This is a genomic window from Croceicoccus pelagius (assembly GCF_001661915.1).
Classification (GTDB): Bacteria; Pseudomonadota; Alphaproteobacteria; order Sphingomonadales; family Sphingomonadaceae; genus Croceicoccus; species Croceicoccus pelagius.
The window spans coordinates 1-112,190 of sequence record NZ_LYWY01000032.1; the positions used below are offsets into that span (position 1 = coordinate 1).

The 112,190-nt window shown below is 63.6% G+C and carries 112 protein-coding genes, 2 tRNA genes and 1 pseudogene (1 of these 115 running past the window's edge); 40 read left to right on the forward strand and 75 right to left on the reverse strand.

Annotation, left to right across the window (positions count from 1 at the left end; genetic code table 11):
* Positions 1-49 precede the first annotated feature (49 nt).
* The 6 genes from istB to A9D15_RS16460 all read right to left on the reverse strand — a co-directional run bounded on the left by istB (position 50) and on the right by A9D15_RS16460 (position 3,476).
* On the reverse strand, positions 50-817 hold the full coding sequence (istB, locus tag A9D15_RS05555; protein ID WP_066761576.1) for an IS21-like element helper ATPase IstB: 768 nt from the start codon (positions 815-817) through the stop codon (positions 50-52).
* On the reverse strand, positions 814-2,322 hold the full coding sequence (gene istA, locus A9D15_RS05560; protein WP_082924210.1) for an IS21 family transposase: 1,509 nt from the start codon (positions 2,320-2,322) through the stop codon (positions 814-816). Before istA ends, istB begins: the two co-directional genes overlap by 4 nt.
* A 99-nt stretch (positions 2,323-2,421) precedes the next feature.
* The gene (locus A9D15_RS16450) at positions 2,422-2,829 is read right to left on the reverse strand and encodes a hypothetical protein (RefSeq protein WP_156521663.1); all 408 of its coding nucleotides are present in this window, start codon (positions 2,827-2,829) and stop codon (positions 2,422-2,424) included.
* Positions 2,766-3,071 carry a hypothetical protein gene (locus A9D15_RS05570; RefSeq protein ID WP_172807473.1) on the reverse strand — a complete coding sequence of 102 codons (306 nt, stop codon included), beginning with the start codon at positions 3,069-3,071 and terminating at the stop codon, positions 2,766-2,768. Before A9D15_RS05570 ends, A9D15_RS16450 begins: the two co-directional genes overlap by 64 nt.
* A gap of 97 nt (positions 3,072-3,168) precedes the next feature.
* A complete protein-coding gene (locus A9D15_RS16455) occupies positions 3,169-3,306 on the reverse strand; it encodes a hypothetical protein (RefSeq protein WP_156521664.1) in 138 nt (45 codons plus the stop codon).
* Positions 3,303-3,476 (reverse strand): hypothetical protein, encoded by a 174-nt coding sequence (locus A9D15_RS16460; protein WP_156521665.1) that lies wholly within the window; start codon positions 3,474-3,476, stop codon positions 3,303-3,305. Before A9D15_RS16460 ends, A9D15_RS16455 begins: the two co-directional genes overlap by 4 nt.
* Before the next feature lie 145 nt (positions 3,477-3,621).
* Between A9D15_RS16460 and A9D15_RS05580 the strand changes: the two genes are divergently transcribed.
* Complete coding sequence (locus A9D15_RS05580; RefSeq protein WP_066762831.1) at positions 3,622-4,761, forward strand: tyrosine-type recombinase/integrase; 1,140 nt, start codon at positions 3,622-3,624, stop codon at positions 4,759-4,761.
* A 428-nt stretch (positions 4,762-5,189) separates the two neighbouring features.
* Positions 5,190-6,146, forward strand: a complete 957-nt coding sequence (locus tag A9D15_RS05590; RefSeq protein ID WP_066762836.1) for an acyltransferase family protein — start codon at positions 5,190-5,192, stop codon at positions 6,144-6,146.
* Between the two features lie 8 nt (positions 6,147-6,154).
* Here the strand turns inward: A9D15_RS05590 and A9D15_RS05595 are convergent, their stop codons facing one another.
* The 3 genes and pseudogenes from A9D15_RS05595 to bufA2 all read right to left on the reverse strand — a co-directional run bounded on the left by A9D15_RS05595 (position 6,155) and on the right by bufA2 (position 8,155).
* On the reverse strand, positions 6,155-6,949 hold the full coding sequence (locus A9D15_RS05595) for an HvfC/BufC N-terminal domain-containing protein (protein ID WP_082924279.1): 795 nt from the start codon (positions 6,947-6,949) through the stop codon (positions 6,155-6,157).
* Positions 6,928-7,763: pseudogene (gene bufB, locus A9D15_RS05600) on the reverse strand (MNIO family bufferin maturase). The gene A9D15_RS05595 and the pseudogene bufB overlap by 22 nt, the downstream one beginning before the upstream one ends.
* A 107-nt stretch (positions 7,764-7,870) precedes the next feature.
* The gene (bufA2, locus tag A9D15_RS05605; RefSeq protein ID WP_066762840.1) at positions 7,871-8,155 is read right to left on the reverse strand and encodes a BufA2 family periplasmic bufferin-type metallophore; all 285 of its coding nucleotides are present in this window, start codon (positions 8,153-8,155) and stop codon (positions 7,871-7,873) included.
* 194 nt (positions 8,156-8,349) lie between these two features.
* On the opposite strand from bufA2, the gene A9D15_RS05610 reads away from it, so the two are divergent.
* Genes A9D15_RS05610 through A9D15_RS05625 form a run of 4 tightly spaced genes read left to right on the forward strand, consistent with a single transcriptional unit; the run spans position 8,350 to position 10,280 of the window.
* Positions 8,350-8,631 (forward strand): BufA1 family periplasmic bufferin-type metallophore, encoded by a 282-nt coding sequence (locus A9D15_RS05610; RefSeq protein ID WP_066762842.1) that lies wholly within the window; start codon positions 8,350-8,352, stop codon positions 8,629-8,631.
* A gap of 23 nt (positions 8,632-8,654) precedes the next feature.
* Positions 8,655-9,113 (forward strand): DoxX family protein, encoded by a 459-nt coding sequence (locus tag A9D15_RS05615; RefSeq protein ID WP_066763491.1) that lies wholly within the window; start codon positions 8,655-8,657, stop codon positions 9,111-9,113.
* Positions 9,110-9,640, forward strand: a complete 531-nt coding sequence (locus A9D15_RS05620) for a sigma-70 family RNA polymerase sigma factor (RefSeq protein WP_156521666.1) — start codon at positions 9,110-9,112, stop codon at positions 9,638-9,640. The genes A9D15_RS05615 and A9D15_RS05620 overlap by 4 nt, the downstream gene beginning before the upstream one ends.
* Before the next feature lies 1 nt (position 9,641).
* Complete coding sequence (locus A9D15_RS05625; protein WP_082924280.1) at positions 9,642-10,280, forward strand: NrsF family protein; 639 nt, start codon at positions 9,642-9,644, stop codon at positions 10,278-10,280.
* Here the strand turns inward: A9D15_RS05625 and A9D15_RS05630 are convergent, their stop codons facing one another.
* The 4 genes from A9D15_RS05630 to A9D15_RS05645 all read right to left on the reverse strand — a co-directional run bounded on the left by A9D15_RS05630 (position 10,281) and on the right by A9D15_RS05645 (position 16,308).
* On the reverse strand, positions 10,281-11,084 hold the full coding sequence (locus A9D15_RS05630) for a S1/P1 nuclease (protein ID WP_066762846.1): 804 nt from the start codon (positions 11,082-11,084) through the stop codon (positions 10,281-10,283).
* 129 nt (positions 11,085-11,213) lie between these two features.
* A complete protein-coding gene (locus A9D15_RS05635) occupies positions 11,214-13,700 on the reverse strand; it encodes a TonB-dependent receptor (RefSeq protein WP_066762848.1) in 2,487 nt (828 codons plus the stop codon).
* 304 nt (positions 13,701-14,004) lie between these two features.
* Complete coding sequence (locus A9D15_RS05640) at positions 14,005-14,931, reverse strand: isopenicillin N synthase family dioxygenase (RefSeq protein WP_066762856.1); 927 nt, start codon at positions 14,929-14,931, stop codon at positions 14,005-14,007.
* Between the two features lie 57 nt (positions 14,932-14,988).
* Entirely contained in the window at positions 14,989-16,308 is a 1,320-nt protein-coding gene (locus A9D15_RS05645; protein WP_066762859.1) for a NupC/NupG family nucleoside CNT transporter, read from the reverse strand.
* A 177-nt stretch (positions 16,309-16,485) separates the two neighbouring features.
* Here A9D15_RS05645 and A9D15_RS05650 point away from each other — a divergent pair, with 177 nt between their 5' ends.
* A complete protein-coding gene (locus tag A9D15_RS05650) occupies positions 16,486-17,091 on the forward strand; it encodes an exopolysaccharide biosynthesis protein (RefSeq protein WP_066762862.1) in 606 nt (201 codons plus the stop codon).
* Positions 17,092-17,096: 5 nt separating this feature from the next.
* Here A9D15_RS05650 and queF read toward each other — a convergent pair whose 3' ends face one another.
* On the reverse strand, positions 17,097-17,558 hold the full coding sequence (queF, locus tag A9D15_RS05655) for a preQ(1) synthase (protein ID WP_066762865.1): 462 nt from the start codon (positions 17,556-17,558) through the stop codon (positions 17,097-17,099).
* Between the two features lie 98 nt (positions 17,559-17,656).
* Between queF and A9D15_RS05660 the strand changes: the two genes are divergently transcribed.
* The 8 genes from A9D15_RS05660 (at position 17,657) to A9D15_RS05695 (ending at position 24,808) form a co-directional block, all read left to right on the forward strand.
* The gene (locus A9D15_RS05660) at positions 17,657-18,487 is read left to right on the forward strand and encodes a sulfurtransferase (protein ID WP_066762868.1); all 831 of its coding nucleotides are present in this window, start codon (positions 17,657-17,659) and stop codon (positions 18,485-18,487) included.
* Complete coding sequence (gene metC, locus A9D15_RS05665; RefSeq protein WP_066762871.1) at positions 18,487-19,716, forward strand: cystathionine beta-lyase; 1,230 nt, start codon at positions 18,487-18,489, stop codon at positions 19,714-19,716. The genes A9D15_RS05660 and metC overlap by 1 nt, the downstream gene beginning before the upstream one ends.
* On the forward strand, positions 19,713-20,804 hold the full coding sequence (locus A9D15_RS05670) for a mechanosensitive ion channel family protein (RefSeq protein ID WP_066762874.1): 1,092 nt from the start codon (positions 19,713-19,715) through the stop codon (positions 20,802-20,804). Before metC ends, A9D15_RS05670 begins: the two co-directional genes overlap by 4 nt.
* Before the next feature lie 90 nt (positions 20,805-20,894).
* Positions 20,895-21,662 carry a uroporphyrinogen-III C-methyltransferase gene (gene cobA / locus A9D15_RS05675; protein WP_066762876.1) on the forward strand — a complete coding sequence of 256 codons (768 nt, stop codon included), beginning with the start codon at positions 20,895-20,897 and terminating at the stop codon, positions 21,660-21,662.
* Positions 21,659-21,955 (forward strand): DUF2849 domain-containing protein, encoded by a 297-nt coding sequence (locus A9D15_RS05680; RefSeq protein ID WP_066762877.1) that lies wholly within the window; start codon positions 21,659-21,661, stop codon positions 21,953-21,955. Before cobA ends, A9D15_RS05680 begins: the two co-directional genes overlap by 4 nt.
* A 1-nt stretch (position 21,956) precedes the next feature.
* Positions 21,957-23,591 (forward strand): nitrite/sulfite reductase, encoded by a 1,635-nt coding sequence (locus tag A9D15_RS05685; protein WP_066762878.1) that lies wholly within the window; start codon positions 21,957-21,959, stop codon positions 23,589-23,591.
* On the forward strand, positions 23,584-24,021 hold the full coding sequence (locus A9D15_RS05690) for a DUF934 domain-containing protein (protein ID WP_066762881.1): 438 nt from the start codon (positions 23,584-23,586) through the stop codon (positions 24,019-24,021). Before A9D15_RS05685 ends, A9D15_RS05690 begins: the two co-directional genes overlap by 8 nt.
* Positions 24,014-24,808, forward strand: coding sequence for a phosphoadenylyl-sulfate reductase (locus A9D15_RS05695; RefSeq protein ID WP_066762882.1), 795 nt, complete (start codon positions 24,014-24,016; stop codon positions 24,806-24,808). The genes A9D15_RS05690 and A9D15_RS05695 overlap by 8 nt, the downstream gene beginning before the upstream one ends.
* Before the next feature lie 739 nt (positions 24,809-25,547).
* On the opposite strand, the gene A9D15_RS05705 is transcribed toward A9D15_RS05695, so the two are convergent.
* From A9D15_RS05705 to glpD, 4 genes are read right to left on the reverse strand one after another with little or no spacing between them, the layout of a single operon-like run.
* Entirely contained in the window at positions 25,548-26,456 is a 909-nt protein-coding gene (locus tag A9D15_RS05705) for an NAD-dependent epimerase/dehydratase family protein (RefSeq protein ID WP_066762885.1), read from the reverse strand.
* On the reverse strand, positions 26,453-27,619 hold the full coding sequence (gene proB, locus A9D15_RS05710; RefSeq protein ID WP_082924281.1) for a glutamate 5-kinase: 1,167 nt from the start codon (positions 27,617-27,619) through the stop codon (positions 26,453-26,455). Before proB ends, A9D15_RS05705 begins: the two co-directional genes overlap by 4 nt.
* A 55-nt stretch (positions 27,620-27,674) precedes the next feature.
* Entirely contained in the window at positions 27,675-28,763 is a 1,089-nt protein-coding gene (gene obgE / locus A9D15_RS05715) for a GTPase ObgE (RefSeq protein ID WP_066762888.1), read from the reverse strand.
* A 29-nt stretch (positions 28,764-28,792) separates the two neighbouring features.
* Positions 28,793-30,301 carry a glycerol-3-phosphate dehydrogenase gene (gene glpD, locus A9D15_RS05720; RefSeq protein WP_066762891.1) on the reverse strand — a complete coding sequence of 503 codons (1,509 nt, stop codon included), beginning with the start codon at positions 30,299-30,301 and terminating at the stop codon, positions 28,793-28,795.
* Positions 30,302-30,432: 131 nt separating this feature from the next.
* Between glpD and glpK the strand changes: the two genes are divergently transcribed.
* Positions 30,433-31,932: a glycerol kinase GlpK gene (gene glpK, locus A9D15_RS05725; protein ID WP_066762893.1), complete on the forward strand. Its 1,500-nt coding sequence runs from the start codon at positions 30,433-30,435 to the stop codon at positions 31,930-31,932.
* A gap of 19 nt (positions 31,933-31,951) precedes the next feature.
* On the opposite strand, the gene A9D15_RS05730 is transcribed toward glpK, so the two are convergent.
* Entirely contained in the window at positions 31,952-32,848 is an 897-nt protein-coding gene (locus A9D15_RS05730) for a PAS domain-containing protein (protein WP_066762895.1), read from the reverse strand.
* Positions 32,849-33,246: 398 nt separating this feature from the next.
* On the opposite strand from A9D15_RS05730, the gene A9D15_RS05735 reads away from it, so the two are divergent.
* Positions 33,247-35,691, forward strand: coding sequence for a YadA family autotransporter adhesin (locus A9D15_RS05735; protein ID WP_172807474.1), 2,445 nt, complete (start codon positions 33,247-33,249; stop codon positions 35,689-35,691).
* A 225-nt stretch (positions 35,692-35,916) separates the two neighbouring features.
* Complete coding sequence (locus tag A9D15_RS05740; RefSeq protein ID WP_229660297.1) at positions 35,917-36,504, forward strand: c-type cytochrome; 588 nt, start codon at positions 35,917-35,919, stop codon at positions 36,502-36,504.
* A gap of 81 nt (positions 36,505-36,585) precedes the next feature.
* On the opposite strand, the gene A9D15_RS05745 is transcribed toward A9D15_RS05740, so the two are convergent.
* The gene (locus tag A9D15_RS05745) at positions 36,586-36,879 is read right to left on the reverse strand and encodes an EthD family reductase (RefSeq protein WP_066762898.1); all 294 of its coding nucleotides are present in this window, start codon (positions 36,877-36,879) and stop codon (positions 36,586-36,588) included.
* Between the two features lie 29 nt (positions 36,880-36,908).
* Complete coding sequence (locus tag A9D15_RS05750; RefSeq protein WP_229660298.1) at positions 36,909-37,469, reverse strand: rhodanese-like domain-containing protein; 561 nt, start codon at positions 37,467-37,469, stop codon at positions 36,909-36,911.
* A gap of 80 nt (positions 37,470-37,549) precedes the next feature.
* Between A9D15_RS05750 and A9D15_RS05755 the strand changes: the two genes are divergently transcribed.
* Both A9D15_RS05755 and A9D15_RS05760 read left to right on the forward strand, forming a co-directional pair.
* Positions 37,550-38,344: a quinoprotein dehydrogenase-associated SoxYZ-like carrier gene (locus tag A9D15_RS05755; protein WP_066762901.1), complete on the forward strand. Its 795-nt coding sequence runs from the start codon at positions 37,550-37,552 to the stop codon at positions 38,342-38,344.
* Positions 38,341-39,309 (forward strand): quinoprotein relay system zinc metallohydrolase 1, encoded by a 969-nt coding sequence (locus A9D15_RS05760; protein WP_066762906.1) that lies wholly within the window; start codon positions 38,341-38,343, stop codon positions 39,307-39,309. The genes A9D15_RS05755 and A9D15_RS05760 overlap by 4 nt, the downstream gene beginning before the upstream one ends.
* Here the strand turns inward: A9D15_RS05760 and A9D15_RS05765 are convergent.
* From A9D15_RS05765 to A9D15_RS05780, 4 genes are all read right to left on the reverse strand, one after another.
* Positions 39,306-39,860 (reverse strand): cytochrome b, encoded by a 555-nt coding sequence (locus A9D15_RS05765; RefSeq protein WP_066762915.1) that lies wholly within the window; start codon positions 39,858-39,860, stop codon positions 39,306-39,308. The genes A9D15_RS05760 and A9D15_RS05765 overlap by 4 nt on opposite strands.
* Positions 39,833-41,875: a TonB-dependent receptor plug domain-containing protein gene (locus A9D15_RS05770; RefSeq protein WP_066762916.1), complete on the reverse strand. Its 2,043-nt coding sequence runs from the start codon at positions 41,873-41,875 to the stop codon at positions 39,833-39,835. Before A9D15_RS05770 ends, A9D15_RS05765 begins: the two co-directional genes overlap by 28 nt.
* Positions 41,876-42,004: 129 nt before the next feature.
* A complete protein-coding gene (locus A9D15_RS05775) occupies positions 42,005-43,429 on the reverse strand; it encodes a porin family protein (RefSeq protein ID WP_156521668.1) in 1,425 nt (474 codons plus the stop codon).
* Positions 43,430-43,590: 161 nt separating this feature from the next.
* On the reverse strand, positions 43,591-44,565 hold the full coding sequence (locus tag A9D15_RS05780) for a PQQ-dependent catabolism-associated beta-propeller protein (RefSeq protein ID WP_066762917.1): 975 nt from the start codon (positions 44,563-44,565) through the stop codon (positions 43,591-43,593).
* 189 nt (positions 44,566-44,754) lie between these two features.
* Between A9D15_RS05780 and pedF the strand changes: the two genes are divergently transcribed.
* The 4 genes from pedF (at position 44,755) to A9D15_RS05800 (ending at position 48,651) form a co-directional block, all read left to right on the forward strand.
* On the forward strand, positions 44,755-45,147 hold the full coding sequence (gene pedF, locus A9D15_RS05785; RefSeq protein ID WP_229660320.1) for a cytochrome c-550 PedF: 393 nt from the start codon (positions 44,755-44,757) through the stop codon (positions 45,145-45,147).
* Positions 45,148-45,151: 4 nt separating this feature from the next.
* The gene (locus A9D15_RS05790) at positions 45,152-46,021 is read left to right on the forward strand and encodes a substrate-binding periplasmic protein (RefSeq protein WP_066762923.1); all 870 of its coding nucleotides are present in this window, start codon (positions 45,152-45,154) and stop codon (positions 46,019-46,021) included.
* A gap of 130 nt (positions 46,022-46,151) precedes the next feature.
* Entirely contained in the window at positions 46,152-47,906 is a 1,755-nt protein-coding gene (locus tag A9D15_RS05795; protein WP_066762926.1) for a methanol/ethanol family PQQ-dependent dehydrogenase, read from the forward strand.
* A gap of 85 nt (positions 47,907-47,991) precedes the next feature.
* Positions 47,992-48,651 carry a response regulator gene (locus A9D15_RS05800; protein ID WP_229660300.1) on the forward strand — a complete coding sequence of 220 codons (660 nt, stop codon included), beginning with the start codon at positions 47,992-47,994 and terminating at the stop codon, positions 48,649-48,651.
* A gap of 20 nt (positions 48,652-48,671) precedes the next feature.
* On the opposite strand, the gene A9D15_RS05805 is transcribed toward A9D15_RS05800, so the two are convergent.
* The 7 genes from A9D15_RS05805 to A9D15_RS05835 form a co-directional block, all read right to left on the reverse strand.
* Positions 48,672-50,900 (reverse strand): NahK/ErcS family hybrid sensor histidine kinase/response regulator, encoded by a 2,229-nt coding sequence (locus A9D15_RS05805; protein ID WP_066762929.1) that lies wholly within the window; start codon positions 50,898-50,900, stop codon positions 48,672-48,674.
* Positions 50,900-52,039 carry an FIST N-terminal domain-containing protein gene (locus A9D15_RS05810; protein ID WP_066762932.1) on the reverse strand — a complete coding sequence of 380 codons (1,140 nt, stop codon included), beginning with the start codon at positions 52,037-52,039 and terminating at the stop codon, positions 50,900-50,902. Before A9D15_RS05810 ends, A9D15_RS05805 begins: the two co-directional genes overlap by 1 nt.
* Before the next feature lie 161 nt (positions 52,040-52,200).
* Positions 52,201-52,611 (reverse strand): DUF779 domain-containing protein, encoded by a 411-nt coding sequence (locus A9D15_RS05815; RefSeq protein WP_172807475.1) that lies wholly within the window; start codon positions 52,609-52,611, stop codon positions 52,201-52,203.
* Between the two features lie 155 nt (positions 52,612-52,766).
* Positions 52,767-54,287: an aldehyde dehydrogenase gene (adh, locus tag A9D15_RS05820; protein WP_066762933.1), complete on the reverse strand. Its 1,521-nt coding sequence runs from the start codon at positions 54,285-54,287 to the stop codon at positions 52,767-52,769.
* Positions 54,288-54,648: 361 nt separating this feature from the next.
* The gene (locus tag A9D15_RS05825; protein WP_066762934.1) at positions 54,649-55,518 is read right to left on the reverse strand and encodes a hypothetical protein; all 870 of its coding nucleotides are present in this window, start codon (positions 55,516-55,518) and stop codon (positions 54,649-54,651) included.
* A gap of 4 nt (positions 55,519-55,522) precedes the next feature.
* On the reverse strand, positions 55,523-57,238 hold the full coding sequence (locus A9D15_RS05830) for a flotillin family protein (protein WP_066762939.1): 1,716 nt from the start codon (positions 57,236-57,238) through the stop codon (positions 55,523-55,525).
* A gap of 13 nt (positions 57,239-57,251) precedes the next feature.
* On the reverse strand, positions 57,252-57,878 hold the full coding sequence (locus A9D15_RS05835; RefSeq protein WP_066762942.1) for a YqiJ family protein: 627 nt from the start codon (positions 57,876-57,878) through the stop codon (positions 57,252-57,254).
* 262 nt (positions 57,879-58,140) lie between these two features.
* Here A9D15_RS05835 and bioB point away from each other — a divergent pair, with 262 nt between their 5' ends.
* Positions 58,141-59,196, forward strand: a complete 1,056-nt coding sequence (bioB, locus tag A9D15_RS05840; protein ID WP_066763513.1) for a biotin synthase BioB — start codon at positions 58,141-58,143, stop codon at positions 59,194-59,196.
* Here the strand turns inward: bioB and A9D15_RS05845 are convergent.
* Genes A9D15_RS05845 through bioF form a run of 5 tightly spaced genes read right to left on the reverse strand, consistent with a single transcriptional unit; the run spans position 59,136 to position 63,586 of the window.
* Positions 59,136-60,404, reverse strand: a complete 1,269-nt coding sequence (locus A9D15_RS05845) for an adenosylmethionine--8-amino-7-oxononanoate transaminase (RefSeq protein WP_066762950.1) — start codon at positions 60,402-60,404, stop codon at positions 59,136-59,138. The two genes, bioB and A9D15_RS05845, sit on opposite strands and share 61 nt — an antisense overlap.
* Positions 60,404-61,033, reverse strand: a complete 630-nt coding sequence (gene bioD, locus A9D15_RS05850; protein ID WP_066762953.1) for a dethiobiotin synthase — start codon at positions 61,031-61,033, stop codon at positions 60,404-60,406. The genes A9D15_RS05845 and bioD overlap by 1 nt, the downstream gene beginning before the upstream one ends.
* Positions 61,030-61,845, reverse strand: coding sequence for a methyltransferase domain-containing protein (locus A9D15_RS05855; RefSeq protein ID WP_066762954.1), 816 nt, complete (start codon positions 61,843-61,845; stop codon positions 61,030-61,032). Before A9D15_RS05855 ends, bioD begins: the two co-directional genes overlap by 4 nt.
* A complete protein-coding gene (locus A9D15_RS05860) occupies positions 61,800-62,429 on the reverse strand; it encodes an alpha/beta fold hydrolase (RefSeq protein WP_082924285.1) in 630 nt (209 codons plus the stop codon). The genes A9D15_RS05855 and A9D15_RS05860 overlap by 46 nt, the downstream gene beginning before the upstream one ends.
* Positions 62,426-63,586, reverse strand: a complete 1,161-nt coding sequence (gene bioF / locus A9D15_RS05865) for an 8-amino-7-oxononanoate synthase (RefSeq protein ID WP_066762957.1) — start codon at positions 63,584-63,586, stop codon at positions 62,426-62,428. Before bioF ends, A9D15_RS05860 begins: the two co-directional genes overlap by 4 nt.
* A 161-nt stretch (positions 63,587-63,747) precedes the next feature.
* Between bioF and A9D15_RS05870 the strand changes: the two genes are divergently transcribed.
* A complete protein-coding gene (locus A9D15_RS05870) occupies positions 63,748-64,638 on the forward strand; it encodes a hypothetical protein (protein ID WP_066762961.1) in 891 nt (296 codons plus the stop codon).
* A 20-nt stretch (positions 64,639-64,658) separates the two neighbouring features.
* Here the strand turns inward: A9D15_RS05870 and A9D15_RS05875 are convergent, their stop codons facing one another.
* The 11 genes from A9D15_RS05875 to A9D15_RS05925 all read right to left on the reverse strand — a co-directional run bounded on the left by A9D15_RS05875 (position 64,659) and on the right by A9D15_RS05925 (position 75,570).
* Positions 64,659-64,868, reverse strand: a complete 210-nt coding sequence (locus tag A9D15_RS05875) for a hypothetical protein (protein ID WP_066762963.1) — start codon at positions 64,866-64,868, stop codon at positions 64,659-64,661.
* A gap of 73 nt (positions 64,869-64,941) precedes the next feature.
* Positions 64,942-65,172 carry a transcriptional regulator gene (locus A9D15_RS16845; protein ID WP_188656309.1) on the reverse strand — a complete coding sequence of 77 codons (231 nt, stop codon included), beginning with the start codon at positions 65,170-65,172 and terminating at the stop codon, positions 64,942-64,944.
* Between the two features lie 280 nt (positions 65,173-65,452).
* Entirely contained in the window at positions 65,453-66,076 is a 624-nt protein-coding gene (locus A9D15_RS05885) for a transmembrane anchor protein (RefSeq protein WP_066762973.1), read from the reverse strand.
* A 3-nt stretch (positions 66,077-66,079) separates the two neighbouring features.
* On the reverse strand, positions 66,080-66,763 hold the full coding sequence (locus A9D15_RS05890) for a HupE/UreJ family protein (RefSeq protein ID WP_229660302.1): 684 nt from the start codon (positions 66,761-66,763) through the stop codon (positions 66,080-66,082).
* Between the two features lie 636 nt (positions 66,764-67,399).
* Complete coding sequence (locus A9D15_RS05895) at positions 67,400-68,407, reverse strand: ImmA/IrrE family metallo-endopeptidase (protein ID WP_066762977.1); 1,008 nt, start codon at positions 68,405-68,407, stop codon at positions 67,400-67,402.
* A gap of 13 nt (positions 68,408-68,420) precedes the next feature.
* A complete protein-coding gene (locus tag A9D15_RS05900) occupies positions 68,421-69,143 on the reverse strand; it encodes a cupin domain-containing protein (RefSeq protein ID WP_172807476.1) in 723 nt (240 codons plus the stop codon).
* Between the two features lie 56 nt (positions 69,144-69,199).
* Positions 69,200-69,934 carry a PepSY domain-containing protein gene (locus A9D15_RS05905; protein ID WP_066762987.1) on the reverse strand — a complete coding sequence of 245 codons (735 nt, stop codon included), beginning with the start codon at positions 69,932-69,934 and terminating at the stop codon, positions 69,200-69,202.
* Positions 69,931-70,641: a PepSY domain-containing protein gene (locus A9D15_RS05910; RefSeq protein ID WP_066762988.1), complete on the reverse strand. Its 711-nt coding sequence runs from the start codon at positions 70,639-70,641 to the stop codon at positions 69,931-69,933. The genes A9D15_RS05905 and A9D15_RS05910 overlap by 4 nt, the downstream gene beginning before the upstream one ends.
* Before the next feature lie 10 nt (positions 70,642-70,651).
* The gene (locus A9D15_RS05915; RefSeq protein WP_066762989.1) at positions 70,652-73,330 is read right to left on the reverse strand and encodes a TonB-dependent receptor domain-containing protein; all 2,679 of its coding nucleotides are present in this window, start codon (positions 73,328-73,330) and stop codon (positions 70,652-70,654) included.
* Between the two features lie 183 nt (positions 73,331-73,513).
* Entirely contained in the window at positions 73,514-74,209 is a 696-nt protein-coding gene (locus A9D15_RS05920) for a histidine utilization transcriptional repressor HutC (RefSeq protein WP_066762997.1), read from the reverse strand.
* Entirely contained in the window at positions 74,206-75,570 is a 1,365-nt protein-coding gene (locus A9D15_RS05925) for a formimidoylglutamate deiminase (RefSeq protein ID WP_066763000.1), read from the reverse strand. The genes A9D15_RS05920 and A9D15_RS05925 overlap by 4 nt, the downstream gene beginning before the upstream one ends.
* A gap of 90 nt (positions 75,571-75,660) precedes the next feature.
* On the opposite strand from A9D15_RS05925, the gene hutI reads away from it, so the two are divergent.
* From hutI to hutU, 4 genes are read left to right on the forward strand one after another with little or no spacing between them, the layout of a single operon-like run.
* The gene (gene hutI / locus A9D15_RS05930) at positions 75,661-76,863 is read left to right on the forward strand and encodes an imidazolonepropionase (RefSeq protein WP_066763002.1); all 1,203 of its coding nucleotides are present in this window, start codon (positions 75,661-75,663) and stop codon (positions 76,861-76,863) included.
* Entirely contained in the window at positions 76,860-78,389 is a 1,530-nt protein-coding gene (gene hutH, locus A9D15_RS05935) for a histidine ammonia-lyase (protein ID WP_066763004.1), read from the forward strand. Before hutI ends, hutH begins: the two co-directional genes overlap by 4 nt.
* The gene (gene hutG, locus A9D15_RS05940; protein ID WP_066763006.1) at positions 78,389-79,216 is read left to right on the forward strand and encodes an N-formylglutamate deformylase; all 828 of its coding nucleotides are present in this window, start codon (positions 78,389-78,391) and stop codon (positions 79,214-79,216) included. The genes hutH and hutG overlap by 1 nt, the downstream gene beginning before the upstream one ends.
* On the forward strand, positions 79,213-80,874 hold the full coding sequence (gene hutU, locus A9D15_RS05945) for a urocanate hydratase (RefSeq protein ID WP_066763008.1): 1,662 nt from the start codon (positions 79,213-79,215) through the stop codon (positions 80,872-80,874). The genes hutG and hutU overlap by 4 nt, the downstream gene beginning before the upstream one ends.
* Positions 80,875-81,257: 383 nt before the next feature.
* Here hutU and A9D15_RS05950 read toward each other — a convergent pair whose 3' ends face one another.
* Positions 81,258-81,821: a hypothetical protein gene (locus tag A9D15_RS05950; protein ID WP_066763010.1), complete on the reverse strand. Its 564-nt coding sequence runs from the start codon at positions 81,819-81,821 to the stop codon at positions 81,258-81,260.
* Between the two features lie 63 nt (positions 81,822-81,884).
* Positions 81,885-81,959: transfer RNA gene (locus A9D15_RS05955), tRNA-Gln, on the reverse strand.
* Positions 81,960-82,057: 98 nt separating this feature from the next.
* On the opposite strand from A9D15_RS05955, the gene A9D15_RS05960 reads away from it, so the two are divergent.
* Positions 82,058-83,107: a DNA topoisomerase IB gene (locus A9D15_RS05960; protein ID WP_066763013.1), complete on the forward strand. Its 1,050-nt coding sequence runs from the start codon at positions 82,058-82,060 to the stop codon at positions 83,105-83,107.
* A gap of 111 nt (positions 83,108-83,218) precedes the next feature.
* Positions 83,219-84,811: a peptide ABC transporter substrate-binding protein gene (locus tag A9D15_RS05965; RefSeq protein WP_066763027.1), complete on the forward strand. Its 1,593-nt coding sequence runs from the start codon at positions 83,219-83,221 to the stop codon at positions 84,809-84,811.
* 12 nt (positions 84,812-84,823) lie between these two features.
* Here A9D15_RS05965 and A9D15_RS05970 read toward each other — a convergent pair whose 3' ends face one another.
* From A9D15_RS05970 to A9D15_RS06000, 7 genes are all read right to left on the reverse strand, one after another.
* Positions 84,824-85,921 (reverse strand): branched-chain amino acid aminotransferase, encoded by a 1,098-nt coding sequence (locus A9D15_RS05970; RefSeq protein WP_066763034.1) that lies wholly within the window; start codon positions 85,919-85,921, stop codon positions 84,824-84,826.
* A gap of 80 nt (positions 85,922-86,001) precedes the next feature.
* Positions 86,002-87,195 (reverse strand): APC family permease, encoded by a 1,194-nt coding sequence (locus A9D15_RS05975; RefSeq protein ID WP_268237076.1) that lies wholly within the window; start codon positions 87,193-87,195, stop codon positions 86,002-86,004.
* Positions 87,196-87,480: 285 nt separating this feature from the next.
* Positions 87,481-87,849: a 50S ribosomal protein L19 gene (rplS, locus tag A9D15_RS05980; protein ID WP_066763040.1), complete on the reverse strand. Its 369-nt coding sequence runs from the start codon at positions 87,847-87,849 to the stop codon at positions 87,481-87,483.
* Positions 87,846-88,592, reverse strand: coding sequence for a tRNA (guanosine(37)-N1)-methyltransferase TrmD (gene trmD, locus A9D15_RS05985; protein WP_066763041.1), 747 nt, complete (start codon positions 88,590-88,592; stop codon positions 87,846-87,848). The genes rplS and trmD overlap by 4 nt, the downstream gene beginning before the upstream one ends.
* A gap of 41 nt (positions 88,593-88,633) precedes the next feature.
* Entirely contained in the window at positions 88,634-89,449 is an 816-nt protein-coding gene (locus tag A9D15_RS05990; RefSeq protein WP_066763042.1) for a TIGR04222 domain-containing membrane protein, read from the reverse strand.
* A 14-nt stretch (positions 89,450-89,463) separates the two neighbouring features.
* On the reverse strand, positions 89,464-90,021 hold the full coding sequence (locus A9D15_RS05995) for a glycine-rich domain-containing protein (protein WP_066763045.1): 558 nt from the start codon (positions 90,019-90,021) through the stop codon (positions 89,464-89,466).
* Positions 90,018-90,386 carry a hypothetical protein gene (locus A9D15_RS06000; RefSeq protein WP_066763047.1) on the reverse strand — a complete coding sequence of 123 codons (369 nt, stop codon included), beginning with the start codon at positions 90,384-90,386 and terminating at the stop codon, positions 90,018-90,020. Before A9D15_RS06000 ends, A9D15_RS05995 begins: the two co-directional genes overlap by 4 nt.
* A gap of 122 nt (positions 90,387-90,508) precedes the next feature.
* On the opposite strand from A9D15_RS06000, the gene A9D15_RS06005 reads away from it, so the two are divergent.
* Positions 90,509-91,429, forward strand: a complete 921-nt coding sequence (locus A9D15_RS06005; protein ID WP_066763048.1) for an NAD(P)/FAD-dependent oxidoreductase — start codon at positions 90,509-90,511, stop codon at positions 91,427-91,429.
* Between the two features lie 13 nt (positions 91,430-91,442).
* Here the strand turns inward: A9D15_RS06005 and rimM are convergent, their stop codons facing one another.
* Genes rimM through ffh form a run of 3 tightly spaced genes read right to left on the reverse strand, consistent with a single transcriptional unit; the run spans position 91,443 to position 93,974 of the window.
* Positions 91,443-91,952, reverse strand: a complete 510-nt coding sequence (gene rimM / locus A9D15_RS06010; protein WP_066763049.1) for a ribosome maturation factor RimM — start codon at positions 91,950-91,952, stop codon at positions 91,443-91,445.
* A 6-nt stretch (positions 91,953-91,958) separates the two neighbouring features.
* Complete coding sequence (gene rpsP, locus A9D15_RS06015) at positions 91,959-92,435, reverse strand: 30S ribosomal protein S16 (RefSeq protein WP_066763055.1); 477 nt, start codon at positions 92,433-92,435, stop codon at positions 91,959-91,961.
* Positions 92,436-92,492: 57 nt separating this feature from the next.
* Entirely contained in the window at positions 92,493-93,974 is a 1,482-nt protein-coding gene (gene ffh, locus A9D15_RS06020) for a signal recognition particle protein (protein ID WP_066763056.1), read from the reverse strand.
* Between the two features lie 308 nt (positions 93,975-94,282).
* Here ffh and A9D15_RS06025 point away from each other — a divergent pair, with 308 nt between their 5' ends.
* From A9D15_RS06025 to A9D15_RS06055, 7 genes are all read left to right on the forward strand, one after another.
* Positions 94,283-95,959 carry a putative bifunctional diguanylate cyclase/phosphodiesterase gene (locus A9D15_RS06025; RefSeq protein WP_156521670.1) on the forward strand — a complete coding sequence of 559 codons (1,677 nt, stop codon included), beginning with the start codon at positions 94,283-94,285 and terminating at the stop codon, positions 95,957-95,959.
* A gap of 62 nt (positions 95,960-96,021) precedes the next feature.
* On the forward strand, positions 96,022-96,843 hold the full coding sequence (gene dapF / locus A9D15_RS16920) for a diaminopimelate epimerase (protein WP_066763058.1): 822 nt from the start codon (positions 96,022-96,024) through the stop codon (positions 96,841-96,843).
* Positions 96,840-98,078, forward strand: coding sequence for a tRNA (N(6)-L-threonylcarbamoyladenosine(37)-C(2))-methylthiotransferase MtaB (gene mtaB / locus A9D15_RS06035; protein ID WP_373283477.1), 1,239 nt, complete (start codon positions 96,840-96,842; stop codon positions 98,076-98,078). Before dapF ends, mtaB begins: the two co-directional genes overlap by 4 nt.
* A complete protein-coding gene (gene ftsY / locus A9D15_RS06040; protein WP_066763060.1) occupies positions 98,075-98,995 on the forward strand; it encodes a signal recognition particle-docking protein FtsY in 921 nt (306 codons plus the stop codon). The genes mtaB and ftsY overlap by 4 nt, the downstream gene beginning before the upstream one ends.
* The gene (locus A9D15_RS06045; protein ID WP_066763520.1) at positions 98,995-99,660 is read left to right on the forward strand and encodes an inner membrane-spanning protein YciB; all 666 of its coding nucleotides are present in this window, start codon (positions 98,995-98,997) and stop codon (positions 99,658-99,660) included. Before ftsY ends, A9D15_RS06045 begins: the two co-directional genes overlap by 1 nt.
* 11 nt (positions 99,661-99,671) lie before the next feature.
* A complete protein-coding gene (locus tag A9D15_RS06050; RefSeq protein ID WP_066763061.1) occupies positions 99,672-100,676 on the forward strand; it encodes a tetratricopeptide repeat protein in 1,005 nt (334 codons plus the stop codon).
* Between the two features lie 233 nt (positions 100,677-100,909).
* The gene (locus A9D15_RS06055) at positions 100,910-101,179 is read left to right on the forward strand and encodes a DUF1294 domain-containing protein (protein ID WP_066763062.1); all 270 of its coding nucleotides are present in this window, start codon (positions 100,910-100,912) and stop codon (positions 101,177-101,179) included.
* Positions 101,180-101,209: 30 nt separating this feature from the next.
* Here A9D15_RS06055 and A9D15_RS06060 read toward each other — a convergent pair whose 3' ends face one another.
* The 15 genes from A9D15_RS06060 to gspI all read right to left on the reverse strand — a co-directional run.
* The gene (locus A9D15_RS06060) at positions 101,210-101,452 is read right to left on the reverse strand and encodes a hypothetical protein (protein WP_066763063.1); all 243 of its coding nucleotides are present in this window, start codon (positions 101,450-101,452) and stop codon (positions 101,210-101,212) included.
* A complete protein-coding gene (locus tag A9D15_RS06065; RefSeq protein WP_066763064.1) occupies positions 101,445-101,771 on the reverse strand; it encodes a hypothetical protein in 327 nt (108 codons plus the stop codon). Before A9D15_RS06065 ends, A9D15_RS06060 begins: the two co-directional genes overlap by 8 nt.
* 21 nt (positions 101,772-101,792) lie before the next feature.
* Positions 101,793-103,694, reverse strand: a complete 1,902-nt coding sequence (locus A9D15_RS06070; RefSeq protein ID WP_066763066.1) for a potassium transporter Kup — start codon at positions 103,692-103,694, stop codon at positions 101,793-101,795.
* A gap of 106 nt (positions 103,695-103,800) precedes the next feature.
* Complete coding sequence (locus tag A9D15_RS06075; protein WP_229660304.1) at positions 103,801-104,532, reverse strand: tetratricopeptide repeat protein; 732 nt, start codon at positions 104,530-104,532, stop codon at positions 103,801-103,803.
* Positions 104,529-104,918, reverse strand: a complete 390-nt coding sequence (locus A9D15_RS06080) for a cytochrome c-type biogenesis protein (protein WP_082924321.1) — start codon at positions 104,916-104,918, stop codon at positions 104,529-104,531. Before A9D15_RS06080 ends, A9D15_RS06075 begins: the two co-directional genes overlap by 4 nt.
* 35 nt (positions 104,919-104,953) lie before the next feature.
* A complete protein-coding gene (locus A9D15_RS06085) occupies positions 104,954-105,514 on the reverse strand; it encodes a DsbE family thiol:disulfide interchange protein (protein ID WP_066763071.1) in 561 nt (186 codons plus the stop codon).
* Positions 105,511-107,493 (reverse strand): heme lyase CcmF/NrfE family subunit, encoded by a 1,983-nt coding sequence (locus A9D15_RS06090; RefSeq protein WP_066763073.1) that lies wholly within the window; start codon positions 107,491-107,493, stop codon positions 105,511-105,513. The genes A9D15_RS06085 and A9D15_RS06090 overlap by 4 nt, the downstream gene beginning before the upstream one ends.
* Positions 107,490-107,954 carry a cytochrome c maturation protein CcmE gene (gene ccmE, locus A9D15_RS06095; RefSeq protein ID WP_066763074.1) on the reverse strand — a complete coding sequence of 155 codons (465 nt, stop codon included), beginning with the start codon at positions 107,952-107,954 and terminating at the stop codon, positions 107,490-107,492. Before ccmE ends, A9D15_RS06090 begins: the two co-directional genes overlap by 4 nt.
* Entirely contained in the window at positions 107,951-108,094 is a 144-nt protein-coding gene (gene ccmD / locus A9D15_RS16470) for a heme exporter protein CcmD (RefSeq protein WP_156521671.1), read from the reverse strand. Before ccmD ends, ccmE begins: the two co-directional genes overlap by 4 nt.
* Positions 108,091-108,849 carry a heme ABC transporter permease CcmC gene (gene ccmC / locus A9D15_RS06100; RefSeq protein WP_066763076.1) on the reverse strand — a complete coding sequence of 253 codons (759 nt, stop codon included), beginning with the start codon at positions 108,847-108,849 and terminating at the stop codon, positions 108,091-108,093. The genes ccmD and ccmC overlap by 4 nt, the downstream gene beginning before the upstream one ends.
* A 108-nt stretch (positions 108,850-108,957) precedes the next feature.
* Positions 108,958-110,016, reverse strand: a complete 1,059-nt coding sequence (locus A9D15_RS06105; RefSeq protein ID WP_066763078.1) for a Glu/Leu/Phe/Val family dehydrogenase — start codon at positions 110,014-110,016, stop codon at positions 108,958-108,960.
* Between the two features lie 70 nt (positions 110,017-110,086).
* Positions 110,087-110,163 (reverse strand) — tRNA-His (locus A9D15_RS06110).
* 170 nt (positions 110,164-110,333) lie between these two features.
* Positions 110,334-111,332, reverse strand: coding sequence for a type II secretion system minor pseudopilin GspK (gene gspK, locus A9D15_RS06115; RefSeq protein WP_156521672.1), 999 nt, complete (start codon positions 111,330-111,332; stop codon positions 110,334-110,336).
* Positions 111,329-111,913 carry a type II secretion system minor pseudopilin GspJ gene (gene gspJ / locus A9D15_RS06120; protein ID WP_082924287.1) on the reverse strand — a complete coding sequence of 195 codons (585 nt, stop codon included), beginning with the start codon at positions 111,911-111,913 and terminating at the stop codon, positions 111,329-111,331. Before gspJ ends, gspK begins: the two co-directional genes overlap by 4 nt.
* Positions 111,910-112,190: the 3' portion of a type II secretion system minor pseudopilin GspI gene (gene gspI, locus A9D15_RS06125; protein WP_066763082.1), read on the reverse strand. It continues 97 nt past the right edge of the window; the window shows 281 of its 378 coding nt (coding positions 98-378); its start codon lies beyond the right edge, outside the window — the gene reads right to left on this strand; it ends in the stop codon at positions 111,910-111,912. Before gspI ends, gspJ begins: the two co-directional genes overlap by 4 nt.

Sequence of the window (112,190 nt, forward strand, 5' to 3'; positions counted from 1 at the left end):
GAGGGCGTAGCCCGAGCGGGGGTCGCCAACACCCGGATTGTCATTTCTGTCAGGGGTTGGGGCGTGCTTTTCGTGCCTGGCTCTGGGCCAGACGATAGCTCTCGCCATTCATTTCCAGGATGCTGACGTGGTGGGTAAGCCGGTCGAGAAGCGCGCCGGTCAGGCGCTCGGAACCGAACGTTTCGGTCCATTCGTCGAACGGCAGGTTGCTGGTGATCAGCGTCGAGCCACGCTCGTAACGCTGCGAGATCAGTTCGAACAGCAGTTCCGCGCCGGTCTTTGACAGGGGAACGAACCCCAGCTCGTCGATGATGAGGAGCTTGTATCCGGCCATCTGCTTTTGCAGGCGCAGCAGGCGGCGTTCGTCGCGTGCTTCCATCATTTCGCTGACCAGCGCGGACGCGGTGGTAAAACCGACTGTCAGACCCTTCTGGCAGGCCGCGAGGCCCAGGCCGATCGCGACATGGGTCTTGCCGGTTCCTGACGGGCCAAGGGCGATGACGTTCTCGCGCCGGATGATCCATTCGCAGCGCGCCAGTTCGAGCACCTGCATCTTGTTGAGCTTCGGGATGGCGGTAAAATCGAAGCTGTCGAGGCTCTTGGCCGCCGGGAACCGCGCGGCCTTGATCCGGCGCTCGACCATCCGCCGTTCCCGGTCGATCAGTTCCAGTTCGACAAGCCGGGCAAGATAGCGGACATGATCCACGCCCTCTGCCGCGCATTGCCGGGCCAGCTTGTCATGCTCACGCAGGAACGTCGGCAGCTTGAGCGTCTTGAGGTGATTGGTGAGCAGCAGTTCGGGAGCCGGGCTGCTCATGCCGCGTCCTTCGTCTCGCCCGACAACAGCCGCATGTACGAGCGCGCCGATGTCGTCTCCACCCTCGTCCTGGGCAGGTAGGGATAGATCGCCATATCCAGTCTGGGCACCCGGCGTTCAACCCGGCACAATACAAGGTGCTTCACCGCATCGAAGCCGATCGCGCCCATATCAAGGGCCTGCTTCACCGCGGCATGCAGATCGGCAAGCGTGAAGCTTTCCAGCAGGCGCAGCACCTGCACATACTCGCGCCGGCCATGCTTGCCCCCATGACGGTTCAGGCGCGCTTCCATCAGCCGGCGCAGCGTCACAAACGCCTCGGGCAGGTTCCAGCCTTGCAAGGGCGCGGCCTGATCGAGGGCATTGATCTTCTGTTCGATCAGGGGAAGGTAATGGACCGGATCGAAGGTCACGTCTTCGCGGCTATAGCTGCGGGGATGACGGGCAATGACCTCGCCCCGGCAGCCGATCACCACCTCGCCGACATAGCCCCTGATCCATACTTCCTGGTGGCCGAAGCGTACCGGTACCGAGTAATCATTGGTCCGGTAGCGCACCAGCGCCTGCGACGAGACCTGGCCGCTGGTCTGGTCACAGGCCTCGAACGGCGATGCCGGAAGGTCCTGCATCGCCGCCAGATCGCGTTGCAGTCTCTCGCCGATCGTCTCGTTCTCGCCGCGCAGCCGATCGTTCTGCCGTTTGCGGCATTGCTCCTCGAGCCACAGGTTGAACGCCTCCCATGTCGCGAACCGGGGGATCGGGACCATGAAGTTGCGGCGGGCATAGCCGACCAGACCTTCCACGCTGCCCTTGTCGTTCCCCTTGCCAGGGCGGCCGTAACGATCGCGGATCAGGTAGTGCGACAGAAAGGCGCTGAACAGCCTCGCGCGCCGCCGCGTGCTGTCAGGAAGGATCTTAGAGACCAGGCAGCGATCGTTGTCGTAGACGATCGAGAGCGGTACCGCGCCGAAGAACGCGAAGGCATGAACGTGGCCGTCCATCCACGCCTCGGCAACGGCCGCCGGATAGGCCCGCACGTAGCAGGCATCGCTGTGCGGCAGATCGAGCACGAAGAAGTGCGCCTTCTGCTCCACACCGCCGATCTCAACCAGAGCCTCGCCGAAATCAGCCTGTGCGTGGCCGGGGGCGTGCGCCAACGGCACGAACATCTCCCGGCTGCGCTGAACCCGCTCCCGGATGTAATCCTTGATGATCGTGTAACCGCCGGTGAAGCCATGCTCTGCGCGAAGGCGGTCGAACACACGCTTCGCCGTATGGCGCTGCTTGCGCGGAACCGACCGGTCCCCTTCCAGCCAGCCATCGATGATCGGTATGAACGCTTCCAGCTTCGGTCGCCGCACCGGGGCGCTGCGACGGTAACCGGGCGGCACCGAATACGACAGCATCTTGCGAACCGTGTCGCGCGATATGTTGAAATGCTTCGCTGCCTCGCGCTGGCTCATCCCTTCAGAACACGCCAGACGAACCCTCAGGTAAAGTTCCACGGTGTAAATCCCTCATCCCTCCTCGCCAGCTTCGCGAAAAGGGAAAAGTGGACGACTTTTACGCCGCCCGCAGCAGCACTGCGCCGCCGCTACCGTGGCCTAATTTTGCACCGCCGTTCTCAGCCCTGCCCCGGCCATGAAAAATAGCTCGCCGCGAACGCCGGACAGAAAGCCATCATTGGTGATCGGTTGGTAATCTGTGCTGCCCCCAAAGAAGGTTGAACCACCATCAGTCGAAACATAACCGCGAACATAAGAGCCAGCAGTTACACCATCCACGATGATAAGCAGTTCGTCCCGATCCTGCGAAAGAATCATATCATGCTCGTCAGTCGGGGACGACGCTGGCGTCCATGTCGTGTCGAGCGTCCAGACGCTGCTGGCAGGCGTCGGAGTAGGCGTTCCACCCCCACTTATCGGATAAGGCAAACCCGCGACAAGCATCACAGCTTCACCAGATGCGTGGCGCAGAAGCCAGAAACGCCGCTTGCCGTCACTTTCAGCCACGCGCCTGCCTCTAGCGTTACGGGAAGCGAGGCGCTGACGAAGGTTCCCGGTGCCGCATTGGTCGATTTCTCAACGGTGATTGTGCCAGTGCCAATCTGCGCGTTGCCTTGGTCAATCGTCATCGCGCTAGTGACAGGCAAATACCAACTTGCATCGCCGGTCCAGTTCGGTGCCCATTCCTGCGTTGGCGAGCCTTCAGGCGTGTAGCTGTCCAGATAATCCCCAAAGGCATTCACCTGCATTCGGAACGTATCGAGCGAGTCCAGGAACGTCTCTGCCTTTGGCGTGAACGTGCCCGCCGCTTCCGTCCGAAGGGGGACGGGCGGGAGAGCGTCAATCTCAGGTGCGGGCATGTTCGTCTATCCCAAACAGCAGGCCCATAAGCTCGTCTCGCGGCGGCAAGGGCGCTAGTTTTTCAATCGGATTTTCGCGCAGGTATTTCAGCGCGGCTCGTCTTTTCTCGGCAGGGGTCATCATGCCCTCCCGAAGAATTCGTCTGCGTCGTCCTCGTCATCAGACCAGGCTATCCGCGCTGCATCCGCCGGGGTCGCGCCCAGCTTCGACAGGGTGGGCGAATAGACTTGGAGATGGTTCACGCCATCGATCCCGCCTTCGACCTTGGCCCGCAGGATAGCAGCCAGATGCACGATGGCGCGGTGGGATGCCGCCAGCCAGGGCAGTTCGGAAACGAACTGGGCGCTCCTGAAAACTTGAAAGAGCCAATCGAGAATTGGGCAAAGGTGGAGTCTGAGGCCACCCGGAAAAAATGGACTTCGCTGACGGACATTGCTGATGGCAATTCGTAAGCGCGCCTGGACAGCCCCTGACGGCACACCAAAGCAGGCTTGGCAGGTCGATTATCGCGACCAATCAGGCAAGCGCCGGTCAAAGCAATTCAGCCGAAAAAAGGATGCTGAGGCTTGGTTTACGCAGGCGGGCTGGGAAGTCTCGAAAGGTGTTCACACGCCTGACAGCCAGAGCGTAACCGTGGCCGCTGCTGCCGATCTGTGGATTGCCAAGGTGGAGGCCGATGATCGCGAGCGCAGCACCGTAGACCAATACAAGAGGCTCTCCCGTCTCCATGTGAAGCCGCTAATCGGAGGCGAGAAGCTATCCCGCCTCAACCGTCCCGCTATCGAGTCTTATCGAGACGAGCTTCTAAAGACTCGCTCGCGGGCGATGGCAGCAAAGGCAATGCGCGCCCTGTCTAGCATTCTGGGCGATGCAGAGCGCCGGGGCCTCGTAGCGCAGAACGTCGCTCGCAACGTGAAGGTCACTCGCTCAGGCCGTGACAAGCCGAAGGTCGAGATACCGACCCGCAAGGAACTGAAGGCCCTTATCGATCATGCAGACGACGATCTGCGCCCGCTGGTTCTCACCGCGATATTCACTGGCCTGCGTGCTTCCGAACTTCTCGGCCTTCGCTGGCAGGACGTAGACCTGAAGGCTGCCACCCTCACCGTTGCGCAACGCGCTGATCGATACCGCCAGCTCGGCCCACCCAAGTCAGATGCAGGTTATCGCACCCTGCCCATCCCCCCTGCCCTCGTCAGCGAATTGAAGGCATGGAAGCGGCGTTGCCCTATTGGCGCGCTGGATCTTGTCTTTCCGAACACCCAAGGCGGGGTAGCCGAATACGTCCACGTCATGCGCCGCCGCTTCAGGCCGCTACAGGTGGCCGCAGGCGTGTGTGATGAGGTTGGGCAGGACAAGGCTGGCAAGCCGGTCCTGAAGCCCCGCTACGGCCTCCACAGTCTGCGTCACGCGGCAGCTAGTGCATGGATCAAGCAAAGGATCGATCTGAAGCGCCTGCAGACCTGGATAGGGCATTCATCGATCCAAGTCACCTTAGACACCTATGGGCACCTCATTGCAGACATTGAAGGTGACGCCGCGTTGATAGCTGCAGCCGAAAAGGAGCTGCTCTCTTAATTCGAAGAGGGCAGGGCCATTTGTTAAGGCGTGAAGACTATTCTTCCGAAAATGGAAGACCTCAGCATCTTTAGGATTCTTGTCCTGACCGCCGCCACGCTCTTCGTATTGGGCTGGGCCGTAGTCCTGTTGGATGCCTTCACCGGGTTCCGCCTAATCGAGAAAATACCGAAGCGATGGACCGGAGGATTCTCAAAAGCGTTTAATTGGTCTTTCGCTTCGGTTGGGGTCTGCCTCCTAGCTCTCGCCATCGTTCGCATCTCAGGCGTTTAGCATCTATCCATGCAACACAGATGCAACATGGAACCGAAAACCCGCACAAAACCTAGCCCAGAAAAGGACTTCTAATCCTGAGGCCGCAGGTTCGACTCCTGCAGGGCGCGCCATCATTTACCGTACCTTTAACATATCGCTTTACATCCAGCGCGATGGACAAGCGACTGGTCGGCCTGGATGCTTTGCGCGGCGTCGCTGCACTTATGGTGCTGGCGATACATTCCGGCATACCAATCGCCGGGGGCGGCCGCGCGGTCGACCTGTTCTTCGCGATTTCGGGCTTCGTCATGGCGATGTGTTATGAAGATCGCCTGCGCGGCGGCCTGAAGCCCCGTGACTTCCTGAAACGACGGTTCATGAGGCTCTGGCCGCTTTTGGCGATCAGTGTCGTGCTCGGTAGCGCTGCCGCATTCCATCAGGGCGTGCCGCTGAAAAGCATAGCCATGTCGCTGCCGACGATCCTGCTGTTCCTGCCTTCCATCCCCTATGGGGACAAGCTGTTCTTCATCAACATCCCTGCCTGGTCACTGCATTTCGAGCTGATCGCGAATGTCGTTCACGCCTTCTTTCTGCAACGCCTGCGCAATAGCCACCTGCTGGCGGTGTTTGTGATCTTGTCGGCACTGAGCATCGTGGTTGCCATCGAACAGGGCAGTATCCAGTCCGGCGCATCGACCGGCAGGTACTGGATGGCGATGCCGCACTGCCTTGCATCCTATGTTGCGGGTATCCTGGTGTTCCGCTACCGGATATCGTTCAGGATATCTGCGGCGATTGCCGTCGCGGCCCTTTTGCCGGTGGCAGCGTTAAGCACACTCCATCTGGCGCTTTCGGTCATGTTCGTGCTCGTATTCGCACCTTTACTCGTTGCCGTTGCCGCAGGCGGGGATGTCTGGGGTGGTAAATGGCTGGGGGCGATTTCCTACCCACTCTACTGCGTCCATTCCTCGATGCTCACCTTCTTCGGGAAGACCTGGGGCGTGCCGGTCAGCATTGTCGTGGCCATCCTGCTTGCTTTGATCTTCGAGCCTACACTCAGGCGACGACGCACCTCGAACTCCGCACAGGAACCGCTGACGACCAGACCACCGCTGGAAGCGACGACCTGACCGGTCTTTCATATCAGCACCGCGATCCAGCCTTCCTTCAACCAACGGGCCAGCAAGCCACCAGCGCCGGCGATCGCAGCTTTTTCGCCGGCCATCCGGACGAGTGCCTGACACATCGCGCCATACGTCGCGCCTTCGGCCATCTGCATCAGAACTGTGAGTTCAAGCTGTCCGACAGTGACGAAGGCAGGCGTGCGGTGTTCGCGCCAGACGACGGCGCCCATCGCAGGCTCGACGGCGAGTGCTTGCCTTGCCGCAGCCACGTCCCCACCCTCGCCCAGCATCGGCCAGAGCGCGGACCATTCGCGCGATACGGTGCGCAGACGGAACCCCGGCACGAAGGAAAGGCGCATGGCGTGCCAGTCTTCATCTTTGAACCGGGCGGTGGCCCGCGCGAAATCGCCGGTGCCGAGAGGGCGCTTGTCAGCGGCCACGAACGCCTGCCCCATGGTCCATTCGATCCACGCGCACTCGGCGACATCGGCGTCGGCGGGGAACAGGCCAGCCAGCGTAACATCGAAATCTCGCCCCGCATCGTCAATGGTCCAGCTGGATGGCGGCACCTCGATCAGGTGATGAATCGCCGCCGCCGTGAACGCATCCTCGCCGACGAGGCGGCGCGTGCGGGGAAAGGCTTTTTCGAGCACTTCAACCAGCCGTGTGCGGTAGGCGTTTCGGTAGATTGCGAAGCCGCGCCCCTCGCGTTCGGACCAGCATCGGGGCAGCGTGGCCTCGTCAGAGCGGAGCGCTTCGAGGAACCGGTCCTGAAAGGCGGCCAGCGTCACGCTGCTTTCACCCGGCAACTGCGCTCCACCACCCTGCGCGCGATATCGAGTTCTGCCAGCATTTCTGGCAGCGGCGGAATTGCATCGTCGCGCTCGATCATAAGCGCAACCGGCCCCAGCCTTGGCGCGATGTCCGACAACAGAGACCATACGCCGTCGCAAACATCGCGGTCGTGGGTGTCGATCAGGATTTCACCCGGCATGTGTCCCGCCAAGTGGACCTGGCGAACACGATCCAGCGGCAAGGGATCGAGATAGCGCGCAGGGGCGAAGTCGTGGTTGTGGGCGCTGACGAAAACGTTGTTGAGGTCGAGCAGGATGAAGCAACCGGTGCGGCGAACACCTCGGCGAAGAAGTCCCACTCGGCAAATTCGTCCTCTGGGAAAGTCATGTAGCTCGACGGGTTTTCGAGCAGGATCGGGCGGCGCAACCTGTCCTGCGTGCGTTGGACATTGGCACAGACGACGTCCAGCGCTTCTGCCGTCATCGGCAGCGGCAGGAGATCGTGGCTGTTGTGCGCGCTCGACCGTGTCCAGCACAAGTGGTCGGAGACCCAGAGCGGCTGGACCCTGTCGACCAGCGCGGCAAGGCGGTCGAGATAGGCCGTGTTCAACCCGTGCGCCGAACCGGGCGATAGCGAAACGCCGTGCAACACGACTTCATGGCTAGTCCGGACCGCATCCAGAACGTCGAGCGGGAGGCCGCCGTCGACCATGAAATTTTCCGAGATCACTTCCACGAAATCGACCGGCACGTCGCCGTTCAGAAAATCGCGATAGTGCGGCTGGCGCAGGCCGAGGCCGTAGCCGCAGAAAGGTTCGATGGTGGTCATGGGACTTGCGCCTCCAGAATAGAAACGAAGCGGCCCGGCGGATGGGGGACGGGAGACCGGGCCGCTTCGGGACGGTGGATCAGCGGCTGGGGATCAGCCTTTGGGAATTAACCCAGATCGCCGATCGTGCCGCCCTTGGTGAGGCACTGGCCCGCGCTCATTGCCTTGAAGCCGTGGCCCTTGCAGGCATTCATGCCCTTGCACTCGTGCGCGGTGGTCTTGCAGTCGGCCGTGCCCTTGCACGAATTGACGCCATAGCAATGAACGGTGTCCTCGCTGCCCAGCGCCTTGCCGGTGCTGCCCGCAGGCGGCGTGGCGGCGAAGGCGGCGCTTACCGAGAGGGCCAGGCTGGCTGCGGCGGCGGCGATGGCGGTCTTGTTGGAAAGAGACATCTGGATAGCTCCCGAAATGGATGTGACCTGCACCGGGCAGGCATGGGTTCATTCGGGGGGACGGACTGGCCGGTTACAGGCACCGGAAATTTCGCGGGCGATCGGGGCGGGCTGTAACCGCAGCAGGTGGCGGGACGAATGGCTTGCGAGCCTCTGCATGTCGCGGTTGGCCGAAGCTGAAGGAAACCATTCCGATGACCAACCGCCCGCTCGCCGCGCTTGCCGGTGCCGCGCTTTCCGGTGCCATAGCCGCCACCCTTGCTGCACCCGCCTCTGCCGCCGAGACCAAGATGGAAAAGTGCTACGGCGTCGCCAAGGCCGGACAGAACGACTGCGCCGCAGGGCCGGGCACAAGCTGTGCGGGGACATCGACCCGCGACTGGCAGGGCAATGCGTGGAAGCTGGTTGAGAAGGGCACCTGCACTTCGATCAAGACGCCCAAAGGCATGGGCTCGCTGACACCCGTAAAGCGCTGAACGGGGTGAAGGGGGCCGATGCGATGCGGATGATTGCAAGCCACTGGCAGGACGCGCCCCGTCTGCTCGGATCGCGCTGGGTTGAGGGCGTGGCGTTGCTTTTCGTGCGCGTCGCGCTCGCCGGCGTGTTCTGGCGATCGGGGCGCAGCAAGGTGGTGGAAGGCACGGGGCTGCAGGTCAGCGACGCGACCCGCTACTTGTTCGAATACGAATATTCCGCCGTCCCCCTGCCCCCCGCCTTTGCCGCGCAGATGGCGACGCTGGCCGAGTTCTTCCTGCCGGTCCTGATCGTGCTGGGCCTTGCCACGCGGCTGTCGGCGCTGGCGCTGCTGGGCATGACAGCGGTGATCCAGATCTTCGTCTATCCCGATGCGTGGTGGACGGTGCACGTGATTTGGGCCGGGCTCGCGCTGGTGCTCGTCTCGCGCGGGGCAGGACCGTTTTCCCTCGACGCGCCGCTCGCGCTATGGTCGCGCCCGTGACGGGGGACGAGGCCACTCTGGCGCGGTTGATGCGCGCGGCCCAGGCGGGCGACAGGCGGGCCTATACGGCCCTGCTGGAAGAAGTCGCGCGCTGGCTGCGCCGTTATTTCCGCAGGCGCATCGCGCCCGAGCGCATCGACGATCTGGTGCAGGACGTGCTGGTCTCGCTCCACACCAAGCGCGCGACGTATGATCCTGCACGCGCGTTCTTTCCGTGGCTGGCGGCTATTGCGCGCTATCGCTGGCTGGACCACTTGCGCGCCGACTATCGCGGGCGCACGTCCGAACTGCGCGAAGACAGCGCAGCCGAAGACAGCGACGAGGATGTCGTGATCGCGCGCGTCAGCCTCGATCGCCTGTTCGAGAAGCTTCCCCCTACGCAGGCCGAAGTGATCGAACTGGTGCGGATCGAGGGATGCTCGATCGCCGAAGCATCCGAAAGGACTGGACAGAGCCAGTCCCTGGTCAAAGTGAACATACATCGCGGATTGAAGAAGCTGTCCGCGCTTGTCGAGAAGGCCAATTGAGATGAATACCCCTGACATGCGATCGCTGATCGACGAACTTGCCGAAGACAGCGCGCCTGTCCTCCCGATGCGGAAAGGGCGGGGCCTGGGTCAGGCGCTGGCGGCATTCGTCGTGACAGTAGCAGTCGTGCTTGTCCTGCTGGGCGTGCGGGCGGGACTGATGGAGGGCGAGTTTTCGGCCTTCTTCGTGGTGACGAACCTGCTGCTTCTGCTGCTGGGCATCGCCTGCACGCTCGCGGTCGTCGCCATGGCCTCGCCGCGCGTGGGTGCAGAACACGACGGGCCGCGCTGGGCGATGGTGATGGCAGCCGTCATTCCGGTGGCAGGCGTCGTCGCACTGGCCGGACACGCGGGGCCGGTGCCCTATCACTGGGACGAGCCGCTTTGCGTGCTGTTCGGGCTGATCGCGGCGGTGATCGCGGGTTCGGTGCAGTTCCGCTGGCTGAAGCACGGCGCGCCTGTTTCGCCGGAACGCGCCGGACTACTGCTCGGCACGGGCGCGGGGGCCCTTGGCACCGTGGCCTATGGCCTGTCGTGCCCTTTCAACTCGGTCATCCACCTTGGCCTGTGGCACGCCGCGCCGGTTATCGTCGCGGCGCTGGTCGGGCGCTTTGTGCTCGCCCGGTTTCTGCGCTGGTAATTATTGGGCAGCTTCGCCCGCGAAGACCCAATCGAGATAGGCGGCAAGGCGGATGCCGCCCTGCGACAGGCGGTGTTCGGCCACCGGACGCCACTTCCACTGGTAGAAGTAGCCGATCGAGGGCGTATCGCCTTCGGGATAGATCTGGTCGCGCAATTCGATGCTTTCGGCCATCCACGTCTCGGGACGGGCGTCCCACCACACGATCTTGTCCTGATCGGTCATGTGCCCTTCCAGCCGGTCCGAATACTCGGTGAAGGAAAGGCCGTTGCCTTCAATCAGCGCCGTATCCCAGACCGAGTGCAGGTTGGTATCCTCGCCGAACCACTTCAGCTTGAACTGGTTGCCGCCGCGATCGGTGCCGTTGCCATTATGCAGCGGCTGGTGAAGGTCGCCCACGATGTGGACAACGAAGCGCAGGGCCAGCGCCTTGTCTTCACGCGAAGCCTTGGGATCGCGCAGCGTCGCGGTGAAGGTCTGGAGCGCCGTATAGGCATCGCCTTCCTCCGGCGCGCCGACGTCGTGATAGTGTTCGCCCTCAGGCACCGTCACCCAGTGCCAGGGATAGGACGTCTTCTGCCAGTATTCGGACGGGTCCGACTTCTGCTCGTCCGGGTAGGTCGCCGCCTCTGCCAGCGTTTCGCCTTGGCCGAGGATCAATGCGATGTGCGCCGCTGTCCGGCCGTCGATGTTGTCGGCTGCGATCTGGCCTACGATCCGGTGGCCAAGCTGGCCCCATGCGTGGGCGGTGGTGGGCAGGGAAAGGGCGAGGCCGATTGCGGCGAGAATCATGGGCTTGCGCATGGGTGATGCTCCTAACTTTCGCACGCGCCGCGCGCAAACACGAAGGCGGCGGCATCCCTTGTGGAATGCCGCCGCCCCGTTACTTCCTGAAGACCGGGCCCCGCACAAACGAGGCCCGCCCCTCTGCGATTAGTAGCCGATGATCAGCGAGATGCTGGCTGCACGCGGCGAACCGATCTGTGCGAAGCCGAATTCATCCAGCGAACCACCGAAGTAGCCGATGTAGTATTCGTCGAACAGGTTCGAGACGTTGACCTGAACCGCGACGTCACCACCGGTGGGGAACTGTGCGATCGTATAGCGCGCGTCAAGATCGACCAGCGTATAGGCCGGAGCACGAGCTTCGTTGAGGTCGTTGATCCAGCGCTTGCCGGTGCGCTTCACCTGGGCGCCCAGTTCGAAGTCGCCGAATGCAACCTGGCCGCGAGCACCGTACGAGTAGTTCGGCGCACCCGATTCCGAGTTGCCGCCGGTTGGCAGCACGCCATCGTCAGTGACGATGTCTTCCTTGATCTCCGATTCGTTCAGCGAGCCGAAAACGTAGAGGAGCGTGTTGTTGGTCGGACGGAACGCGATCGAGCCGTCGATGCCATACTTGTCCACGCGACCGAGGTTACGATAGACGTAAGCACCTTCGCCGTTGTTCGCATTCGGGTCGAACGCGGTGGCGAGACGGTTGTTGTAACGGGTGTACCAGCCAGCGATCTGCGCCGTGATCTTGCCCTGCTGGAAGCGAAGGCCAAGGTCGAAGCTGTCGGTCGTTTCCGGAACCGGGCGAGCGAAGTCGCTGTCCGGCAGGTAGAGCGAGTCGTACAGCGGGTCGGTGCCGGGGACCGAGAGGCCCTTGGCGTAGTTACCGAAGATCGACGCGCTGTCGACGAACTCGAACGTGAAGCCGAGGTTCGGGAGAAGCTTGTCATACTTGTACGAACGCGACTGCGGCACGGCGTAGTCGGGATTCGCTGCTTCGTACGCGGTCAGGTCCTGACCCGAAGTCGGGCAGTCGACGAAACCGTTGATCGAGGTGGTGTAGCAGTTCTGGTTCAGTTCGCGTTTGAAGAACGGCGCACGCAGACCGAGAACCGTGGTCAGGCGATCTTCAAGAAACCGGCCGCGATATTCGCCCGAAACCTGGTGAAGGATCGCGTACGACAGGCGGTCACGCTTCTGAACGGCGATGCCGTTCACGTCGGTGATCGGATCGTCGATCGGGAAGTAGTCGCCCGGGTTGCCGTTGCCCAGCATCGCGCCCAGTTCGCCAGTCTGGCGGTGACGTGCACGGTCCCAGGTGTAGGCGAGACGGACGCGGTGTTCCGGTGCCAGGTCGTAGATCAGGTTGGCAACGACGCCATAGCGGTTCGTGCGGGTCTGGCTCGGGTCGTTACCGGCGATGCGGTCAAGCAAGTCGCCGTCGCCGTTGAGGTCACGACCGAAGTAGTAGCCGCCGTTGAACGCACCGGTGTAGGGCGTGCCGTTGACGGTGAAGAACGCCTCGCGAAGATCATCGGGGCCGCCACCGTTGGCTTTGACGTACTGGTAGCTCGGGTCGAACGTGAAGACGAGACCGTCGGCCAGCGTGAAGCGCGACGAACCGCGGATGTTGCCCGTGTCGGACGGGTTGTAGCGACGATAGAACGCAGCACCGCAACCGTTGCGGTCGTCATAGCGCTCGCTCGTGCCGGCGATGCCGCCGCCCTGGTAGAGTTGGCCTTCCGGAACCGCACAGGGATATGCGCCCGAACCTTCGTAGACGTTGAAGCGGTCGGCCTTGGTGAAGTCACCGTCGTAGTAGCCGAGCAGCGTGCCGAGGCTTTCCGAACCTGCGAAGTTGTTGCGGCCCCAGTTGAACATGCCAGCAACCGAGATGAAGTCGCCGTTGTCGCCCAGATCCTGGAAGATGCGGCCGTTGACCTGCGTCTTGTTGATCTTGCCGTACGGATTGTAGGGAACGCCGTAGGTCGTGTAGCTGACCGAACCGAAAGCCTTCAGGCCCGAACCGGTGATGTCGCCGGTGTCCAGCATGAAGAAGCCGCGGGTGTAGAGGCTGTCCGAGTAGTCGTTCTTCGCGAGGACGTCGCCATAGGTCATCGTCGCCATGATCGCCATGTCGTCGCCCGGCTCGCGGGTACGGATGTTGATCGTGCCGCCCGAAGCCGATGCGGTCGGGCTGTCGACGTCGGTCGTGCCGAGGTTGACGTTGACCGATTCCAGCACTTCGGTGTCGACCATCTGGCTGGTGTAGAGCGCGTAGTTGCCCGAATCGTTCAGCGGCAGGCCGTCGATCGTCTGCGAAACGCGGTCAGCGCCAAAGCCGCGGATGGTGAAACCGCCGCCCGAAGCGCCCCAGGGGTCGTTGTTCTGGAAGCTGACGCCCGGAACGAGATTGACGATGTCGTTGATCGCCTGGCCCGGACGCTGGCGACGGATGACTTCCTGTTCGAGGACCTGCTTGGCCTTCGGCGTATCCGGAATTTCGACGCCGCCGACATTGTCGACGCGGAAACCGGTGACGACGATTTCGTCTTCGAAGTCGACCGAGCCGGTGGACTGGGCATGGGCAGTGGCCGGGATCGCGACGGCGATCAGTGCAGCACTGCGAAGCAGCATGGTCTTCATTGGAAAGAGTCCCTGAATTGTTATTCGATCCCGACGGTAATTTCCCTCGGACGAGGGCCGCTTAGAAGCGCGATGCGTCGTTATTTTTTCCGTTTCGCGACTGCAATGTGACATTGCTGCAAAGAAACTACAGTGCGTCGCTGCAATGCAGCGAAAAGCACTTGTAGAAACAGCAAAAATCCCCGTTTCCCTAGGGCTTGCGGGCGGTGTTGCTGCAATGCCACATAAAACAGCTAATTTGATTTCAACAGAAACTTGGGAGAGCGGCAGACCGTGCATGGCCTGCTGCAAACCGAATCGGCCGTCACATCAGGCCGATTTCCTTGAGTCGGATCGCCAGGAAATCGTGTGCCGTTAGTGAGTCGGGATACTGGTCCGGATGTTCGTCATCGATGCACGAAGGCAGCGTCTCGATCAGGAAATCGGGACGGAAGTGCAGGAAGAACGGCATTGAATAGCGAGAGTGCTTCGCACGCTCGCCCTCGGGGTTGCGAACCTGGTGGATGGTCGAACGCAGCTTGTCGTTCGTCAGGCGGCTGAGCATGTCGCCGATGTTGACGGCCAACGCGCCCTTGGGCGGCTGAACCGGGATCCATTCGCCCTGCTTCGACAGCAGCTCAAGGCCCGCTTCCTCGGCGCCCAGCAGAAGCGTGATCGTGTTGATGTCGCCGTGGGGTGCAGCACGCACCGCGCCATCAGCGTTCTCGATCGGCGGGTAGTGCAGCAGCCGCATGACCGAATTGCCCTTCTCCACCGTGGCATTGAACCAGTCGGGGGCGAGCCCCAGGTGGACGGCAAGCGCCGACAGGATTTTGGCGCCGGCCTTCTCGAATTCGGCGTAGAGCGTCTCGAACGTCTCGCGGAAACCGTCGACTTCATCGGGCCAGACATTCGGGGCCATGTAGCCCGACAGCGGGTCGCCTTCGGGCAGGGTGCGCCCGATGTGCCAGAATTCCTTCAGGTCCTTCTTGTCGTAGCCCTTGGCCACTTCGGTCTTGAACGGCGTATAGCCGCGCGCACCGCCGCCGCCCTGGATGAAGTAGGACCGCTTCACGTCCTCTGGCAGCGCGAAGAAAGCGCGCGAGAGCTCTTCGGCCTTCGCGATCAGGTCCTGATCGATGCCGTGATCCTGCACCACGGCAAACCCGTATTCGCCAAAGCTTTCGCCAAGCTTGTCGGCAAGATCCTCGATCGGGTCGGTCAGCGAGACGGCGGCAATCGGGCTGGTCATGGGTATTACCTGTCGATTCGTAACGGTTGAAACTATCGGCCACCCTTAGCCAGCGCCTCAGGCGAGGAAAAGCCCCGCGAGCGCCGCGCTCATCAGGTTGGCGAGCGAGCCGGCTGCAAGCGCGCGAAGGCCCAGTTTTGCAACGACCGGACGCTGGTTTGGTGCCAGCCCGCCAATGACCGCGATCTGGATGGCGATCGAGGAGAAGTTGGAGAAGCCGCAAAGCGAGAAGGTCGCGATGGCGCGCGCCCGCGGGCTGAGCGCCGATGCGTCGAGGGCGCCGAGGTCGATGAAGGCGACGAATTCGTTGAGCACGATCTTGGTGCCGAACAACCCGCCCGCGATCTGCGCTTCCTGCCAGGGAATGCCCAGCAGGAACATGACGGGCGAGAACACCCAGCCAAGAATCGCCTGGAACGTCAGCCCTTCGAGACCGACGAGTTCGCCCGCACCCGAAAGCAGGCCGTTGGCCAGCGCGACGAGCGCGACGAAGGACAGCACCATCGCGCCGACGGCAACGGCGATCTTCACCCCCGTCTGCGCGCCTTGAGCTGCGGCCATCAGGATGTTCGCGGGCTTTTCCTCGTCGTCGTGCGCGTCGGGCACGTCGTCGTCCTGGCGCCCGCCTTCGGGCATCAGGGCGGCGGGGCCTTCACCGCTTCGGCGGCCTTCGGGAAGGTCCAGTTCGCCTTCGGCAGCAGCGCCCGGATCGTCGAGGTCGGGCATGATGATCTTGGCCATCAGGATGCCGCCCGGCGCGCTCATGAAGGCGGCGGCCAGCAGGAACGGCAGATATTGTTCGCCCAGAAGCGAGGCGTATGCAGCAAGGATCGTGCCTGCGACGCCCGCCATGCCCACGCACATCATCGTGAACAGGCGGCTGGGGGCAAGGCCTGCGAGATAGGGGCGCACGACCAGCGGGCTTTCCGACTGGCCGACGAAGATATTGGCCGCCGCTGCCAGCGATTCGACGCGGCTGATGCCCGTGATCCAGCCGATCGCTCCGCCGACCCAGCGGATCACGAACTGCATGATACCGAGGTAGTAGAGCACGGACACGAGGCTGGCGAAGAAGATGATGACCGTCAGCGCCGCGATGGCAAAGCTGTTGCCGCCGATTTCGGGGCTGGCGAGCGGGCCGAAGATGAACTTCGTGCCCTCGCCCGCATAGCCCAGCAGGTTCGACACGCCCCGGCTCATCGCGGAAATCGTGGCAACGCCCCAAGGCGTGCGCAGGACCAGCAACGCCATCAGCGCCTGAAGCGCGAAGGCCGCGCCCACGACGCGCAAACGGATGCGACGACGCGCAGTGGAAAGGGCAAAGGCAATGCCGAGGATCACGGCAATGCCGGCAAGGCTGATGAGCTGGCTGGGCATGTGAAGGAGAGCGTTCCCGCGAAGTGAATTGGTCGCGGGCGAAACCTTTAGACACAAGTGCAACGCTATGCAAAGCGCCAAGGCCGGTTGTCGGCCAAGTGCTTGCCCCTCCTGTCAGCCGGGCACAAAAGCGCGATGTCAGGCGTTTCATCCCGACTTGCAGAATGAAGGGGGACCATGGCGACCGATCCGCACAGCGTTGGCGAGATACTCGACTGCCTCGACGAGGTGGCCGACGAGCATGAAAAAGTCAGCATCGGCGACATTCTCGATGCCATCGGCAATCGCAGCTACGGCCCTGCCCTGATGATCCCTGCCCTGCTGGAACTGACGCCCATCGGCGCCATTCCCGGCGTGCCGACGTTCCTTGCGGTGATCGTGTCCCTTATCGCATTGCAGATGCTGTTCGGCAAAAAGCACCTGTGGCTTCCCGGTTTCATCCGCCATCGCAGCGTCAGCGCCGAAAAGGTGGAGAAATCCAGCAAGAAGCTGCGCAAGATCGGCAGGTTTCTCGACAAGTGGTTCCACGGAAGGTTCAAGAAACTGACCCGCGGTGTGCCAGTCCGCATTGCTGCCGTGCTCATCATCGCGCTGTGCGCGACAGTTCCGCCGCTTGAACTGCTGCCTTTCGCCAGTTCCGGGCCGATGCTTGCCGTGGCCATGTTCGGCCTTGCCCTGATGGTGCGCGACGGACTGCTCATGCTGATCGCCACGGCCCTCAGCTTTGCCGCGTTCGGGCTCGGCTTCACGATGATGGGCGGCGAAGAAAGCTCTGGCGGCTAAGGCGCTCAGCCCCGACCGCGATAGGATGCAACGCCCTGATCCGGCACCCACAGCCCTTCGGGCGGCGTGCCGGTCTGCCAGAAGACATCGATGGGAATGCCGCCGCGCGGATACCAGTAGCCGCCAATTCGCAGCCAGATGGGCTTCATCTCGTCGACCAGCCGCTGCCCGATGCCCACGGTCACGTCCTCGTGGAAACCGCAGTGGTTGCGGAACGAGCCAAGAAAAAGCTTCAGCGACTTCGATTCAACGATCGTCTCGCCCGGCGCGTAATCGATGACGATATGCGCGAAATCGGGCTGGCCGGTCACCGGGCAGAGCGACGTAAACTCGGGCGCGGCAAAGCGCGTGAGATAGAGCGAGCCGACACGTGGGTTCGGCACGTAGTCGAGCACGGCTTCATCCGGCGAAGCGGGAAGCGCGCTGGTCTGCCCCAGATGGAGCGGGGAAAGCTGTTCGTCTGACATGGAATGCGCCTTTCGCACGCGGGGGCAATTCGCTCAAGCGCCTTGGCAAGGGGCGGGCGCGAAGGCTAACCCCGATGCAGACCTGGAGATTACCCGCCATGAACATGCTCGTTTCGACCCAGTGGCTTGCCGATCACCTCGAAGAGGTCGTCCTGCTTGACGCTAGTTATCACCTTGGCGACACGGGCCGCGATGCGAAGGCGGAATATGCTGCGGGGCACATTCCCGGCGCACGGTTCGTCGGCTTCGACACCATCGCCGATACCGATAGCCCGCTCGACAACACTGCGCCCAGGGCCGATGCCTTTGCCGCGCGCATGGGCGAACTTGGCGTCGGCGACGACAGCACGGTCGTGATCTACGACGACAGCGCGCTCCATTCCGCGGCCCGTCTGTGGTTCCTGTTCCGGCTGTTCGGAAAGGATGTGCACGTGCTGGACGGGGGATTGGCGAAATGGAAGGCCGAAGGGCGCGCCGAAACGCAGGAGGTGCCCTCGCCTGCATCTGCGACCTTCACACCCAGGGCGAACGCGAGCCTGCTGCGCGACAAGCCCGCGATGCTCGCCAATGTCGAAAGCCGGGCCGAACAGGTCGTCGATGCGCGCGGCGCGGCTCGCTTTACCGGAGAGGGCGAGGAAATCCGCGCAGGACAGCCTGCCGGCCACATTCCCGGCGCGCGCAACCTGCCGATCGGCATGCTTTTTGAGGAAGACGGCACGATGAAGGGCGCGGCCGGAATCGAGGCCGAGTTCATCGGCGCGGGGCTGGACCTTTCGCGGCCCGTCGTCACGTCGTGCGGTTCGGGCGTGACGGCTGCCGTTCTCTCGCTCGCCCTTGCCAGGATCGGCAAGGACAGCGCGCTCTATGACGGCAGCTGGAGCGAATGGGCTGCCGATCCCGAAACGCCCAAGGCAACGGGCGCGGCCTGATGGCGAAGTCGGACGGCAAGGACCTGAAAACCGGCACGAAAGTCGTCACCGTCGGGCGCCGCCCGGAATGGACCGGCATTCCCGGCCAGCCGGGCGCAGTCGTCAATCCCGCCGTCTGGCGCGCCAGCACGCATCTTTACGAAGACAGCGCCGCGCTGGCCGAGGGGCTCAGGACGAACGAGGACGGCAGGTTCTTCTATGGCCGACGAGGTTCGCCGACGCAGTGGGCGCTGTGCGAGGCGCTGACCCAGCTTGAACCCGGCGCGCACGGGACGGTGCTCTACCCGTCCGGCGTTGCCGCGATTGCAGGCGCGCTGCTCTCGGTCGTGAAGCCGGGCGATACGCTGCTCGTCACCGACAACGCCTATGACCCGACGCGCAACATGGGGATGGGCCTTTTGAAGACATTCGGGGTCGAGACGAAGTTCTTCGACCCGCTCGACCTCAACGCTTTTCGCGCGCTGGTGGCCGAAGGCGCACAGGCAGTTTTTCTGGAAGCGCCCGGCAGCCTGTCCTTCGAGGTCTGCGACATTCCCGCCCTTGTCGCACTTGCCAGGGAAGCGGGCGCGTGGGTGCTGATCGACAATACCTGGCCCGGGCCGACCGGCCTGCGCGCGATCGAGCTGGGCTGCGACGGGACCGTCAATGCCCTGACAAAGCACGTAGGCGGCCACTCCGACCTGATGATGGGCGCGGCGACGGGTACCGAACGGCTCTATCGCCGCCTGCGCCGTACCGCGCAGCAGCTTGGTCAGGTCGTCTCGCCCGACGATGCCGCGCTCGCCCTGCGCGGGCTGCGCACGCTTGAAGTTCGGCTGCAGCGCGAAAGCGAAAGCGCGCTGGCCATCGCGCAGTGGCTCTCGGAACGTCCCGAGGTCGAAGCGGTGCTATGCCCGATGCTCGACGGGGCGCCGGGGCATGACCTGTGGAAGCGTGACTTCGTCGGCGGATGCGGACTTTTCGGCTTCGTCCTCAAAACCGACGATCCCGACGCGCGTGCCCGTTTCATTGATGCGCTGGAGCTGTTCGGCATCGGCTATTCGTGGGGCGGTTTCGAGAGCCTTGCCCTCCCCACCAATCCCGCCAAAGACCGATCCGTCGCAAGCTGGCCGCCCGTGGGGGTAGACCCGACCTGCACCTTGGGGGTACGCCTGTCCATCGGCCTTGAAGATCCCGCCGACCTAATCGCGGATCTAAAGCAGGCATTCGAGAAGATGGAACGCGCATGACCGTAGCCGCCGAAACGCCTGCACCTGAGCCGACCGAGGCCGCGGCCTCGGCAACCGATCAGGTCATGGCGACGGCGACACAGGCAGCCGACACGGTCGAGGCGACGGACCCGCTGAAAGGCGCCGACCAGATAAAGGAAGCGGTCGCCGAACAGTCCATGACGATCGCCCAGATCATCGACCATCTCGACAGCTTCGGCGTCGATGTCGGCGATACGCGCTTCTCGCTGTGGAGCGCGCTCGTCGTCGTCCTGGTCATTGCAGGCGTGCTGATCTTCGCGCGTGTGGGCAGTAAGCTGGCTCATGCCGCCCTGAAGCGCATGACGCGCCTGTCTCCGACGCAGAGCCTGCTTTCCGAAAAGCTTGTGACGCTGGCGGTCTGGGCTTTCGCGATCCTGATCGGCATCGATCTCTTGGGCGTCGACCTTACTGCCTTCGCGGTCTTTTCCGGCGCCTTCGGCCTTGCCATCGGTTTCGGCCTGCAGAAAACGTTCGGCAACCTGATCGCAGGGATGATCCTGCTGATGGACCGCTCTATCAAGCCGGGCGACGTGATCGCCGTTACCGACATGGCGGGGAACGAGACCTTCGGCCAGATCCGCAAGATCGGCATCCGCGCCATTTCGGTCACCACCCGTGACGAGCGCGAATACCTGATCCCTAACGAGAACCTGATGATCAACCAGGTCGAGAACTGGTCGTTCTCCAGCCGGAACGTGCGCATTCAGGTGCCGGTGGGCGTCAGTTACAACTGCGACATCCACAAGGCCGAGGAATTGATGCTCGAGGCAGCCAAGTCCTGCAAGCGCGTGCTCGAACTGCCGGCACCCAGCGTATGGCTGTCGGGCTATGGCGACAGTTCGGTCGACTTCGTGATCCACTGCTGGATCCGCGATCCCGAAATGGGCGTGGGCAACGTGCGCTCCGAAGTGCTGAAGACGCTGTGGGACCTGTTTCAGGAACATCATATCGAAATCCCCTTCCCGCAGCGCGATATAAACCTGCGCGGCAACGAACAGTTCGAACAATTGATCTCGGCGATCGCGCAGCGGCTGGATGCGAAGAACGGCGCAAAGTCAGCCGAATAGGCCGGTTTCAGGGGGCACTAAAGGCCAGCTACACCCCCGCCAAACCATTCTGGGTCGCATCCTGCGGCGCGAAGGCGCATCTGGCAAAGCATGTCGAATCCCGATTCCATTGGCCGCGTCTATCTCGTCGGCGCGGGCCCCGGTGACCCGGACCTGCTGACGCTGCGCGCGGCGCGGCTGCTCACGTCGGCAAGGCTCGTCGTCCACGACGGGCTGGTCGAGCCCGCGATTCTCGCCATGGCGCATCCGCATGCCAAGCTTGTCTCGGTTGCCAAGCGCCGCGCCCATCACACGATGCCGCAGGAAGACATCTGCGCCCTGCTGGTCCGCGAAGCACTGGCCGGTAACGACGTCGTTCGCCTGAAGGGTGGCGATCCGCTGGTTTTTGGACGCGGCGGCGAAGAGGCGGAAGCGTGCCGCGCTGCGGGCGTTCCGGTCGAAATCGTGCCCGGCATTTCCGCCGCCAATGCCGCGGGCGCCGCCGCGCAGATCGCGCTTACGCACCGCGATCATGCCAGCGTCGTCAGCTTCGTCGCGGGCCAGTGCAAGGGCCTGTCCGATCAGGACTGGTCCGGACTTGCCGGTGTCGGCCGCACGCTCGTCATCTACATGGGCGTGAAGACCGCGCCGCAAATCGCGGACAAGCTCATGGCAGATGGACTTGCGCCCGACATGGCCGTTGCCGTCATCGAAAATGCCGCGCGCCCTGAAATGCGGGTGCTGCGCGGACTCCTCGCCGGTCTGCCCGATCTGGTCGAAGACAATCGGGTAAAAAGCCCGGCGCTTATCGTCATCGGCGAAGTCACGCGTGAACGCGACGCGGACATCGCCGCCCTAGCTGTGGAAGCCAACAAATGAAGATCCTGACCGGAAACGACCTGAAGACCGGCGACGTGACCTGGTGGGACGGCCAGGGCTGGTCGCGCCACGTCAACGATGCCGTGGACGTTGGCGACAAGGCCGACGAGATCGCCGCGCGCGAGGAAGCCTCGCGCAATGTCGTCGGTGCCTATGCCATCGACGCGACGAAGGACGAAAACGGCGTGCGCCCCGCGCACATCAAGGACCGTATCCGCGCCCTTGGCCCCACGGTCCGCCCCGACCTGACCCTCAAACCCGCCGACCCTGCTGCCGGCAACTGGGTGATCTGAGATGTACAAGTACGACAATTACGACCAGCAGATGGTCGACACCCGCGTCGAGGAATTCCGCGACCAGACCCGTCGCCGCCTGTCGGGCGAGCTTTCGGAAGAGAAGTTCCGGCCGCTGCGCCTGATGAACGGCCTCTACCTCCAGCTGCACGCCTACATGCTGCGCGTTGCCGTGCCTTACGGCACGCTGTCGGGCGCGCAGATGAAAGCGCTGGGCGATATCGCGGACAAGTATGACCGCGGCTATGGCCACTTCACCACGCGCCAGAACATCCAGTACAACTGGATCAAGCTGGAAGACGCGCCGGACATTCTGGCCGATCTCGCCAAGGTGGAGATGCACGCCATCCAGACCAGCGGCAACTGCATCCGCAACATCAGTTCCGATCACTTCGCCGGTGCCGCAGCCGACGAACTGGTCGACCCGCGCCCCTATGCCGAACTGCTGCGACAGTGGTCGAGCTTCCACCCGGAATTCAGCTACCTGCCGCGCAAGTTCAAGATCGCGGTCATCGCGGCCGATACCGACCGTGCGGCCATGCGCCTGCACGACATCGGCATCCAGATCGTGAAGAACGACGCTGGTGAGATCGGCTGCGCGTTCTACGTCGGCGGCGGCATGGGCCGCACACCGATGGTCGCCCCGCTGATCAGGGAATTCGTGCCGCTCGACGATCTGATCACTTATTCCGAGGCGTGCGTGCGCGTCTACAACCGCAACGGCCGCCGCGACAACAAGTACAAGGCGCGCATCAAGATCCTCGTCCATGAAATGGGCAAGGACGAATACACGCGCCAGGTCGAGGAAGAGTTCGCGCATCTCAAATCGCAGGGCATCGAACCGCCGCTGGCAGAGCTGGAGCGGATCAAGCCCTACTTCGCCGATCCCGCGTTCAAGACCGGCCTGTCGGATAAAATCGACCGCACGGATCCCGACTTTGCGCTCTGGGTCGATCGCAATACGGTCACGCACAAGGCCCCCGGCTATGTCAGCGCGGTCATCTCTCTGAAGCCCGTCGGCGGTATTCCGGGCGATGCCAGCGCGGACCAGATCCGCCTGATGGGCGAACTTGCGACCGAATATTCGTTCGACGAATGCCGCGTCACGCACACGCAGAACATTGTCCTGCCGCACGTCGAAAAGGCGCGCCTGAAGGACTTGTTCGACGTGCTCGACGCGAACGGCCTGTCCTCGCCCAACCTCGACACGATCGAAGACATCATCGCCTGCCCCGGGCTCGATTACTGCAGCCTCGCCAATGCGCGCTCGATCCCCGTCGCGCAGAAGATTTCGAAACGTTTCGCCGGTAGCGGCAAGACCGCCGAACTGGGCGAACTGAAGCTGAAGATTTCGGGCTGCATCAACGCCTGCGGCCACCATCACGCAGGCCACATCGGCATCCTTGGTGTCGACCGGAAGGGCGTGGAGAACTACCAGCTCCTCCTCGGCGGCAGCGAGGCGGAGGATACTTCGCTCGGCAAGATCACCGGCCCCGGTTTCAGCGAGGACGGTATCGTCGACGCGGTCGAGAAGGCCGCCGACGTCTACATCGCCAATCGCGAGGATGGCGAACGCTTCCTCGATACCTATCGCCGCATCGGCATGGATCCGTTCAAGGAGGCGATCTATGGTTGAGTTTCTCCGTTTCCGCGACGACGAAGTGTCGGAAAGCCCGGCCGTAACCGTCGATGCCTTCGGCGAACAGTCGAACGCCGGTGCCGTCCGCATCGAACCGGGCGACGACGCCCGCGAACTGCTGCCCCACCTTGCCCACATCACCCGCGTGGAAGTGAACTTCCCCGTGTTCGGCGACGGACGCGGCTATTCGGCGGCGCGGATCCTGCGCGAAGCCGGTTACGAGGGGGAAATCCGCGCCGTCGGCGATGTTGCGGTGGACCAGATCGCTTATATGCGCCGCTGCGGTTTCGACGCGTTCGAACCCGAAAAGGCGATGAACGAGGCCGACGTGAAGACCGCGCTCGAACGTTGGGAAAACGTCTATCAGAAGACCGTCGACGGCCGCGCGCCGATCTGGGCGCTCAGGCACGGTTCCGCCGATGCCTGAAGCCGCTCGCCGCCTCGACCGTATCGACACTGCCCCGCGCTTCACCGCCGAGGATGCCGCCGCGCTCAACGCGCGTTTCGCGGACGCTTCGGCGCAGGAGATCCTGCACGCGGTTCTCGTCGAAGGCGTGGTGGGCCGCACGGCGGTGGTCTCCAGCTTCGGCGCGGAAAGCTCGGTCCTGCTCGACATCGTGTCGCGCGTGAAGGCCGATGCCCCCGTTTTGTTCCTGGAAACCGGCAAGCACTTTCCCGAAACGCTGGAATATCGCGACCTGCTGGTCAGGACTTTCGGCCTGACCAACATCATCAACCTGACGCCCGATGCCGAGGTGCTGGCCGCCAGGGACGAAAGTGGTCTTCGCTGGTCCTACGATCCCGACGGCTGCTGCGAGATCCGCAAGGTGATCCCTCTGGCCAAGGAACTGGCGCACTACGACGCGTCGATCACGGGCCGCAAGGCGTTCCAGTCGGCCACCCGCGCCGACTTGCCGATTTTCGAACTCGACACGTCCGACACGGCGGGCCGCCTGAAAGTGAACCCGCTGATCGGTTGGAGCCGCGACGACCTCGACGCCTACATGGACGAACACGACCTGCCCCGCCATCCGCTGGTGTCGCAGGGCTATCCGTCGATCGGCTGCATGCCCTGCACCAGCAAGGTGGCCGAAGGCGAAGACCCCCGCTCAGGCCGCTGGCGCGGTTGGGACAAGACCGAATGCGGCATCCACCAGGTGCCGGGCCTGACCAAGGACGGCGATTTGCCGCCGGACTTCGATCCTGTTTTCTGAAGGCTGGGTTTCGGGCGATTTGCGTTTCGATAAACGGTTGCTAGAAATGACCCATGCTGATTGCTGGCACTACAGGCTCTGCCGCGAATGGTCTGCTTTCGCGTAAGCTATCATGCTGGCTTAGTAGCACGCTCATCATCTTGGCGAACTTGGCGGCCAACTTAAGCTACGTCCTTCGGCTTCGGGCGTGCCAGTCTTCGGTCGATTGGTGCGCCTTCATCTTGCTCGACCCGTTATTTGTTTTTCTGTTCCTACTGTTCTGCGTTTTCGTTTGGCATGGAGCAGACGCCGCCTCCGGCGAACCGAGTTCGAAAGCCCTCAAAACCGCAACCTCGTATCCCCTTTTCGCAGTATCCCTAACAGCTTTCATCGCTTCAATGTGGCTCGACCAACTCACGACGACAACGCGACCTGATGGTCAATACGAAACGCCGTCTGTTACGACGGCGTTCGCGATCGCCGCCCTAACTTTTCTCATGGTGATAGTTCTGGGAAAACTGCTTTCGTTGGTCGCGATAATCGCCAAGAACCAATTTCGCAGACGCTCCCAAGTTGATTAAACTTCGGAAGCTGCGTCGACGCAGACATCACTTGAGCGGAGGGACTCACGGGCGGGAGTCGAACCCGCCAAGACGAAGCATTGCTGTTTCGCCCACGCCGACCGTGTCAGAGCCAAACTCGGTCTAATTGCTCGTCGTTAAGACCACAACCGCCTCGTAACCCGCCAGCGCGCGCTAACCTAAAGCCAGCCCTCGCCCCGATACCACTGGGCCGTCTGCTTCAACCCTTCCCCCGTCTCAATCCGCGGTTGCCACAGGTCGGCAGGCGGGCGGTGTGCGGGGTCGGCGGTCCAGTCGGGGTGGACCATGTAGCTGGCGCGGTCGGGGGTCAGTTTCGCCTTTGTCCCGCGCACCATGCGGTCGATCCGCGCCGCGCCCTTCACCAGCATGGCAGGCATCGATAGCGGCGTGACCTTGCGGCCAACTGCTTCGCCGATGGCCTTCGCCATCTCGACATGGCGCCAGCCGCCTTCGCGTCCGTCGTCGGGGTCATAGACCTTGCCCGCGTGCGCCCCGCCATCGGTGGCCAGCGCCAGCAGCAACGCGGCAAGATCGGCGGCGTGGATCATCGAGGCGCGGCCTTCGGGCGGCAGGGGCACGACGCCCAGCTTCGCCGCCTTGAACAGCTCGAACATCTCGGTATCGCGGGGCCCGTAGATCGCGGGCGGGCGCACGATGGTCCAGTTGAGAGTGCTCGCTTCCACAGCGACTTCGGCGCCGAACTTGGACTTGCCGTAGTCGGACAGGAAAGGCTCCCGCGCAGAGAGCGAGGAGACGTGGACGAAGCGCTGCGTGCCCGCAGCCCTGGCGGCATCCAGCATCGCTTTCGTGCCGGTGACGTTGCCCGCGACGAAACCCGCCTTGTCGGGTGCATTTACCACGCCCGCGACATGTACGACCGCATCGGCGTCGGTGCACAGCGTTTCCAGAGCATCGGTCGCGGCCAGATCGCCGCGCACCCATGTCACGCCATCGCGCTCCGGCTGTTCGCGCCGCGTCAGGGCGCGGACTTCGTGGTCTTCGCTGATTGCGAGATCGAGCAGCGTCGAGCCGACAAAGCCCGTTGCGCCCGATATCGCGATCTTCACTTGCGAATGCTCACGATCACCATCTGGTCGCGGTGGATGACGGCGCTTCGCGGGGCATAGCCCAGCAGGCGTTCCTGGTCGTCCGAATGGCGGCCCATGATGGCAAAGACTTCCGATGCGTCGTATTCGGCAAGACCCTTGGCGATCTGTTCGCCGTCCGGCCCGCGCACTTCTACCACGTCCCCGCGCGAAAAATTGCCGGTGACGTCGGTAATGCCCTTGGCCAGCAGGCTGTTGCCATCGTGCATGGCCTTGGCCGCGCCGCTGTCGACCACCAGCGTCCCGCGCATCCGGATACGCCCGCCCAGCCACGCCTTGCGCCCGCTGTCGCGGCGGCGCGGCAGGAACAGCGTACCGATCCCGCCCTGCAATGCGCGGGCAAGCGGCGCGGTGTACTGGCCGTTCACGATGGCAAGCGCGATGCCCGCACGTTCGGCGATCTCTGCTGCCTGAAGCTTGGACGTCATGCCGCCCGAACCGAGGCCCGAGCCCGATCCGCCGTCGGCCATGTCGTGGATCTGCTTGGTCACGCCGTGGACCATCGGGATCATCTGCGCGCCCGGATCCTTCGGGTTGCGGTCGTAAAGCCCGTCGATGTCTGACAGCAGCACGACCGCATCGGCCTTGCCCGCCTGCGCCACGCGGGCGGCCAGACGGTCGTTATCGCCAAAGCGGATTTCGTGAGTGGCGACCGAATCGTTCTCGTTCACCACCGGCACGACCCCGCGATCGACCAGCCGCTTCAGCGTGGCCGAAGCGTTGAGATAGCGGCGACGACCTTCGAGGTCTTCGAGCGTCACCAGAAGCTGACCCGTCGTGAGACCATGCCCGCCCAGCAGGTCCGCCCAAAGCGCGCTAAGCTCGATCTGCCCAACAGAGGCCGCGGCCTGCGCGTCGGCAAGGTTGGCGCGGCCGCCCTTTTCAAGCTTCAGCCGCGACGCGCCCAGCGCGATCGCGCCCGACGACACCACGATGACTTCCTGCCCCCTGATCGTGGCCGCGGAAATTTCGCCCGCCAGCGAGGCCAGCCATTCGCGCCGCGGCTGTCCGTCGGGGCCGACGAGCAGCGCAGAGCCGACCTTGATCACGATCCGCTTGCAAGTGCGCGGCAACGTGAGGTCGTGGAGAGTGGTAATCTTTTCGGTGGGTTCGCTTTTTTCCATCGTGCCTGTCGTGTCTACCTACCGGTCATGTCAGCCTGTCGTCGGGGTCCGCGCCTTAAAGCGGGGACCATTCTTCCGGCGCTTCGCCGTCCGAACCGTCTTCGGGTCCTTCGCGTTCCGCGCCCTTGGTTTCCGTGCGGGTCTTGTCGGGGAGATAGCCGAGGATCGCGTCCATCAGCCGCTCCAGCCCTGCACCCGTCGCGCCCGAGATCGGAAATACCTCGTCCGCGCCTGCCGCTTTCAGCTCCTCGGCAAAGCCTGCGATCAGTTCCTCGTCGGCCAGATCGACCTTGTTGAGCGCGACGAGCCGCGGCTTGTTTTCGAGATCCTCGCCATAGGCGGCCAGCTCCTCCTCGACGATGTGCAACGCCTCAATCGGGTCCTGCCCTTCGCCCGTGCCCGAGATGTCGATCAGGTGGATCAGCACGCGGCAGCGTTCGATATGGCCAAGGAAACGGTCGCCGATGCCGGCACCTTCCGCCGCGCCCGCGATCAGGCCCGGAATGTCGGCAAGCACGAATTCGCGGCCCTTGTGCCGCACGACGCCCAATTTGGGGACCAGTGTCGTAAAGGCATAGTCGCCGACCTTGGCGCGGGCATTGGTGACCGCGTTGATGAAAGTCGACTTGCCCGCATTGGGCAGCCCGACAAGGCCGACGTCGGCCAGCAGCTTCAGCCGCAGCCAGACCCACATCTCCTCACCCGGAATGCCGGGCTGATGCTGGCGCGGGGCGCGGTTGGTGCTGGTCTTGTAGCTGGCGTTGCCGCGTCCGCCCATACCACCTTCGAGCAGGACGACCCGCTGGCCCACCTCGGTAAAATCGGCAAGCACGGTCTCGCGGTCCTCGTCCGAGATGATCTGCGTGCCGACAGGCACTTCGATCACCAGCGGCTTGGCGCTGGCACCGGTGCGGTCCTTGCCCATGCCATGACCGCCGCGCGGCGCCTTGAAGTGCTGCGTATAGCGGAAATCGATGAGCGTATTGAGCCCCTCGACCGCTTCGAACACGACATCGCCGCCCGAACCGCCGTCACCGCCGTCGGGTCCGCCGTACTGGATATATTTCTCACGCCGGAACGAGACGGCACCGGGGCCGCCCCCGCCGGACTTAATGTAGATCTTGGCCTGGTCTAGAAAATGCATGGGCCGCCATTTAGGGGGCGCAACGCCATTTAGCCAGTGGGCGCGTAACCGTTGAAGTGGCCGCAGAGCCTTTCATAGGTGCCGTCAGGGGCGTGAAGACCCATCTTGCTACGCCGCCAGAGCACGTCTTCGGCGCTTCTCGCCCATTCATGGACGGTCAGATAGTCGACTTCGGACTGGGTGAGGCCGCCGCCGAAATCCTCGCCCATGTCGGCCAGCGTGCGGGCCTTGCCGATGATCACTTCCGCTTTCGTGCCGTATGCGCGGGCAAGGCGGCGCAGCAGATCGTGCGGCAGTTTCGGATGCGCGCGGGCAAGGCCGACGAGATAATCCTCGAAATCGGCAAAATCGCCACCGGGCAATGTCGCGCCCGCAGTCCACGCGTTTCCGGCGCGCGGCAGGGCGAGTTCCTCCATCGCGTGTTCGGCAAGACGACGATAGGTCGTGATCTTGCCGCCGAAAACATTGAGCAGCGGTGCTTCCTCGCCCGCCCCGCGATCGAGGTCGAGCACGTAGTCCCGCGTTACCGCGGAGGCGTTCTTCGCCTGGTCGTCGAACAGGGGACGCACACCCGAATAAGTCCAGGCGATGTCGTCGCGGGTCGTGTCCTTCTCGAAATAGCGGTTCGCGGTATCGAGCAGGTAGGCGATCTCCTCTTCCGAGATTTCCGCCTTTTCGGGAATGTCTGCGCACGGCACGTCGGTCGTGCCGACAAGGGTGAATTCATGCTCGTAAGGAATGGCGAAGACGATGCGCCGGTCCGGGTTCTGGAGCATGAAGGCGTGATCGCCGGGATAAAGGCGCGGCACGATGATGTGACTGCCCTTGATAAGGCGCACCTGCCCCTTGGGCCTGGCATTGGCGATCTGGCCGATCACTGCGCTGACCCACGGTCCTGCCGTGTTGACGATGGCCCCGGCCTCAACCGTATGGACGCCATGCGCGTCCTCTACTGTGGCGGCCCACCGCGATCCTTCGCGCAGCGCCGACACGAACCGTGTGCGTGTCTTCACCACGGCGCCGTGTTCCACCGCGCTCATCGCGTTCAGCACGACAAGGCGCGCATCTTCGACCCAGCAATCGGAATAAACAAAGCCCTTGCCCTTGCGGTCGGCCAGTCCTTCACCCTGCCTTGCCTTGTCCAGCCGCACCGTTTCGGTCTTGGGCAGGCGTTTGCGCCCGCCGATATGGTCGTAGAGGAACAGCCCCATGCGAACCATCCAGCCCGGTCGCGGGCTTTGCGTCTGCGGCAGCACGAAGCGCAGCGGCCAGATGATATGCGGCGCCATGCCCCACAACCGTTCACGTTCCTGAAGCGATTCGCGCACCAGCCGCACTTCGCCATATTCAAGGTATCGCAGCCCGCCGTGAATCAGCTTTGTCGATGCTGAAGAGGTGTGAGAGGCCAGATCGTCCTTTTCCACCAGCAGGACCGACAAACCCCGCCCTGCCGCGTCGCGCGCGATCCCCGCACCGTTGATGCCGCCCCCGATCACGAGGAGATCGACGGACTGCGGAAGGTCGTGGGCTTGCTGCATTGCATCAAACCTAGCGATGACAGGGCCAAGGTTAAACCCCCCAACAAGAGCCGCGGCTTGGCAAGCGGGGTTGACCCGGCGGCGCTCCATCGCGACGTTCGAAGTCGCAGACGCCACCAACCGGAGAGACGATGACCGCAAGCGGCCCCTATATTCTCGCCATCGATCAGGGCACGACTTCTACGCGAAGCATACTGTTCGATGCCCGGCTCGACAGGGTCAGCGTCTCGCAACAGGAATTCGCGCAGCACTATCCCAAGCCAGGCTGGGTCGAACATGACGCAAATGAAATCTGGACGAAGACGCTGGAAACCGCGCGCGGTGCGCTGTGCGGTGCGAACGTTCCGGCATCGGACGTAGCTGCCATAGGCATCACCAACCAGCGCGAGACCGTAGTCGTCTGGGACCGCGCCACCGGCGAGCCGATCCACAAGGCGATCGTCTGGCAGGATCGCCGCACTGCCGCGACGTGCGAACAGCTTTACGAGGCGGGTCACGAGGACACCGTGCGGCAGACGACGGGCCTGCTGCTCGATCCCTATTTCTCGGCCACGAAGATCGCGTGGGTCCTCGACGAAGTGCCCGGCGCGCGCGAACGGGCCGAACGCGGCGAACTGGCGTTCGGCACCATCGACTGTTTCCTGCTCTGGCGGCTGACCGGCGGGCGCGTCCATGCGACCGACGCCACCAATGCCAGCCGCACGCTTCTGCTCGACATCGAGAAGGGTGAGTGGAGCGACGAGCTTTGCGAGCTCTTGCGTGTCCCCCCCGCCATGCTGCCACGCATCGGCGACAGCGCGGAAATCTATGGCGAGACCGACCCGGACCTGCTGGGCCATGCCATCCCGGTCGCGGGCATGGCGGGCGACCAGCAGGCCGCACTGTTCGGGCAGGCCTGTTTCCATCCCGGCATGGTGAAATCGACTTACGGCACCGGCTGCTTTGCCGTTGCCAATACCGGCGACACGCCGCTGCGTTCGGACAACCGCTTGCTCACCACCGTCGGCTACCGGCTGGACGGCAAGACGACTTATGCGCTGGAAGGGTCGATCTTCGTCGCGGGCGCTGCGGTGAAGTGGCTGCGCGACAGTCTTGATCTGGTTGAGAACTCGGCTGAAACGTCAGAGCTTGCCGCCACGCTGGACGACAATGGCGGGGTTTACATGGTGCCCGCCTTCACCGGCCTTGGCGCGCCGCACTGGGACCCGCATGCGCGCGGCGCCCTGCTGGGCATGACGCTGGGCACCACGCGCGCGCATATCGCCCGCGCCACGCTGGAGGCCGTTGCCTACCAGACGATGGACCTGCTTGACGCGATGAATGCCGACGGCGCGCCGCCGCCCGACGCCATGCGCGTCGATGGCGGGATGGCTGCGAACGACTGGTTCTGCGCGTTCCTTGCCGACATGCTGGCCACCCGCGTGGACCGTCCGCAGGAACTGGAGACGACCGCGCGCGGCGCGGCGGCGCTGGCGGGACTGGGCGTAGGGATGTTCAAAAACCTGGAAGCTATCGAAGCGCTGTCGAACTTCGACCGCAGTTTCGAGCCCGACCTCGACGAAGCCTCACGCGTCGAACTGGCCAAAGGCTGGCACGAAGCCCTGTCAAGAGTGAAAGCCGGACGCGCCTGACGCCCGGCTTTCGCGAAAGTCAGTCTGCGCCTTCTTCGCGCATGCCCTGCGATGTCAGCATAACGACCGCGCCCTCCGCGCCGTAAGCTCCGTGTAGCTGCACGATGGAAAGTTTGGCTGTAGCCACTTTGCCGCTGTTGTTCAGGAACCCGACTTCAAGCCGCTGCGGCGGCCCTCCTCGCAGAACGCCTTCCAGCGTGTCGCGGAAAACCACGCGATCTTCCCTTGCGACGAGATCGACGATGGCGACGCCCATCAGGCGTTCTTCGTCCAGTTCGACCATGCGGGCGAAAGGATCGTCTATGCGCTCGATCGTGCCGCGGATCGAAAGCCGGACATAGCCCACGTCGCCATGCACGCTCATCGCCTCGAGAATCGAGGTCTTGACGTCGGCAAGGCGGTGGCGCTGCACATCTTCGGTAATGTCTCGAAACATCAGAACGTTCTGATTGCCGAGCGGGAAGGACTGGAAACGCAGCCACGCACCTTCCTTGAATGGCGAGGGAATGTCGGCGGCACTGGGTTCACCGCCGACGACGGTACGGCGCGCATGGACCTCCATCAACGATCCGGCAACGGACGGCAGCGCCTCTTCCAGAAGGCTTCCGGCGAACTCGGCAGAGTTCTTGCGACAGATCGCGCCCGCCACGCGGTTCGCATACTGGATGCGCAAATCGGAATCGCAGATGACGAGCGCTTCGTCGATCCATTCGGCCAGGCTGACGAGTTCGTTACCGCTGCCCTTGTCGGCCCCGCTGGCGTTTCCGGACGCAAGTTCGCGGTATTGGTCAATATCCAATAGTACGTGGGTTTCCTTGCCGTGGTTCGTGATGAAAACCGCACTGTCGGACGCGACATCCCGCCAGTGCGAAAATGCCCGGACGACTTCGGCTGCAGTAGCGGTGACCTCGCTCATCCTTCGTCTCCTCGATCAGGAAAGCTCATGCTCTCCGGTATGTTCCCTCCGCACACATATTCCCTAGTTACTAACCATACATTGGTATTGCACAAAAAAACCATAATTTTCTGCACCTAATCGTGTGCTAGGCATCAAACCAAGTCCCGCGTCGGCAGATTAAATGACAATTCCTGTCAGTCGGATACTTCTGATAACGCTTCCAAAGGGTGCCGGACCGCCTCGTATGTATTTTGCAGAGTTTTAGGTAACCTAAGAGTTAACTTTATCTTTTTGACGAATGGCGAACCTCTCCCCGTCCCGGAATGGGTTTAATCAGGGGAGATTTTCCATGTATCTCAAAAAAAACAACTGCTCGCGTCGCCATGATGGCCACGGTGGGAATCAGTGCACTTGCCATGTCCAGCAACGCCCAGGCGCAGTCCGTTACGCCTGTGGTCGACGTCTGCACCGGCCTCAGTCTCGATCCTTCGCTCGTCACCGATATCGTTGGCGAGACCGTCCAGCCGGTCGAGGACATCGAAACGGTATTGAACGGCCTTGTTCTCAGCCCGCTGTTGAGCGCGCTTGGGCTGCCGGTCCTCAACAGCGACCTTTCCACCACGCTCGACAATATCGCCAACGGCAACCAGCTTGCGCTGACGGTGCTCGACACCGACGGCAACATCGTCACTTCGTCCGATGCCTGTAATGTCACTGCGGACGGTTACACGCTGAACCAGGAAGCTGGCATCGCCATCGGCGGCAACTCGATCACCGGCCTTGGCGCGAACGGCCTCGACGCATCGGCTGGCGAACTGGACGCGATCGCATTCGGCAACAGCGCATCGACCTCGGTCGGCGCAACGGGTGCCATCGCGATCGGTGCCGACAGCTCGGTCACGCAGGCCGACGGCGTTGCGCTCGGCAACGGCGCCAGCGTCACTTTCGCCAATTCGGTCGCCATCGGCGCCGGCTCGGTTACGTCGCGCGGCGCGGTGTCGGGCTACAGCTCGCCCGGCCTTGCCGGCACATTCGATTCCGCCGGAGAAGTCTCTGTCGGCGCGCCCGGTGCGGAACGCCAGATCACCAACCTTGCTCCCGGTACGGAAGCAACCGATGCCGCCACAGTCGGCCAGGTCCAGGGCGCGCTCGACGCGGTCGCCGCGCTGGATGACGTCGCAGTCCAGTATGACGACGGCACTTACGCCACCGTCACGCTGAAGGGCGCAAGCGGCACGACCGTGACCAACGTCGCCGACGGCGCGCTGAACGACACCTCGACCGATGCGGTCAACGGTTCGCAGCTCTTCGCGACGAACCAGAACGTGCAAGTCAACGCCGACGCGATCACCGCGCTCGATGGCCGCGTGACCACCAACGAGACCGACATCGCCAACCTCGACGGACGCGTCACCGTGAACGAGGGCGACATCGCCGCGCTCGATGGCCGGGTTACGACGAACGAGACCGATATCGCCAATCTCGATGGTCGTGTGACAGTGAACGAAGGCGATATCGCCGCTCTCGACGGCCGTGTAACCACCAACGAGACGAACATCACCAACCTCGACGGCCGCGTTACGACAAACGAAACAGATATCGCGAACCTCGACGGTCGCGTTACCGTCAACGAAGGCGACATCGCCGCGCTGGATGGTCGCGTGACTACCAACGAGACGGATATTGCCAACCTCGACGGTCGCGTAACGACGAATGAGACAAACATCTCGAACCTCGACGGGCGGGTCACCACCAACGAGACCGACATCGCCAACCTCGATGGTCGCGTCACCGTCAACGAGACCGACATCGCCAACATCGACGGGCGCGTCACGGTCAACGAAGGCGACATCGCCAGCCTCGACGGGCGCGTCACCGTCAACGAGGGCGATATTGCCAACATCGACAGCCGCGTAACGGTGAACGAAGGCGACATCGTCGCCATCGATGGACGGGTCACGAACAACGAGACCGCGATCACCAACCTGCAGACGCAAGTGGCGAACGTACCGCTCGGCTATGTCGACGATGGCGACGGCACCACTCCCAGCAGTTCGCCGACGCAAACGGTTGCCATGATCGGCGCGGCGGCAGGTCCGGTCACGCTGACCAACGTGGCCGCAGGCTCGCTCTCGGCAACGTCGAGCGATGCAGTGAACGGCTCGCAACTCTACGCGACGAACCAGCAGGTCGACCAGAACATGACCAACATCGCGCAGAACACCGCCGACATCACCAACAATGCGAACGATATCGCCAACAATACCGCGAACATCGCGACCAATGCGACCAACATCGCCAACAACACGGCGAACATTTCGCAGAACACCAGCGATATCCAGCTGATCCAGAACAACCTTGCAGGCAGCACGGTCGTCGCGGTCCAGTATTCGGACGCCGACAACCCGCGCTACAGCAACGGTGGCGTGATCTCTCAGGACGTGACCCTTGTCGGCCTTGATCCGAATGCCACGGTGGGCCTGCACAACGTCGCCGACGCGGTGTCCGACTTCGATGCGGTGAACCTGCGCCAGATGCAGGCGGGCATCGATGCCGCGCTCACCACGGCCAATGCCTATACCGACATGCGCTTTGCCGAAATCGCCTTCGATCTCGACGACGTGCGCCGCGCTTCCTACGCCGGCACGGCTGGCGCGCTGGCAGTGTCGGGTCTGCCGCAAGTGATCGAAAGCGATGGCCAGATGATGGCCGGCGCAATCGGCCACTACCGCGGGGAAACGGCCTTCGCCATCGGCTATTCGGCATCGTCGAACGACGGACGCGCCGTGTTCAAGTTCAACGGCACGGTCGACACGCATGGATACGCAGGTGTCAGCACCGGCGCGGGTTTCGCCTTCTGACCCTTTGACGAACCTACGCCATGCGGGGGTGCAGCGGGGTCGTGCGACCCATTCCCTGACACCCGCGCACCCCCCGGGCCAGCCCTCGCGACCTCGATCGCGGGGGCTGGTTTCTTTTGTGAGTTGCGAAAGCCGCCGGGATCGATACCAGCCAAAAGTGCAATGTCGGCCAAGCCGCCGAAATGCGATTGACCGCTTTGAAACAGATAGTTCGAGAGGACAGCCATGCGTAAATCGTCTCTGGTCCTGGCCAGCCCCACACTTGCCCTTGCCCTGTCGCTCGCCGCCTGCGGCGGTGCGCCCGAAGAAGATGCACCCGTTGCCGAAGTGACCGAAGAAGTGGCCGAGGTTGCCGAAGACCCGGCCATGGAACCGCCCGTCGCCGAGGAAACGGCAGAGCCAGAGGCCGAGACAACGCCGACGCCCACGCCCACGCCCACGCCGACCAAGACGGCTGAGGCGAAGAAGGAAGCGCCCGCACCCGAACCCAAGCCGGAACCGGTCAAGGTGGCGGCGCTCACCCCGCCGGCGAGCTACAGCCGCTGCGCCGTTTGCCACACCTGGGAAAAGGGCGGCGAGAACAAGCTGGGTCCGAACCTGTGGGGCACGTACGGCAAGTCGGCCGGCGTCCATGCGGGCTTCAACTATTCAAGCGCGCTTAAGGATTCCGGCGTCACCTGGGACGAGGCTTCGCTTCACCAGTGGCTGGAAAATCCGCGCAAGTTCATTCCGGGCAACCGCATGAGCTTCCCCGGTTTGAAAGACGAGGCCAAGCGCCAGGAGCTTATCGATTTCCTGAAGCAGCTGAAATGATCACGGCGTAACGCGAGCTCAAGTCTACGCCAGATAAGGGACCCGGCCTCACCTCTCTCGGCCGGGTCCCTTTTTTGTGCTTCAGGCCGTGCGGTAGATGGCCGGTTCGATGTCGGTAAATCTGGCGACGTCGGCCAGCACCCCCGGCGTACCCGGCGATCCCAGCGCCGCATCGATTTCGTCCTGACTGCCAAAATTCAGCGCGACGAGGCAGGCAAACGGCTGGCTATCGTCATAGGGCCAGCTGACGTCGGCGCCGGTGAGGCCATGCGGCCCCCAGGCGTCGTTCACGACATCCATGTGCGTGCCTTTGTAATAGTCGCGGTCGAACTTGTGCCCTTCGTGACGCGGGTAATAGACGATCAGCTTGGCCATTGCGGGTAAACTCCTCTTCCTTGCGAATTTCAGTTGGCGGGAACAGTCACCGGTATCGCGGGCACGAGCTGCTCGCGCGTACGCCAGCCCTCGATCCCTTCGGCCAGCCACCAGACGCCTTCGTGCCCTTCGGCGGCAAGACGCCTGGCCGCGTTCCAGCCCATCCAGCAATCGGTCCGGCAGAACAGGATGACCGGCAAGTGCGGCTTGCGGCGGCGCGCCTTGGTGACTTCGCGGACAAGCGCGTTCCACAACGCCGGATCGGCGTCGCCGCGTCCGGCCTCGGGGTGCCAGACGGCACCGGGGATCGTCAGGTGCTGCTCGGACAACCGCCACGCGCCCGTTTTGGCATCGCGCACGCCGCCATTGACCGGCAGGACATCGATAAACAGCGCATCCTTCCCCGGATCGAGCAAAAGCGCGGCGGGAAGCGCAAGACGGGCAGACGGGTGCGGATCGCGGTCGACCGGAGCGCGGTAACGGGCAGCGCGATATCCGTCCTCGTCGAACTCTGCGCGCTGCTGCGCCAGCGACGGCGCGGCAAGACAGGATAGCCCTACGCAGGCCAGCAGGATCGCGCTTGCCTTCACTTTCTCACCCGTTCCCTTTTTCTTGGACCAAAGTGCAATGTGGCGCAGACCGTGTCCGTCCTACATTGTTCTTTGGACCCATGCGTTTGATAAAGACCATCCTGCCCGCCGCGGCCTCGGTTTTCCTTGCCGCCTCTCCTGCGTTGGCAGAGGGGCTTCCGGCCGATCCGCTGGGATCGCCGATGTGGGAATATCATGCCGAAAAGCTGTTCACCGGCGGCCCTGTCATCTTCGACAACCGCGTGAAGGTAATCCTGCCCGTCATTGCAGAGGACCAGCACGTCGTTCCCGTTACGGTCGATGCGCGCAAGCTTGATGGTGTGAAGCGGATCGTGGTCTTTGCCGATCTCAATCCCATTCCCGTCGCCATCGACTATCGCCCGATGGGCGCCGCGCCTTTCGTCGCCACCCGCATCAAGCTGGATCAGCGCACGCCGGTCCGCGCCGCGGTGCAATTGGCCGACGGCAGCTGGCACGTCGCGGGCGACTGGATCGACGCGGCCGGCGGCGGCTGTTCCGCCCCGCCCCTGTCCCGCGTGCGCGGCGACTGGGCCGACCACCTTGGCGAAATGCGCGGCGCGGCATGGTCCGACGGCAATTCGACGCGCCTGCGCTTTGGCTTTCGTCACCCAATGGATACCGGACTGGTCGAAAATATTCCGGCCTACAACATCGAAACCGTCCGAGTGACCGACGCCGGGGGCCGCGAGATCGCGACCATGGACGTGTACGGCTCGGTCGCGGAAGACCCTGCCTTCACGCTGGTCGTCGACCGCGACGGCCCGATGGAAGTCTCCGCGCGCGATACCAGCGGGCTGGAGTTTACAGGCGAACTTGCGCCTGCCAGCGGCAAGAGGCTGTCATCGGGGCAATGAGGTTTTCCCGCCGCGCCATGTTTGCCGGCCTTGGATTGGCGGGTCTGGGGCTGGCCAGCCTTGCCCCTGCCCTCGTCTATGCCGAGCAGTTTGCAGGCACCTACAACCCACAGGCCACGCAAGTCGCCGACGGCATCTGGATGGTGCGCGGTGCGGACGAGCCGATCGCCTTTGCCAACGGCGGCGCGATCGCGAACACCGTGATAATCGCAACCGATGACGGAGCGGTCGTGGTCGATCCCGGCCCCTCGCTCTCCTACGGCAAGGCGATCCGCGCGCTGGCGGAAGGTGTGACCGGGAAAGCGGTCATCCGCGTCTATATCACGCACCTCCACCCCGACCACTCGTTTGGCGCAGGCGCTTTCGATGCGGGGCTCGTCCACGCGCTTTCCGCCACGCGCCACGATCTCGAACGCGACGGCGAAGGATTTTCCGACGCGCTGTTCCGCGTGCTCGCCGACTGGATGAAGGGCACGACCGTCGTCCTGCCGCAAGGCGACGTGACGGCGGGAGAAACCGTGATCGGCGGGCGAACATTGCGCCTATTCGCGCTGGGCGGTCATTCGAGCGGCGATCTCGCCATCCTCGACGAGGCGACCGGTACGCTGATCGGAGGCGATCTGGTATTCCACGACCGCGCCCCTGCCACGCCGCACGCGAACATCGCAGGCTGGCTGTCCGCGCTCGATCGGTTGGCAGCCGTTGAGCATAAGCAGGTCATTCCGGGCCACGGCCCGCTCGATACCGGCAATGTCGCGATCCCGCAGACGCGCGACTGGCTGACCTGGCTCGACGGAATGCTGCACGACGCGGTCCTGTCGGGCATGAACATGACCGAGGCAGGGGCGGCCGAAATCCCCGCGCGCTTCGCGAACATCAAGGTCGCGCGCTACGAACTGCAGCGCAGCGTGTCGCACTTCTATCCGGGTCTTGAGGCCGAGCTTTTACCGATGGTGGGCAATTAGGCCATCCGGCGCAGAACGTCGTCCTTCAGCACGAAGTGGTGCCGCAGTGCCGCGCCGACGTGCAGCACGATCAGGAACACCGCGACCCAGCCCATGATCTCGTGCGTTTCGTGTGCGAAACCGTCGATCGCGCCATCAGGCGTAATGCCGAACTTGGGCACATCGAACAGGCCGAACCAGTTTAGCGGATATTTGCTGCCCGAAGACACCAGCCAGCCGGTCATTGGCAGGCCGATCATCAGGATATAGAAGACCGCGTGAGTCAGGTGCGCCGCGCCCTTTTCCCAGGGGGGCGTATGCGCCGGCAGCGGCGGCGCGGGATTGGCCACGCGCCAGCCCAGCCGCACCAGCGAGAGCGCCAGTACGGTCAGCCCTAACGACTTGTGCAGCGGCATGACGTTCACGACATCTTCCAGCGCATCGTGGAAGAACCCGCCGATGATGTTACCGATGATGACCAGCGCGATCACCCAGTGCAGGGTCCGCGCAACCGCGTTGTAGCGTTCTGCACCCGCTGCTGCGGTCACAGGCTGAACCCGATGCCCGCCCATACGGTGCGGGGAATGCCAAGGTCGATCGATCCGGACTGGTTGCGCGTCACGATTTCCTCGTCCGTCAGGTTCTCGCCGCGAAGCACCAGCGAAACGCCGCCAGCAACGGGGATCCGGGCATAGGCATCGAGAGTCGTGGCGGAAGGCATGATGTTCTCTTCCAGATCGTCCTCGAACTGCTTGCCCGCATAGCGTAGCGTTGTCGACAAAAGCCAGCCGTCCATCGGCTCGATCGCCAGCGTCGCGCCTGCGACCCACTTGGGCGTCTGTGAGGGGCGATTGCCGTCAAGCGCGGCGGCAAAGCCGCTGCCCTGCGCCTCGGCATCGGTATAGGCGAGCGATCCGGTGAAGCGGAAGATGCCCTGTTCGATCCCCGCCTGCAATTCTACGCCCTTGGCGCGCACCGCGTCGATGTTCTGACGCTGGCGCAGGTTCTGCGCGATGGTGACGTTGGCGATCGCGCCCTTCACCTTGTTGTGGAACGCGGTCACCGACAGGTTCACGCCTTCGCCCGGCGTGAAGTCGATACCCGCCTCATAGCCTTCCAGCTTCTCGACATCGAGATCCTCGTTCGCCTGGGTGACGACGGGGAAGACCACGAAGGGGCGGTAGAGTTCGTTGAGCGTCGGCAGGCGCAGGCCGGTATAGGCAGCAGCCCGCAGGCTGAGCGCATCGTCCGCAGCGAACACCATGCCGCCGCGGAACGATTCCTCCCAACCCGAACGGTCGGCAAAGACATTGTCCGTGATCACCGCGCCCGATGCATCGCGGGCGGTGTAGAAACCGTCGTTGATCGTGTAGCGGTCGACGCGCGCACCTGCGGTCAGCGTCAGCGCGCCGAGCACGAAGTCGTTTTCGAGGAAGAAGCCCAGATCGGTGTTCGAACCGCCCGCATTGCGGCGTTCGGTCACGTTGCCCGAAAACGCGCTGATCGCGGTTTCGAACAGTTCGCCATCAGACTTGCGATAATCGACGCCCAGGCGAAGCAGGTTGGTATCGCCCACCGGCGGGCGCAGTTCGAACTTGCCGCCGATACCGATCGAGGGCGTATTGCTCTGATCCAGAACCGGCACGAAGCGGGTGGAGGAGATCACCACGTTCGAGAAGTTGCGCGACTGGATATATCCCAAGAGGTCGAAGGCCCAGTCGCCCTGCCCGACGAAGCGGATGCTGGCGTCCTGCCCCTCGCTGGTCGAATCCGCACCGTCGAAGCGCAGCGTGCGCTTGTCGTCGAACAAAAGGATATTGGCCTGCACCTCGACATCGTCGCTGATCGGCGCGACGCCGCGGATCTGGGTCGACCAGCTGTCGTAGGCCGCGCGCGCGGTCGCCGGGACGCGCTGATCCACCGGCGTCGTGTAGAAGCCCTTGCCCCGGTCCCAGCGGCCTGAAACGAGCGCGAAACCGGCGCCAAGCTGGGCTGCGACGGTGCCGCTGATGTCCGTTTCCTCGCGGTTGTTGACCAGCGCATGGCCCGAAAACGTGCCGAGCGATTCGGGATCGCCGCTGGTCAGTTCGATCGTACCGGCAAGCGCGCCCGAACCGAACGGACCCGACCCGCCGCCGCGCGTAACCCGGGCGCTGGCAAGGCGTTCGGGCGCAATCGCCGACAACGGGATATAACCGAAGAACGGGTTCGCCATCGGCACCCCGTCAAGCAGGACCTGCGCGCGACTGGAAGCGTTGCCGCCTAGCGCGCGCAGCGTCACGCCCTGCGCCGAAGGGTTGGCCGAACGGCTGTCGGAACGGCGGAACTGCTGAAAACCGGCGATGTTGCTGAGCGCGTCCTCGATCCGGCCAGACCCCGTGGCGATCAGTTCCTCGTGGTCGAGCACGGTGACGTCGTATGCTTCCGTCGCGGGGGTCGCAGGCAGACCTTCGCCGGTGACGATGATCGGCGCGGCATAGCGGGTAACTTCGACGTCGTCGTTGTCCGTGTCCTGCGCCATGGTCGGAACCGCGCACAGCGCAGCCCCCGTCATCAGCGTGGCGACTATCGATTTGCGACCCGTCATTTTCATCTCTGCCCTCTTCGATCCATCGTGCGAGATCGTTTTCTTGTGCCGTAGAGACACGCTCGGCGACCACGGATCCGTGGCCGCCGACGCGCTTTCCCATAGTGTAATCCGAAGTATCGGAAAACGTCAGAAGAACAGAATTCCCCCGACAGCAAGCGCATCGCTCTGCGCTTCGTTGCCATTGTGGGCTTCCGCCTTCGAGTGAACGTATTCGCCGATCAGCGTCACCCACGGCGTCAGGCCATAGCGAAGCTGGCCGACCCAGCTCGAGTTGGTGTCCACCAGCGTCGGGTTGGCTGCCTCGTCCGCCGCGTTGGCATAGTCGAGGCGGCTTTCGCCGTAGCTGCCGCCGACCGAAACCTTGCCGAAGGTGGCCAGCGCCTGCAGGTAGAAACCGTCGCTGGAACGCGCATTGCCCGAACCGTCGGTGTCGAACAGGCCCAGCACGGTCGTGCCAAGGCCGTCCGCGGTGTACCAGTAACCAACCGCCGTGACCGGACCTGCGGTAACCTTGGCACCGAGATCGAGACCCTTGCCGGTGTAAGAGCCGCCCGCGACCAGATCGTGCTTCTGGGTAATGCCGCCTGCCCACAGGTGGGTGTTAACGCCGCCGAAGGCACCGTCGTATGTCAGCTTGGCCTGAAAGCCCGGATCGGAATTCGTCTGGTCCTGACCCGTCAGCGACTTCAGCGGCTGGAACACGCCGACGCTCGCCTGCACGCCTCCCATCGACGGAGTCGAATAGGTGATCTGCGGCTGGAAGTCGGTGTAGATGTAGCCCGAACCGATGCGGCCCAGCGTCGTGTTGCCCGGAGCGACGTTGCCGCCCGGAGGGCCGCTGGAAAGCAGCGTGATGTCATTGAGGATCGCGTCCGAGCCGAACAGGCCGATGTCACGGCCGATCTTGAACGTGCCCAGGTTCTTCTTGCCGAAGGTCATGAACGTCTGGCGGAAGTCGATGCCTGCGGTGGCAAGCGCGGTCGGCTGGCCGCCGTTGTTTGCGCCCAGCGCGCCCCATGCGGTCGAGTTGATGCCCGGATACATGCCGAAGGTCGCACCGACATCCCAGCCTGCCTGCTGCGTCGAGACGTTGACGACGAGGAAGCCGGGGAGAAGGCCGTTACGCACCGAGCTGGAGTTGCTGCCCGAAACGCTTGCGATACCGCCGGTCACCGCCGTCGTGGCGCTGGGCGTATCGGGATTGTCGTGCACGTAGAATCCGTTGACCGAGCCGGAGAAGCGGATCGTGGCCGGACCCACTTCGAGGCCGATGCCGCTGTCGGTCATCTTGACCATCTTCTCGGGCTCGAAAGATGCCGGAACCGGTGCCTGCGTCGTCGTTTGCATCTGCTGGGCCTGCATCTGCTGGGCTTCTGCCGCGTCCTCGGCCTGTTCCTCGGCAAGCAGGGCGGCGTATTCGTCGTCCGAAAGAATGCCCTTTTCGTGCAGGCGCTTGAGCAGGCTCTCGCTGGAACCGGCGTATGCGGGTGCAGTCGTCAGGGCAATGGCAATCGCCGCGGCAGTACCGCGCAACATGATCTTGGAGATCATTTCTCTCCCCCTTCCTTTCTTATCTGTATCGCATCCAAGCGACCGGAAAGAGGATGCTGCGCCCTTGCGCGCGGCACTATTGGACTTTGGTTCTCGTACTTTGGGACAAGGCGTCGATTACTTGGCAAAACCTGGGCGCAAACCGTGCGCAATACGCTGCCTTAGTGCGCGATTGCGACGCCCCAGGGGCCCTTGCCTGCCTCGATACGCTTGGTCACCTCAAGGCTGGCGAGATCAAGGAAAGCAATGTCGCCGGTGGTGCCGTTAGCAACGACGGCAGTGGTGTCGTCCTCGGTGATGGCAAGGTGCCATGGTCGCCCGCCAGTGGCCGCGTAACCAGTCACCTTGCGGCTTGCCACATCCACGACCGCGACCGCATCGGCGCGGCCCAGCGCGATCACCGCGGTCTTCCCGTCGGACGTGAACCGAATGCCGCAGGGCAGGACCTTGTACGCCGGCGCGCCCGGCGGGGCGAAGGACAGGGTTTCTACGATTTCCTTCGAGGCGACGTCGATGACATGGACCGTCCCGGCAATCTCCGCCGATATCCAGACCTGCGTCCCGTCGGGCGTGAACTCGATGTGACGCGGGCGATAGTCGGTTTCCGTCACGTGGACGATCTCGCGCGTGGCGATATCGATCCAGTCGACGATGTTTTCTTCCTCGCTCGCCACCAGCAGGTACTTGCCGTCGGTGCTCTGCGCGATGCCTTCCGGCTCCTCGCCCACGACAACCTGCCAGGCAACGCGCCTCGTTTCGAGATCGACCGCGGTCGTCGCGGCATCGTCCTCGTTCGAAATGAAGAGGTACTTGCCGTCGTTCGAGACGAAGAACTGCTCGGGATCATTGCCCGATGGCAGCACGCCGACCAGCTCGCCCGTCTTTGCGTTGCGAATCTCCACCGCGTTGTCGAGGCTGGCGCAGATAAGGACGTATTTGCCGTCCTTCGTCAGCGTGATGCCGCGCGGGCGCTCGCCCACGTCCCATGTCGCGGTGACCGTGCGCGTGTCGAGGTCGACTACCGTGACGGTGTTCGAACGTTCGTTGCTGACATAGGCCGTCGCCGCCTGCGCGGACGAGGCAAGGACGATACCAAGGGCGAAAGCCGCGCCGGCAAGGAGTTGACGGTTTTTCATAGAGTTCGATGTACCTTCGCCGATGTCAGCAGCAACATTGTACCAAGGTTCAATGGGTCCGTGCCGTTCGGGTCGCTATCAATGCAATCCAAGCAAGGGGGTTTGTTGGACTGATGGCCCTCGGGTCGCAAATGAGGATGCACTGAAATGTCGAAATTGACCAGCCGGCTGGCGCTTGCCGCCACCGCGATGGCCTTTGCCGGCCTTACCACCACCCAGCTCATGGCACACGGCGACGTGACGCCGCAGGCGGTCGACACCTCGGCCCTGCCGGACATCGGCGAGGAATGGCTGGGCGAGAACCCCTATACAGGCAATGCCAAGGCGATCGAAATCGGCGCCTCGGCCTACAACCAGAACTGCGCGCGCTGCCACGGCCTCGAAGGCATCTCGGGCGGCATCGCGCCCGACCTGCGCTACCTCGAACTCGGCCCCTCGGGCGACGAGTGGTTCATCGAGCGTTATCGCAACGGGTCGAGCCACGATGGCAAGGTTTACATGCCGCCGTTCGGCGAAGTCCTCGGCCAGAAAGCCGGCTGGGCGATCCGCAGCTGGGTCGAAACCAAGTACACGGACGAGTAAGACCATGACATTCGGGCGCAGGGCCTTTCTGGGCGGTCTCGCAGCAGGAGCGGGGTCGCTGGCCCTGCCCCGCATTTCCAACAGCGCCCCGCTCGCCAACGTGCGCGAGCTGGGCGTTCTTCGTGTCGGCCTCTACACAAACAACCGGCCATGGTCGTGGGAAGAAGGCGGCAAGGTGATGGGCATCGATGCCGACATCGCCCGAGCCGTTGCCGAAAGCTTTGGCGTGAAGACCGACCTCGCGCTGTTCCCTGCCGACGAGGAAGTTTCCGACGATCTTCGCAATGTCGTGTGGCGCGGCGGCCTTCTGGGGTTCCGCAAGTGCGACGTGATGATGCATGTTCCCTTCGACCGCACGTTCGCGGCGCAGGAGGACCAGGTGGTCATCCTCGCCCCCTATTACCACGAAAGTTTCGGGGCGGCCTGTTCGCCCGGCATGGCCGAATGCGAAGGGACGCCGACCGAGTTTCGGGGAAAGCGCCTTGCGGCCGAGCTCGATTCGATCCCGGACTTCTACCTGATCGGCAGTTTCGGAGGCATCCTGCGGCCTGACGTGACGCATTATACTACGGGCTTCGAGGCCGTCGCCGCGGTCAAGTCGGGCGAGGCCGATCTTGCCGTCGCCACCGATGCCCAGATCGAATCGGCGATGGCCCATGCGCCGGGCGAGGGAAAACGGCGCAAGGGGCCCTTGCCCGCCATGCTGTCGCCGGGATGGGACATCGGCATCGCGGTCGACGAAAAGAGCCGCAGCCTCGGTTTCGCCTTCGAGGAGGAAATGGACGCGATGATGGCCGATGGCCGTATGGCAGAGATATTCGCCCGCTACGGCGTGACGTGGCGGCCCGCAAATGCGGTCGCTCCGGGGGCCTGACGGCCGCTCTCGTCCTAAGGTTCAATTGTTCAGAACAGGGGCGGGGATAGTCTCGCCGATACCAAGATACCTGAACGGGCGCAAAAGCGCTCAAATCAAAGAAGACTTCGGTCTGACGAAGGAGGGAAGGATGAAGGGGCGTTTCAAAACTCTTGCCGTGGCGCTCGCGGCTTCATGTGCAGCCATGAGTGCACCGGCAGTGGCGGACAACCACGCCGGGCCGAACATGAATGACCTGCTGAACGACGCCGATTCCACCGGGGACGTCCTGACCTACGGCATGGGCCCGTGGCAGCAGCGTTATTCCAAGCTCGACAAGGTCAACACCCAGACCGTAAAGCGGCTCGTGCCCGTTTTCTCCGCCTCTCTCGGCGGGGAAAAGCAGCGCGGCCAGGAAGCCCAGCCGATCGTCTATGACGGCACGATCTACGTGACGGGTTCCTATTCCCGCGTCTTCGCCTTCGACGCGAAGACCGGCGAGAAGAAGTGGGAATACAATGCCCGCCTTCCCGACGGCATCATGCCTTGCTGTGATGTCGTCAACCGCGGTGCCGCCATCCACGGCGACAAGATCATCTTCGCCACACTCGATGCGCACCTCGTCGCGCTGAACCGCGAAACCGGCAAGGTCATCTGGAACAAGGAAATCGGCGATTACAAGGCCGGTTATTCCGCGACCGCCGCACCAATCATCGCCAAGGACATGGTGATAACCGGCAATTCGGGCGGTGAATTCGGCATCGTCGGCGCCGTTCAGGCCCGCGACGTCAACACCGGCGAACTGATCTGGGACCGTCCCACCATCGAAGGCCACATGGGCACGATGCGCGGCAAGGACAACGGCATCACCGGCACCACCAATGCCACCTGGGAAGGTGACCTCTGGAAAACCGGCGGCGGTGCGACCTGGCTTGGCGGTACCTACGATCCGGGCACCAACCTCGTCTACTTCGGCACCGGCAACCCGGCACCGTGGAACAGCCACCTGCGTCCCGGCGACAACCTCTATACCTCGTCCACCGTCGCGATCGATGTCGATACCGGCAAGATCAAGTGGCACTACCAGACCACGCCGCACGACGGCTGGGACTTTGACGGCGTGAACGAGTTCATCCCCTTCGATGCCACGATCAAGGGCAAGAAGATGCAACTGGGTGCGAAGGCCGACCGCAACGGTTACTTCTACGTCCTCGACCGCACCAACGGCAAGTTCATCGGCGCGCACAAGTTCGTCATGCAGACGACCTGGGCCGATGGCATCGACCAGAAGACGGGCCGCCCGAACTTTACCAGCGACGGTCGCCCCGGTGCGCCCAGCGGTGCGGACAAGGGCAAGGTCGTGTTCGCAAGCCCCTCGTTCCTTGGCGGCAAGAACTGGATGCCGATGGCCTATAGCCAGGACACCGGCCTGTTCTACATCCCGTCGAACGACTGGGGCATGGACATCTGGAACGAACCGATCGCCTACAAGAAGGGCGCGGCATACCTTGGTGCAGGCTTTACCATCAAGCCGATCGCCGACGATCACATCGGGGCCCTGCGCGCGATGGATCCCAAGACCGGCAAGATCGTCTGGGAAGCCAAGAACCCGGCCCCGCTGTGGGGCGGCGTACTCGCCACCGGCGGCAACCTCGTCTTCACCGGTACGCCCGAAGGCTACCTGAAGGCATTCGATGCCAAGACGGGTCAGGAACTGTGGAAGTTCCAGACCGGTTCGGGCGTCGTCGGTTCGCCGGTGACATGGGAAGACGGCGGCGAACAGTATGTCGCGGTGATGTCCGGCTGGGGCGGCGCCGTTCCGCTCTGGGGTGGTGAGGTCGCCAAGACCTTCAAGGACATCTCGCAGGGCGGTTCGCTCTGGGTCTTCAAACTCTACAACCAGTAAGTAAGGACATGGCCCGCCCGGCATCTGTCGCGGCGGGCCATTTTCCACTATGGCGACATTGATAACAGACTTGCCGAGGCAGAGGATGAACGAAGCGCCTGCTCCCGATCGCGTGCTGATCGTCGACGATCATTCGCTTGTGCGCGACGGGCTGCGTTCGATCCTGGAAGTCAGCTTCCCCGAATGCGAGATCCTCGAGGCCGACAGCTTCGAACAAGCGCTAGAAGAGCTGCAGAAAGCGGACGAGGTCGATCTCGTCCTGCTCGACCTCAATATTCCCGATGTGAACCGCCTGTCGGGTCTGAAACAGTTGCGCGCCGATTTTCCCAGTACGCCTGTCGTCATGGTGACGGGCGTCGTCGACCCGATCGTGATGCGCGACGCGCTGGCCGCAGGGGCTGCCGGTTACGTTCCGAAATCGCTGAAGCGCCCGGCCATTCTCGACGCGCTACAGCAGGTGCTGGCGGGCGAAATCTACCTGCCCGACCTTGAGACGACCGAAAGCGACGATGCGCGCCTTCGCGAGGACGAGGAAATCCGCGCCCGCATCGACAGCCTCACTCCCCAGCAGCGGATCGTGCTGGGCCACCTTGTCGCAGGCCTGCTGAACAAGCAGATCGCGCACGAGCTCAGCGTCTCGATGACGACGGTGAAGGCGCATGTCTCTGCGATCCTGCAGAAGATGAACGTCTATTCGCGCACACAGGCCGTGATCATGGCCAATCGCGTGGGCTTTTCCGACTGATCCACCGTCTTCGCGGGCGGTCAGCCCGTGATCTCCAGCTGCCGCAAAAGCGCACGCAATTGCGCGGGCTTCACCGGCTTGGTCAGGATCGGCAGGCCCTGCGATCCCAGCTTCATCTTCACCTCGTCGCTTCGGTCTGCGGTGATGATGACCGCCGGCAGATCGCCCGAATGCTTTTCGCGCAGCATGGCCACCGCCTCGTCGCCGGTAAGACCATCGTCGAGGTGATAGTCCGCGATGAGAAGTCCGGTCCCCTGCTTCACGCTTTTCACCACGGCGGCATCGTCGGGATGGCTGCCGGTGACGACCTTGAGGCCCCAGTTTTCCAGCAGGACACGCATGCCCTCCTGAACCTGTTCGTCGTTGTCGACGACGGTGACGGTGCCCTGCCCGCTGCGCCCGATGCGTTCGCCCGCGGTCGTCTTCGCAGCCTCGGTCACGCGCGGCTCGGCTCGCGGCACGAGGATGGTGAAAGTAGAGCCGCGCCCTTCCTGTGAATCGAGGTCGATCTCGTGGCCCAGCATGGCGCTGGCGCGGCGCACGATGGCAAGACCAAGGCCCTTGCCCGGCGTTTTCTGCGTCTTTTTCAGGCGGCGGAATTCCTCGAAGATCGCCTCGCGCTTTTCAGGGTCGATGCCGTAGCCGGTATCGATGACCGAGATGGCGACATGGTCGCCCTCCTCGAGCGCCTGCACGACGACGCTGCCCTTTTCGGTATAGCGGATCGCGTTCGACACGAAGTTCTGCAGGATACGGCGCAGCAGACGAAGGTCGCTTTTTACCCAGAGGCCGGTCTCGGGAATTTCGAACTTCAGCCCGTCCTGGCGGGCCAGTGGCGCGAACTCGATGCGCAGGGCCGACAGGATGCGATCCAGCGGCAGCGCCGCGATCTCGGGCTGGATCGCACCTGCATCGAGGCGCGAGATTTCGAACAACGCCTCCAGCAGTTCCTCGACCGAATCGAGCGCCACCGCACTTTGCCGGACAAGCCCGCGATTGGTCGCGGCAAGGCGCCGTTCGGCCAGCGCGGAAACAAACAGTCGCGCGGCGTTCAACGGTTGCAGCAGATCGTGGCTGGCCGCCGCGATGAAGCTGGTTTTCGAACGGTTGGCCTGCTCGGCTTCGTTCTTCGCCTCGACCAGCTGGCGGTTCACCTCGATCAGCTCGGCGGTGCGTTCCTGAACGCGCCTTTCCAGTGTTTCGGCCTGTTCGGTCATCGAACGCTGAAACCGGATACGATCGGTCACGTCGTCGAAGGCATAGGCCATGCCGCCCGCTGAAAGCGAGACAGAACGGATCACGAAGTTGCGCCCCTTCAAGGTGCAATCGGTGCTGATACGCGGCCCCTTGCCGCTGCGCCATTCGACCGCATGCGGCATGTCCAGCCCGCATTCGTTGACGCACCAGTCGTTCAATCGTTCATGCCGCCCGATCGCGCCTTCGAGATCGCTCTCGATGCCGAGCATTCGTATGAGCGGCTCGTTCCAGGCGACAAGGCGGCGCTGGCTGTCGAACAGGCACGCACCTTCCGACAAAGTGTCGAGCGAGGCCTGCAGGGCGAGGTTGCGTTCGGCCAGTTCGCGGGCGCGTTCGCGCGCGTCCTCGGCCTTGACCGAAGTGATGTCGGTATAGATGCCGACGGTGCCGCCCTCGCTGGTGCGAAGCTCGTTGATCTGCAACCAGCGCCCGTCGGACAGCAATTGCACGTGGGCGCCCGATGCGTCGCGGTGCCTTGCCATGCGCTCCCGCATCCACCGGTCGGGTGACAGACGCGACCCCATCGTGCGCCCGCCACGCGCAAGCTGTTCGGCAAGATCCGTGAAAGTGGGCGAAGCTTCGGAGATATCGGCGAATTCGGGCCAGATCTTCAAGAAGGCCTTGTTGTGCGTGACAAGGCGGTCATCGGCATCGAACAGCGCGAAACCGTCGGAAAGGCTCTCGATCGCATCGCGCAGCCGCGCGCGCGCGGCATCCGCATCGCGGCTTACGGTTTCGAGGTAGGCGTTGACTTCGGCAAGCTTGCCAAGCGCGTCTTCCAGCTCACCCGTGCGGTCGCGCACCATCGCTTCCAGCGCGATGGCGGTCTCGAACATGGAATACGAACCTTCCATGTCGCTCGAGCGTTCGGCGCGGTCGATCAGTGCCTCGTTCACTTTCTCGAGCCTGCGGACACGCTCCTTCAGCGCGGCGATTTCCTCGTCACGCTCGTCCGGGGCCGCCGGGGCCAGGTCCTTGCCGCGCGTTGCCATCAGCGGCCGATCGCAAGGCCGCTAATGGTCTGGTTCACATGCGCGGTGCGAAACTGTTCGCCGTACGTGTTGAAACCGATCACGCCCTTTTCGGTATAGAGCGCAGAAACCTCGTGCGCGACTTGCCTGCGTTCGGCGTCGATGCGGTTCAGCACGCAGTCGAACGCGATGATATGGTCGATCTGGCCGACTTTTCCTTCGGTCTGGTCGAACAGTTCGCGCATCGCAGCAACGCGGTCGACGGGTTCGCCCACCGTCAGCACCACCCCGCGATCGATCGCGCAATAGAACGTCAGCGATCCGTCGGCATTGGCCGACTGGATCGAGCGGACGTGATATTCCCCGCCGGTACGCACCATCAGCGGGTGGGATGCGAAGAAGGCCGCATCCAGGGTCTGGCTCGGCTGGCCCACGACGCGCAGGTATTCCTCTGCCGCGGGAACCGCGTTGATCTCGAAGGCGGTGCGTGTTTCCGCGTCCGCCTCGGTAATGACCATGCGTTCGCCGCCGGGGCGATAGTGGTTGGCGGAAAAAGCCTGCATCTGGCGGGACGAAGACAAGAGGCCGATGACTGCCGCATCCCGCTGGAAATGGCCGTCGAAAAAGATGCCGGTTTCCTTGAAAGCCAACCCATCCCCGCTCGATCCGCCGATCAGTTCGATCTCGCCCAGCGCTTCCTGCGCGGTCATCGTCAGCAATTCCTCACGGTGGGATAGCCCGTCGACAAGGAACAGGGCGACGTGGCTAAGCCCCTCACCCAGCGCCAGTGCGGCAACGTTCCGGCAGCTTCCCGCAAAATGCCGCACCTGCTTGCGCGCGGCTTCCGGATCGAAGTTGTCGAGGTCGGTAAAGGGCAGCAGTTCAAGGTGAAATGCGTCCGCCGGAAACCCGACGAAGACAAGGCTGTCGCTATCGTAACCGCGCGTGGTCAACTCGCCTGCGCTGGTGCATCCGAACAGGGGGATGCCGGGCATCAGCTTGTCGAGCGCTGCGGCCAGTTCCGTCCGCTCGAACCGGTGCGAACAGAACACGAGCCCGCCCGCCAGCGGCACGCCCGCGATGGCGCGCGCGATCTCCGCGACTGCCGCATCGGGCTCGCTGGCGTGGGTCGTTACGGCGACAAGACCGTCCGCGCTCACCTCTGTATCAGTCAGGTGCCCTCTCCTTCATCCCCTCACCGGCCGTGTCGCGCCCTTTTTCTGGCGTCTTGGTCTGGCCGTTTTCAGATTATCGAACCTAGCGTTTCGCGATCCGCTGGCCAAGCGGCAAGCGATACGCGATGACACAACTATCGCAGCCGTCAGGCCACTTCGTCGCCGCGCAGCGGCTCGCCGCCCGCGTTCAGCGCATCGACCTCTTCATCCGTAAAAACCCGGCTGCGCACGATGAAGCGCACGCCTTCGGGCGCCTCCAGGCTCATGCCTGATCCGCGGCCCGGCACAACGTCGATGGTGACTTGCGTGTGGCGCCAGTATTCGAACTGCGCCGCCCCGATCCAGACCGGCGTATCGGCGACCAGAGTCCCCAACAGAACGTCCTGTTTTCCGACCCGGAATTCGCCGCGCGGAAAGCACATCGGCGCACTGCCGTCGCAACATCCGCCCGACTGGTGGAACATCAGCGGCCCGTGCATTTCGGTCAGCCTGAAGATCCAGTCCTCGGCCTCTGGCGTCGCGACGATGCGGGCGGGAGCGGTGGAAATCGTGGTCATGACCTTTGTCCTTACAAGGATTGGCCCGGATGCACCAAGGCCGGAGCAGGCTTGCGCCTGCCCCGGCCCGGGATGGCCTCGCCCCTCGGCTGGCACCTGGAAGATGTGCCGGCACGGGTGTCGAGGTGGGAGGTCGTAAGCCCTCTGCGGCGGCATCAGAAGAAGCCGAGCGCCTTCGGGCTGTAGCTCACCAGCATGTTCTTTGTCTGCTGGTAGTGTTCGAGCATCATCTTGTGGTTTTCACGCCCGATGCCCGACTGCTTGTAACCGCCGAACGCTGCGTGCGCCGGATAGGCGTGGTAGCAGTTGGTCCACACGCGGCCAGCCTGGATGGCGCGGCCGAAGCGGTAGCAGGTGTTGGCATCGCGGCTCCACACGCCGGCACCAAGGCCGTAGAGCGTGTCGTTCGCGATCGAGAGCGCTTCCTCGTCCGACGAGAACTTGGTCACGGCCAGAACCGGGCCGAAGATCTCTTCCTGGAAGACGCGCATCTTGTTGTGCCCTTCAAGCACGGTCGGCTTCACGTAGTAACCGTCGGCCAGCTCGCCGTCGTGCACCGCACGCTCGCCGCCGGTAAGGACCTTGGCACCCTCGTCACGGCCGATGCCGATGTAGGACAGGATCTTTTCCAGCTGGTCGTTCGATGCCTGCGCACCGATCATGGTGCTGGGGTCGAGCGGGTTGCCCATCTTGATCGCCTCGACGCGCTTGATCGCCCGTTCCATGAACCGGTCGTAGATCGATTCGTGGACCAGTGCGCGGCTGGGGCAGGTGCAGACCTCGCCCTGGTTCAGCGCGAACATCGCAAAGCCTTCAAGCGCCTTGTCGAAGTAGTCGTCGTCTTCGCGCATCACGTCGGCGAAGAAGATGTTCGGGCTCTTGCCGCCAAGCTCCAGCGTGCAGGGAATGAGGTTTTCCGAAGCATACTGCATGATCAGGCGGCCGGTCGTCGTCTCGCCGGTGAAGGCGATCTTGGCGATGCGCTTGTTCGATGCCAGCGGCTTGCCCGCCTCGACGCCGAAGCCGTTGACGACGTTGAGCACGCCTTCGGGCAGCAGGTCGCCGATGACTTCCATCAGCACCATGATCGACATCGGGGTCTGTTCGGCAGGCTTCAGCACGATGCAGTTGCCTGCGGCCAGCGCCGGGGCCAGCTTCCACACGGCCATCAAAAGCGGGAAGTTCCACGGGATGATCTGGCCGACCACGCCCAGCGGTTCGTGGAAGTGATAGGCCACGGTGTCGTGGTCGATTTCCGAGATCGAGCCTTCCTGCGCGCGCAGGCAGCCTGCGAAATAACGGAAGTGGTCGACGCCCAGCGGAAGATCGGCCGCGGTCGTTTCGCGGATCGGCTTGCCGTTGTCGATGGTTTCCACCAGCGCCAGCATGTCGAGGTTTTCTTCCATGCGGTCGGCGATGCGGTTCAGGATATTCGCACGCTCGGTCGTCGAGGTGCGACCCCACGCGTCCTTGGCCTTGTGGGCGGCATCCAGCGCCAGCTCGATGTCCTCGGCGGTGCCGCGGGCCACCTGGCACACGGGCTTGCCGGTCACCGGCGAAATGTTGTCGAAATACTGTCCCTTCACGGGGGCAACCCACTTGCCGCCGATGAAGTTGTCAAAACGATCGCGGATAAGCGACTGGCCGCTGAACTTGCTGAGAGCCTGTTCGAGCATATTGAATTCCTCCTCTCGCCAAAGACGTTTCGCCGGACACTTTGCGCGCCCTGCCGACACTCGCCAATTATACCTTGGACCGAGACGGGTCGGGACGCGCCGTCCTTGCGGCAGACAGGCAAGCGGACATGCACGGCGGAAGAGAAATCGAACTGCGACTCGATGACGGGCGTGGCCGGCCCGGTCGATCGCAGCGCTCCGAAGAAGGGCCTGCTCCAGATCCCCATGGACCACAGCGCGGATGGGCCGGTAATTTGGCAAGGGCGCGCCATGCCGGCCAGGCGCGACGAGGACGAGAACCAGACCGAGGCGGCTTTGCGCCAACCGCCTCGCCGCGGCGCTGTTCGAAGGCTTTCCGGCCTCAGCGCGGCGTATCGCGATCTGCGAGGCGGATCGATCCCGGCACGCGGGCTTCGTCGATGTCAATGACGATGTCGGCGGCCATATCCTCGATCTGCCAGCGGGTCAGCCGCTCGTAGTGCGAGATGAAGCGGCGCAATTCGTCCGCCGTCATCGCCGCCCCCGCATCCGCGCCGCTGCGGTCGAGGCCGCGTTCCTGCTCGCTGCGCCAGCCTTCGACGACGGCGAATGACGGCGCGCGCAGCAGGATCGACAGGTCGATACGCCCGAAGAACGTGCGGTATTCGCCCGCCAGCGCCGCGTTCACCGCGCGCCGCCAGTCGCCGCCGGCATCCTCTGCGTGCTCCAGTTCGTTGACGGGTTCGGCCAGCATGCCATCTGGCTGGGGCCGCGCGCCGACGCACCACCCTTCCAGCAGGACCACGTCGACAGGCCGTTCGACCAGTTCCCACTCCGCTGCCGATCGCCGATCATCGGTGGCCTTGTCGAACGAGGGCACCCGCACCGTCTCGCCCGCCAGCAAGGCCGAGACGGTCGCATCCATCAGCGCCACGTCATGCGTGCCCGGAACGCCTCGCGTCGCCAGAAGCGGGTGGCGGGTTCGCGCAAGGTCGGCCCGCTCCGCTTTTGTCAGGTAGAAATCGTCGATAGAGCAGACTTGCGTGGCGAGCCCCCGCGCCGCCAGCTTACCGGCCAGTCGCGCCGCCGTGGTCGACTTGCCGCTACCCTGCGCGCCGCTCAATCCGATCAGGACCGGTCGCCCCGCATCCTGGCTCGCCCCCACAATCGCCTCGACCAGAAACGCATCGGCAGCCACAAGGGCAGTGGCCGCCGAAACGGCCCCTGCCCCTGCCTTGTCACTGCCAGACATCGCGTCAGGCTTCGTCGCTCTCGACTTCCTCGACATCGCTCTTGTCGAGTTCAGCCTTTTCCGGCTTCGGCACCGGCGCGCTGATTGGTGCGTCGTTCACCATTCCTGCCTTTGCCAAACCTTCCAGCGAGCCACCGTCGAGGCCGAGTTCCTTCATAAGACCGTCGATGACCGGCGCCTGCGCGCGGTAGGACAGCGCCGCGCTCAGCGCATCGCTGGCAAGATTGCCGCCGCCCGGACCGGCCGCAACCGGTTTGCCATCGGCGCCGCGGGCACCGGTAATGCCGTCGACCTGCACGATCTTGATCGAATCGATCGCTTCCAGCGGCTTCGCGCTTTCGCGCACGAGGTCGGGCAGGGCCTTGAGCAGCGCGAGCTTCGTCTGCAGCGACACCTGGCTGCTCGACAGGATGTTCGCAGCCTCGTTGACCGCACGCTGACCGGCGGCCTCGACTTCGAAGCGCACGCGGTCGGCCTCGGCGCGAAGCTTTTCGGCCTCTGCCTCACCCTCTGCCTCAAGGCGCGCGGCCTCTGCCCGGTTGCGAGCGGCATCGCGCTCGGCCTCGGCCTCGACCTTCACCTTGATCGCGTCGCGTTCGGCGATCTTCGCGGCCTCGATCAACTGGATGCGCTTGTCACGTTCGGCCACTTCGGTCTCGCGGCTGGTCGCAACCGATTCCTCGGCAGCCACAGCCTTGGCGCGGGCCTCGTCGGCTTCGGCCTTGGCCTGGCTTTCCTCGCGGCTCTTGTTCTGAACCGCGATCTGCTGTTCCTGCCGCGCGATTTCCAGGGCGCGCTGCTGGTCGATGCGGGCTTCCTCGACAAGTCGGTCGGCCTCGATCTGCTGGGCATCGACCTGCTTCTTCGCCTCGATCCGCGCGGCATCGGCCTCGCGGTTGCGCTCTGCCTGTTCGCGCGCGATCTCGGCGATCTGCGCGGCGCGGCGCACCTCGACCTCGCGCTCCTGCTCAAGCCGGGCATATTCCTGGTCGCGGCCGATCTCGAACGAACGCTTGTCCGCCTCGAGGTTCTTGGTCTCCATCTGGACGCGGGTGTCCTGCTCGATATCGTTGCGGAGCTTCTTGCGCGCCTCGATCTGCTCGGTCAGCTTGGTAAGACCCTCGGCGTCGAAGGCATTGTTGGCGTTGAAATGCTCGATGCTCGTCTGGTCGAGACCGGTCAGCGAGACCGATTCCAGTTCAAGCCCGTTCATCGCAAGGTCGTTCGATGACACCTGCTGCACCTTCTGGACGAAGTCCGCGCGCTGTTCGTGCAATTCGTTCATCGTCATGCCCGCCGCGACCGAACGCAGAGCGTCGACGAACTTGCCCTCGACAAGGTCCTTCAGCGCCTCTGGGTGCATGGTGCGTTCGCCCAGCGTCTGCGCGGCCATGGCGATGGCGTTGGCATCGGGCCGGACGCGCACGTAGAATTCAGCCTTCACGTCGATGCGAAGACGGTCGAGCGTGATGAGCGCGTCTTGGTTCTTGCGTTCGACCGCAAGGCGCACGGTGTTCATGTTGACCGGCATCGTTTCGTGCAGCACCGGCAGGACCATAGCGCCGCCGTTCATAACGACTTTTTCGCCGCCCCAGCCCGTGCGAACAAAGCCCACCTGTTTGGTTGCGCGACGATAAAGCCGGGTGATCATGAAGGCGATGATGAGCAGGACGACGAGCCCTGTCCCAGCCATGATGCCGATGGTAATCAACTGATCCATGTGCGTACCCCCTTTAATGCGTTAGCCGGAACGGTTCGGAACCGCCGATGGCAAAGAAAACCTGATCCTCACGGCGGACGAGCATGACCTCGTCACCCTCGATGAATTCGATCGCGTCCTCGTGCGGCTCGACCATCACGTTATGCGATTGGCCGAACCGGTCGGTGACTTGCGCGCGCGCGGGACTGCCGCGCCGCGCGGTGCCGATCGAGATCGTGCCCCGCCGGCCGAGCAGTTCGTCGACCGATACGGCCGTCGTCTCGTCATGCGGCCAGATCCGGCCCAGCGGCCGCGCAAGCAGACCCGTTGCCGGCAAGCCGACGACGACGCCCATGACCGCCGCCGCCGCCGCCGGCAGCGGCGCGCCGATCAGTGCGGTCAGCAATTCCTGTAGCGACAGGCCGATAAGCCCGAACGAGGCACAGAACAGCGCCAGCCATGCCACCAGCGGCAACCGGTCGAGCCCGACGATGCTGGCCAATCCGCCAACCACATCGGCAGCCTCCGGCCCCTCGACATCGATGTCGCCGTCGAAATCCGGCCCGAAATCGCCAAGGCCAAGAAGTTGCACGACAAGCAGCAATAGAAGAAACGCCAACGCAACCGCGAACGGCGTGTTGTGCGTTGCAAGAATATCCATTTCCAACCCCTTTCCCTGTTCGGAAAGATGGCAGGAAATTGTTGCATTTCATACCATAATCGGAAGAAGTGCTGCCGATTTTCGAGTTAGTATAACGGTGCGAACAACCTCCCTAAACGGGCCATCCGCTACCTTCGCTTGGATTATGCGTGTATATCCGCGGCACTAATCGGGCTTGCATGATCCCGCGCCTTGCTTAAGGCGCCAATGCAAAGGCCCGCCCGCGCGCGAGGCCGGCACCGGATACCCGAAGGAAAAGAGCGTGACGCAAGCAAATGCAGCCCCCCGCAGCGACTGGACCCGCGACGAGATTGCGGAGCTTTTCGACCTGCCCTTCACCGAACTGGTCTTCCGCGCAGCGCAAGTGCATCGCGACAATCACCCCGCGAACCAGGTGCAGTTGTCCACCCTGCTCTCTATCAAGACCGGCGGCTGCCCCGAAGACTGCGGCTACTGCTCCCAATCGGCCAGCGCCGACAGCGGCGTGAAGGCGACCAAGCTGCTCGACGTGCAGCAGGTGCTTCAGGCCGCCGCGCAGGCGAAGGACCACGGTTCGACCCGTTTCTGTATGGGCGCTGCTTTCCGCAATCCCAAGGAACGCGACATGCCCGCGATCATCCAGATGGTCGAAGGCGTTCGCGCGATGGGCATGGAAACCTGCATGACGCTGGGCATGCTCAACGAAAAGCAATCGGCCATGCTCGCCGAGGCGGGGCTCGACTACTACAACCACAATATCGACACTTCGCCCGAAAATTACGCCAACATTACCTCGACCCGCACGATCGAGGACCGGCTCGACACCCTGTCCAACGTGCGCAAGGCAGGCATCAACGTCTGTTCGGGCGGGATCGTCGGCATGGGCGAGACGCGGGCCGACCGCGTGGGCTTCATCCACACGCTGGCGACGCTGCCCGAACATCCGGGTTCGGTGCCGGTGAATGCGCTGGTGCCGGTAAAGGGCACGCCGCTGGGCGACATGCTGGCCGATACGCCGCTCGCCAAGATCGACGATATAGAGTTCGTCCGCACCGTCGCGGTCGCGCGCATCACGATGCCGGGCTCGATGGTCCGCCTGTCGGCTGGCCGCGAATCGATGAGCGAGGCGACGCAAGCGCTGTGCTTCCTCGCGGGCGCGAATTCGATCTTCACCGGCGACAAGCTGCTGACCGCGCCTAACGCGGGTGACGACAGCGATGCGGAAATGTTCGCCCGCCTCGGCATAGAGGCAATGCCGGCGAGCGAGCCGCGCGACGCTCAGGCTCCGTCGTGTGCAGGTTCGCGCAGCGAGCGCAGTGCAGAGGCGATGACCTCGTAAACCCGGGCCAGCTGCGCTTCTGAAATGCAGTAGGGCGGCATCACGTAGACGGTGTTGCCCAGCGGGCGCAGCAGCAGGTCGTTCTCGCGGAAGAACTTCAGCAGGCGCGGCTGGACGTCGGCAAGGTAGCCCTGAGCACCGGGAACGTCGAAGGCCGCAATGGTGCCGCACTGGCGCACATTCTCTATCTCGTGATCGGCGGCGAGCGCGGACAGGTGCTTCGCCTGCCGCTCCACCAGCGTCGCCACCTGATCGCGCACCGATCCTTCGCGCCAGATCGCAAGGTTTGCCGCCGCCGCCGCGCAGGCAATGGGGTTGGCGGTGTAGCTGGACGAGTGGAAGAACATCTTGGCGCGGTCGGTGCTGTAATGCGCCTCCCAGATCGGCTCGCTCGCCATCGTGACGGCCAGCGGGATCGCCCCGCCGGTCAGGCCCTTCGACAGGCAGAGGATATCGGGCACGACGCCCGCCTGTTCGCAGGCCAGCAACGTGCCGGTGCGACCCCATCCGGTCATGACCTCGTCGGCAATGAACAGCGTGCCGTGCCGGGCGCAGATGCTGCGCATCTCGGCAAGTACCGCGGGCGAATACATCAGCATCCCGCCCGCGCCGAGCACCAGCGGCTCTACGATGAAAGCAGCCGCTCCGTTCGCGCAGGCGCGGTCTAGCGCATCATAACAGGCCTGCTCCGCACCCTCGGCGGGAAACGGCACTTTCGCGACATCGAAAAGGAGCGGTTCATAGGCCTGATTGAAAACCCCACGCTCCCCCACCGACATCGCGCCGATCGTGTCGCCGTGATAGGAATGTTCCATCACGACGATGCCTTCGCGCCGCGCGCCCTGCGCCTGCCAGTATCCGAGCGCCATCTTCAGCGCGACTTCGACGGCCGTGGACCCGGAATCGGAGAAGAACACGCGGGTCAGCGCATCGGGCATCATCTCGCGCAGGCCGCGCGCGACGTTCTCTGCCGGTTCGTGGGTCCAGCCCGCGAAGATGACCTGGTCGAGCTTCGTCGCCTGTTCGCGGATCGCCTCGATGATCGGCGGATGGTTGTGCCCGTGCGTCGTCACCCACCACGATGATATGCCGTCGATCACTTCGCGCCCGTCCGCGGTGTGAAGCAGAGCGCCCTCGCCCTTCACGACCGTCGGGATCGCTTCTTCCAGTCCGTGCTGTGTGAAGGGATGCCAGATCGGGGAAGTCATCAAAGGAAGTCCTGAAGGTCGAAGTTCTCGCGGAAGGCCGCGCCAAGGCTGGCCGCGTCGAGCGGGTCGACGAAGGGCAGACGGCCCAGACGTTTGACCTTCCCCATTGCGGCGATGATCGCCTCGCTGTCCTCTACCGCATCGCCGACGAAGGCTACGCCGAGGATTGGGACGCCGCGCGAGCGTAGCGCCTCTATCGAGAGCAGCGAGTGATTGATCGTACCCAAAGCAGTGCGCGCCACGAGCACGACCGGTGCGCCCCACCTGGCAAACATATCGGCGTAAAGAAGCTCGCGGGTCAGCGGCACGAGCGCGCCGCCCGCGCCTTCGACGATCAGTGGTCCTTCCACAGCGGGCAGCGCAAGTCGCGCCGGATCGATCGTCACCCCGTCGATCTCTGCCGCGATGTGCGGCGATGCCGGTGTGGCAAGGTCATAGGCAGAGGGCACGAAACGGTCGTCCGGCAGGCCGGAGAGCTCGATCACGCGGTCACGGTCGGTGCGGCCATGATCGTCGGTGCCCGCCTGTACCGGCTTCCAGTAATGCGCGCCCAATGCGCCTGCCAGCGCGGCGGCGAAGACGGTCTTGCCAATGTCGGTGTCGGTGCCGGTGACGACGATCGTATTCACGGAACGCTCCTGCGGAAATGCCCGATGACGACTTCGTACGTGACCGCCGATCCCCGCTCCTCGAACCGCGCCATGACGCGGCGCATTTCGGCAGGGCCCAGCGGGCGATGCGCCGGTTGCGGCGTACCCGCCCCGATCGCGCGCAGGCTACGCAGGAAGCCGAGCGCGTCGTCATGGCTCTCGACCCGTTTCTGCACGACAAGATCGCCGACCCGCGCACCTGCCTGCATATTTTGCAGCTCGCTCAGAGGCGCGAACCTGCGCGTTCCGGCCTCCAGCCCTTCCTCCTCGTGCGCGGCGCGCCATTCGGCAAACGTTCCCGCGCCAAGCGTTGCGAAAAGGCAATGCCCGCCGACTTTCACGCTGCGCAGCATCCGTGCGACCGCCATTTCCTGATCGTCGAACCACTGCATCGCAAGGCTGGAGCAGACGAGATCGAACTCGCCCATCTCGGGCAGTCCATACTCGCCGTCCATCACCGCAAAGCGCCGCCCTGCACTCTCGCCCAAGCGCGCCTTGCACCGTTCGACCATCGCAGGCGCGATGTCGGTGACGAGCCAATTCCCGCCAATTCCCACCTCGATCAGGGCCTGCGTCAGAAATCCCGTCCCGCACCCGATTTCAAGGATGCGCGGATTTTCGGGTAAGTCCAGCGCGGCAATTCGCGCGGCAAGATCGTAGGCGATGTCGTGCTGAACCCGCGCATGGCGGTCATAGTCGCGAGCCGAACCGAAGGCGGCGCCGATCCGTTCGCGTTCGACCGCGTTCACGCCGCTATCCCCGCGAATTCGGCGATGGCCTTTGCTGTCCATTCGGGCGCTTCGAGCGGGAGGAGATGGCCTGCGTTCTCGCAAGTCATGCGGGTCACGCGTGCCTTGGCGAATACCGCGCCGCGCATCGCTTCGGGCAGCAAAGGGTCGTTCGCCCCTTGCAGCGACAGCACCGACAGGCAGTCGGTAGCGTCGCGCAAATCGCCATCGCGCAGCAGTTCCAGATCGGTCAGAAGCGGCGCCAGTTCAGGAGCACCCGCCGCAGGGTCCGCCCCGCAGCGCCTGCGGAAATCCGCCAGAACTTGCGCCGGAGACTGCGGCAGCCGCGCAATCATCCGGTCCAGCGGACGGCGGGCGGCGCCGGAAAAGCCGTCGCCTTCGCTAAACCTGTCGAACCCGTTAACCGCCACCATGCCGCGGCACCGGTCAGGCAAGTCCGCCAGCCAATGCATCGCGCCCATACTGTGCCCCACGACCAGGCAGGGCCCATCGCTCTCTACCGCGACCGGCGAGCCGAAATAGCCGCGATCGGCCAGACGGCATTCGAACCCGTCCAGATGCCGCACGACGCCCGACCAGATCGAGGCATCGAAGCCCCAGCCGTGCATGAACAAAAGCACCGTCACGCCCGATCACCGATCGCGGCAAGCAAGGCATCGACGTCCTCTTCCCCGTGCGTTGCGCGCAGGGCAAGGCGCAGGCGGCTCGTGCCCTTGGGCACCGTTGGCGGGCGGATGGCGGAGGCGATCATGCCCGCCTCTTCCAGCCGAGCAGAAAGCGCCAGCGCGTCTTCGGCCTCACCGATCACGGCAGGCACTATCTGCGTGCTTGATGGACCGACGTCGAACCCGCGTGCTGTCAAACCTTCGCGCAGCCGGTCCCCCAGAGCGGCAAGATGCGCGCGCTGCGCATCCATATCCGGCACGAGGTCGAGCGCAGCATCGATCGCGCCCAGAACGGCAGGCGGCGGCGCGGTGGTATAGATGAAGCCGCTGCTCGCATTGACGAGGTAGTCGATCAGCACGCGCGAACCCGCGACATAGGCCCCGAACCCGCCCAGCGCCTTGCTGAACGTACCCATCGTCACGTCCACCGCGCCCGGCACCGTCGCGGAAAGCCCCGCGCCTTTGGGCCCCAGAACGCCGGTCGCATGGGCCTCGTCGACATAGAGCACCGCGTCGTATTCGCGCGCCAGACGGGCCAGTTCCGCCATGTCGGCGCGGTCCCCGTCCATGCTGAAGACGCTTTCGGTCAGGATCATGCGCGCAGGCGCTTCGGCGCTTTCGGCCAACAGCTTTTCGAGCGCCGCCATATCGTTGTGCGGGAACCGCGTCTGGCGAATGCCCGCGACATTGCAGCCCGCGTGCATGCTCGCGTGGTTCAACCGGTCTGTCAGCACCACCGCCCCCGGCACCGCCGCGAGGAGCGCCGGTATTACCGCCGCGTTGGCCTGCCAGCCCGATGCGAAAATCAGTGCCGCCTCGGTCCCCTTGAACCGCGCGATCTTATGCTCGAGCTCGAGATGCGCATCGAGAGTGCCGGTTACCAACCGCGAAGCACCGCTGCCGCTGCCCATGCGCGCAGCCCATTCGCCGGCACGTTCGGCAAGCAGCGGGTGGCGTGCAAGGCCAAGGTAGTCGTTGCTGGAGAAATCGAGCATTTCCCGCCCGCCCCGCACGATGCGCCCATCCCCTGCAAGCGCGGCAGGCCGTAGCGTCCGGCGCAGGCCTCGCGCGGCTTTCTGCGCCAGCAGATCCTCGAATAGGGGGTCGATCCGGGTCATTCGCGCGCTTCTTGGTCGAAGTCGGGCCGCGCGGCAAGTTTCACCGGCGATCATGGTCCGCAGCCCCCGTTAAACTTAACGTGAGGTCAATGGACTTGATGTTCGTATCGTGTTTCCGCTACCGACGCGTAAGACGTTGAGCGGGGACGAAGAATCAGGTCATGACGGGCGCTGCGGCACCTCCATCCATTTCCGACGGGCTGTCTGCGATCGTGATTGACGCGCAGGGCAAGATCCTTGCCCGCACGACCGCGACGGTCGCGGGCTTTTCGGGACGCGATCTCGAGCCAGGCCGCTTTCTGGACGAGGCCGATACGCTCTTTGGCGAGGCCTTCTACGAATGCGTCAACACCGCCTCTCGCACTGGTGAACGGCAGTTCGAACGCAAGTTGGAGAGCGACAACGGGCACGTTGTCGACCTTTGGTTCCAGCCGTGCAGCGCCGGCCAGCCTGCTGCCGATGGTGCGGTTGTCGTCATCACCGATGAAGCGCCGGACGGGAACGATCAGAGTGGGCGGCACAACCTTCAGAACATCCTCGCGCAAGTGCGCGGGCTGGTGACGCTGGGCCAGAAGGAAGCGGGTTCGCTCGCCCATTTCGCCGGTCTCTTCTGCGACCGTGTCGACGTGCTGATTGCGGTCGATGCGCTCTATGCAGGCTCTGACACCGCTCCGCTGCGCACCGTTATCGAAAGGGCGGCGAGCGTCGTCGGCCTGTCCGGCATCGCGCTGGATGGCGCAGACTTCGCGACTGCGCGCGCGCTGGCCTTGCCGCTGGCGCTGATCCTGCATGAATGGAGCAGCCCGCTCGCCCGCCATGCCCATCCTACCCAAGTCGGCCCGGACCAGTCGCCGATCGCGGTGGCATGGCGGATGGAGGGTGCGGACCTCCTGATCGACTGGTCCGAAACCGGCGCGAACGAATATGCCGGGCGCGCCTCGGCTCTGGCCGACAGGATGGTAGAAGCGACCGTCTATCGCGCAGGCGGCATCGTGCACGAGCGCGAGACCCGCGACGGCATGCGCCGCACCATTCGCCTTCCGGTCGCCTGATCTATCCGGGCCGGGCCAGCTTAGGAACGCCGGCGTTCCGGAGCGAGGTCGCTGCGCCATTCGGCAAGCGCCATCGCTTCGCAAAGACCGGAAATGACGAGCAGCAGGACTGCCACCGCAGGGTCGATACCCGCAGGCGTCTTCAGACCCTCGATAATGAAACCGAGGGCGATCAGCCCGGCGGAGAACCAGCAGTAATAGCGCAACACGCGTGCGTGCTCATCGAACATCAAACAAACCTCGTCCAAGATCCCGCGTGTCTTCATAGACGCGGGTGATTAAGATCGGCTGAAGCCGGGCGCTTTATCTCTTGGCCTTTTCGATGAGGTCGATCAGTTCACCGAATTTCTCGCGCTGTTCGTCCTCGCTGCCGCTGGCGAAGGCCTCGGCAACGCAGCGCGCGGCGTGGTGGGGGGGGGGGGCGGTCGCCACTGCCGCGCTCTCGATGCCCGCACTGTTGAAAGCCGCAAGTGTACACGCAGCCGACAGCACGGCGCGCACATCCGCGAGGGCTTCGACCAGGTTTCTGGCCACCGCATAGACCTGACGCGAACAGCGCGGGGGCGATCCGTATCGGCCGATGCCCGACGCAACAGGCGGCCCGCGGCAGTCAAGCAGATAGCGTATGCGAAACCCATGACAGCCCACCCGCAAAGCAGGATGACCCAGTCGATCTCGCCCGAATCCCGGGCCGCCCCTGCGCCAAAGGCAAACAATAGCGCTGTGAGTGCTGCAGCGCCCGGAATCGTCACGGTCCTCTCGCTCAGTCTTTTCGCGGACAGGGTCTTAAGATCCCTGTCCGCGAACCGTTGCGTCAGAGCACTTTCTTGATGTCGCTGTAGGCGCCATCGGTGCGCAGCGTGACCGTAACAGTGCTGGCCGAACGGTTACGCCAGAACCATCCGTGGCTGCCATCGAAAGCCGCGGTAAGCGTGCCCTTCTCTCCGACCGAGTTACGACCCTTGTCGTAGCCATGGTAGTCGATGCCGGGTGCGTCGGCATGCGTGTCGAAATTGACCGCGCCACCCGCGACCGACCATTCGTATTCGAGGCTGGCGTCCTTCATCATGCTGGCCTTGATCTCTGCGGCCTGTCCGGGCTCGAGAGTGATCTCGGTGACATCGGAACGCGCGTTTGCGGTCTCGGCGGGAGGATCCGCTACCTCTTGTGCAGCGGTTGCAACGGCAGGCGCGCCCGCCGCCTGCGTTTCGGCGAGCATGGCATCGGCGGCGGCTTCTTCGGCCAGTTGCGCCTTGACCTCACCCATATCGGTCAGGCCCAGTGCGCGGCCTGCGCCGGTGGGGTCGATGGCATACTCGGCGGGCAGGACAACTGCCACGAGGATCGCGCCCGCTGAGACGAGAGCGAAAGCCGAAGCGCGCATGAGTTGGCCGGATGTCGGCAGGTCTTCCACCGAGGGACGTTGTGAATTGAACATCGTTTATTCTCCGAAAAGAGAATTGGATAAGGCGACGAAATAGCCGACCAGCTGGTATCCCACGAAGATGAAGCCGGCCGTCATCAGAAGCGTGTTGGCGGCAAAGGCGTGGCGCATGAAGCTGCCTGTCCTGCGCCAGAAACCCATGAGGATCAGGATCGCGCCAAGCGCGAGCAACTGGCCGATTTCCACGCCCACGTTGAAGGCCAGCAGATTTGGGATGAGACCGTCCTGCGCGATCTCGAATTCGACGATCTTCGTCGCAAGGCCGAACCCGTGGAAGAACCCGAAGATCAGCGTCGCGACCTTGGTATTGGGCTGTACCCCGAACCAGCGCTGGAACGCGCCCAGGTTGTCGAGCGCCTTGTAGACGACCGACAGACCAATGATCGCATCGATCAGGTAGGCATCGGCCGTGATGCCCGTCAGCACGCCAAACAGCAGCGTCGTCGAGTGGCCGACCGCGAACAGGGTGACGTATATCCCGACGTCCTTCAGCCGGTAGAGAAAGAAGATCACACCGAACAGGAACAACAGGTGATCGTAACCCGTCACCATGTGCTTTGCGCCGAGGTAGATGAACGGCATGATCAGGATGCCGCTCGATTCCTGGATGTAGCCCTTGTCGCCTTCGGCCACGTTATGGGCCCAGGCATCGACGCCGGTGCACAGCATCAGAAGGATCATCAATGCTGCAAAGCTGAGCCGCCGACTGCAGTCATGCAGGGTGGCTGTGGGTAGTAATGTCATAGATCGGAACTCCATAAAGGAGGCCTCTCGCCCGAAAGACGAGATGTGTTCCGGCCATGGGATAGCCGCTGGACTATCGCTGGCCGACGTTTCCGGGGCGCAGACCGGCGCCAATGGATGGCCCGGCTCGCCAAGGATCAGGCTGAAGGCGGCTCGATCAACGGGGGCGCTTCGGTCCCGATAAGGGGAACCGTAGCCAACGGAGCAGGCAGCAAGTGAGTCAGTCGCCTCGATTTCATGATCGCGCCTGCCTCCGGCATGCCAAGAACCGCGTGCCCGTGGGGGGCCGAATGTGATGAAGGCAGATCGCTGGTATTGCTTAGATCTGAACTCTCTTGCGACGGCGCGTCGTGTTCGTGATCACCGTGATAATCGCCCCCGAGATGGTGCCCGTTTTGTGAGTGCACATGCCCGTGCGCATGATCAAGATGCGGCGTCGCAGCAGCGAAACCGCCGTGTGACACGAGCAGCAGGACAGCGACCATCAAGGCAATGACATTGCGCATCTGAGATCAGACTATTTGGGCCGGGACTGCCTGACAATTACCATGATGGCCCATCACGCGTCCGCCGTTACCAGTCCGGATCCATCCCCGAAACGCCAGGGAAATGCACGACCTTCTCGCCATAGAGTGGATCATAGTAATGGCCGCCTTCCTTGTAGTCGGCGTTCCATTGCTTTTGACCATCTTTGTCCATGCGATAGACAAACGGAGACGTAAGCAAGCGTTCGAGGTGCCAGCGCCCCTCCTCGCCCGAGGGGATGTCCTCTCCCTCGCCGTAAAGCATCAGGCCGCCCTTGGCGTAGATTTCGTGCGCCGGGTTGGTGGTCTTGTACTCGTGACTGACGTTCATGACCTTGTGCCCGATTTCGTGGGCAATCGTGCGGCGACGGCGGTTCGGCGTCGACAGGTTGGTGATCGAAATGACCCCGCGCAGCCTTTCGGGGATCGTGTCGTGGTAGGAATAGGTCGGGAACGACAGCCCACCCGTACGTACCATCTTCACCGTCCAGTTCCGCCCTTCGGCGACTTCGAGGAACGGGAAGATCACGTCCTGCAGCGCGACAAGGTAAACCGTGCGCGAATTGGCAGCATCCGGTTCAATCATGCTTTCGAAAGCCGCCTTGGCCATGTCGCTCATTTGAGAGGGGTGGCGCTTCGAAGCGACGTAGGAATTGACATATTCCGTATCGGGAACGCGGGGGATTTCGTTCGACTGGATCGCGAGAAAACGCTCGTCGATCTCGCCCCGCTTCACGAATAGCAGGTTCAACTGCACGCCGGCCGGCGCATAGATTTCCTTGGCTGCGCGAAATGCCTCGATCATCGAGGGCAGAGTCACTTTCTCGAAGCCGGGGTCGAAGTTCGACGGAATATAGATACCGACATCGACAGTCGGTTTGCCGGCGATGATGTCGGCATTGATCGCGGCGACGTCCACATCGCCGGATGCGGTCCATTCGACCGGCGCCGCACCAGTGCCAATTTCGGTATCGGTTTCGCCCGCCGATGCGGCTCCCGCGCTGCAAAGCGCGAGAGCCACGATCGCGGCGGAACGCAGGTTTCTGCCCTTGATCATCGTTGTTTCCCGATCAGTCGATCTGGGCGAGGACGGCGTCGAAATCGGGGTTTACGCTGCGCGCGAACTTGATCGCCGGGTGATCCTCTTCGAGCACGTCGTAATAGTATGCGCCGCCCTTCTTGCGATCCGCATCGACGTTGGCCGCCATCTCCTTGATGCCTTCGTTGAACACCTTGTAGTCGGTGGATTCGCCCTTGGGCTTGACGATCAGAAGCAGAGCCGGTCCGTTGAACGGCGCTTCCCAACCGGTGGGCATGCCGTCGCCGAAGCGAAACAGCGAGCCCGCTTCCATGACCTGGCGCTTGCCTTCGCTGGCCAGCACCCACTTGCCGCGAACGGTATAGACGATGGAACCGATGTCGTGGGGGTGTTCGGCAAGGAACATGCCGGGCTGGAGTTCGATGAAGAACGCGCGCGTTTCCTCTGCGAACAGGAGCGGGCCGAACAGGCCTTCATGCGTCATTACGGCGGACGACGACTTCACCGCCTTCTCGATATCGGGGACGATCTCGACGTTGGTGGCGAGCTGGAGATATTCCGGCGACACGTCGGTCGCGGCGATCATCTCGGGGTCCTTGATATCACCTTCGGCAACCGCGTCGACATCGTGAGTGTGCGTACCTTCACCGTGGGCGTGGGAAGCTTCCTCGGTCGCTTCCATTTCCGGTTCGGCACCGTTGCAGGCGGCAAGCGACAGGCTGGCGCCCAAAAGGCAAAGTGCTGAAAGTCTCATCGAAAAACCCTCCATCTTATGGTCCCTAGGTCAGTGCTATTCGTCGTTGTGTGCTTTCAGGTTCGCTGGGCGGTTGCGGTCTTGTCGAAGGATGGCTTGCGGCGGACGAGCCACCGGAAATCACGTCGATTGAACGACTTGAACAGGAGATAGAAGCCCGTTCCCGACAGGAAGAGCACGCCGAAACCGACCACGATGATCAACGGGTGATTGAAGCTCGTCCTGTCCGCGTAGTCCATGTTGTGGAGCATCCAGAAGAAGTCCCACAGTCGCCAGTCATCGCCGCGTGCGACGAGGAAGCGACCGGTATCCGCGGCGAAATAGGCGCTGGTCCCTTCGGCATCATCGAAGTCGACACGCCACATCGGGCCGGCAAACTCGCGCGCCTCGAGGTTCGGCTTGTTCATCAACGAGATCGAACGGATCGGCGCGTCGACGATAACAGCCGCGCGCTGGCGCACGAGGGCTTCGTCCACTACAACCGGATCACCGGTCAGGCCGTCGACGATGCGCACGGAACCGCTTTCGCCGATTTCGTAGATCGGCCGTCCGTCGGCCATGGAAAGCTTCAGGCTTTCGACTTTGCCGATGCCAATGTCCGTCGGTGCGAGCAGTCCCGGAACCGATACCGGATCAGCAGCGATCATCGGCTGGTCGCGAACGTCCTTCATGTCGATGAACGCCATCATCGCGCCGCTGACGGACCAGAGGATGAACTGGATGCCCAGCACCAGCCCGACCCATTTGTGGACCCGGCGGAAGAACAGGGGAGTGAACCGGATGCGTTTCATGCTGTTTTCTTCTTTTTGCGGCGACGCGGAAAGGCCCAGACAAGAAGCCATGCCCCGCTCAGCGCCATGGCCACAGAAAGCCACGTGCTTGTCCGCAGCAGCAGGTTGTTCACGTCGCTGCGATCATCGTAATCCATGATATGCAGCATCCACGCGAAGTCGAAGATCCGCCAAAGCGAATGGCGCCGTGAAATAAGCTCACCGCTTTCGGGCGAGATGTAGAAAGTGGGGCTGTCCCAACGATCGAAAGTCACCTGCCAGTACGGCGGCTTCCTGCCCTGCATCTCCATCGGCGCTTCCTGCAACAGGCTTACCGAGGCTACTTCTTCGTCAGAGGTATAGATATTGCGGGCGATGGTTTCTGCCTGATCTGCACCGATCAGGCCTAACCGCTCGCCGGTGCCTGCATCGAACAGGGCGACACCTCCAGGTGATGTCACCCGCCAAACAGGCCGGTTCAGCAATGACGATGAGCGAACCTCCGAAGCGTCCGGCACGGCCGCAAGGACCGTGCCGGGCGCGACGAGGGACGCCATGTCGACCGCAGGGCGTTCGACCGGCCTGACGAGGTGATCGCCATGGATCCGGTCGATGTGGATGACGACCATGTAGAAACCGGTCGCCGTCCACAGCACGACCTGAAGCCCGATAACCAGCGCCAGCCACTTGTGCAGGCGCCGGACGAACAGGGGCCATCTGATTTTCATAGCGTGCCGCTCAGAACCCGGCACGGACACCGACATAGAACCTGCGGCCCATGAGGTCGTAAGTCATCGTGTCGGTATTCGCATCGGTCCAGCTGCGCACGAACGGCGCATCGCGGTCGAAGACATTGTCGACGCCGAAGGAGAAGCGATAGTTGTCCGCCACGTCGAACGCGATCTGGGCGTTGTGGTAGAAAACGTCCGGCATGGAATAGCCAAGATCGCCCGGAGCCGCGTTAAAGTCGGTGCCCGAACCGATCCATTGGGTCGACCACGTGCCCGTAACAGCGCCCTTGGCGACTGAGAGCACACCGTACCCGCGCCATTCCGGATAACCGCCGTTGCCGCCGCCGATGTGACCGTCGAATTCGATCGGAGCACCGCCTTCGAAGGGGTAGACGACATATTCGTTGAGCCAGGTGACATTGAGGTTCAGCGTCACTTCGAAGTCGCCGATCATCCGGTCGTAGATCATGCCGAGATCGAGACCGCTCATCTTTTCGAGGCCGGTGTTGATCGACTGCGCCTGAAGGTAGGTGATCTCGCCGGTCAGCGAACTGCGCGTGAAGTCGTCGCAGAATGCACTGCTGAGATTTTCGCTGGCATAGCAGACCGCCAGCTTGGTCGAGCCCGGGATCGTGCGGATCGCGTCCTGGATCTCGATGTCGAACCAGTCGGCGGTGAAGGTCAGGCCGCTGGTCGGCTCGATCACCGCGCCCAAAGTCCAGGTGGTCGAATCTTCCGGCTGCAGATCGGGATTGCCGCCACGGCTGGTCAAAACCGTGCCGCCAAGCTGGGTGTAGCCTGCAGGAACGCCCGATGCCTGGCAATTGGCAATCAGCGTCGCGTTGCCGCTGGTGCTGTAGCCGCTGCACGGATCGGTCGTCGTCAGATTGCCTTCGGACACGCCGCTGAACAGTTCGGGGACATTCGGCACGCGGAAACCGGTGCCGTGAGTCGCGCGCAGCCTCACGCCATCGACGATCGCCCAGTCTGCGCCAAGTTTGTAGTTCCAGTCAGTGCCGAACAGATCATAATCGGAAAAGCGCAACGCGCCGTCTAGCACGAAGGACTGCGCGAAAGGCGCGTCGCCGAACACGGGGACCGAGACTTCGGCGTAAGCTTCCTTGGCCGAGATCGAACCGGAGATCGGGTCTTGCTGGTTGGTGTTGGCGATGCCCGCGACCGTCAGCTCATCCGGCGTGCGCCAGCCCTTTTCCTTGCGATAGGTTGCGCCAGCGGCAAAGCCGACCGTGCCTGCCGGTAATTCGAAGAGGTCTCCGGTAACGTCGGCCGTCACGGAAAACAGCTCGTTGCCGCCTTTGTCGACGGCAGTGAAGAGCAAATAATCCAGCACTTCCGGAGTCAGATCGCCATAACCGAGCGGATCGGCGCAAGGGATGCCGTTGGCCCCGCAGGTATCCGGATCGAGTGCGTAACCGAGGTTCTGCAGATTGACGACATTGGTCTGGCCGTCATCGCCCGTGTTCTTGCCCCAGGTCGCCGCGACTTCCCAGTTCCACCCGCTCGGCAGCTGGCCGCGCAGGCCGCCGCTGGCCTGATAGGTATCTGTGTCCTGGAAAAACCCGCGCGGTCCGGCCTCCTTCAGGCGCCGCTGGATCAGCAGGATATCCTCGCCCGTCGGGTTGATCGGATTGTCGGCTGCGATCGCGATGTTGCGCAGCGTACCGGGCGTCGCGATTTGGTTCGTCTTGCGCTTGGTGTACAGGAATTCGCCGAACAGCTCGACGGAATCGGTCAGCGCGTAGTCGCCGAAAGCAGCAATGTTATAACGCTCGATCGGGTTCACCGCGTTGAGATCACGGACGTAATTGTAGTTGTGAATGGCCGAGGAATAAGGCTCGTAGAAGTCGCCGTCGCCGCCCAGTTCCTGGTTGAAGTTGATCATGGTGCCGTCAGGCAGGGCCGCACGGCCGCCAATAGTCGCCGCGCTGTTGCTGCAGACGAGCGAGCCGGATGCGCCGCTATAGGCACAGGGAACCCTGTTGCCCATGTTGATCGGATCGGTGTTCTGATACGTCGCTGCGACCATCACGCCGCCGCGTTCACCACGAATGCCGCCCATGAAGTCGAGCGTGCGATCCTGGCCGTCGCCCTCTTCGGTGATGCCATAGCGTCCGCCGACCTCCAGACCTTCGAAATCCTTGCGGGTAATGAGGTTGACCACACCTGCCACCGCATCGGCGCCGTAGACGGCCGATGCGCCGTCTTTCAGCACTTCGGTGCGGGCCAACATGTTTACCGGGATCATGTTTAGGTCGGGCGAAGAGTTCGCGCCGGTACCGCCCGCGACGATGCGGCGGCCGTTCAAAAGGACCAGTGTGCGCTTGATCCCAAGGCCGCGGAGGTTGACCTGCGACGTTCCCCATCCGTTGCCCGTCCAGTAGGCCGCCGTCTGGTTGCCAGCCTGACCGGCGTTGGCGGGCAGACGCTGCAACAGGGTTTCCACATTGACGATGCCGGTATTGGCGATTTCTTCCTGCGTGACGATGGTCGTCGGCCCGACGCCTTCGATGTCGGCGCGGCGGATGCGTGAACCGGTCACGACGATTGGCGCGGCTTGGGTTTCGCCTGCGCCATCGGTTTCAGAACCCCCTTCCTGAGCATGTGCAGGTGCAGCGATTGCGGCCGCCATGGCGCCGCCGGCGAGAAGGAAAGTTCTGAAGTCCATGTGGATGCCTCCCTTGGCTTGATGTCCGGGCCGTAAGGAAACAGTCACACGAGCGGCGGTCAACAACTATTTTGTATATACATGAATTTTCTGTCAGATTGTTATTATGGAAGCGCTTTACGCACATAATCATGCCACCGGACGGCTGGTCCGATGATTAAAAGTTTCTTTTGCGTAATATTATTATGCAGACGCACCGAAGCGAGCAACGAGCGTATACGAATCGCCAAGAAACAATTGCCGCACTGCGGTAATGTGCTCACCCGACCGCCAAGTGCGGCGGATCAGCGAAAGGCAGGCTGTATTGTCTGCGACACCAAGTGCGCGAGCCTCCCGATCCGAGACTGCGGTCGCAGAGATTGCGGTTTCTGCTTCGGTCCAGGGGACATGTTTCAGCAGCCACGTGCCGGGGCTGTCCGGATCGAATACCGCATCGTCGATCTCCGGCACTGCCGTCAGGCTCACCGCACGGCTTTCATGCGCGAACGGTTTCCCGTCAGCTATGTGCACTCCAACAGTCCACAAGACGTCTCCCTCGATCTCGAGCGAACTGTCGACCTTGCCCGCATTGCATATCTCTCGGTGCAGAAGACGATAGCGATACTTCTGCCCGCTTTCCTGGATCTCGTGCGCGAGGTCGGGAATGTCGAGCACCATGGCGTGCGCTTTCGGCGCAGCGACAAACGTGCCAGCCTTGCGCTTGCGGTTGACCAAACCGGCTGCGGCGAGCGCAGAGATAGCCTTGTTCACCGTCATGCGGGAGCAGCCATATTCTGCCATCAAGTCGTGTTCGATAGGCAGACGGTCGCCCGGCATCATTTCGCCGGAGAGAATCCGGGACTCGATGTCCCGTCGGATGCGCTCGTGCAGAGCAGTCATGCGATGAGCGCTTTCAGCACTGCCCTGTATTCCCCCTCGACCTGATCACGCATCACATGACGCCCGCCGCTTACGACCAATCGACCCCGCCGCCACACGCTATCGATTGCGCGCGAGCCGGCTGAAAAGATCAAGTGGTCGATCAAGGCGTCATCCCTTTGCGCCCCGCATACCAAAACGTCCTCTCGCAGTGCAACGAGATCGGCTGACGCCCCCGGCCGGATGCCGCCGTCCAGGCCCAATGCATGCCAGCCACCGTGAAGCGCGCACTCCAGTAAAGATCGGCCGTTCGACATAAATTTCTTTGAAGTCATAATGTTGCGAGCCTGCAAATGAAGTCTCTGGCCGTATTCGAGTACCCGCAATTCCTCCGCCATATCGATCCGGACATTAGAGTCGGAGCCAATTCCAAACCGCCCGCCTGCCTCCATGAAGGCCTGAGCGGGGAAAATCCCATCGCCGAGGTTAGCTTCAGTAACAGGGCACAATCCGACGACCGCTCCTGATCCTGCCATGTCCGACACCTCGCCAACATCGACGTGCGTGGCATGAACGAGGCACCATCGGGAGCCCACCCTTGCGTTGTCGAGCAACCAGCGAACGGGCGTCGTGCCGAGCGCTGCACGACAATCTGCGACCTCGCGCACCTGCTCGGCGATGTGGATGTGGATCGGCCCGTCACCTGCCAGTTCCTCCAATGCGCTCAGCTCCTGGGGTGTCACGGCGCGCAAAGAGTGCGGGGCAAGCCCGACTACCGCATCGGGCAGATCAGCCGCGCCTTCCCGACACCGCTCCAGCAAATGCGAAAACTCATCCAGATCGCAAACGAAACGGGCCTGCGCCTCGGTCGGAGGAGCGCCGTTAAAGCCGCCATGCGCGTAAAAAACGGGCAGGTGAGTGACCGCAATGCCGGTCTGCCATGCAGCAGCGAAAATCGCATTGGACATCTCGGCAAGATTTCCGAACCGTCCACCTGAAACATCATGGTGAAGGTAATGGAATTCTCCAACGCGGGTGAACCCGCTCTCTAGCATTTCGATTTGCGCCATCGCAGCGACCTTGCGCAACTGGTCCGGATCAATCGTGCCGGCAAGCCGATACATGAGATCGCGCCATGACCAAAAGTCATCGCCGTCTGAGCTTCTGTATTCAGCAAGGCCTGCCATCGCGCGTTGAAATGCGTGACTGTGCAGGTTGGGCATTCCGGGGATCGCCACGCCATAGTGCTCGGCACCTATCGGAAGCTGAGCGTCCGGTTCGACTGTCTTGATCAGGCCATCGGCAAGAGTGATGCTGACTTGCGAACGCCATCCCTCGGGAAGAAGCGCCTTGGCAAAGTGCAAAACCCCATCTTGCCTCATAACATGCAACGCCCCGTCGTTTTGAGATCTATATTGTCTATACAATAAATGATAGCTATGCAACATACTGTCGGTGAGGAGGTAGCGGCAATGACGCGATGCGAAACGATATGGACCGCAGCACGGTTGGCGACGATGGAAGGTGGCCGCCTGAAGGTCATCCCCGACGCCGTGATTGCCGCACAAAACGGGTGTATCACATATGTCGGATCGGCTAGCGAAGCGCCGGAGCTCACCGCCGATCGCACTGTCGATTGCGAAGGACACCTCGTCACACCCGGCCTAATCGATTGCCACACCCACCTCGTCTTTGCCGGAAATCGCGCTGCCGAGCACGAGATGCGCCGCACGGGCGCCACTTACGAAGAAATCTCCCGCGCCGGCGGCGGCATCCGTTCTACCGTCGCGGCTACGCGAGCCGCGAGCGAGGATGAGCTCGTCGCATCTGCCCTGCCCCGCCTCGACGCGCTGATCGCCGAGGGGGCGACGACTGTCGAGGTGAAGTCTGGCTACGGCCTCGAGCTCGAAACAGAAATGCGCATCCTGCGCGCCGCTCGCAGACTGGCTGACGAGCGCCCCGTCACGATCCGCACGACGTTCCTTGGCGCGCACGCATTGCCCGCTGAGTTCGCTGGTCACGCCGACGATTACATCGATCTCGTCACGCAGGATATGATCCCCGCCGTGGCCGCAGAAAACCTTGCCGACGCCGTCGATGCATTCTGCGAGAACATCGGCTTTTCCCCTGCACAGACCGAACGGGTATTCGAAGCCGCCGCGGCACACGGCCTGCCGGTCAAACTTCACGCAGAGCAACTGTCCGACCAGAAGGGCGCAAGCCTTGCTGCCGTCCATGGCGCGCTTTCGGCGGACCATCTCGAATATCTTGACGATGCGGGCGTGGCTGCGATGGCGAAGGCAGGGACTGTCGCCACCCTGCTTCCCGGTGCGTTCTATTTCATGCGCGAAACCCGCAAGCCGCCCGTCGCCATATTGCGCGAGGCGGGTGTGCCGATGGCACTGGCGACCGATTGCAACCCCGGAACGTCTCCTCTCACATCGCTGCTGCTCGCGATGAACATGGGTTCGGTGCTGTTCGGCTTGACGGTCGAGGAGTGCCTTGCCGGAGTGACCTGCAACGCGGCCCGCGCGCTCGGCATGGGCGAAAATACCGGCACGCTCACTGCCGGCAAGCAGTGCGACATGGCGATCTGGAACGTCGGCGATCCTGCCGAACTGGTCCACGCGATGGGCACGAACCCGCTTCACGCCCGCATCTGGAGAGGACGATGACCGACCTGACCCTGCAGCCGGGGGCAGTCACACTGTCCCAGTGGCGCGCGATCTATCGCGGCGGGCGGCCCACGCTCGACCCCGCCTGTATGGACGGTGTGCGGGAAAGCGCCGCCTCGGTCGAGCGTATCCTTGCGCGCGGCGAGCCGGTCTATGGCATCAACACCGGCTTCGGAAAGCTGGCGAGCGTGCGGATCGACGACGCCGACCTCGCCACGCTTCAGCGCAATATCGTGCTGAGCCACGCAGCAGGCGTGGGCGAGGCTTCGCCCGAACCGGTTGTCCGCCTGATGATGGCGCTCAAAATGGTCAGCCTCGCGCGCGGGGCGTCGGGTATCCGGCCCGGGACGCTGGACCTGCTGGCTGCGATGATTGAACGCGGACTGACGCCGATCATCCCCTGTCAGGGTTCGGTCGGCGCCAGCGGCGATCTTGCCCCGCTTTCGCATTTGGCGACAACGATGATCGGCGAAGGCGAGATTGTTCTCGATGGCGAGCGTCTACCCGCTGCCGAAGCACTGGAACGGGCAGGCCTTGCCGCGCTGACACTCGGACCCAAGGAAGGCCTCGCGCTGTTGAACGGTACGCAGTTCTCCTGCGCCAACGCGCTGGCCGGATTGTTCGAGGCCGAAACCCTGCTGCAAACCGCGCTCGTCACCGGTGCGCTTTCGACGGAAGCGGCCAAGGGTTCCGATACGCCTTTCGATCCGCGCATTCACGATCTTCGCGGCCATGCCGGCCAGATCGAAACCGCCGCCGCGCTCCGCAAATTGATGGACGGTTCCAACATCCGCGCCAGCCACCTCAAGGGCGACGAGCGCGTGCAGGATCCCTATTGCCTGCGCTGTCAGCCGCAAGTGATGGGCGCGGCGCTAGACATGATGCGCCAGGCGGCCACCACTTTGTCGGTCGAAGCAAACGGCGTTTCGGACAATCCGCTGATCTTCGCCGATACCGACGAGGCGCTTTCAGGCGGGAACTTCCATGCAGAACCGGTCGCCTTCGCCGCCGACATGCTGGCAATGGCCATCTGCGAGATAGGCTCGTTGTCGGAGCGCCGCATCGCCATGCTGGTCGATCCGGCGCTGTCGGGCCTTCCCGCGTTCCTGACGCCAAAGCCGGGGCTCAATTCGGGCTTCATGATCCCGCAAGTCACCGCTGCCGCGCTCGTTTCGGAAAACAAGCAGCGCGCGTTCCCGGCCAGCGTCGATTCGATACCGACCTCGGCGAACCAGGAAGACCACGTTTCGATGGCAGCGCACGGTGCGCGGCGCCTTGCCGACATGGCCCGCAATGCCGGCGGTGTGATCGCGATCGAGGCGCTGGCCGCTGCTCAAGGAATCGATTTCCACGCCCCGCTTTCGTCCAGCAAATCGCTCGAGGCGGCGCGCGCCCTGATTCGCCAGCTGGTCCCCCCGCTGTCGGACGACCGCTATTTCCATCCCGACATGGAAAAGGCTGCTTCGCTCGTCCTTTCAGGAAAACTCGCCGCTGCGGCAGACACGGACCTTCCGGCGATCGGGTGATGAACGACTGGCTGGAAATACACCGGGGCACGGTGCCGCTTGTCGTCGCCTTTCCGCATACCGGCTCTGACCTTGCCGATGTCGAATGCCAGTTCGCATCGCCATGGCTCGCCCGCCGCGATGCGGACTGGTGGGTGGACCGGCTCTACGCCTTTGTCCGCGAACTCGGCGCGACGACGATCCGCACCGCCATTTCGCGCAGCGTGATCGACGTGAACCGCGATCCGTCGGGCATCTCGCTCTATCCGGGGCAGGCCACCACTGAACTGTGCCCGACGACCACATTCGACGGCGAGCCGCTCTATTCGGGCAGCGAACCCGACGAGGCCGAGATAGCCCGCCGCCGTGACAGATGGTTCCTGCCCTATCACGCCGAGATCAAGAGCGAATTGGCCCGCCTGCGCGCAGATCACCCCTCGGTCGTCCTCTACGACGCCCATTCGATCCGCAGCCGCGTGCCCCGCCTGTTCGACGGCAAGCTTCCGCAGTTCAATATCGGCACCAACTGCGGCGAGACTTGCGACAAGGCACTGTCCAATGCCGTCTCCGCAATCTGTGCGGAAAGCGGACGCAGTCACGTCCTCGACGGCCGGTTCCGCGGGGGTTGGACGACGCGCCACTATGGCCGCCCCGCCGACGGAATCCACGCCATCCAGATGGAACTCGCCATTCGCGGCTATGCGGCCGAGCCCGACCATCCCTCCTCCTCGAACTGGCCGCCACCGTTCGAGCCCGACTACGCCGCCGCGCTTGCCGCGACGCTGTCCGACATCCTGAAGGCCTGCATCGCCTTCGCCCAAAACAAATCCGGGAAGAGTGACCAATGACCCGTATCGACAACACCCGCACGATCCGCCCCGCGACGGGCAGCGAGATCACGACAAAGAGCTGGCTGACCGAGGCCCCCATGCGGATGTTGATGAACAACCTGCATCCCGACGTTGCCGAACGTCCCGAGGAACTGGTCGTCTATGGCGGCATTGGCCGCGCCGCCCGCGACTGGGAAAGCTATGACCGTATCGTCGAGACGCTGCAGCGCCTGGATGATGACGAAACGCTGCTGGTGCAGTCCGGCAAGCCTGTTGGCGTATTCCGTACGCATCCTGATGCTCCGCGTGTCCTTATCGCCAACAGCAACCTCGTTCCCAAGTGGGCGGACTGGGAGCATTTCGGCGAACTCGATAAGAAGGGTCTCGCCATGTACGGGCAGATGACCGCCGGGTCGTGGATCTACATCGGCACGCAGGGCATCGTTCAGGGCACTTACGAGACTTTCGCCGAGATGGGCCGCCAGCATTACGGCGGCGATCTGGCGGGGCGCTGGTTGCTGACGGCAGGCCTTGGCGGCATGGGCGGTGCGCAACCTTTGGCGGCAGTCATGGCAGGCGCGTCGTGCCTTGCGATCGAGTGTCAGCCGAGCCGCATCGAAATGCGCCTTCGCACAGGCTATCTCGACCGCAGCGCGACGACGATCAAGGAGGCAATGGCTATCATCGAGAAGGCCAATGCCGCGAAAACCGCGGTTTCCGTCGGTCTGCTCGGCAATGCCGCCGAAATCCTGCCCGAAATGTATCGCCGCGGCATCCGCCCCGACCTCCTTACCGACCAGACCAGCGCGCACGACCCCGTCAACGGCTACCTTCCCGCAGGCTGGACCGTCGCCGAATGGATCGAGCAGCGCGAGCGTGAACCCGAAGCCGTTGCCAAGGCGGCGAAAGCCTCGATGGCGATCCACGTGCGCGCGATGCTGGATTTCCAGTCGGCGGGCGTCCCCACAGTCGATTACGGCAACAACATTCGCCAGGTCGCCAAGGACGAAGGCGTCGAGAATGCTTTTGACTTCCCCGGCTTCGTTCCGGCCTACATCCGACCGTTGTTCTGTCGCGGGATCGGGCCGTTCCGCTGGGCCGCGCTTTCGGGAGATCCCGAGGACATCTATCGCACCGACCAGAAGGTGAAGGAACTGATGCCAGAGGACGAGCACTTGCACCGTTGGCTCGACATGGCGCGTGAGAAGATCCACTTCCAGGGCCTGCCCGCCCGGATCTGCTGGGTCGGCCTTGGCGATCGTCACCGGCTGGGCCTGGCCTTCAACGAGATGGTGGCGAACGGCGAGTTGAAAGCGCCTGTCGTCATCGGGCGCGACCACCTTGACAGCGGATCGGTCGCAAGCCCTAATCGCGAGACCGAGGCGATGAAGGACGGGTCCGACGCTGTCAGCGACTGGCCGCTGCTCAACGCCCTGCTCAACACCGCCAGCGGCGCGACCTGGGTCTCGCTCCACCACGGCGGCGGCGTTGGCATGGGCTATTCGCAGCACTCGGGCATGGTCATCGTCGCGGACGGCACCGACGCAGCGGCCAAGCGGCTGGAACGCGTGCTCTGGAACGATCCGGCGACCGGAGTGATGCGCCACGCCGATGCGGGTTACGACATCGCCATCGACTGCGCGCGCGAAAAGGGTCTCGACCTCCCCTCGCTCTGACGCTCGACCTCAGCACGTTTACAGATACCCGCGAAGTTGCAAAGCCGATGTCCGATACGCCGGCTTCACGTCGCCGACTGTCAAGAGTTGGTGCTGCGGGTGCGGGCGCCCTGGCTCTGCCCGCTTGGCCCCGCGGTGCCGATATGGACGGTGGCCACATTCACCCCGGCCTTGACGAGGTCTCTGCCCTCGGCCTCGCGGAGGCTCTTTATGCGAACGACCTGTTGGCATCCTCAACGTGGTGACGCCCTGTGATCATCCGCTTTAAAAGGAAGCCAGCACCTGCCTCGATCATCAAGAGGCCGGAACCTAATATTGCAGTCAATTCAGGCGTCATCTGACGATCCCTTCGACTCTTGCGCGCTCGCCTAGAAGGCCATCCTTCACCCTCCAAGTTCCTCAATGCGCTTCAGGATCGCCGCCTCGTGGCCGTAGATATCCAACGTGCCCGCTACGGAATGCCGCGTCTCGTCCTTGCTCTCGAATGTCCCGAAATACCTTGCCGTGGCACTGTTGAAGTGCAGGCGGGCAATGCTCTTCCGGTTGTTATCGTCGAGGAGGATGGCGCAGTAGGACTTCGCATCGCGCATCACGATCCGCGAAGGGTCCACCTTCCCGTGCCACAATGGCCGCACGATATTGAACCCTTCAATCTCTTCAGGGGTCGTTTCGATATCCGAGGTCTCTTCCATGACCTCTGGCTCTGGCTCCTCTGCCCCGTTTCCCTGCAGGGCGTTGGTGAGCCTTTCGTTCACGCGATCACGGATCAGCGAAGACGCTGAGGCGACAATCAGGCCTTCGAAGGTTTCCTTCACGTGCGCCGTAAAGCGCCCCGACTGGACGCGCGAGGCGATCAGCCGCACGAACTCTCCCGAAGGCTCGGAGAGTTCCTTCTGCGGTTCCTTGTAGACCAGCGTCTGGAGCTTGTGCTTGCCAGCTTCCGCCACGATCCGGTCGATATCGGCCCCGAAAATGCCGATTATCCCCGAATATAAACGATTTTCCAGAACTGGCTGGGGCGGCAGGATTCGAACCTGCGCATGGCGGTACCAAAAACCGCTGCCTTACCGCTTGGCTACGCCCCATCAACCGTTCGGATGCGCCCATATAGCGCGGCGGGCGCGGATGAAAAGGGGGCGGGTGCAGGAACCGGCCCGCCCCTTGCGCCGTTGCCCCTTCGATCATGGCAAAGCATTCGAACAAGGCGGAAAAGGCGAACGGCGGCGGAGGGACCGGCGGGCTGGTCTTTGTCGACGATTCGCTGCCCGGCATCTCGCGCCGCCGCTGTGGGCGCGGGTGGTCCTATACCGATCCCAAGGGACGTCGGATCACCGATCGCGATGAAATCGACCGGCTGAACGCGATCGCGCTGCCCCCTGCCTATACCGATGCTTGGTTCTGCCCTGCCCCCAACGGCCACATCCTGGCCACGGGAATCGATGCGCGCGGGCGCAAGCAGTACCGTTATCACCCCCGTTTCCGGGCAGAGCGCGAGAGCGAGAAGTTCGACCGCACCGTCGCCTTTGGCAACGCCCTTCCCCTGATCCGCAAGCGGATAGAGGACGACTTGCGCACCGGCGGTCTGACGCGTCAGCACACCATCGCTTGCATCGTGCGCCTGCTCGATCTGGGGCAGGTCCGCATCGGTAACGAGACTTACGCGAAAAAGAACAAGAGCTTCGGCGCGACGACGCTGCGCCAGCGCCATGCCCAAGTAAAAGGCCAGCGCCTGACGCTCAATTACAAGGGCAAGTCGGGCAAGGATCGCAAGGTCACGCTGACCGACCGCAGCCTCGCCAGGTTCGTGCGGCGCCTGCAGGAACTGCCCGGGCAGCACCTGTTCCAGTACATCGACGACGATGGCGATCCGCATCCGGTACGATCGTGCGACGTCAACGAATACCTGCGCGAAACCATGGGCGAGGATTTCAGCGCCAAGGATTTCCGCACGTTCCACGCCAGTTGCCTCGCTTTCGCCACGCTAGCGCAGGCAAAGGAGAACATGACGATCAAGGCTCTGCTCGAAGTCGTGTCGGGCAGGCTCGGCAATACGCCTGCCGTCGCGCGGCGCAGCTATATCCACCCCGCGGTCATCGAGCTTGTCGACCGCCAGCAGTCGTGGCGGGAATCGCTTTCCTTGCCGCGCAAGACACAATGGTTAAGCCGCGAAGAACGCGGCCTTGTAGAACTATTGGATAATTGCGCAGAAGCGGGATTACCGGCGGCGGCTTGAAGTTAAAAAAATATGAAAAAAGGTTTACCCCCAAAGTACTTGTAAGTATCGGGCGCTTGCGAGTATTCTTACGGGAACAGGGGGGCTGGTTCCATAAAACGTATTTTCGCCATGGTGGCGTGCGCTCTGGTTATGGCCGGTTGCGGCGCGACGGAGACAGATGCCGATCGTGCAGCGCGCGACGGAATTCTGCTCGTCGGAAACGGCACCGACCCCAAGACGCTCGATCCGCACCTGCTCGTCGGCCTGCCCGAAGACAACATCGTCCGCGCGTTGAGCGAGGGGCTGGTCGTGCAGGACCCCGACGACAGCTTCAAGGTCCGCCCCGGCGTGGCCGAGAAATGGTCGCATGACGGCGCGTTCAAGCGCTGGACCTTCAAGCTGCGCAAGGGCGCGAAGTGGAGCAACGGGACACCCGTCACCGCGCAGGACTTCATCTTCAGCTGGAAACGCGCCCTTTCACCCGAACTGGAAGTCGAGGGCGCGGAACTGCTCCACGTCATCCGCGGCGGGCGTGCCTACAACCACGGCGAGATCAAGGATTTCGCCGATGTCGGTGTTTCCGCGCCCGATCCGCATACCCTGATCGTCGAGATGGAAGGCCCCACTCCATACTTTCTGCCGATGCTGGCAAGCACGAATTTCGTACCGGTAAACCGCTCTGCGGTGGAGGCCGGCGGCGCGGTCGACAGCCGCACGAACCGCTGGGCCGACGCGGGTTCATATGTCGGCAACGGCCCCTTCCTGCTGAGCGAGTGGAAGCTCCACGACTACGTCCTGGTCGAGCGTAACCCACAGTACTGGGACGCGCAGAATGTAAAATTGAACGCCATCCGCTTCATTCCGATCGAGGAGCCGAGGGCGGAAATGGATGACTTCATGAAGGGCAAGCTCCACGTCACCAGCACCGTCCCCGTCGATGCGATCCCCCAACTGCGCAAGACGCGGCCCGAAAGCCTCTATACCGACGAATTGCTTGGCACTTATGCCTACGTCTTCAATGTCGAGAAAAAGCCGTTCAACGACCCGCGCGTGCGCCGCGCGCTGGCACTGGCGATCGACCGCGATGTCATGATCGAGGAAGTAATGGGCGGCGCGGAACGCCCGCTGGGCGGCATCATCCCGCCCGGAATGCCCGATTACGAGGCTATCGGCGCGCCGAAAACGGATCTGGAGGAAGCAAGACGCCTGCTTTCGGAAGCCGGTTTCGAAGATCCCGCCGACTTTCCGCAGATCGACCTCCTGATCAACCGCATGACCCGCCATCGCCGCATCGCCGAGATGATCTGTTCGATGTGGAAGAAGGGTCTCGGGATCAATGCCGTGGTCCGCGAACAGAACTGGAAAGACTATCTCGACTCTATCGCGGATGGCGAATTCGAGGTGGCGCGATCAGGCTGGGTCGCGAACTACAACGACCCGATGGCCTTGCTGGATTCGTTCGAGAGCGGCAGCCTCAGCAACGATATGAACTGGAGCGACGCAAGCTTCGACGCGCTGATCAGGCGGGCGCGCAACACCGGCGACCGGACCAGGCGGCTTGCCATCCTGCAGGATGCCGAACGCCTGATGCTGAAACAGCAGCCGCTGATCCCGCTGTTCACCTATTCGCAGACCTACCTGGTCGATCCGCGGGTGAAAGGCTGGGGCCACTCGGTCAGCGGCAACCACGTCTACAAGTTCATGTCGCTCGCCTCTAACTGAGGCGCTGCGCGATCAGACGCGGCGCACCCAGTCGTGGGTGTCTTCGACTTCGCCGCGCTGGATACCGGTCAGCTTCGCCTTCAGCTTGCCGGTGATCTGGCCCGGACCGCCCGAACCGACGGTGAAGTCACGGTCGCGCCCGACGACGCGGCCCACCGGCGTGACGACGGCGGCGGTCCCGCAGGCGAAGCATTCCACCAGCTTCCCGCTTTCCGCATCGGCCTGCCACTGGTCGATCGAATAGCGTTCCTCGACGACGTTCAGGCCTTCCTCGCGCAGCAGGTCGATCAGGCTGTCGCGCGTGATCCCCGGCAGGATCGTGCCCGACAGCGGCGGAGTGACGACGCGCCCGTCGTCGAACACGAAGAACAGGTTCATCCCGCCCAGTTCCTCGATCCACTTGCGTTCCACCGCGTCGAGGAAGACGACCTGGTCGTACCCACGCTCGATCGCTTCGGCTTGCGGCACGAGGCTTGCGGCATAATTGCCGCCGCACTTGGCAGCGCCGGTGCCGCCGGGGGCAGCACGGGTATAGTCGCTCGACACCCAGATCGAGACCGCGGGCGCGCCCGACTTGAAGTAGTTGCCCGCAGGGCTGGCGATGACGATGAACTTGTAGCTCTTGGCCGGACGCACGCCGAGGAAAGCCTCGTCCGCGAACATGAACGGGCGCAAGTACAGCGATGCACCCGCGCCGTCCGGGATCCAGTTTCCGTCAACTTCGAGCAGTGCGTCGATCGCGGCCAGGAACATGTCTTCGGGGATGTTCGGCATGGCAAGCCTGTCGGCCGAACGGTTGAAACGCTGCGCGTTCTGTTCGGGACGGAACAGCGCGGTGCTGCCGTCGGGGTGGCGATAGGCCTTCAGCCCTTCGAAGATTTCCTGCGCATAGTGCAGGACAGAGGCCGCCGGATCGAGCGGGATCGGCTGGCGCGGGCCGACGGTGGCGTTGTGCCAGCCTTCGCCTTCCTTCCAGTCGACCGTCACCATGTGATCGGTGAACTGCGTCCCGAAGCCGGGGTTCGCCAATACCGCAGCACGATCGGCATCCGAAGTCGGGGCCGGGTGCGGAATGTGTGCGAACTGGGGCTTCGCGGCGTTGTTCGCCATGGGGTTCGTCCTGATCACTGTGGTTTTTCGAATGGGCCGGTTAGGCCCTTGGCAGGCGCTGCGCAAGCCTTGGCGCGCGTTCAGGCCAGTCCCGCGACGTAGAGCACGAGCGCCACTGCCGCGAGGATCGAAGTTACCGCGCCCAGCCCGCTCAACCAGCGCATCCGCACCCTGCCCTGCCATGCCAGCACATTGACCAGCGCGAAGACGCCCAGGAACACGAAACTGGCCCCTTCGACCAGTTGCGCGATACCGCCCACGACGGCCAGAACCATAGCGACGCCGGAGATGACCAGCACGCCTGCCCAGGGCACGTCGCGGGCGTTCCGCTTGCCGAAAACGGCGGGAAGCTCGCTGTCGCCAGCTGCCTCACCCGCAAGGCGCGCGGTGGCGAATACGGTCGCGTTGATGGCCGATGCGGTCGAGAAAGCCGCCGCGATGGACACCGCGACAAAACCGAAGGTGCCCAGCGCGGCGCGGCCTGCCTCGGCCAATGCGACTTCCTCCTTCGCCACGATCTCGGGCGCGCCGGCCAGCATCGTCGCACCCAGCGCCACTGCCACGTAAGTCGCGCAGGTGGCGATGATCGCAAGGCTCATCGCGCGGCGGATCGTGCGCTTTGCGTCCTTCATTTCGTCGTAGTCATAGGAGAGCAGCTGGAACCCTTCATAGGCCATGAACACCACGCCCACACCGGCCAGCGCGCCCAAAGGCCCGACCGGATCGCCTGCCTCCAGCACCAGTTGCTCAGGCGCCCAGTGCCAGATACCCAGGGCCGCAAGACCGAGCAGGATCGCCAGCTTCACGAAAACCGCGACAAGCTCGACGATCGTCGCCTGCGTCGCGCCCAGCAGGTTCACACCCGCAAGGATCGCGATTGCCGCCACCGCCGCTGCCGATGCCGCCCATCCGGGCGCGCCCAATGCGTTGGCGGCGTACGCCCCGAAGGTAAAGCCATAGACTGCAACGGTCAGCGTATAGCCCGCGATCAGCACCCACATCAGCCAGCGTGCAATTGTTGTCTGCCCAATGTCGCGCAAGAAGCCATACGAACCGCCCGGCTGGTCCCGGCGCACTGTCAGTTCGGCATAGGAGTGGCCCGAACACCACGCAATCAGTCCGCCGATGAGGAAACTCAGCGCAGCCCACTGGCCCGCGACCTGGATGACGACGCCCAGCGTGGAGAAGATGCCCCCGCCGATCATGCCGCCTACCGCCATGGCCCATGCTCCGGGCAGGCCCAAAGCTTTTTCCGCGCTTATTCCAGAGTCCAATTCAGACCTTAAACATTGAAAATAAAGCGAAAAAGTGCTAGAAACGACTCGACCGCAAAATAGTCAAGGAATGCACCAATGAGCCTCATCAATGCCGCCAAAACTTTCGCTCGCAAGGTAAAAAGCGCAAAAGCTAACTTGCTGGGACAATAACGTCGCGTTGCTCCGATTCTATCTGCCCGTCAATTCCCGTCAAGAACAAACCAGAAACAATCACCAGTGCAAATACGAAAAAGGCGGCTCCCGGGGGAACCGCCTTTGTTCGTTTTACCTGTCGCGTATCGCTTATGCGTCTTCGCGAACGGTCTTGCGCTCGGCAATGCGAGCGCGCTTGCCGGTGCGGCCGCGCAGGTAATAGAGCTTCGCACGACGAACGACACCGCGACGAACGACGGTGATCGAATCGATGTTGGGCGAATAGAGCGGGAAGACGCGCTCGACACCTTCGCCGAACGACATCTTGCGAACCGTGAAGTTCGAACCCATGCCGCGGTTCGAACGGGCGATGACGACGCCTTCGTAGTTCTGGACACGCTCACGCGTGCCTTCAACGACGCGCACGCCGACGCGCACGGTATCACCCGCACGGAATTCCGGAATGTCCTTGCCGAGACCCTGGATTGCTTCGGCCTCGAGCTGCTGGATCAGGTTCATTTGCCTGTACCTTCGTCTTTTCGCCGCGCGCCAGAGGCAGACTGGTCCCGAACGCCGATATGACGTTCCCAAAGGTCCGGCCTGCGTAACCGTGTATCGTCTTCGCTGCGTTGCTTTCGCCACGCCGCGATCTTCGCATGATCCCCCGATCGCAGCACTTCAGGGATCGTGCGCCCTTCCCATTCGACAGGTCGGGTAAAGTGCGGATATTCGAGGAGGCCGCTTTCGAACGATTCCTCGACTCCGCTTGAAGCCGCGCCCATTACTCCGGGAAGCAGGCGAATGCAAGCGTCGAGCAGAAGCAGCGCCCCCACCTCTCCGCCCGACAGGATCACGTCGCCGACAGATACTTCCTCGACGTCGCGGCCTTCGAAAATCCGTTCGTCGAAACCCTCGAACCGGCCGCACAGCACGGTCACGCCCGGCCCTGCCGCCAGTTGCCGCACGCGGGCCTGCGTCAGCGGCGTTCCGCGCGGGGTCATCGCGATCACCGGCGCGTCGGGTTGCTTGCCCCTCGCATGGTCGATTGCAGCGGCCAGTACGTCCGCCTTCAGCACCATGCCAGCGCCGCCGCCCGCGGGCGTATCGTCCACCGTGCGGTGCTTGTCGGTAGCGAAATCGCGGATCTGCACCGCGTCCATCGACCACGTCCCTGCATCGAGCGCGCGCCCGGCAAGGCTTACGCCCAGAGGCCCGGGAAACATCTCCGGGTAAAGGGTCAGGACGGTCGCGGCGAAAGTCATGGCGCGCCGGTTAGTCGAAAAGGCGCGAACTGGCTAGGCCGCTAACCGCCGCAGCCGCCGCAGCCACCGCCCCCGCAGCCGCTGCCGCCATCAGAACCGCATCCGCCGCTGGAATCGCTCGACCGCATCCGGTGGAAGTCCGAAAGCATCGTGCCCGCCAGAACCGGCGTACCGAAAAGCGCGACCGCCATGCCGGTTTCTTCCGACAGCGGCGCACGGCGCAGGCGTTCGTTCGTGGCCCGCAGCGAGGCCAAATCGGCACGGCCCGCCTTGGTCGCACGGTCGACCCTGAAGGACAGCGCCATGCCGATCAGGGCAGCGATGATCATCGTGACGATGAGATTGCCGACCGCTTCGCCGCGCATCTCGCCCACCTGCACTCGTACCCAGCCGAAACCAAGCAGGAAGAGGAACGGCATCGCCTGCAGCAGGCGGACCTGCCAGACCTCTCCATCGCCCATCATCAACCCGCGGCTGACCAGCCGCTCCTCAAGCTGGAAAGCGTGGTCGCGCAGTGCCGACATCACTTTCGCCCACTTGATCCGCGACCCCATCGCAAAAACCGCGCGTTCCGCACCGGTCGGGTTGGCAGGGCGATGGGCCGGGGCGAACCGGCCCCTTTCGGGCATCGTCAACATGCCCGTCGCCAGCATCCGGGCGATCACCGCCTCGTTGAAACGTTGCCGCCCGCCCGCGACCATCGCGATCTCGTCAGCGTCCCTCAGCGTCCCGGCATAACCTTCGCCCCGCACGAAATTCGCGATGATCGTGCGCAAGACCAGCGCAACGACGATCAGGACGACATAGAGGATCAGAAACTCCGTCGCGTCCCAGTCCAGCGGATTGACCCCGTTCACGCGTACCCCCTTGGCTAGCCGTCCAGTCCCCACACGATCATCGCGCTAATGCCGAGAAGTGCAACAATCATTACCGCCCACCCGATGCGCCGGGGCACCATCCAGTAGTTCCGGGTCTGAACGCGCCGGGCCAGCGGATCGACATAGAGCCGCCGGTTCGCATCGGGCCAGATATCGGCTGGCGAAGGGCCGAAGACCTTTTCGTAACTCGCCAGCGTCTGCGCATATTGCCGGTAATACCGGTCCCGCTCCGCCTTCCCGCCCGCGGTGGGGCCGTGGTGTAGCGGGGCTTCGAGAACTTCCGCGCAGAAGCGCTGCCAGTAATCGCGGCTGTAGGTGAGGTGCAGGTGCCAGGCCTGGTCGACCTGGTCCGACGGCGTAACCTCGTGCCCGGCGCGCATGGCGAGATAGCAGAAGCGGCGGTATTCCCCGACGACGCGTTCGGCATAGTCCGCGTCCCACCCGTTTTCGCGGGCGAGGCGCTGGGCAAAGGTGAACTCGGCATCGGGCGGGCCGATCCGGTAGGCCTCCAGCCGCTGCCAGAGCGGATCTTCGGGGACCAATGCGCTCACCCCTCTATGGCGAGCGTTTCCTCGTCGGTTTCGATCAGGTTCGGTGCGGCGCTGCGATCCAGCTTCTCTGTCACCCACCACGCTGCCGGAAGCGCAAAGACGGCCCAGAGCACGACCTGAAACACGACGAGCGCGAGAAGGCCCAGCATGAACTCGTCATTCCCGTCCGCGCGCATTTCCGCCGCTTGCGAAAAAAAGCCGCCGAAAGCGATACTCATCGGCAGGAAGCCCGCAAGCCCGCCTGCCAACAGCGTGCGGACGCGCTTCGCCATGCCGGGCTTCAGGAGATGCAGGCACAGCGCAAGACCGCCTGAAAAAGCCGCGATCAGCATGAGACCGATCAACATCGGGATGACAAACCACATTCTGCAAATACTCCGGTAAGTCCGAGGCGGTGTATTATATCAATAATACGGCATCCTCAAGACCTTGCGAAAAGCGGCCTTGCCTGCGGGCACCGATCGGCGTTCCTGCGCGTTGGGCGCACATGGACGAACATATCGACGACTGCATCATCATCGGCGCCGGGCCAGCGGGACTGACCGCGGCGATCTATCTGGCGCGCTATCACCTCTCGATCCGCCTGTTCGATTGCGGCACCAGCCGCGCTGCCATGATCCCGTGCACGCGCAATCACGCGGGGTTTCCCGACGGCATCAAGGGCACCGAATTGCTCGACAGGATGGGCGCGCAGGCGGCGAAATACGGCGCGCTGCGCGAGAACAGGAAAGTCGAAAGGCTGGAGCGGAAGGACGGCGTGTTCGTCGTCGATACCGACAGCGGTACGTGGCGCGCGCGGACCGTCCTGCTGGCGACGGGCGTGGTGAACCGCTATCCCGACACCCTGCCCCGCCCTCTGCATGACGAAGCGCTGTCGAAGGACCTGCTGCGCTATTGCCCGGTCTGCGACGGATACGAAGTGACCGACAAGCGCGTGGCGGTGATCGGCACCGGCGAACACGGCACGGCAGAGGCGCTGTTCCTGCGCGGCTTTACCGCCGACATCACGCTGATCAGCCCGCATGGCGATCATGACCTCGACGACCAATGCCGCGAGAAACTCGCCGATGCGGGCATTTCCCATGTCGCAGGCCCGTGCGGCGGGTTTGCCATGGAAGGTGGGCAACTGGCCTTCGACACCGCAAACGGCCGGATGGCGTTTGACAGCGTCTATCCCGCGATGGGCAGCGACGTGCGGTCAAGCCTCGCGCAGATGGCTGGCGCAGCAACAAGCGATGAAGGCTGCATCGCGGTAGGCGATCACTTGGAAACGAACGTGCCCGGCCTTTTCGCGGCAGGGGACGTCGTCATCGGCCTCGATCAGATCAGCCACGCGATGGGGCAGGCCGGCGTCGCCGCCACCCGCATCCGCAACCTGCTTGCCGAGGAAAGACCGCTGCGCCGCTGACGGCGCGTCCGGGTCAGGGCTCGGCAAAGTCCTTGGTTACAACGAGGCGGGTCTCGTCCCACTCCCGCACCGCATCGGCGTGCATCGGCACCATGAAGGTGCGCGGTTTCGAACCTTCGGGCCGTTCGATCTCGATCACGTCGCCCGCGCCGTAGTTTTCGACCGCTATGACGGTGCCGAGCGGGGTGCCGTCTTCGGCCACGGCGGCCAGACCGAGCAGGTCGGCGTGGTAATATTCACCCTCTGCCAGCGCAGGCAGGGCGTCGCGCGGCACGGTCAGCAGGCTGCCGCGCAGGGCCTCGGCCGCATTGCGGTCCGTCACTTCGGCAAAGCGGGCGATCGCCCCGCCCTTGCCGTCGTCGCGGACCTTTTTCGGGGTGAGCGTTTCGCTCTTCCCCGAAATGCCGAAGGCGCGGAACCCCTTGAGGGATTCCACGCCTTCACCGAAAAGTTTCAGCCGGACCTCGCCCGTCACGCCATGCGCGCCGGTAATAGCGGCAAGAGTGACGGTTCGGCCCGACATGAAGGATCAGCCTTCGGTCTTCTCTTCAGCAGCTTCCTCGGCCGGAGCTTCGGCAGCGGCTTCTTCGGTGGCTGCTTCTTCGGGTGCAGCTTCTTCAGCAGGTGCGTTGGCTTCTTCTTCAGCAGCCTTGGCAGCTTCCTCGGCTTCGCGGGCCTTCTCGGCCTTTTCCTCGGCGCGTTCCTTGGCCTTTTCGCCCGGTTCGGCCTTCTTCGGGTTGTTCTTGGCTGCACGCTCGAGGATGCCGGCGGCATCGAGGAAGCGGGCAACGCGGTCGGTCGGCTGCGCGCCGACGCCGAGCCAGTAGCGGACGCGGTCTTCGGTCAGCTGGATGCGCTTTTCGTCGTCCTTCGCGAGCAGCGGATTGTAGACGCCGACCTGCTCCAGATACTTGCCGTCGCGCGGGCTGCGGACATCCGAGACGACGATACGGTAGTAGGGACGCTTCTTCGCGCCACCACGGGCGAGACGGATTGCAATTGCCATTGTTCGGTTACCTTTCGTTCAATTCGTATTCGTTCAAATTCAATGTGTTCGTAAAAATCATTTCTTGTTCAGCAGGTTGGCGAGATCCGGCGGAAGACCGCCCGCACCGCCGCCAAGGCCGGGCATACCGCCACCGGCACCGCCCATGCCGCCGCCAAGTCCCGGCATGGCAGCGTCGAGACCGCCCTTGCCGAACAGGGCGCCAAGGCCCTTCAGCCCGCCCATCTTCTTGATCTGCTTCATCGCCTTGGACATTTCCTGGTGCATCTTCAGCACCTTGTTCACGTCCTGAACCTGCGTGCCCGAACCTGCCGCGACGCGCTTTTTGCGCTTGGCGTTGAGCAGCGCGGGGTTGGCGCGTTCCTTGGGCGTCATCGAGGAGATGATCGCATCCATGCGCAGCAGCACGCGGTCGTCCATGCCCGACGATTGCATCGCCTGCTTGGCCTTCTTCATGCCCGGCATCATCTGCGCGATCATGCCAAGGCCGCCCATCTTGGTCATCTGCTGCAGCTGCATGCGCAGATCGTCGAGGTCGAACTTGCCCGCCGCCATCTTCTTGGCGAGGCGTTCGGCGTCCTCTTCCTTGACCGACGCCGCCGCCTTTTCGACCATGGAGACGATATCGCCCATGCCGAGGATGCGGTTGGCAACGCGCGACGGCACGAACGGTTCGATCGCATCGAGCTTTTCGCCCGTGCCCGCAAACTTGATCGGCTTGCCGGTAACGGCACGCATCGAAAGCGCCGCACCGCCGCGCGCGTCGCCGTCCATACGGGTCAGCACCACGCCGGTCAGCGGCACTTCGCCGGTGAACGACTGCGCGACGTTAACCGCGTCCTGACCGGTCAGCGAGTCGACGACAAGAAGCACTTCCTTCGGCGCGGACACTGAGGCGACGGCCTTCATCTCGGCCATCAGCGCTTCGTCCACGTGCAGGCGGCCCGCGGTGTCGAGCATCAGGACATCGAAGCTCTGCAGCTTGGCGGCAGAGATCGCGCGGTTCGCGATGTCAACCGGCTGCTGTCCGGCGATGATCGGCAGCGTCGCGACACCGGCCTGTTCGCCCAGCACGGCAAGCTGTTCCTGCGCGGCGGGGCGATTGACGTCGAGCGAGGCCATCATGACCTTCTTGCCCTCGGTCTCCTTCAGCCGCTTTGCGATCTTGGCGGTGCTGGTCGTCTTGCCCGAACCCTGCAGGCCGACCATCATGATCACGACCGGCGGCTTGGCCTCCAGGTCCAGCTTGGCAGCGGCGGCACCATCGCCGTCTTCGCCGCCGAGCATTTCGACCAGCGCGTCGTTGACGATCTTTACAACCTGCTGGCCCGGCGTGACCGAGCGCAGGACTTCGGTACCGATGGCAGCCTCGGTAACCTTGTCGATAAACCGTCTGACGACCGGCAGGGCCACGTCCGCTTCCAGCAGGGCGATGCGAACTTCGCGCATCGCGGCGCGGACATCGTCCTCCTTCAACGCTCCGCGGCCGCGCAGCGAATCGAAGACGTTACCGAGCCGGTCGGACAGGCTGTCGAACATCGTTTTCTCCTTCTGCGGCCCGCGAAATCGGCGCCAAAGACTTCAAAACCGGGCCAAACGCGAAAAACGCCGGTGGGCGAAACCTCGCCGACCAGCGTACCGCGTTACAGTCACGGAACATGATTTTGCGGGCCTGTCCGACGCAAATCGGGCCGGTCCGTGTGGCGCCACATACACAGGCACCCCCCCGCTGGCAAGATCCGGCGCAGAAGCCAGAGCGCTAGGGCGGGTTTAACGCGATGTTTAGAGGGCGTCGGTAACCGTAGCGGCAGGGCCTGTTTCGGCCCAACCAAGGAGTAAGGTCGCAGATGGACGAGTCCCCCCAAGGGCTTGAAGAAGACGAGGGAGGCAAAATGAAGCTTCCCGCAGAGCGCGATGTCGTTGCGCTCGGCATCATCGTTGCGGCTCTCATCATGTTCGTCGGCCATGCAGGCGCGGTGCTTCCGGGCACGATTCGCGTCATGCTGGGCACCGGCGACGGCCCTGCCAACTACATGGTCAGCGCGTTTCTCCTCAATGCCGCGCTCGTGATCTTCGGATGGCGGCGCTACAACGAACTGATGAAGGAAATGCGCGAGCGGCGCGAGTCCGAGGAAGAGGCGCGCGAGCTTGCCTTTACCGATCCGCTGACCGGATCATTGAACCGCCGTTCGATGGTGCCCGAGGTCGACCGCCTTGTGAAGCAGGTCTGCCAGCCAGGCGCCAGGGACTGCGCGGTCGCGTTCATCATGCTCGACCTCGATCATTTCAAGCAGATCAACGACCTCAACGGCCACCGCGCGGGCGACACGATGCTGATTACGATGGCAAGGCGCGTGCGCGCAGTCCTGCCCGATGACGCCAGGCTGGCGCGTCTGGGCGGAGACGAATTCGCCTGTGTCCTGTGCTACGACCCGAACAACCCGGCGGTCATCGACCGGATCGCGTCCGCCATCATTTCCGCCGGACGCCAGCCCTTCGAAGTCGCGGGCGGGGAACTTGCGATCAGCCTTTCGGTCGGCATCGCGTGCAGCACGGCTCTTCCCGACCCTTGCGACAATCCGGCCGAAGAGATGCTGCACATGGCCGACATGGCCATGTACCACGCGAAAAAAAGCGGGCGGAACCGTTACGACTGGTTCGAGCCGAAGATGGAGCGCGAGTTGCGCCTGCGCGCAGATCTTGAAAACGGTATCCTTGCCGGCATCGCGCGCGGCGAATTCGTGCCCTTCTACGAACAGCAGGTCGACGTCGAAACCGGCGAGCTGACCGGTTTCGAGATGCTGGCCCGCTGGCAAAGCCCGCGGCTTGGCCTCGTCACGCCCGACCGGTTCATCCCGGTGGCCGAGGAACTGGGCGTCATTGCCGAACTGTCCGAAAGCGTGATCTCGCAGGCCCTGCGCGATGCGCGCGACTGGGACCCGCGCCTGACGCTGGCGGTCAACATATCGCCGGTGCAGATGCGCGACCCGTGGTTTGCGCAGCGCCTGTTGAAGTTTCTGGCAGAGGCCCGCTTTCCCGCCGAACGGCTTGAGATCGAGATCACCGAGATGTGTCTCAACGAGAACATCGGCCTCGTGCGTTCGATGGTGACCAGCCTCAAGAACCAGGGCGTGAAGATCAGCCTCGACGATTTCGGCGTGGGTTATGCAACGCTGGCCCAGCTGCGCGCGTTACCGTTCGATCGCATCAAGATCGACCGCCAGTTCATCGGCCGTCTGTCGCGTGCAGAGGACACGGCCAACGTCATCTCGACTATCGCCTCGATCGGCCAAGGCATGAACCTGCCCGTCACGGCAGAGGGGATCGAGACCGAATCCTTACGCGATTCGCTGCGCCGGATCGGCACGTTCAAGGGCCAGGGCTACTTCTACGGCAAGCCCGAAACCGCCGAACAGGTGCGCAACCGGTTGAAGAGCGAGGCCCGCCTTGCCGCCGACACGGCGGCCAACGACACGCCTGCAAGCGACATCGTGGCGGCCCGCGCTGCCGATCCGGCGGCCTGATCGCCCCTATTTACCGGCCCGTGGCACTGGACGCATCGCGCGCGGGTGCATAGATGCGGCCCATGCGGATCGCCTTCACCAAGATGCATGGCCTGGGCAACGACTTCGTCGTGCTGGACGCACGCGAGCATGCCTTGCCGCCACTGACCCGCGATGTCGTTGCCGCGCTGGCCGACAGGCACACCGGCATCGGGTGCGATCAGCTTGTCCTGATCGAGCCGAGCCAGAACGCCGACTGGCGGATGCGGATCTTCAATTCCGACGGCGGAGAGGTCGAGGCCTGCGGCAATGCGACCCGCGCGGTCGGCCTGCTGATCGGCGGCGAAGTCAGCCTTGAGACGCTGGGCGGCACGATCGTCGCGCGCCCCGACGAACGCGGCATCGCGGTCGACATGGGAGAGCCCCGCTTCGACTGGAACGCGATTCCCCTGGGCTATGCCATGGACACGCTGGCCATGCCGGTCGGCTGGCCGATCGATGATGGCGAGCTGGAACATCCGGTGGCGGTCAATGTCGGCAATCCGCACGCGGTTTTCTTCGTCGACGATCCCTATGCCATCGACCTGGCCTCTATCGGTCCGGTGATCGAGCATGATCCGATCTTCCCCGAACGCGTGAACGTCAATGTCGCTGCCGTCACCGCGCGCGATGCGATCACCTTGCGCGTATGGGAACGCGGTGCGGGCATCACGCGGGCCTGCGGGACGGGTGCTTGCGCCACGGCAATCGCTGCCATGCGGCGCGGGCTGGTGGACCGCGAAGTTACCGTGACGCTGCCCGGCGGTTCGCTGGTGATCGCGTGGGGCTCCGACAATCGCATCACCATGACCGGCCCTGCCACGGTCAGCTACACCGGATCGTTCGACTGGGGCGACTACGCTTGAGCGCGCCCGAGGTCATTACCCCCGAAGTCATAACGCTCGGTTGCCGCCTCAACGCGGCGGAAAGCGACCGCATCCGCGCCATGCTGGGCGAACGGAGCGACACCGTCGTCGTCAATTCCTGCGCCGTGACGGAAGAGGCCGTGCGCCAGACCCGCCGCGCCATCCGCCGCCTGCGCCGTCGCCGCCCAGATGCGCGCCTGCTGGTCACCGGATGCGCCGCCGACATCGAACGCGAGCAGTTTGCTGCCATGCCCGAAGTCGACGCGCTGGTGCCGAACACCGACAAGCTGGCCCCGCAAAGCTGGAACGCGGGCCACAACGCCGCAGCCCTGCCGCCGGTAAAGGTCCATCAGGGCGCCAGCACCGAGGCGACCGCCCGCACCCGCGCTTTCGTCGCGGTGCAGAACGGCTGCGACCATTCCTGCACCTTCTGCGTCATCCCGCAGGGTCGGGGCGAGAGCCGCTCGCTCACCATCCCACAGGTCCTGTCCGAGATCGAGATGCATCTGGATCAGGGCACCCGCGAAGTCGTGCTGACCGGCGTCGACGTGACAAGCTGGGGCCACGACCTGCCGGGATCGCCGAAGCTGGGCGCGCTCGTCGGGGACGTCCTGCGCGCCTTTCCGCAGCTTCACCGTATCCGGATGTCCTCCATCGACGGGGCGGAGATCGACGGCGAGCTGGAAGAGCTTTTCGCAGGTGAAGCGCGGGTCATGCCGCACCTACACCTCTCGCTTCAGCACGGGCACGACCTGATCCTGAAACGGATGAAGCGCCGCCATTCGCGGCAGGACGCGATCGACCTCGTCACCCGCCTCAAGGCCCGCCGCCCCGAAATCGCCATCGGAGCGGACCTCATCGCCGGTTTCCCGACCGAGGACGAGGCGATGCATCAGGCGAACCTTTCGGTGATCCGCGAATGCGCGGTGGTCCACGGCCACGTCTTCCCCTTCAGCCCGCGCCCCGGCACGCCCGCTGCAAGGATGCCGCAGGTCGATGCCGCCACGATCAAGGCCCGCGCCGCGGACTTGCGCGCCGCCGTCACCAAGTCCCGCGCCGACTGGCTCGGCTCGCTTATCGGCACCACGCAGAACGTGCTGGGCGAGAACGACGGCACCGGACACGCCCCCAATTTTGCGCCCGTCCGCCTGCCCCAAGGCGTGCACGGTGGCGACCTCGTCCCCATGCGCATCGCGCGCATCGAGGACGGACTGCTAATCGGAGAGAGAGTATGAGCGAGAGCTGGTCAGACCGGCTTTTCGGAGGATTTCGCAAGACGAGCGAACGCTTGTCCGGCAATCTTGCGGGCATCGGGGGCGCGACGAAGCTGACCGATGACCAGCTGGACGAACTGGAAGACGCGCTCATCATGTCGGACCTCGGCCCGCGCGCGGCGATGCGTATCCGCGATGCCGTGGCAGAGCGTCGCTTCGAACGGGGTGCCGACGAACGCGCCATTTCCGAAGCCGTGGCCGAGGAAATCGCCGAAATCCTACGCCCCGTGGCAAAGCCGCTTGAGGTCACCGCCTTCCCGCGCCCGCACGTCGTGCTGGTCATCGGCGTCAACGGCAGCGGCAAGACGACGACGATCGCAAAGCTGGCGCACCTGTTCCAGGAAGACGACTACTCCGTCATGCTGGCCGCGGGCGACACTTTCCGCGCCGCCGCCACCGGGCAATTGAAGGTCTGGGCAGACAGGCTGGGCGTGCCGGTCGTCACCGGGCCGGAAGGCGGCGACCCGGCTTCCGTCGTGTTCGACGGGGTGAAAGCCGCGACCGAAAGGGGCAGCGACGCGCTGATCGTCGACACCGCCGGACGCCTGCAGAACAAGCGCGAACTGATGGACGAGCTGACCAAGATCCGCAAAGTCCTGGGGCGTCTCAACCCCGAAGCGCCGCACGATGTCGTCCTCGTGCTCGACGCGACGAACGGGCAGAACGCGCTGCAGCAGATCGACGTGTTCAAGGAAGTCGCGGGCGTCACCGGCCTTGTCATGACCAAGCTCGACGGCACGGCACGCGGCGGCGTGCTGGTCGCGGCGGCGGAACAGTACGGCCTCCCTATCCATGCCATCGGCGTGGGCGAAAAGATCGACGACCTGCGCCCCTTCGACCCCGACCTTGTCGCGCGCGTCATCGCGGGAGTGGCATGATGAACGATACGCCCGAAACGAAGCCCGCCGCCAAGCCCAAGCCGAAAAGCGGCTGGCTCAACATCGCGATCGACTACGGGCCACTGCTCGTTTTCTTCCTCGTCTACAAGTGGTTCAGTCCTTCGGAAGAAGGCAACGCGGTGGGCGAGGTTCTGGCAATCGTCAAAGGCACCGGCGCCTTCATCGCCGCCGCCGTCGTCGCGGTGGCCGTGTCGAAGTGGAAGCTGGGCCACGTGACGCCCATGCTGATGCTGTCTACCGCGCTGATCGTGTTCTTCGGCGGGCTGACCATCCTGTTCCAGGACCCGGTCTTCGTGCAGGTGAAGCCGACGATCATCTACGTCGTCTTTGCCGTGGCGCTGCTGGTCGGCGTGTGGCGCGGCAAGGCGCTGCTCAAATACCTGCTCGACGCCGCGTTCGAGGGGTTGTCGGATCGCGGCTGGATGAAGCTGTCGCGTAACTGGGGCTTCTACTTCATCGCGCTGGCCCTGCTGAACGAAGTCCTGCGCGCCATGCTCAGCTTCGATGCATGGCTTGCCGCCAAGCTCTGGGTCTTCCTGCCGCTGTCGTTCCTGTTCACCTTCACCCAGCTTCCGATGATGCTGCGCGAAGGGCTGGGTAAGGAAGAGGAAGAAGAAGCCGTGACCGAACATCCGCCGGTTTGAGGGGGCGCGAAATGATGAAATTCCTGAGTGCCGCCGGACTTCGCGCGGTCGCAGCAGGCGCATTGACGGGCGCGGCGCTGATGACGGGCGGCGGCGCATTCGCCTCTGCCGAACAAGCCGATCCCCTCGCCGACTTCCTTACGAAATACGTCGCCTGGGCGGAAACGATCGAAGCCGAGGGGCAGGAACGCGGCACACCGCTCACTGCCGACCAGCTTGAGCTGGCAGAGGCGGTCGGCATCCGCCATCCGGAAAAAGTCCGGCTGGTCTATGCCGACGCGGTGCCGTTTCCGGTGGAAGACCCCGAAATGCGGGCAGTTGGCGAAAGCATGGGCTTCATCGGCCCCGGCGTAATCAACAATGCGCAGGCCTTCGGCTACACGATCTGGATACGCAACGGCTTTACCATGGACCGCCCCGCCCTCGCGCACGAACTGGTCCATGTCATGCAGATCGAACGCAGCGCCAGCTTCGGCGCCTATGCGCGCGAATACGTGCCGCAGCTCCTCGAACACGGCCATTCGAACATGCCGCTCGAGGTCGAGGCCTATGAGGCCAACCGGAAGTTCAATTTTTCACGATATTTCCGGCGCGGACTGCTGCATCTCGAAAGTATGCGGCTCGACGAGGCGATCGCAGATTTCACGCGCGCCCATGAACTCGACCCCGATGACGAATGGACACTCGCCAATCGAGGGGGCGCCTATGCGGCGATGAACGAAAGAGACCTTGCCGAAAAGGATTTCGCGGCAGTCGAGAAACTCGACGCCGACAATCCCATTATGCTGGGCGGCCGGGCATTCTTGCACATGCAGGCAGAAGAATTTCCGCAGGCCGTCACGATGCTGGACAGGTTATTGGAGATCGACCCGCAGGACTACTGGGCGCTGCGTGCCCGTTCCGACGCCTATTTGGAGTTGGGGGAAGAAGAGAAATCGTCGGCGGATAACGACCTGGCGTACAAGCTTGAAGAGCAAGACGGCAGCGATGTCGGGCAGGTGCTGCCGAGCAGATAGCCTCAAACCATTTTCCTACATCACCGCGGCACGCCATCATGCAGGCCGCTCTTTGCCATCGTCGGTTCTGCGTTTCCAAGGCAACCTGTCACCCTACCTCGCGGCATTGCAAGGCCGCGCGGGCCCTTTGGTTTCGGCGCATTTGCACAGGGTGACACCCTGTCGCCTTTGTCACCCGCGGCAATCGGGCGGGCATACGTCTGATTCACCATTTAGGGGCTAAACGCACCGTCATGTTCGCAAAGATCGCGCTCTATCTTCTGGCGGTAAACATCTGGACCGTCGGCCAGTTCTGGCATGACAAGTCGCGCGCCATGAACGGCGGCTGGCGCGTGCCGGAAGGGCATCTGCTTGGTCTTGCCCTGATCGGCGGATCGCCGGGCGCGCTGCTGGCCCGCAAGGTCTTTCACCACAAGACGCGCAAGGAACCGTTCTCTACCTGGCTTCAGGTCATCGCGGTCTTGCAGGCTGGCGGCCTGATCGGCTGGTTCCTGCTGGGCTGATCCATACGCGCCGCGACCCGGCCTGCGCGATCACATGATGCCGAGTTCCACGTCGAGGCAGTGGACATAGGCAACCTGGTCCCACCGCTCGAACTGCCGATCGTTCCCTTCCTCGGCATAGAGTTTGGCGATCGCGGTCGCCTTTTCGCAAAGCTCCACGCTCGTCGCGTTGGAGCGGCGCATGACCGTGTATTCGTCCTCCTGCCGCTTAGCCTCGCTGGAACAGGCGGCCAGCGCCAAGGCGGCGGCTATCGCGAGAAGGGCCCTAACCATCGCGGTCCTTCACTCTCGCGGTGGTGAGATCCATGCCGCATCGCGTGCAGGTTTTCGCTGGCCAGAACACGCTCCAGATGCCGCGCTGGAAGATCGATTTCCCGCAGTTCGGGCAGACGATCATCAGGCTGCGAACGCCGAATATCACCACCCACACGACAAGCAACGGCAAGACGATCCAGTCGAGCCAGCCGCTCCCCTCAAGCCCCGCCGCAACGGCCAGCATGGGGATGCCCCAGACGATGAAGATGCCGCTGACGATGCCGCCCACCATGTGGGCCTTGCCGACTTCGTAGACCGTTGGCCTGCGCTCAGCCATCAGGACGCTCTTCCCGGCAGGTCAGATCCTCACCTGAGAGCCCAGTTCGACGACGCGGTTTGTCGGCAGACGGAAGAATTCCATTGCGGTTGCCGCGTTACGCAGCATCCAGCTGAAGATCTTCTCGCGCCACAGCATCATCGCGGGCTTTTCGCTGGGCAACAGCGTCTGTCGCGACAGGAAGAAGCTGGTTTGCATCATGTCGAACATGCCACCGCAATCGTCGATCTGCTTCAATGCAGCCGGCACATCGGTCTCTTCCATGAATCCGTAACGCAGTACCATGCGGAAGAACCCGTCCCCAAGATCGGTGATGTTCACCCGCTTGGCCTGATCGACGTAAGGTTCCTCGGCAATGTCCACGGTCAGGATCACCACGCGGTCGTGCAGGACCTTGTTGTGCTTGATGTTGTGCAGCAACGCGGAGGGAACGCCCGCCGTGCTCGACGCCATGAAAATCGCCGTGCCAGGCACGCGCGTGGCCGAATTGGCCGCGCTCTTGGCGAAGATCTCGATCGGAAGCGCAACCTCGGTCATGCGCTCGCGCATCAACTTGCGGCCCTTGGCCCAGGTCGTCAGCAGGGTGAAGACGATTGCGCCCACCAGCAGGGGGAACCAGCCGCCGTCGGCCACCTTGGTCATGTTCGCCGCGAAGTAGGCGCCGTCCACGATCAGGAACAGCACCACCACGGGCGCCGCATACCACCAGCGCCACTTCCACACGCCCACGAACAGCACCGCCATCAGCAGCGTGTCGATCGTAACCGCACCCGTCACCGCGATGCCGTAAGCGCTGGCAAGGTTCGACGAATTCTGGAACGTCAGCACGAGGATCAGCACCGCGACCAGCAGGGCCCAGTTGATCGCCGGAATGTAGATCTGGCCCGCCTCGCTCTCACTCGTATGGCGGATCGACAGGCGCGGAATGAAACCCAGCTGCATCGCCTGATGGGTGATCGAGAACGCGCCCGAGATCACGGCCTGGCTGGCAATGAAGGTCGCGCAAGTCGCCAGGATCACGAGCGGCAGGCGCAGCACTTCGGGCGCCATGATGAAGAAGGGGTTCTGGATGGCTTCGGCGGCCTCTGCCCCGGTCAGGCTGATGACCATTGCGCCCTGCCCGAAATAGTTGAGCAGCAAGCACGGCATGACGAAGGCGAACCACGACAGCCGCATCGGGCCGCGCCCGAAATGGCCCATGTCGGAATAGAGCGCTTCGGAACCCGTCACGGCAAGGACGACTGAACCCAGCGCAAGGAACGCCAGCGTCTTGTCGACGAGGAAGAACTGCACCGCGTACCACGGGTTGAGCGCGTAGAGGATTTCGGGGTGAACGACGATCTGGATGATGCCCAGCGTCGCGATCGTCGTGAAATAGACGATCATGACAGGCCCGAACATCGCGCCCACTTTCGCCGTTCCGCGCTTCTGCAGAAAGAACAGCAGAACGAGCAGCACGATGGCGATCGGTATGACGAGCGGTTTCAGACCTGCCTCCACCACGGTCAGGCCCTCCACCGCGGACAAGACCGAAATGGCCGGCGTGATCATGGAATCGCCGTAGAACAACGACGTCGCGAAAACGCCCAGCAGAACGGCCATCCAGCCGTATCGGGATCGCCCGATATGGCTCGAAATCAACGCGACGAGCGCAAGACTACCGCCCTGCCCCTTGTTGTCGGCGCGCATGAGAATAGTGACATACTGGATCGCGACGACCAGCGTCATCGACCAGAAGATCAGGCTAACGACGCCCAGCACGTGCAGCCGGTCCAGCGTCAGCGGGTGCGGGCCGACGAACGTCTCGCGAAACGCATAGAGCGGGCTGGTGCCGATGTCGCCGAAGACGATGCCGATCGCGCCGACGGCAAGCTTCGTCTTGGCGCTGAGGCGTCCGTCTTCTCCGGATGCGGAGTGGCTCATGCCCGGTTGTCGTCCCTTGTGGCGGCCACGGATAGAAACCGACAGGCCAACGGGGGCAGGCGATTAGCAGCGCTTTTTCGCACCTGCAAGAAAAGGACGCGACCCGTCACGAAGCGGGACCGTCGGACCCTACGGATTCCGACGTTTCCTGCTCTACCGGCACCGGTCCCGACGGCATTTCGCCGGTCGCGGCGGGCACGCCCTGCCCCGACTGCATGGCGATGATCGTGTCGAGTCGTTCGATGCGGGCGGCAAGATCGGCGCGCCAGCTTTCATCCGGGTTGCCGGGGCGATCCATCAATTCCTGCCAAATCGCGCGGGCATCCTCGAACTGGCCCGACTGGGCCAGCGCGAGACCGGTGAAGAACGGCGGGCCGGGGTGATTTGGCGCGATGTCGGCGGCGCGCTGGAAGGCATAGAGCGAGGCTGGCGTGATAATCCCGCCCGAATGCCCGACAAGCGCATTGCCCAGCGCCAGCCAGAGATCGGGATCATTCGGCGTCTTGCGCACCGCGCCTTTCAGGATGCCCGCCGCCGTCGCGAACTGTCCGCGCCGTGCAAGGGCATCGGCGGTGATGAGAAGATTGCGCCCCTCGCCGAATTCGTTGCCCATGGCCTGACGCGCCTCGATCAGCGCGGCCTGCCCCATCTCCTCGCTCTCGCGCGGCGGAGTCGGCGAACCGGCTTCGGACGGAGAGCCCTGTAGCGCATAACCCGACAGGCCGATCAGCAGCGCGGCTGCGGCGAATTCGCGTCCGCCGCGCGGCAGTTTCAGGACGAAAAGCAGAACGACGAACGTGACGACCGCAAGCCCGATGGCGATTGCCCAGCCCATCATTCCTCTCCTACCGGCAAGCGCCGCGTGAACCGCTTGCGCAGCAGCAGGAGCGCCAGCAGTAGCAGCACCAGTGGCGCTGCGAAAAGCGGCCAGGTCAGCGCGGTCAGTTCAGGTTTGTAGCTGACATAGTCGCCATAACGCTCGACCAGCCATGCCCGGATCGCTTCGGGGTCTTCCCCCGCCTTGATGCGCAGGCGCACCTGGTTGCGCATGTCGCCCGCCATCGAGGCATCGGAATCGGCTATCGATTGGCTTTGGCACTTGAGACAGCGCAGCGTTTCCATCAGGTCCTGCGCCTTCTGCTCCTGCGCCGGGTCTTCCAGCTGGCGGTAGGCGTAAGGCGCGGGCGGCAGCTGGTCCTGCGCGGCCGCAGGCACGGAGAGCATCGCGGCAAAAAGCGCGAGGCATGCGAGGATGCGGCTCACAGCGGCGCCTCGGCTTTCTTAACTTCGGCAAGGATCGTCTGCACGTCACGCTCCATGATCGGGCCGATATGCTGATAGCGGATCGTGCCGGTGCCATCGATCACGAAAGTCTCGGGCACGCCGGACGATCCGATGCCGAGTTGGACTTCGCTAATGTCGTCCTTTCCGATCGTGGCGAAAGGATTGCCATAGCGCGCGAGAAAGCGGGCAATGTCCTGCTCGCGGTCGCGGATGGCAACGCCGTCGATCGGAACGCCGGCACGGGCAATCTGGTCGAGCTGCGGCGCTTCTGCTGCACAAGGGACGCACCAGCTGGCAAAGATGTTGAGCAAGCGCACATCGCCCTTGCGGAAGTCGTCGGTGGCAAGGCCGGGTCGTTCCTGTGAGCCTGCGGCCAGTGTGAATTCGGGCAGCGTCTTGCCGACCATCGCACTTTCGATGTCGCGGTCGGCGGGGCGCACCAACCCGTTCATCACAAGCACGAAGAACCCGCCGAACAACACCAGCGGCAGCCAGATCGCCCAACGCTTGCCGGGCTTCTTGTCGGGCGCGCTCACTCGGCAGGCTCCGGCATCGCGCCGCCCATCGGGCGTTCCTCACGCCTTTCGGCAATGCGGCGAACCTGGTGCGCCTTGCGCATGTCGCCCAGCAAGCGTCCGATCAGCGCCAGTGCGCCGCCGAGCGCGACGATCAGCCCGCCGATCCAGATCAGCGGAACGAACGGTTTCCACCACAGCCGAAGCTGCCAGCGCCCGTCGAGGCCTTCTTCGCCGACGACGGCGTAAAGCTGACCGTTCCAGCGCGTGGAAAGCGCCGATTCGCTGGTCGTCATCGGCGGCTGCGTGAAGTTGCGCGACTGCGGGTGGAGGCTGACCGGATCGCCGCCTTCATAACGCGCGATCATGTTCGCCTCGATCGCAGTCCAGTTCGGCCCTGCGACCGGTTCGATCCCCGCCAGTTCGATCGTCCACGGACCGACCTCGACGGTATCGCCAATGTCTGCCGCGACCAGTTTCTCCGTCGAGAATGCGCTCTCGCTCGCCATGCCGAACAGCGCGACGGCAAGGCCGAAATGGCCCACGACCATGCCCCATGTCGCCAGCGGCGTGCGCAGCAGGTTGCGGCCCAGCAGCGGCAGGAGGCTGGCGATGCCGAGCCCGATGGATAGCGCAAGACCCAGCAGCGGCAGAACCCGGATACCCGGTGCCAGCACGACCGCGCCGACGATGACGGCCGCTGTCAATACGGCAGGCAGGATCAGCGCCTTGGCAATGCGGTCAAAGCTGTCACGCCGCCAGCGCAGCAGCGGGCCGACCGCCATCACCACGATCATCGGGATCGCAAAGAAAGCACCTACCGGATTGAAGTAGGGCGGGCCGACAGAAACCTTGGTGTCGAACGCTTCGGTCAGCAGCGGGTAGAGCGTGCCGAGCAGGACGATGCCGAGAATCGCGGAGAGCGCGACGTTGTTGACGACCAATCCCGCCTCCCGGCTGACGAGGCTGAACTGCTTGCCCTCGTTCACCGTGCTGGCGCGCGCACCGAATAGGGCCAGCGCCCCGCCGATATAGATCGCCAGCAGGGCAAGGATGAAGCTGCCGCGTTCAGGATCGACCGCGAAGGCGTGGACCGAGGTGAGGATGCCCGAACGCACGAGGAAGGTGCCGACCATCGACATCGAGAATGCGATCACGCCCAGCATGATCGTCCATGTCCGCAGCGCATCGCGCGAGGCGAGCACCGAGGCCGAATGCAGCAGCGCGGTCGCGGCCAGCCAAGGCATGAGCGAGGCGTTCTCGACCGGGTCCCAGAACCACCAGCCACCCCAGCCCAGTTCGTAATAGGCCCAGTACGAACCCGCGGTGATGCCGATGGTAAGGAATATCCAGCTGCCCAGCACCCAGGGCCGCATCGCGCGGGCGAAGGCGGGGCCGACCTCGCGGGTCAGCAGCGCGCCGACCGCGAAGGAGAAAGCGACCGAAAGCCCGACATAGCCGATATAGAGCGTGGGCGGATGGAACGCGAGACCGATGTCCTGCAGCAGCGGATTGAGGCCGTTACCTTCGGGCACCGGGGTCGGCAGACGCTCGAACGGGTTGGAGGAGAACAGCAGGAAAGCATAGAAGCCGAGGGACACGAAAGCCTGCGCCGCCAGCGTCGCGATCATCGTGCGTTCGGGCAGCCGGCGTTCGACCAGCGCCACGAACGAGCCCGACAGCGCCATGACCGTGACCCACAGCAGCATCGAGCCTTCATGATTGCCCCATGTGCCCGCCAGCTTGAAGATGAAGGGCTTGGCGCTGTGCGAGTTGCTGGCCACCAGCAGTACTGAAAGATCGGTGCGGATGAATAGCCACATCAACATCAGGAACGAGAGCGCGACCAGCGGGCCCTGCATGATCGCGGCGGGGCGAACGACGCCGCCCATTTCCGCCTCGCTCTGCCCGCCGACGAGCGTCATGACGCTGGCGAACAGCTGGAGCAGCGCCAGCGCTGCGGCGAACCACAGGAGCGCGAGGCCGGTCTCGGCGATCATTTCGCGGTCGTTTCCGCGACGACGGCCTTGGCCTGAGCCTCGCTCATGTCTTCAAGTTCGCGCGGCATATAGTTCTCGTCATGCTTGGCCAGAAGGCTGTCGGCCACGAAAGTCCCGTCGGCGGCAAGGCGGCCGTCGGCAACGACGCCCGAGCCTTCGACGAAAAGATCGGGCGTGATGCCGGTATAGCGCACGGGCACGGTCGCCTCTCCGTCGCCGACGACGAAACTGACGGTCACCCCGTCGGCCAGCGTCTGGATCGAGCCTTCCTGCACCATGCCGCCAAGGCGCACCGCGCGGCCCGGTTCGGGCGGATCGGATGCGATATCGCTCGGCACGTAGAAATAGCTCGCCTGACCGCGCAGGCCCCAGATCGCGAGCAGCGCGGCACCGATCAGCACGACAAGCGCGAGGATGACCAGCACGAGGCGCTGGTGTTTTGGCTTCAAGGCTGTGCTCATTTGCGTCCCTTGGCTGCGTCCCTGCGGGCTTCGGCGCGGCGCATGGAGAGCCAACTCCACACTACCATCGCCAGCATGCCGCCGATGCCGATTGCATAGGCCGCGATTACGAAGGGCCAGTGGTCAAGACCCTCGTTCATACCGTGGCTCCTTCGACCGATGCCATGGCCTCGCTCGCCATGGCTCGGCGGCGAAGGCGTGCCTCTGCCTGGAAATTTGCAAGGATTGCGCGCATCCGGGCCAGCACGACACCGCCAAACAGCAGCGAGAAGCCCAGCGCGCAGATCAGCAGTGGCCACAGGAAGGCAGGATCGATCGCCGACTTGCCCATCGTGATGCTCGCCGGTTGGTGAAGCGAATTCCACCAGATGACCGAGCGATTGATGATCGGCACGTTGATCGCACCGACAAGGCCGAAAATCGCGGTCACGCGGCTCCCCGCGCCGATGCCGTCCTTCTGCGCCGCATTGGCCAGCGCGAGGTAGGCGAAATAGAGGAACAGCAGGACAAGCATCGAGGTCAGCCGTCCGTCCCAGACCCACCAGGTGCCCCAAGTCGGGCGGCCCCAGATGGAGCCGGTGGCTAGACAGATAAAGGTAAAGACAGCCCCCGGAACGGCGGCGGCGCGGGCCGCGATGGTCGCCAGCGGGTGCCGCCAGACGAGTTCGACCAGCGAGGCGATCGCGATCGTCGTCCAGCCGCCCATGCCGAGCCATGCGCTGGGCACGTGGATATAGAGGATGCGCACCGTCTCGCCCATCAGCCGGTCTGCCGGTGCGTAGAAAAGCCCCCAGGCAAGCGCGCCCGAGACGAGCACGAGCCCGGACACCAGCAGAAGCGGGGTCATCCAGCGTGCTAGGCGCAGGAAACGGGCGGGATTGGCGAAACCGTGCATAGTTATTGGCTTTCGCCGACCGCTTTGGCAGCGGCGGCGGCTTGCTTCAAGAGCAAGAGTCGCCGCACTTGTCCTAATGGACGAGATTTCGTCGCAAAATGCGCGAGATCAGCGTCCGATCGCCTTGCGCGCCATCGCGTCCGCGACCCGGTTGGAAGCAATGCCGGTGGCGTCGCTTTCCTGCCAGATCTGTTCGAGGCGGCCCGGAATCTGCGCGATGCGAGCATTCACTTCGTCGAACGTCGCGGGCACCGCCCCGTCACGCGACAGGTATTCGACCGCGACCGAGATGATGCCGCCTGCGTTGATGACGTAGTCGGGCGCAAAAAGGATGCCGCGCTTGGCCAGCAGGTCGCCTTCGTTGGCGGTGGCAAGCTGGTTGTTCGCGCCGCCGGCAACGATCGGGCAGTCGAGCGCCGCGATGCTTTCCGGCGTCAGTATGGCGCCCAGCGCATTCGGGCTGAACACGTCGCAAGGGACGGTCATGATCTCGTCCGCGGCAACGCTGGTGCCGCCGAGTTCTGCGGCGAGCTGTGCCGCGCGGTCGACGTTCACGTCCGCCAGCGTCAGCTTTGCACCTTCGTCGGCGAGGTGGCGGGCAAGACCCGAACCCACGCTGCCAACGCCCTGAAGCGCGACGTGGACACCCGCGACGGTGTCCTTGCCCAGCTTGTGCTTCACGGCCTGCTTTACGCCCAGGAAGATGCCGTGCGACGTGAACGGGCCGGGGTCCGAACCGACGGTCGGCTCATCACCCTTGGCCGGAAGGCCTGTCACGAAATTGGTGCGGCGGTTGACCAGCGCCATGTCGGCCTCGGTAATGCCGACGTCTTCTGCCGTCACGTACTGACCGCCAAGCTGTTCGATGGCATCGCCGAAAGCGAACATCATGTCGTCGGTCTTGGTGCGATCGGCATCGGCGAGGATCACGGCCTTGCCGCCGCCCATGGGAAGCCCGGCCAGCGCGTTCTTGTAACTCATGCCCTGCGACAGGCGCAGCGCGTCGGTCAGGGCTGCTTCGCTGTTGGCATAGTGCCAGAACCGGGTGCCACCGGCCGAGGGGCCGAGGTGGGTCGAGTGGGTCGCGATTATGGCGCGAAGCCCGCTCTTGCGGTCATGGACAAGGGTGATCTTTTCGTGATCGTCGAACGCCGGGTTATTCCACATGCGAGAGTTCGCCGCCTTTTCGTACGGGAACGGATGATGTGGATTTCACCTCCGTTCCGGCAGTGAAGACTGGGGCGACCGAGGGGTCTCGAACCCCCGACCTCCGGTACCACAAACCGGCGCTCTAACCAACTGAGCTACGGTCGCCACGAGCCTTTCGAACGCCCGCCGGACGGCGAGCGGAAGAGGCCTGTTTTCACTGCTGCACGTCTGCGTCAAGCGCTATCGGCGGCGGGCTGCGCCTGTTGCACAAGCGGTTCGAGAAGGGAAGCAAAAAACGTATGATCGAACGTGAAACGCAATAAAATTACGCGCGCCTAATTTGCCTCGCCCCAGCTGCGCGCAACGACACGCGACGGTTCGAGCCCCGCGTCGATAATCGCGCGTTCTTCGAGCACTATCGAATCGACGCGGACGACGAATCGCGCCTCGAACCAGCGCGAGGTCACGGCAAGCTGGCGAAGCTGCACCGGACCGAACGGCGCGCCCGCGTTGGCGAGCGGTCCGACCGCCTGGTTCACCGTGGCCCATCCAGTGGCGGGCCGCTGGTCGAGAAGCGCGCGAACCTGTTCCACGCCAAGCGTTCCGGGCGTAAGCGCAGCGACGAGGCGGGCCTGATCCGGGCGCAGGGTATTGAGGTTGATCTTCGCCCCCTCGCCCCCCGGCAAGGCGCAAAGCCACGGGCGTAGCCGCTGGTAAATAGGCTCTTCCATTCCGCGCATCGCGCGCAATTCGGACAAGTCCACGATGCGGCGGCCCGCGGTACGATAGGGGACTGCAAGCTGCTGATAATAGGCGTCTTCGGCCCCGTTCACTTGCGGGTCCTGGTCCGCGTCGATCCAGTCGGCGACCGAATCGGATATGACCACGGCGGCATCGGGCGGGACTTCGAGGCTGTCCATCAATCGGCGAAACTGTTCGAGCGCGGTGAGATTGAGACGCGTGCGCTCCCCCTCTCCCGAGACCAGCGAGTTCACGTTGAAACAGTTGCCCGCATCGCGCACCCGCACCGTCACCATGCCGCGTGCCAACGGCAGCGGCGTTTCGCGGTCGAGCATTCCGCCCGGATCGATCGTGCGGCTGCGATCAATCGCGACCAGCTGGCCAAGCCGCGAGGCGACGATCGATTCCGCGCTGAAGGCATAGAGCCGCGCCTGCGCCATCGCCTGCGAATTGACGGCAAGCCGGGTGGCAAGGTTCAGCCGTTCGAGCATGACCGCCGCAATCACTGCCATGACCGCGACGAGCAGCAGGACCGACAAAAGCGCCGCCCCACGCTCCTTCGCGCGCATCCAGCGGTTCAGTCCCCGCCTCACTGGTAATTCGCCCCCACAAGCGCGACGACGCGCAAGGTCGTGCCGTCCTGTTGCGGCAGGAGCAGTTCGACCGCTGTCGGCAGGTCGGTCGCGCTTTCCGGCTCCCACCTGTCGAGCCAGTTGCCCTGCGGCGCGCGGAACCTCAGGCGCGGCACGCCCGATACGCGGGCCATCGGTGAGGCTTCAGGCGGCTGCGCGCCGTCAGGGAACGGCAGGCCGACGCGGACGAGCCGGTCGCCCTCGACGCGCCAGCTGACCCGCTGGATCGAGGGGCGCGGTTCACCTGCCGGATTGTCCCAGCCGCTGCGCGTCAGATCGAGCAATGCGCCGCTGCGCCCTTGCTCAATCGCGGGCACGATCGCGCCGCCTTCATCGCGTGCGGGGCGGGCGGCGGCTTGTGCGAGGTCGGCGGTCCAGACCGCGAGGAAGCGGCGCTGATCGGCGATGCGCTCGGTGGCGTTGCGGCCCGAAATCTCGGCATCGACCGAAAAGCGCAGCATGGCGAGCGCGCCGCCCGCGATCACCGCGAAAACGACGAGCGCGACGAGCATCTCGACCAGTGTGAAGCCGTTGCGCTTCACGACGGGGCGACCCGCAGGAATTCGTAGGTCACCGCGCTCGATTCCCGGCCCGGCGTAACTTCGCGCAAGGACAGGACGATACGGATCGTGCCGGGAAACTCGGGCGGCGCCTCGACCATGCGCGACCACTGGAACTGGCGGCCCGCGTTCTCGATCACGCCGTCCTTGTTGCCCAGCGCGGGCGGCATCGGGTCGGTCAGCCATTCGGCGGCAAGGTTCTGCGCGGTGACTTCGCGTAGCAGCCGCTGTTCAAGGTCGGCCGTCCGCGCGATCGAGG

Bases quoted from the DNA above. Each gene is read 5' to 3' on its own strand.
- istB (WP_066761576.1), bottom strand. From the start codon at position 817: ATGAGCAGCCCGGCTCCCGAACTGCTGCTCACCAATCACCTCAAGACG.
- A9D15_RS05570 (WP_172807473.1), bottom strand. From the start codon at position 3,071: ATGCAGGTGAATGCCTTTGGGGATTATCTGGACAGCTACACGCCTGAA.
- A9D15_RS16455 (WP_156521664.1), bottom strand. From the start codon at position 3,306: ATGATGACCCCTGCCGAGAAAAGACGAGCCGCGCTGAAATACCTGCGC.
- A9D15_RS05580 (WP_066762831.1), top strand. From the start codon at position 3,622: ATGGCAATTCGTAAGCGCGCCTGGACAGCCCCTGACGGCACACCAAAG.
- A9D15_RS05590 (WP_066762836.1), top strand. From the start codon at position 5,190: ATGGACAAGCGACTGGTCGGCCTGGATGCTTTGCGCGGCGTCGCTGCA.
- bufA2 (WP_066762840.1), bottom strand. From the start codon at position 8,155: ATGTCTCTTTCCAACAAGACCGCCATCGCCGCCGCCGCAGCCAGCCTG.
- A9D15_RS05610 (WP_066762842.1), top strand. From the start codon at position 8,350: ATGACCAACCGCCCGCTCGCCGCGCTTGCCGGTGCCGCGCTTTCCGGT.
- A9D15_RS05615 (WP_066763491.1), top strand. From the start codon at position 8,655: ATGCGGATGATTGCAAGCCACTGGCAGGACGCGCCCCGTCTGCTCGGA.
- A9D15_RS05625 (WP_082924280.1), top strand. From the start codon at position 9,642: ATGAATACCCCTGACATGCGATCGCTGATCGACGAACTTGCCGAAGAC.
- A9D15_RS05630 (WP_066762846.1), bottom strand. From the start codon at position 11,084: ATGCGCAAGCCCATGATTCTCGCCGCAATCGGCCTCGCCCTTTCCCTG.
- A9D15_RS05635 (WP_066762848.1), bottom strand. From the start codon at position 13,700: ATGAAGACCATGCTGCTTCGCAGTGCTGCACTGATCGCCGTCGCGATC.
- A9D15_RS05640 (WP_066762856.1), bottom strand. From the start codon at position 14,931: ATGACCAGCCCGATTGCCGCCGTCTCGCTGACCGACCCGATCGAGGAT.
- A9D15_RS05645 (WP_066762859.1), bottom strand. From the start codon at position 16,308: ATGCCCAGCCAGCTCATCAGCCTTGCCGGCATTGCCGTGATCCTCGGC.
- A9D15_RS05650 (WP_066762862.1), top strand. From the start codon at position 16,486: ATGGCGACCGATCCGCACAGCGTTGGCGAGATACTCGACTGCCTCGAC.
- queF (WP_066762865.1), bottom strand. From the start codon at position 17,558: ATGTCAGACGAACAGCTTTCCCCGCTCCATCTGGGGCAGACCAGCGCG.
- A9D15_RS05660 (WP_066762868.1), top strand. From the start codon at position 17,657: ATGAACATGCTCGTTTCGACCCAGTGGCTTGCCGATCACCTCGAAGAG.
- metC (WP_066762871.1), top strand. From the start codon at position 18,487: ATGGCGAAGTCGGACGGCAAGGACCTGAAAACCGGCACGAAAGTCGTC.
- A9D15_RS05670 (WP_066762874.1), top strand. From the start codon at position 19,713: ATGACCGTAGCCGCCGAAACGCCTGCACCTGAGCCGACCGAGGCCGCG.
- cobA (WP_066762876.1), top strand. From the start codon at position 20,895: ATGTCGAATCCCGATTCCATTGGCCGCGTCTATCTCGTCGGCGCGGGC.
- A9D15_RS05680 (WP_066762877.1), top strand. From the start codon at position 21,659: ATGAAGATCCTGACCGGAAACGACCTGAAGACCGGCGACGTGACCTGG.
- A9D15_RS05685 (WP_066762878.1), top strand. From the start codon at position 21,957: ATGTACAAGTACGACAATTACGACCAGCAGATGGTCGACACCCGCGTC.
- A9D15_RS05690 (WP_066762881.1), top strand. From the start codon at position 23,584: ATGGTTGAGTTTCTCCGTTTCCGCGACGACGAAGTGTCGGAAAGCCCG.
- A9D15_RS05695 (WP_066762882.1), top strand. From the start codon at position 24,014: ATGCCTGAAGCCGCTCGCCGCCTCGACCGTATCGACACTGCCCCGCGC.
- proB (WP_082924281.1), bottom strand. From the start codon at position 27,619: ATGGAAAAAAGCGAACCCACCGAAAAGATTACCACTCTCCACGACCTC.
- obgE (WP_066762888.1), bottom strand. From the start codon at position 28,763: ATGCATTTTCTAGACCAGGCCAAGATCTACATTAAGTCCGGCGGGGGC.
- glpD (WP_066762891.1), bottom strand. From the start codon at position 30,301: ATGCAGCAAGCCCACGACCTTCCGCAGTCCGTCGATCTCCTCGTGATC.
- glpK (WP_066762893.1), top strand. From the start codon at position 30,433: ATGACCGCAAGCGGCCCCTATATTCTCGCCATCGATCAGGGCACGACT.
- A9D15_RS05730 (WP_066762895.1), bottom strand. From the start codon at position 32,848: ATGAGCGAGGTCACCGCTACTGCAGCCGAAGTCGTCCGGGCATTTTCG.
- A9D15_RS05735 (WP_172807474.1), top strand. From the start codon at position 33,247: ATGTCCAGCAACGCCCAGGCGCAGTCCGTTACGCCTGTGGTCGACGTC.
- A9D15_RS05740 (WP_229660297.1), top strand. From the start codon at position 35,917: ATGCGTAAATCGTCTCTGGTCCTGGCCAGCCCCACACTTGCCCTTGCC.
- A9D15_RS05745 (WP_066762898.1), bottom strand. From the start codon at position 36,879: ATGGCCAAGCTGATCGTCTATTACCCGCGTCACGAAGGGCACAAGTTC.
- A9D15_RS05755 (WP_066762901.1), top strand. From the start codon at position 37,550: ATGCGTTTGATAAAGACCATCCTGCCCGCCGCGGCCTCGGTTTTCCTT.
- A9D15_RS05760 (WP_066762906.1), top strand. From the start codon at position 38,341: ATGAGGTTTTCCCGCCGCGCCATGTTTGCCGGCCTTGGATTGGCGGGT.
- A9D15_RS05765 (WP_066762915.1), bottom strand. From the start codon at position 39,860: ATGGGCGGGCATCGGGTTCAGCCTGTGACCGCAGCAGCGGGTGCAGAA.
- A9D15_RS05770 (WP_066762916.1), bottom strand. From the start codon at position 41,875: ATGACGGGTCGCAAATCGATAGTCGCCACGCTGATGACGGGGGCTGCG.
- A9D15_RS05775 (WP_156521668.1), bottom strand. From the start codon at position 43,429: ATGATCTCCAAGATCATGTTGCGCGGTACTGCCGCGGCGATTGCCATT.
- A9D15_RS05780 (WP_066762917.1), bottom strand. From the start codon at position 44,565: ATGAAAAACCGTCAACTCCTTGCCGGCGCGGCTTTCGCCCTTGGTATC.
- pedF (WP_229660320.1), top strand. From the start codon at position 44,755: ATGGCCTTTGCCGGCCTTACCACCACCCAGCTCATGGCACACGGCGAC.
- A9D15_RS05790 (WP_066762923.1), top strand. From the start codon at position 45,152: ATGACATTCGGGCGCAGGGCCTTTCTGGGCGGTCTCGCAGCAGGAGCG.
- A9D15_RS05795 (WP_066762926.1), top strand. From the start codon at position 46,152: ATGAAGGGGCGTTTCAAAACTCTTGCCGTGGCGCTCGCGGCTTCATGT.
- A9D15_RS05800 (WP_229660300.1), top strand. From the start codon at position 47,992: ATGAACGAAGCGCCTGCTCCCGATCGCGTGCTGATCGTCGACGATCAT.
- A9D15_RS05805 (WP_066762929.1), bottom strand. From the start codon at position 50,900: ATGGCAACGCGCGGCAAGGACCTGGCCCCGGCGGCCCCGGACGAGCGT.
- A9D15_RS05815 (WP_172807475.1), bottom strand. From the start codon at position 52,611: ATGACCACGATTTCCACCGCTCCCGCCCGCATCGTCGCGACGCCAGAG.
- adh (WP_066762933.1), bottom strand. From the start codon at position 54,287: ATGCTCGAACAGGCTCTCAGCAAGTTCAGCGGCCAGTCGCTTATCCGC.
- A9D15_RS05825 (WP_066762934.1), bottom strand. From the start codon at position 55,518: ATGTCTGGCAGTGACAAGGCAGGGGCAGGGGCCGTTTCGGCGGCCACT.
- A9D15_RS05830 (WP_066762939.1), bottom strand. From the start codon at position 57,238: ATGGATCAGTTGATTACCATCGGCATCATGGCTGGGACAGGGCTCGTC.
- A9D15_RS05835 (WP_066762942.1), bottom strand. From the start codon at position 57,878: ATGGATATTCTTGCAACGCACAACACGCCGTTCGCGGTTGCGTTGGCG.
- A9D15_RS05845 (WP_066762950.1), bottom strand. From the start codon at position 60,404: ATGACTTCCCCGATCTGGCATCCCTTCACACAGCACGGACTGGAAGAA.
- A9D15_RS05855 (WP_066762954.1), bottom strand. From the start codon at position 61,845: ATGGACAGCAAAGGCCATCGCCGAATTCGCGGGGATAGCGGCGTGAAC.
- bioF (WP_066762957.1), bottom strand. From the start codon at position 63,586: ATGACCCGGATCGACCCCCTATTCGAGGATCTGCTGGCGCAGAAAGCC.
- A9D15_RS05870 (WP_066762961.1), top strand. From the start codon at position 63,748: ATGACGGGCGCTGCGGCACCTCCATCCATTTCCGACGGGCTGTCTGCG.
- A9D15_RS05875 (WP_066762963.1), bottom strand. From the start codon at position 64,868: ATGTTCGATGAGCACGCACGCGTGTTGCGCTATTACTGCTGGTTCTCC.
- A9D15_RS05885 (WP_066762973.1), bottom strand. From the start codon at position 66,076: ATGTTCAATTCACAACGTCCCTCGGTGGAAGACCTGCCGACATCCGGC.
- A9D15_RS05890 (WP_229660302.1), bottom strand. From the start codon at position 66,763: ATGATCCTTCTGATGCTGTGCACCGGCGTCGATGCCTGGGCCCATAAC.
- A9D15_RS05895 (WP_066762977.1), bottom strand. From the start codon at position 68,407: ATGATCAAGGGCAGAAACCTGCGTTCCGCCGCGATCGTGGCTCTCGCG.
- A9D15_RS05900 (WP_172807476.1), bottom strand. From the start codon at position 69,143: ATGAGACTTTCAGCACTTTGCCTTTTGGGCGCCAGCCTGTCGCTTGCC.
- A9D15_RS05905 (WP_066762987.1), bottom strand. From the start codon at position 69,934: ATGAAACGCATCCGGTTCACTCCCCTGTTCTTCCGCCGGGTCCACAAA.
- A9D15_RS05910 (WP_066762988.1), bottom strand. From the start codon at position 70,641: ATGAAAATCAGATGGCCCCTGTTCGTCCGGCGCCTGCACAAGTGGCTG.
- A9D15_RS05915 (WP_066762989.1), bottom strand. From the start codon at position 73,330: ATGGACTTCAGAACTTTCCTTCTCGCCGGCGGCGCCATGGCGGCCGCA.
- A9D15_RS05920 (WP_066762997.1), bottom strand. From the start codon at position 74,209: ATGACTGCTCTGCACGAGCGCATCCGACGGGACATCGAGTCCCGGATT.
- A9D15_RS05925 (WP_066763000.1), bottom strand. From the start codon at position 75,570: ATGAGGCAAGATGGGGTTTTGCACTTTGCCAAGGCGCTTCTTCCCGAG.
- hutI (WP_066763002.1), top strand. From the start codon at position 75,661: ATGACGCGATGCGAAACGATATGGACCGCAGCACGGTTGGCGACGATG.
- hutH (WP_066763004.1), top strand. From the start codon at position 76,860: ATGACCGACCTGACCCTGCAGCCGGGGGCAGTCACACTGTCCCAGTGG.
- hutG (WP_066763006.1), top strand. From the start codon at position 78,389: ATGAACGACTGGCTGGAAATACACCGGGGCACGGTGCCGCTTGTCGTC.
- hutU (WP_066763008.1), top strand. From the start codon at position 79,213: ATGACCCGTATCGACAACACCCGCACGATCCGCCCCGCGACGGGCAGC.
- A9D15_RS05960 (WP_066763013.1), top strand. From the start codon at position 82,058: ATGGCAAAGCATTCGAACAAGGCGGAAAAGGCGAACGGCGGCGGAGGG.
- A9D15_RS05965 (WP_066763027.1), top strand. From the start codon at position 83,219: ATGGTGGCGTGCGCTCTGGTTATGGCCGGTTGCGGCGCGACGGAGACA.
- A9D15_RS05970 (WP_066763034.1), bottom strand. From the start codon at position 85,921: ATGGCGAACAACGCCGCGAAGCCCCAGTTCGCACACATTCCGCACCCG.
- rplS (WP_066763040.1), bottom strand. From the start codon at position 87,849: ATGAACCTGATCCAGCAGCTCGAGGCCGAAGCAATCCAGGGTCTCGGC.
- trmD (WP_066763041.1), bottom strand. From the start codon at position 88,592: ATGACTTTCGCCGCGACCGTCCTGACCCTTTACCCGGAGATGTTTCCC.
- A9D15_RS06000 (WP_066763047.1), bottom strand. From the start codon at position 90,386: ATGTGGTTTGTCATCCCGATGTTGATCGGTCTCATGCTGATCGCGGCT.
- A9D15_RS06005 (WP_066763048.1), top strand. From the start codon at position 90,509: ATGGACGAACATATCGACGACTGCATCATCATCGGCGCCGGGCCAGCG.
- rimM (WP_066763049.1), bottom strand. From the start codon at position 91,952: ATGTCGGGCCGAACCGTCACTCTTGCCGCTATTACCGGCGCGCATGGC.
- rpsP (WP_066763055.1), bottom strand. From the start codon at position 92,435: ATGGCAATTGCAATCCGTCTCGCCCGTGGTGGCGCGAAGAAGCGTCCC.
- ffh (WP_066763056.1), bottom strand. From the start codon at position 93,974: ATGTTCGACAGCCTGTCCGACCGGCTCGGTAACGTCTTCGATTCGCTG.
- A9D15_RS06025 (WP_156521670.1), top strand. From the start codon at position 94,283: ATGGACGAGTCCCCCCAAGGGCTTGAAGAAGACGAGGGAGGCAAAATG.
- dapF (WP_066763058.1), top strand. From the start codon at position 96,022: ATGCGGATCGCCTTCACCAAGATGCATGGCCTGGGCAACGACTTCGTC.
- ftsY (WP_066763060.1), top strand. From the start codon at position 98,075: ATGAGCGAGAGCTGGTCAGACCGGCTTTTCGGAGGATTTCGCAAGACG.
- A9D15_RS06045 (WP_066763520.1), top strand. From the start codon at position 98,995: ATGAACGATACGCCCGAAACGAAGCCCGCCGCCAAGCCCAAGCCGAAA.
- A9D15_RS06050 (WP_066763061.1), top strand. From the start codon at position 99,672: ATGATGAAATTCCTGAGTGCCGCCGGACTTCGCGCGGTCGCAGCAGGC.
- A9D15_RS06055 (WP_066763062.1), top strand. From the start codon at position 100,910: ATGTTCGCAAAGATCGCGCTCTATCTTCTGGCGGTAAACATCTGGACC.
- A9D15_RS06060 (WP_066763063.1), bottom strand. From the start codon at position 101,452: ATGGTTAGGGCCCTTCTCGCGATAGCCGCCGCCTTGGCGCTGGCCGCC.
- A9D15_RS06065 (WP_066763064.1), bottom strand. From the start codon at position 101,771: ATGGCTGAGCGCAGGCCAACGGTCTACGAAGTCGGCAAGGCCCACATG.
- A9D15_RS06070 (WP_066763066.1), bottom strand. From the start codon at position 103,694: ATGAGCCACTCCGCATCCGGAGAAGACGGACGCCTCAGCGCCAAGACG.
- A9D15_RS06075 (WP_229660304.1), bottom strand. From the start codon at position 104,532: ATGATGGGCTGGGCAATCGCCATCGGGCTTGCGGTCGTCACGTTCGTC.
- A9D15_RS06080 (WP_082924321.1), bottom strand. From the start codon at position 104,918: ATGCTCTCCGTGCCTGCGGCCGCGCAGGACCAGCTGCCGCCCGCGCCT.
- A9D15_RS06090 (WP_066763073.1), bottom strand. From the start codon at position 107,493: ATGATCGCCGAGACCGGCCTCGCGCTCCTGTGGTTCGCCGCAGCGCTG.
- ccmE (WP_066763074.1), bottom strand. From the start codon at position 107,954: ATGAGCACAGCCTTGAAGCCAAAACACCAGCGCCTCGTGCTGGTCATC.
- ccmD (WP_156521671.1), bottom strand. From the start codon at position 108,094: ATGAACGAGGGTCTTGACCACTGGCCCTTCGTAATCGCGGCCTATGCA.
- ccmC (WP_066763076.1), bottom strand. From the start codon at position 108,849: ATGCACGGTTTCGCCAATCCCGCCCGTTTCCTGCGCCTAGCACGCTGG.
- A9D15_RS06105 (WP_066763078.1), bottom strand. From the start codon at position 110,016: ATGTGGAATAACCCGGCGTTCGACGATCACGAAAAGATCACCCTTGTC.